This window comes from Bradyrhizobium sp. PUT101 (assembly GCF_052043945.1).
Lineage (GTDB): Bacteria > Pseudomonadota > Alphaproteobacteria > Rhizobiales > Xanthobacteraceae > Bradyrhizobium.
This window is the reverse complement of sequence record NZ_CP197207.1, coordinates 4699224-4811611: the sequence shown is the minus strand read 5'-3', so window position 1 is coordinate 4811611 and position 112388 is coordinate 4699224. Positions and strand designations below refer to the sequence as shown.

Genomic DNA, 112388 nt, shown 5'->3' with positions numbered 1-112388 from the left:
CAGCACAGCGCTCTGCACCCGCAATGCAGGAATCGCGACCAGCGCGAGCGGGACCAGGAAGAACAGCGAGATGCCCCAATCGGTCTTCATGTAGATGCTGAAGACCAGCGCGCCGAGCGGCGGGCCGAAGGCGACGATGACCTGGACGATCCAGACGTTCAGGGCCTGCGAGACATTGACGCCGGAATTGCCGCCGCGTGCCCAGGCGCGTGTGACGATGCGCGAGGGGGCGCGCAGCAGCAGCTTGACCCAGGGCGGCACCAGCGCCATGGCCAGCGCCGCGAGCGCCACCGGCAATGCGAGCAGCCCCAGATTGTGCAGCACATAGCCGGCGACGAGCTGATGCACCTGATCGCTGTCCTGGAGGCTGTAGGTGTCGCCGGCATAGGTCAGCGGCACGAAATGCGCGTCCGCCAGCCAGACGATGTGCGGGATCATCGCCGCGACCATGGTCACGATCGCGACCCACGGTGCGGGCGACGACAGGAAGCGCAACCGGTCGGGATGGATCAGCGCGGCAAGTCCGATGGCGCCGATCATGGTCAGCACCCAATATTTGGTCATCAGCGCCAGCGCGCCGGCAAGGCCGAGCAAGACTCCGGACTGCCAGGTCCGCTTCCCGAACGCGTTGAGATAAGCGAGCACCAGGAGAGGCAACGTGACGAGCTGGAGCAGGTCCGGGTTGTACTTGAAGCCCTTGAAATTGAAGATCGGGTAGAGTGCGATCATCACCACGACGAGGAACGCACGTCGCGCATCCACCACGCGCAAGCTCACGAGCCAGCAGATCACCATGCCGACGCTCACCGTCGCCATCGCGAGCGCATAGGTCGCCCAGTCCGCCGCCGGGAACACCTTGAACCAGAGGCCGGCCACCCATCCCGACAGCGGCGGGTGCTTGCCATAACCCCAGAGGAATTTCTGGCCCCAGCCATAGGCTTCTGCGACGTCCATGTGAACGTCCTGCGCCGCCTTGAGATTGATCAGGATAAAGGTCCAGAGCACCGCATGCAGGATGGCAAGCTGGATCACCAGCCACAGGCGCGCCTCGGGCCGGATCGCGCAGGCAACCAGCCAGGCCCGGAAGCGGTTGTAACTCAAGCGGGTCTTCGCCCGCGCTCTGGCGGATGGGATCGAGGTGGTGGACATGGGCCGTGCGTAGCGCGTTTTGGCCTGCCGTGGAATCAGCTTGGCGTGAAGAAAGGCCCTGAAAATACAGCAATATGGTTGCCGCACGGGGATGTGAGTGGTATCCCGCGCCCATGACGACCGTCCCCATTTCCAACATCCGCAATTTCTCCATCGTCGCCCATATCGACCATGGCAAATCGACGCTGGCCGACCGCCTGATCCAGATGACCGGCGGCCTCTCCGACCGCGAGATGGCGGGCAAGGAGCAGGTGCTCGATTCCATGGACATCGAGCGCGAGCGCGGCATCACCATCAAGGCGCAGACGGTGCGCCTCGCCTACCGCGCCAAGGACGGCAAGGATTACATCTTCAACCTGATGGACACGCCCGGCCATGTCGACTTCGCCTACGAAGTCTCGCGGTCGCTGGCGGCGTGCGAAGGTTCCCTCCTCGTGGTCGACGCCAGCCAGGGCGTCGAGGCGCAGACGCTCGCCAACGTCTATCAGGCGCTCGACAACAATCACGAGATCGTTCCGGTCCTGAACAAGGTCGACCTGCCCGCCGCCGAGCCCGAGAAGGTCAAGCAGCAGATCGAGGACGTCATCGGCATCGACGCCTCCGACGCGGTGATGATCTCGGCCAAGACCGGCCTCGGGGTCCCCGACGTGCTGGAGGCCATCGTCACGCGCCTGCCGCCGCCGAAGGGCGATCGCGATGCGACGCTGAAGGCGCTGCTGGTCGACAGCTGGTACGACGTCTATCTCGGCGTCGTCGTGCTGGTGCGCATCGTCGACGGCACCATGAAGAAGGGCCAGCGCGTGCGCATGATGGGCACGGGCGCCGCCTACGACGTCGAGCGCGTCGGCTTCTTCACGCCGAAGATGACGCAGGTCGAGGAGCTCGGCCCCGGCGAGATCGGCTTCATCACCGCCGCGATCAAGGAAGTCGCCGACACCCGCGTCGGCGACACCATCACCGACGACAGGAAGCCGGTCACGGAGATGCTGCCGGGCTTCAAGCCCGCGATCCCCGTGGTGTTCTGCGGCCTGTTCCCGGTCGATGCCGACGACTTCGAGACGCTGCGCGCCGCGATGGGCAAGCTGCGCCTCAACGACGCCAGCTTCTCGTTCGAGATGGAGACATCGGCCGCGCTCGGCTTCGGCTTCCGCTGCGGCTTCCTCGGCCTGTTGCACCTCGAGATCATCCAGGAGCGGCTGTCGCGCGAATTCGACCTGAACCTGATCGCGACCGCGCCGAGCGTCATCTACAAGATGAAGCTGACCGACGGCACCGAGATCGAGATCCACAACCCGATCGACATGCCCGACGTGGTCAAGATCGCGGAGATCCAGGAGCCATGGATCGAGGCCACGATCCTCACCCCCGACGAATATCTCGGCAGCGTGCTGAAGCTGTGCCAGGACCGCCGCGGCTCGCAGAAGGAGCTGACCTATGTCGGCTCGCGCGCGATGGTGAAATACGACCTGCCGCTCAACGAGGTCGTGTTCGACTTCTACGACCGCCTGAAGTCGGTCTCCAAGGGCTACGCCTCGTTCGACTATCATCTCACCGACTACAAGCCGGCCGATCTCGTCAAGATGCAGATCCTGGTCAACAACGAACCGGTCGATGCGCTCTCGATGCTGGTCCACCGCACCCGCGCGGAAGGCCGCGGCCGCGCCATGGTCGAAAAGATGAAGGAGCTGATCCCGCCGCACATGTTCCAGATCCCGATCCAGGCGGCGATCGGCGGCAAGGTGATCGCCCGCGAGACGGTGCGCGCGCTGCGCAAGGACGTCACCGCAAAATGCTACGGCGGCGACATCACCCGCAAGCGCAAGCTTCTGGAGAAGCAGAAGGAAGGCAAGAAGAAGATGCGGCAGTTCGGCAAGGTCGACATCCCGCAGGAGGCTTTCATTGCCGCGCTGAAGGTGGATAGCTGAAGGGGCGCGGGCCAGTTCGGGCGTGACGAGGGTCCGGGTCGATCGGTGATCGGGAGCCCGCAGACAAAAACCACGAAAACAACCCCATGCACAGTAGCCGGCCCCTTGTTCGCATTGCGTTTTTTCGATTCTCCGAATCCTGTTTGACCTGTCGGGCAAAACACTGGCAGAACGCAATGATCCCGGCGTGTGCGATCGGCTGAGCCCCGTCGTCATTCCGGGGCGCGCAAAGCGCGAGCCATGGTGCGCAATTGCGCATCTGAAAATCCATCGTGCAGCAAGTAACGTGGAGAAATGGATTCCGGGCTCGCGCCAAGTGGCGCGCCCCGGAATGATGGTCCTCCCGATAGCTTGATCATCGCCATCAGCTGCTCGCGCGCCTGGCGTAGCATTCGCGCATAACCGCCAGCCTTGCCCTCCGCCTGCGGATGGGCCACCATCCCCGCGCGCACCACCGACAAAACCAGAAGCGCCGAGGAAACGCATGAGCAAGCCGTCAGGCTTCGATTATGGCTGGGTCGTTGTCGCCGCGGGTGCGCTGATGACCTGTGTCGGGTTCGGCACGATGCTGTCGCTCGCGGTGTTCCTGCAGCCGATCTCGGAAGCGATGGGCTGGTCGCGCGCCGGCGTGTCGGCGGCGGCGACGCTGGATTTCCTCTGCATGGGCCTGGCCGCGTTCCTCTGGGGCGCGCTGTCGGACCGGTTCGGCACCCGCATCGTGGTGCTCGCCGGAAGCCTGCTGCTGGGGCTCGGGCTCGTGACGGCGAGCCAGGCGGCGACCCTGTGGCAATTCCAGCTTTGCTTCGGCGTGCTGATCGGCATTGCCGCCGGCAGCTTCTATGCACCGATGATGGCGCTCGCGAGCGCCTGGATCGAGAAGAATCGCAGCCTTGCGGTGGCGCTGGTCTCCGCCGGCATGGGCGTGTCGCCGGTGACGATCGCACCGGCCGCGAGCTGGCTGATCACGGCCTACGACTGGCGCACCGCGATGCTGGTGATCGGCATCACCGCCTGGGCGCTCCTGATCCCCGCCTGCTTCCTGGTGCGTCCGGCGCCGGCAATTGCCGACCCCGCAACGTCGGACGCTGCGCCTGATGTCGAGCTGACCGCGGCGCAGGCGCTGCGCACGCCGCAGTTCATCGCGCTCGCCGCTGCCCATTTCGCCTGCTGCGCCGCGCATTCCGGCCCGATCTTCCACATGGTGTCCTATGCCATGGTCTGCGGCATCGCCCCGCTCACGGCGGTGACGGTCTACAGCGTCGCCGGCGTGTCAGGCCTCGGCGGCCGCCTGCTGCTGGGGGCGCTGGCCGATCGCATCGGCGCAAAGCCCGTGCTGGTCGGCGGGCTCCTCGTGCAGGCCATGTGCATCGCGACCTATCTGGCGGTGGCGCAGCTCGGCGAATTCTATGCCCTCTCGGTGGTGTTCGGCCTCGCCTATGGCGGGGTGATGCCGCTCTATGCGGTGCTGGTCCGCGAATTCTTCGGCGCGCGCATCATGGGCACGGTGTTCGGCGCGGTGTCGGCCTTCGCCAGCCTCGGCATGGCGCTCGGGCCCTGGGCCGGCGGGATCGTGTTCGACAATTTCCAGCGCTACACATGGCTGCACGCCGGCTCGTTCGCCATCGGGCTCGCCGCCGTCGCGGTGGCGCTGAGCTTCCCGACCAGGCGCCGGCCATCGCTCGATCTCGGCCGCATTGCGGCCTGACGGCAGAACAATGCGCATTCGTGTTCGAACTACAACGGCCTGAGATTGGGAAACATGCCGCGATCGATTGCGGCGAGCACCATCGCCATGACACTCATCAGGCCTAGGCCCAGGAGAGTGACCAGCGTCTGCGATGCCAGGCTGTTCGAGCCCAGGCTGAGCAGTGCATGGGCTGCAAAGGACAGCAGAACACTGGCGCAATAGATCGCGAGCGAATACTCGCCGCATCGTATCAGCGGTCGCAGTGCTCTGGCTTTCAAGATGCTGGCATTGCTTGGAAGAAGGCGCCAACAGAGCAGTGCGAGCGCAGCAAAATGCAACAATCGCAGCATATCGAGATTGGTCTTGTCGACCGGATAGATCAGACGCGACAGCCATCCCGGCACGTAGGCTTCGATCGCGTGGATCTGCCAGCCCAGGGTGATCACGAACGAGAACAGCACGTAGCCCGCCGCCAGGAAGGCGAGAGCCCGGGAATTGAGAACGGCAAGCTGCCAATCGCCGCGGTTTGCCCCCCACCAGATGCCGATCACGAACAGCAACTGCCAGTTCAGCGGATTGAAATAGAGCTGCCCCCTTGGATAGGCCGGGATGTACCAGTCAAACTGATGGGCGAGAACATAGAGAGCGACGGATCCGGTCAGGGCCAGCGGCCAGGCGCGTATCGTCAACGGCACGATCAGAATGAGCGCGAAGTGGAGTATGACCATCAACAGCAGAGGGTCCAGATTCACCGGGGAATAGCGCAGCAGTGCCACCTGGAGCAGTGTTTCAGCAGGCTCCTGCAGCAGGATGGCCAGGTTGGCGTGATCGAACATGCCGGGCTGCCATGCCGCGATGTACGCCACCTCCGCCAGCAACAGGACGACAGTCATGATCTGCGCGACATAGATTTCGAACGAACGCCGCAACATGCGCAAGCTCGCGGCCGCAAAGCCGGACTGACGCAGCAGGTCGCCGTATACGATGCCGGACGCAAGGCCCGACAAGAATACGAGAATTTCTGCCGCATCGCTGAAGCCGAAATTCTTGGGCGTGAACCTGTTCAGATAGCTTTCCGGGATGTGATTGATATAGATCCACCATAGGGAAAGGCCCCGAAAGAGATCGATCCGAAGATCGCGCTCCGCCAGGGGTGGCGGTATGGTCGCAATCCACTTCACTCCCGCGCGCTGCCTCTCTTGATCAGGTCCGCCGAGCCGGCGAGCACTTGCCCGGTCGGCTCGTGATGCCGTGGTCCCCGGCTCATTCAAATCAATCGGGCGCGGAGCGTACATTGCCATGTTGCCATGGTCCAGAAAGCTTGTCGCCGCAGCTGCCACAGCCGCCGAATTCGAGTTGCCCCCGTGTCAACGGTATCGCCATCGCGCCAGCGGTGGACGAAGGCCGAAGACCCCTCGTTGCATGGGCGACAATGAAATGGCGACGGCATCGCCCTTGATCCCATCAGCCAGATGGACCACCATCGCTTCCCATACCGCTCACGGCAGAAGGAGCGAGACGACGGGAATGTCCGAGCTTGCCGGATCTGGTCTGATCGAACGTGCCCGCGCCATCGCGCCGCTGATTGCACGCGAGGCCGACGAGATCGAGCGGACGCGGCGGCTGACGCCGGGCGTCGTGGCCGCGCTGATCGAGAACGGACTCTACAGGACACTGTTGCCGCAGAGCCTCGGCGGCGCCGAAGCTGCGCCGGAAGCCTTCATGCAGATGCTGGAGGAAATCGCCAAGGCGGATGCCTCGACGGCCTGGTGTCTCGGCCAGTGCAGCGTCTGCGCGATGATCGCGGCCTGGCTCGACCACGACACCGCGCAGGAAATATTCAACACCCCGCCCGGCATCCTCGCCTGGGGCGCGATCGCGCATGAGGCGCGCGCGGTCGAGGGCGGCTATCGCGTCACTGCGCGCTGGGACTTTGCCTCGGGCTCGCGGCAGGCGAGTTGGCTGGGCGCGCATGTCCGCATCGTCGGCGCTGACGGCGCGCCGCGCAAGAATGCCGATGGATCGCCACAGGTGCGCACCATCCTGTTTCCGGTTGCGGGCGCGACGTTGCACGACGTCTGGCAGGCGATCGGGCTCGCCGGCACCGGCACGGATTCCTACGAGGTGAATGACCTCTTCATCCCCGAGCGATTCACGGCGTTTCGCGACGTGCCGACCGCGCTCCGCGAGAAAGGCGCGCTCTACAGGATCGGCACCGGCTCGACCTTCAGCCTCGGCTTTGCCGCGGTGTCGCTCGGCGTCGCGCGCGCCACGCTGGATGCGGCTATCGCGCTGGCGCGTGGAAAGCACCAGTCGCTGGCGGCCGGCGCCATGCGCGACAACCAGGCCGTCCAGGGGCTGATCGGCCGCACCGAGGGTGATTTGCGTGCCGCCCGCGCCTATCTCTATGCGGCCGCGAACGCGATGTGGCGCGACCTGTCTGCGACCGGCGAATTCAGCGCGGCGCATCGGAACGCGGTCCGCCTTGCCGCGACCTGGACCATCCATCAATCCGCACGCGTGGTCGATGCCGCCTATCACATGGCCGGCGCGAGCGCGGTGTTCCGCAGCAATCCGTTCGAGCGCCGGTTCCGCGACATGCACGCCATCGCGCAGCAGATCCAGGCGCGGGATACGCATTATGAGGATGTGGGAAAGGCGATCTTGGCGGCCACTGATCGCGAACCACAATGACGCAACGCTCCCCGGCGGGCCCTCAGGATGAGGGTGGAGTGTGCAGCAGCAGTTTCAAAGGACACCGCTTGAGCGAAGCCTCATCCTGAGGAGACCGCGGAGCGGTCGTCTCGAAGGACGAGGCGCTTGCCCAGAAACTTCCAAGAGATCATATGCGATTGCCCCCGCCCGCTTGCGGGAGGGAACGCACACGACCTGAGAGCTTGTGCGAAAGCCTCGCATCGTCATGGCCGGGCTCGTCCCGGCCATCCACGTCTCGTCACGCGGCGCGAAGAACGTGGATGCCCGGGACAAGCCCGGGCATGACGACCTTCTACGTTCGGACATGTGATCGCTCGACCGGCAACGGCGGATATCACGCCACCAGCGCGGCGTCCTCGTCATCGGCGGCATCAATGCCGCGCTGTGCCGCGAGCAGGCCGATGATCTCCGCATTCGGACGGGCCTTGCTGAACAGAAAGCCCTGGCCCTCGTGGCAGCCTTCGGCCCTGAGACAGCTGAGCTCGGCTTCGGTCTCGACGCCTTCGGCGGTGATGGTGACGCCGAGGCCCTTGCCGAGGCTGACGATGGAGCGGATGATCGCCTGCGCCTCGCGGTTGGCGCCGAGATCGCGCACGAAGGACTGGTCGATCTTGATCTTGTCGAACGGGAAGCTGCGCAGATAGCTGAGGCTGGAATAGCCGGTGCCGAAATCGTCCATGGAGATGCGCACGCCGAGCGCGCGCAGCGCGTGCAGCGTCGCCAGCACCTGCGCGCTCTTCTCCAGAAGCAGCGTCTCGGTGATCTCGAGCTCGAGCCGGCGCGGCGGCAGGCCGGAATGTTTCAGCGCGTCCGTCACCACCGAGAGCAGATTGCCGCTGCGGAACTGGAGCGGCGACAGGTTGACGGCGACGCGGACGTCGTCGGGCCAGGCCGCAGCATCGAGGCACGCCCGGCGCAGCATCAGCCCGCCGAGCGGATTGATCAGGCCGGTGTCCTCGGCGACCGGAATGAACTCGGCCGGCGAGACCATGCCGCGCTCGGCATGCGGCCAGCGCACCAGCGCCTCGAAGCCGGTGATGCGGCCGCCCTGGAGATCGATCAGCGGCTGGTAATAGGGACGGAGCACGTCGTTCTGGATCGCGTCGCGCAGCTCGACCTCGATCTTGCGGCGGCTCTGCGCCTTCGCATCGAGCGCGGCCTCGAAGAAGGCGAAGGTGCCGCGCGCATCCAGCTTGGCGCGCGACAGCGCCATGTCGGCGCTCTTGAGCAGCTTCTCGGAATCATCGCCATCGCCCGGCGCCATCGCAATGCCGATCGAGGCGCCGATCACCACGGAATGGCCATCGAGCAGATAGGGATCGGCGATCGCCTCCAGCAGGCGCTTAGCCAGTATCACCGCGTCCTCGGGGCGCGTCAGCCCGCTTTGCACGATCGCGAACTCGTCCGAATTGAGCCGTGCCAGCGCGTCATCCTCGCGCAGGGTCGAGCGCAGCCGCTTGGCGACGCCGCGCAGGAGCTTGTCGCCGACCGCATGCCCCAGCGTGTCGTTGACCGCCTTGAAATTGTCGAGCCCCAGCATCAGGAGCGCGACCTTCTCGGCGCTGCGCCGCGTGTGGAGCAGCATCTCGTCCATCTGCTGCCGCAGCAGGCTGCGATTGGGCAGGCCGGTCAGGGCGTCATGCTGGGCCATGAAGGCGAGCCGCGCTTCGGCGCGCTTGCGCTCGGTGATGTCCATCAGCGCGAGCAGCACCGCGGGCCGCTCGGCATAGGTCAGTTCGCGGGAGTAGATCGCAAGGTCGATCAGCGCCCCGTCGGCCTTGACGTGCTTCCAGGTGCGCCCGGCCTGTTCCTCGCTGGAGCGCTCGGCGGTCCAGGGCGGCTCGCTGTCGAAGGCCTGCAAGGAGCGGATCTTCAGCTTCTCGAACTCGGCCCGGCTGTAGCCGTAATGCGCCACAGCGGCGTCGTTGACGCCGATGATGCATTCGTCGTCCAGCGCGCAGACGATCATGGGCACGGGATTGCCGTCGAACAGCAGGCGGAACGAGGCCTCGCGCTGCTTCAACTCGGTGATGTCGACGCGCAGGCCGACGACGCCGCCGTCGTCGGTCAGGCGCTCGTCGATCAGGATGACGCGGCCGTCCGACAGCTTCTGCTCGTGGCGCGCACCGGGCTGATAGAGCTTTTGCAGACGTTCGGCGATCCACTCGTCCTCATGGCCGATGGCCTCGGGATAGTCGCCGCGGGCGACGCCGATGCGCAGCGTGTCTTCGAGGCGCGCGCCTTCCTCGAACAGATCGGCGGTCTTGCTGTAGATCTCGGCGTACTTCTTGTTCCAGAGAACGTAACGGCCTTCGGCATCGAGGAACACGATGCCCTGCGGCAGCATATCGATGGCCTGGCGCAGGCGTTCATGGGATTTGCGCGCTTCCGCAATCGCGGCTTCCGCCTCGGCGCGGCTGCGCAGGACTTCGTCGCGCTCGACAAGGTCTCGGGTCGCGCACGCGAAACGCGGCTTGCGCGCCTTTCTGCCGGCGCGGGCAGGCACGTTTTGCTTTCGCTTTTTCGTTCTTCGAGACCCCAAACTCAACTTCACTCGTCCCAGTCGTGCCGGCGGCCGCAAGTCTTGAGGCAAGTGTCTGAAAGAAAAGTAATCTTGCCCGGCCGCGGTCCGCGCGAGGCGGACCTTGCTGCCTCTTTGCGCGGCGCGGCTGCGGCGCCAAGCGCCTTCGAACTCAGTCCGGCACCGCAAGCAATGGGCGATCTGGTGCAAAATTGCGCGCGCGCTTGAATCCGTTCCGAAATCGCACGCGATTGCATGCGGTCCGCGGATATTCCTCCCTCCGCGCACGAATTTTGGTCAATGCGGGATACGGTTATTGCACCGTTAAGAAACGGCCGTTTGAGACGCGATTCGGGTGAGATCATCCGTCGTGAGGTTGCGGCGCGCGCAAAGCCTCGTCCTTAACCCTGATGCAGCATTGGGCTATAAGGACGTCAGCATGAATCGCCGCTGCAGCACCCTCCTCCTGCTCTCGCTCGCTCTCCTGGCTGCCGGCGGCGCGCTGGCCCAGGACAAGGGCAGCATCAACCCGAGGCCGCTGCCGCCGCTCGCCAATCCGAACGACCCCGATCTCCCCGCCAAGGAACTGTTCGCGCGAAAGCTGCTGCCGTCGAAGGGGCCGGCCCATGTCATCGGCTCCTACACCAAAGGCTGCATCGGCGGCGCGGTGCAGATTCCGGTCAACGGCGACCATTGGCAGGTGATGCGGCTGTCGCGCAATCGCAGCTACGGCCACCCGGACATGATCGCACTGATCAAGCGGCTCGCGGCGAAGGCGCACAAGGACGCGGGATGGCCCGGCATCCTGGTCGGCGACATCGCCCAGCCGCGCGGCGGGCCGGCGCTGTCCGGCCATGCCAGCCACCAGATCGGCCTCGATGCGGACATCTGGCTGACGCCGATGCCGGACCGCCGGCTCTCGCGCGAGGAGCGTGAGGACATGTCGGCCGTGATGATGGTGCGCCAGGACCGGCTCGACGTCGATCCCAAGGTATTCACGCCTGGCCATGTGCTGGTGCTGCGCGATGCCGCGCGGGAGCCCGCCGTGCAGCGCATCTTCGTCAACGCCGCGATCAAGAAGGCGTTGTGCCGCGAGGCCAAGGGCGATCGCGCATGGCTGTCGAAGATCCGGCCGTGGTGGGGCCACGACTACCACTTCCACATCCGCATGCGCTGCCCGCCGGGGGCCGGCGAATGCGAGGGCCAGCCGTCACAGGCCGACGACGAAGGCTGCAAACCCGCCGACCTCGCCTACTGGTTCTCCGATGCGGTGCTGCACCCCAAGCCGCCGCCGGAGCCGCCAAAACCGAAGCCGCCGATGACGCTGGCGCAGATGCCCTCGGCCTGCAGGGCGGTGCTGCACGCGGGCGACGCGAAACCGTAAGCTACGCCGCCGCCACGGCTTTAGGGAATCACCGCCGGCCGAGAACATGGAGCGGGCCGTCGGCCGCGCTCGTTTCACGGGACCATGCCTCGGCGCGGTCCCTGACTTCGCCCGGCGTCAGGCCGAACTGGCGGCGGAAGGCCCGGACAAAGGTGGAATCGCCGCTGAATTGAAGTTCGACCGCGAGATCGATCAAGCGTTTGCTCCGCGCCGCCGGCGAAATGAGCAGAAGCAAAGCGCGATTGAGTCGCTGATCCTGCACATAGTGCGCAAGACCTCCATCGGACTCGAACAGCCGGTAGAGGCTGGCGCGAGACAATCGAAAGCGGCTGCAGAGATCGTCAGCACTGAGCGCGCCGGTGTGGAGATTGGCGTCGATATGCTGCTTGATCGCCGCCAGGAGCAGTCGGCGTTCCGCCCGCCCGGCATCGCCATGAGCGTCGGCCGCGCGGCCCGCGACTTCCGCGATGACGTCGCATATGCCATCGACGATCGCCGCGGTCACGGCGGCTGCGTCGGCGGTTTCAGGTTGTTGCCAAAGCGCCGCAAACTGATCGGCGAGGAGACGCGCACGACGATCGCATCCCGGCAGAAGCGTCGCCGTTGAAGAATCCGGGTGCGCCAGCCGCGGGGCGAGCACCGGACGCGGCAGGATCAGCGAGGTCTGCCGCGAACGTTCCCCGCCCGCCCCCATCAGCCAGGTGCGGTTCGGCTGCGCCATGTCGATCAGGCAGACGTCACCGGGGCGCAGGGCGATTTCGCGGCGTCCCGAGGCAAACCGTATCTGTCCGTGGAAGCAAAGGGTGATGTGATAATGATCGAGACCGCCACGCGCGATATGCGCGGCGGTACGATCATATTCGAGCGGCGACGAAACGCTCTCGACCAGCATGCCCTCGCCGGTCATCTTCGTCGCGGACAACAGGTAAAAGTCGTCCGGCGCGTTCAGCGGGATGACGTCGCAGATATCCGATGTCGCCGCGCGAAGTGCCTCCAGCGCCTGTCTGCCGATTCCGGGGGCGGCCACTGGCAGCTCGCTCATATGTCCTTCATCCGCATCGCAGCTCAACGCGGCAAGGTCGCGTGGCCTTATCTGCTGGTGCCCCGGCCGGGCGCCAAACTCGTCTTTCATCTGTACTCAGCCGAACAGCGACACGCAACCGACGATGGGTTGGCAGCGGCCGTCTGCTGCCGGTGATTGTGTCGTTTCGGCACCAGCATTCGCCCGAGATGTGAGCATGAGATTCTGGGCACATTGCCCCACCGAGCTGCCTGCTACGCAGCGGGATCGGACTTGCGGCACGTCTGCCGCGCCTCTGGCGCGACAGACCGGGGGACTGGAATGCGGATCGTTCGGAAGGCGTTGGTGGCGCTGGCATCGCTGTGCGCGGCGTTTTGTTGCATGGATGCCGCAATGGCTTCGCCCGGCTGTGATGCGATCAGCATCACATCCCTCGGCGTGGTCACGCCGGGGACAGGGTTTGTCCGAGGCGACACGATCACGCTCACCCTTACGAACAATTCCGGGAACAGTTTCATGTCTCTGATAGACAGTACGGCGTTCGCGGTCTTGGCGGGTCCGACCACAACGGCTTTCACCTACGTCGTGCCGGCGGATACATCGGACACGTTGCATTTCGGCGGCACGCTCTATCCGGCGGATAGTGTCGCCAGCCTCTGCGTCAATGCGCCGGCGCCGACGGTCTCCTCGGTCGGCCCGAACACCGGCGCGGCGCTGGGCGGCACGTCAGTCGTCATCACCGGCACTGGCTTCACTTTTGCCACGGCCGTGGCGTTCGGCAGCAGCGCAGCGACCTCCTTCACCGTCAACAGCGGCACGCAGATCACCGCCGTCGTCCCGGCGCATGCCGCGGGGGCGGTAGATGTGGTCGTCACGAACAATGTCGGCAGCAGCACGCTCTCCGCCGGCTTCACCTATACCAACGCCAGCACGTCGGTGACCCTGACGTCGTCGCCGAACCCGAGCCAGTCCGGGCAGGCCGTGGCATTCAGTGCATCGGTGGCAAGCAGCGGCGGTTCTCCGTCCGGCACGATGACCTTCAGCGACGGCGGCATCGTGTTCGGTACCGTTGCCCTGAGCGGGGGCGTTGCCACCCTGACGACGGCATCGCTCTCGGTCGGGACGCACAACATCACGGCGACATATAATGCCGGCCCCGGTTTCTCCGGGTCTACGTCCGCAGCGCTTGCCCAGATGGTGAACGTGCCGGCCGACAGCAGCAAGCTGCGGTCGATGCAGATCGTCGCGACCAGGACTGTGGCGCAGATTTCGGGCCAAGCCATCTCCGGCGCCATCGATGGCGCGATCGCGGACGGCTTCTCCGACAATCCATCGCCGGTGATGTCGAACGGTGACGGCATGCGGTTCAACTTCGCCGCGGCCGACGATGACCGTGGCAGACCAGGACCGTTCGGGCCCATGCGGTCGCCGACAAACGACCGGGTCGACGACGCCTTCTCGGCGCTCGCTTACGCGGGTAGCGCCCGGCCGGTGACGAAAGCGTCGCCGCGCGTCACGCAGCGCGACTGGCAGGCCTGGATCGATGTGCGCGGAGGGGGCATTCGCAACAACTCCGGCACCGCGAACGATCTCTCCGGCGGTCAGATCAATGTGACGGCCGGCCTGACCCGCAGGCTGACGCCCGACGTCCTGATCGGCATGCTCGTCGGTTACGAGAACTTCCGATATGACTCGGCGTTTCTCACCGCCCGGCTGCGCGGCGACGGCTGGACTGGCGGCGCCTATCTCGGCTGGCGGTTCTGGAATCGTCTCCGCCTCGATGTCGCCGTGGCCTATACTGGACTCGACTATTCGCTGACGGCCGGGACAGCCGCGGCTTCGTTGCCCGGCCGGCGCGTGCTCGTATCGGCGGGCCTGACCGGCAACTACCGGCTGGCCGATGTCGACCTCGAACCGTCCGCGCGCCTCTATGCGCTGTGGGAGCATCAGGATGGCTATACGGACAGCCTTGGTACTGCGCAGACCGACCGAAATTTCTCCTCCGGTCGCGCGAGCACCGGCCTGAAGGCCGCGCGGTCCTGGATGATCGGGTCCAATCTCACCGTGGCGCCCTATGTCGGCATCTACGCCGACTACTATTTCAGCCAGGACGGGACCGATACCAGCGGGCTTTCCTCGATCGCCACGGTTCCGCTCGTCGTCCTCCAGTCATGGTCGGCGCGCGTCACCTCGGGCGCGGCGATGACATTCGCAGGAGGACCGCGGGTCTCGCTCGGTGGTGAAGTCGGCGGGTTGGGCCGCGACTACACGCTCTGGAGTGCCAAGGCGCAGGCCGCCTTCCCCTTCTAGGACAAATCCACAGTCGAAGGAGCCGTGCAGATTGCGGCGCGGGAGCCGGCGGTGTGCAAGGTCGTGCTGCACGCGGCGGATGCGAGGCCGTAAGCAGTGGCATGCGGGCTGGCGTCCCCCACCGCCGTCGTCCCCGACAAGCGTCAGCGCAGATCCGGGATGACGAACTCGTTGGTTGGTGCGCGCCTCCCAAGTACGCTAGAATGCCTTGCCGCTGTGTCGTAAGCCCGCGGCCCTCTCGGGACGCGCCTCCCTGACCAACAAGCCTGACAGCAAGCCTCGCGCCGTCGCGTGGCCAACGATGGGATTTCACATGCGCGTCTTCCCCCTGCTCGCTGCATTCACGATCAGCGCGACCTCCGCTTTCGCCGCCGAAGAACCCAGCGGTTGCGACAAGTTCGGATGGCCGATCGAGCGCGAGCGCGCCGCGCTCACGGCACCCGATCGCACCAAGCTCGCCTCGGGAAGCGAGCAGGCGGCATTACCGTCCTCGGCCATCACGCTGGAGTTGGTTGTCCCGAGTGAAGCAAGGCTGCCGACGACGCCGGAGCGCGCGCCGAAGGACGGCACCTTTGCAGGATTTACCAGCGTCAAGTCCGCCAAGGCCGGACTCTACACGATCAGCCTGTCCACTGGCGCCTGGGTCGACGTGGTCCAGGATGGGCATGCCCTCAAGCCCGTGGCCTTCAGCGGCGCGACCGATTGCGAGGGCATCCGCAAGACCATGAAATACCAGCTTTCGGCGCAGCCCTTCGTGCTCCAGGTCAGCGGCGCCAGGGACAATTCGGTCTCGATCGCGATCCTGCCGGCGCAATAGGCGCCGTTAAATTGACCAAACGGTCGCCCTTTGACCTGACGCCTCGGCCTGCTATGTTTGCCTGGAGCGATATCCCTGCCGGTCGTAAGCCGCTGCCGGGCCCCGTGGAGCGGCGCTTCCACCCGTCGCATCAACCCACCCAACGCCGGACTTGCGCGTGCATCTTGCGCGCGCGGACTCGCACGGAGCGCTCCCCATGTTACGCATTTCAGGACTTTTCACTGCCTTCATGATCCTCGCTGGCGCGGCCCTCTCGCCCGCCGCCGCCGAGGACAAGACCATCACCGTGTTCGCCGCCGCCTCGATGAAGAACGCACTGGACGAGATCGACGCCGCCTACACCGCCAAGACCGGCATCAAGTTCAGCGTCAGCTATGCGGCAAGCTCGGTGCTCGCCAAGCAGATCGGGCAGGGCGCACCGGCCGACGTGTTCGTCTCGGCCGACACCGACTGGATGGACTACGCGATCGCCAAGAAGACCATCAACGAACCGACCCGGGTCAACCTGCTCGGCAACAGCATCGTGCTGATCGCGCCGAAGGATGCCAGGATCGACGACGTCAACATCGCGCAAGGCTTCGATCTCGCCAAGCTCGCCGGCGACGGCAGGATCGCGACCGGGGACGTCAAGTCCGTGCCGGTCGGCAAATATGCCAAGGCCGCGCTGGAGAAGCTCGGCGCCTGGCAGGCCGCGGAGCCGAAGTTCGCCATGGCCGAGAGCGTCCGCGCCGCGCTGACGCTGGTCGCCCGCGGCGAAGCCAGTCTCGGCATCGTCTACTCGACCGATGCAAAGGTCGAGCCCGGCGTGAAAACCATCGGCACCTTCCCGGCGGCTTCGCATCCCGCGATCGTCTATCCCGTCGCCGCGACCACGACCGCGAAGGGTGAGACCAGCGGCTATCTGGCCTTCCTGCGCTCCTCGGCGGCCAAGTCCATTTTTGAAAAGTACGGCTTCAGGTTCCTGGTCAGTCCCACGACTTGATGCCTGCGGCTTGATGTCCGACATCTCTCCTGCCGAATGGACGGCGATCCTGCTCTCGCTCAGGGTCGCCATCATCGCAACGCTGGTGGCGACGCCATTCGGCATCGCGCTGGCGTGGCTGCTCGCGCGGCGTGATTTCTGGGGCAAGTCGCTGCTCGACGCCGTCGTGCATCTGCCTCTGGTGCTGCCGCCCGTCGTCACCGGCTATCTGCTCCTGCTGACGTTCGGCCGCCGCGGCCTCGTCGGCGGCTTCCTCGCCGACCATCTCGGCATCGTCTTTTCATTCCGCTGGACCGGCGCGGCGCTGGCCTGCGGCGTGATGGCGTTTCCGCTGCTGGTCCGCCCGATGCGGCTGTCGATCGAGGCGATCGATCGCCGGCTCGAACAGGCCGCCGAGACACTCGGCGCCGCGCCGTGGAAAGTGTTCTTTACGGTGACGCTGCCCCTGGCGCTGCCCGGCGTGCTCGCCGGCATGGTTCTCGGCTTTGCCAAGGCGATCGGCGAGTTCGGCGCGACGATCACCTTCGTCTCCAACATTCCCGGCGAGACCCAGACGATTTCCTCGGCGATCTATTCGCTGATCCAGACGCCGGACGGCGATGCCGCGGCGGGACGGCTGGTGATCGTCTCGATCGTGCTGGCGCTGGGCGCATTGATCGCCGCCGAGTGGTTCGCCCGCCGCGCCACTGCGCGCCTGCACGGAAACTGAACATGCTGCGCGTCGACGTCGAAAAGCAGCTTGGCGAATTCTCGCTGCATGCATCCTTCGCCAGCGAAGGCCGTGCCATCGGCCTGTTCGGCGCCTCGGGCGCCGGCAAGACGTCACTGGTCAACATGATCGCAGGACTGTTGCGGCCCGACCGCGGCACCATCGTGATCGACGGCGAAACCGTCGACGACACCGCGGCCGGCATCCATGTCCCGGCCTGGCGCCGCCGCATCGGCTATGTGTTCCAGGACGCGCGGCTGTTTCCGCATCTCAACGTCGCGCAGAATCTCGACTATGGACGGCGGATGAACCGCCTGCCGCCCGATCTCTCCCAGCACAAGCGCATCATCGACCTGCTCGACATCGGTGCGCTGCTCGATCGCCGTCCCGGAAAGCTCTCGGGCGGCGAGCGCCAGCGCGTCGCGCTCGGACGCGCGCTGTTGTCGAAGCCGCGCCTGCTGCTGCTCGACGAGCCGCTCGGCGCGCTCGACGAGGGCCGCAAGCTCGAGATCCTGCCCTATCTGGTGCGGCTGCGGGATGAAGCCAACGTGCCGATGGTCTATGTCAGCCACGACGCTGCCGAGCTGCGCCAGCTCGCGACGCAGATCGTCTTGCTGAAGCAGGGCCGCGTGACGTCGTTCGGCGGGGTCAAGGTGCTGGCGTGAGGCGGCGATAGCCCGGATTTCGCTGCTGCGCTCCATCCGGGCCACAGTGCTTCTTTTCAGCTACCAGCCGCGGTCGACATTGCGGACCTCGCCCGTTCGGGCATCGACGTCGACCTCCATCCAGCGGCCCGCGCGGTCGCGACCCTCGATCTCCCATTCATCGCCAAGGAAGTTCGTGTGCGAGACCGTCACGACGCCGAGATCGCTCGCGACATCGAGCGCGACCTGCATCGAGATCTGATCGCCGGTGTCATAGGCCATTGCCGGCGCCGCTGCGCCGAGGCCGATGGCGACGATGGCTGGCAAGATGAACTTGCGCATGGAACTGCTCCTGTCAAAGACGTTGACTGTCGCGCGAAAAACGAGCGACGCCGCGGAGCGTTCCGGGTTCCACAGTCACGAGGCCGCGCGAATCTTCAGCGGTTGCGGCGATTTGGTGGCGGTTGTCCCATCTCGTTATTCCGGGGCGCCCGAAGGGCGAGCCCGGAATCCATCTCGCCGCTCGTTCAGAGGATAAATGGATTCCGGGTTCGCGCTGACGCGCGCCCCGGAATGACGAGAGGAGGCTAGACCCCCGCTACCGAGGTCCACAGCTCCGCGAGCTTCTTCCGCAGCGCCTGCGCGCGCGTCAGCGGCTCGGGTGTCTCGTCTTCTTCCGGCAGACGCAAGCCGACGAGATTGACGCGGCCGCCGGAGATCGAGCGCGCGACGAGGACGATCTCGTCCAGGGCGAGCTCGGCGCCCTCCTTCGGCGCGCGGTCGAGATGGACGTCGAAATAGTCGGCCAGGGTCAGGTTGCCTTCGTCTTCACCGACCTTGACGCCGTAGATCTCGGCGAGCTCGGCGAGCGTGTGCTCGCCGGAGACCATGAAGTCGCCGAGCAGATGCGGATCCGGCGCCGTGCCCGGCTGCATGTCGACGAAGAAGCGGTCGAGCGACTCGGCCTTTTCCGTCGGGGCCAGCAGATAGATGTAGTCGCCGGGCGCGATCGGGTCGGCTTCCACCGGCGTCAGGATGTTCTCGTTGCGGATCACCAGCGTCGGCTTGGACCAGGACGGGATCAGGCCGCGGCGGAAATACAGGCTCTTGGGCCGCACCGGATAGCCGACCAGCTGCTGCTCGAGCTGGCCGGGCAGGTCGAGCTCGACGCGCCGCGGGCCGCGCTCGGCGCGCGGCAGCGCCACGTGCAGCTTGCGGGCGGCGGGCGCCAGCGTCCAGCCTTGCAGCAGGAGCGAGATGATGACGACGACGAAGGCGACGTCGAAATAGAGATAGGCCTTGGACAGCCCGACCAGCATCGGGATCGAGGCCAGGAAGATCGCGACCGCGCCGCGCAGCCCGGTCCAGGCGATGAAGATCTTCTCGCGCCAGTTGAAGCGGAACGGCGAAAGGCACACGAACACCGCGAGCGGCCGCGCCACCAGCATCAGCACGAGCGCGACGGCGACGGCCGGCAACACGGTGGTGCCGAGCCGGCTCGGCGAGACCAGCAGGCCGAGCAGCACGAACATCACGATCTGCGCCAGCCAGGTCGCGGCATCGAGGAAGGTCACCACCGAATTATGCGCGCGCGTCGGCCGATTGCCGATGATAATGCCGGCGAGATAGACCGCGAGGAAGCCGGAGGCGTGCATGATCTGCGAGCCGCCGAAGATCACGAGCGCAGCTGTGGCCACGAACGGGGCGTGCAGGCCCTGCGGCAGCGCCACCTGGTTGAGGGCGATCACGACCAGGCGTCCGCCGATGACACCGACAATGGCGCCCAGCGCTGCCTCCAGGACGAATTCCGTCAGCACATGGCCGGGCGAGCTCGAGCCGATCGAGATGTATTCCACCAGCATGAGCGTGAGGAAGATCGCGAAGGGGTCGTTGGTGCCGGATTCCGCCTCCAGCGTCGCGCCGACGCGCGGGCGCAGGCGCAGGCCCTGGGTGTGCACCAGCAGGAACACGGCGGCCGCGTCGGTCGAGGCCACCACGGCGCCGACCAGCAGCGACTCCGTCCAGTTCAGGTCGAGCGCGTATTTCGCGAACGGCGCCGTGATCAGCGCGGTCAGCAGCACGCCGACGGTCGCAAGCACCACGGACGGCGCGAGCACGGTGCGGATGCTGGCAAAGCGCGTGCGCAGGCCGCCGTCGAACAGGATCAAGGCGAGCGCGACGGAGCCGACCAGATAGGTGGTGCGGACGTCGTCGAACTGGAGCTGGCCAGGGCCGGAATCGCCAGCGAGCATGCCGATCGCAAGGAAGACGAGCAGCAGGGGCGCACCGAAGCGCAGCGCGAGCAAGCTCGAGAGGATGCCGGCCATGACGAGGACGGCGCCGAGCAATATGGCGAGACTGACGGAGTCGAGGGAGGCCATCCACCTTCCGGGTACAAATCGCTGGAATTGCATCCTTATCGTCGGCGGACTCGCGCGCCAACCCATTTTCTGCGGCTCGCGGCGATCTGGCCGTATTTTACGGCCTTAACGCGCTTCACTTCGCGGTGTATCGATGGCCGGGCCGCGCCCTCTATGGGATTCTCGGGCTCCCCCGAATCAATTCGCCCGCTTGCCGACGAGACCGATGGACATGGACCTCAAAGACTTCATGGAGTTCGTGCAGACGACCGCACGCAGCGTCGGGGCGGAGATCTCCTCACCCTGGTTCTACCTGCAATTCGGCCTCATCCTGGCCGCGGCCGGCATCGCCTATGCCGCGGAGGCCGCGATTCGCAGCCGCGTCGACATGACCTCGCTGGCGATGCGCTGGCCGCTGCCGCTCCGCCACTTCGCCCGGGTGATGGTCTCCAGCGCCTCGACGGCGGTGTTCACGCTGCTCGTGATCATCTCGCGCGTGGTGATGTACCACGCGACCTGGCCGAGCCGCAGCTATCTCTTGATGGTCGCGGCCAAGCTGGGCTTCGCCTGGCTCGTGATCCGGCTCGTGACCTCGGTGCTGCGCAACGCCTTCATCGTCAAGCTGGTGTCGATCACGGCGTGGCTCGTCGCCGCGCTCTCCATCCTCGGCCAGCTCGATGCGACGGTCGACCTGCTGGATTCCTTCGCGATCGTGCTCGGCGGCCTCAGGCTGACCCCGCTGCTGGCGCTCAAGGCCGGCGCGCTGCTGCTGATCGCGCTGTGGCTCACCAACATCGCGAGCAATTTCGCCGAGAGCCGGATCAATGCGACCACCGATCTGACGCCGTCGGTGCAGGTGCTGCTGGTCAAGATCATCCGCATCGGGCTGCTCGCCGTCGCGATCGTGATCGCGCTCGGCACCGTCGGGATCGACCTGTCGGCGATCGCGGTGTTCTCCGGCGCGGTCGGCGTCGGCATCGGCATCGGCCTGCAGAAGATCGTGGCCAATTTCATCTCGGGCATCATCCTGCTCGCCGACAAGTCGGTGAAGCCCGGCGATCTCGTCACCATCGGCGACAATACCGGTCGCATCAGCGCGATGAAGACGCGCTATATTTCCGTCGCCGCCGGCGACGGCCGCGAATTCCTGGTGCCGAACGAGGATCTGGTGACGCAGAAGGTTGTCAACTGGACCTATACCGACAAGAACACGCTGGTGAAGATCGCCTTCGGCACGAATTACGATGCCGACCCCCGCCTTGTCTGCACCCTCGCCGCCGAGACCGCCGCCGCCCATCCGCGCGCGCAGAAGGGCAAGCCGCCGACCTGCGTCCTGACCGAGTTCGCGGAAGCCGGGATGAAGTTCTCACTGACCTTCTGGATCGCCGACCCCGACGGCATGGACAAGGTCAAGAGCGACGTGATGCTGGAGCTGTGGGATGCGTTCAAGCGAGAGGGCATCCGGGTTCCCTACCCCGTCCGCGAAATCCGCATCCGCGGCGGCGTCCTGCCGGTGGAAACCACCGTAGAAGTGCCGAATTAGGCCGCTTTCGCACCCGAGGCCGGCAAGGCTCTTGTTTTGACGCGTTTTCTTCACGCGAACCGGTAGCCACTTCGCTCGAAAACGCTCTGCCTCGGCTTGCATGAAGGCCGGCAATCGTTAAATTAGGGCCTGAAATCAAGCCTTTCCACCGATATCGAGACCAGACCCGAAAAGACCAGACACGCATGAGCTACGTCGAAGCCAACGATACCTCCCTGCGCAAGACCGGACAGATCAAGCTGCATGGGCCGAGCGCCTTCGCCGGCATGCGCAAGGCGGGCGCGCTGGTGGCAAAATGCCTCGACGAGCTCACTGACATCGTCGGCCCAGGCGTGCCGACCTCGAAGATCGACGAATTCGTCCGCGACTTCGCCTTCAGCCATGGCGCCTATCCGGCGACGCTGATGTATCGCGGCTACCGCTACTCGACCTGCACCTCGCTCAACCACGTGGTCTGCCACGGCATGCCCGGCGACCGCCCGCTGAAGGAAGGCGACATCGTCAACATCGACGTCACCTTCATCGTCGACGGCTGGTACGGCGATTCCAGCCGGATGTACGCGATCGGCCCGATCGCGCGCAAGGCCGAGCGGCTGATCGAAGTCACCTATGAAGCGATGATGCGCGGCATCGCCGCCGTGAAGCCCGGCGCCACCACCGGCGACATCGGCCACGCCATCCAGAGTTTCGTGGAGCCGCAGGGCATGAGTGTGGTTCGCGATTTCTGCGGCCATGGGCTCGGGCGCATGTTTCACGACGAGCCGAACATCATCCATGTCGGCCGGCCCGGCGAGGGCGTGCAGCTCAAGCCCGGCATGTTCTTTACCATCGAGCCGATGATCAATCTCGGCAAGCCGCATGTGAAGATTCTCTCCGACGGCTGGACCGCGGTCACCCGCGACCGCTCGCTGTCGGCGCAGTTCGAGCACTCGGTCGGCGTCACCGCGACAGGCGTCGAGATCTTCACGCTGTCGAAGCGGCACGGCGAGAAGCAGATCGGGTGATTGCCGACACCAGTCCATCTCCGTCGTCATTCCGGGGCGCGACGAAGTCGCGAGCCCGGAATCTCGAGATTTTCAGGTGCGCAATTGCGCGCCGTAGTTCGGTGCTTCGTACCGCCCTATCGCCGGTGGCGGAATGACGATGGCGTCCTCTTGTAGGTCGCAACAAACGCGTCGTTGAAGCGCCGAACGCTGCCGAATCCCGCGGCGAAGGCGATCTCCGCCAACGTCATGTCGGTCTGGTCGATCAGACGCTTGGCTTCCTGCACGCGCCGCGTTGCCGCGATCTCGCTGGGGCTCGCCCCGGCATGGCGCATGAAAAGACGCAGGAGATGGCGCGGCCCGACGCCAAGCGCATCCGCAAGATCCGTCATGGACGCCCGATCCAGAAAACCGTCGTGGATCAGCCGCATGCCGCGCGCGACGGTGGTGGCCGTTCCCATCCACGCCGGCGAGCCGGGCGCAGCTTCCGGCCGGCAGCGCAGGCACGGGCGAAAGCCCGCCCGCTCGGCGGCCGCCGCGGTCGCATAGAAGGTGACGTTCTCCGAGCGCGCCGGCCGAACCGGACACACCGGCCGGCAATAGATGCGCGTCGAGCGGACGCCGGAGAAGAACAGGCCGTCGAAGGCGCGCGCCCGCGCGAGCCGCGCCCGATCGCAGGTTTCCCAATCGAGATGCGGTGGCAGCGTTTGCCGATGCGCAGAGCCTATCGTCATGGCGAAAACATAGTTTCAAGGCGCGCCGCCGAGTAGCTGAAATCGGACTCGACCGGGCGATGAGGTCCGAATTCAGCCAGCCTGCATCGCCGCTCCCGATCATGGTGTCGACGGATCCGGGAGCAGATCGCGTGAGCATACAGGCGCAACAGACGACGTCAGGACAAACCCGTCTCGCATTCGAGATCGGGCTCCTGCTGCTTCTCTCCTTGGTCTGGGGCAGCTCGTTCACGCTCATCAAGATTGCAATCCCGACGATTCCGCCGTTCACGATGGTCGCCGCGCGGGTGACGATCGCGGCCATTCTCCTGGTCCTGATCGCAGCCACGCAGGGATACACCCTGCCGCGCCATGGGTCGATGTGGGTGGCGTTCGTCGTGCAGGGGCTGCTGCAGAGCGCGCTGCCCTTCACCCTGATCAGTTGGGGCGAGGCGCATATCACAAGCGGCCTCGCCGGCGTGCTCAATGCGACCCCGCCGATATTCGTGCTTGCGATCGCGATGATGACCGGGCGCGGACGACAGGCGATCGGCGGCCGAAAGATCATCGGTGTTGCTCTCGGCCTGGCAGGCGTTGCCCTGACCATGGGGGTCAACGCACTCTCGGGGATCGGCACCGCAGCGCCGCTGGCACAGGCAGCCGTCCTGGCCGCGAGCTTCTGCTACGCGCTCGCGCCGATCTGGGGGCAGCGGTTCGCGAGCCTTCCCGCGATCGTCGCGGCAGCCGGCGCGATGAGCTGCGCCGCAGCCCTGATGCTGCCCATAGCCGCTGTCCTCGATCAGCCCTGGACGCTGGCGCCGACGAGACAGGCGATCGCGGCGGTGCTTGGCCTTGCCATCGTCTGTACCGCGCTCGCAATGGTGATCTATTTCCGCCTGATCCGCACGCTCGGCCCGCTCGGCACGACGAGCGGCAGCTATCTGCGCGCGGGCTTCGCCGTGGCACTTGGGACCACGCTCCTTGGCGAGAGCTTCACCTGGTCGATGCTGGCCGGCATGACGCTCATCGTCATGGGAGTCATAGCGGTGACCACACCCATGCGGAAGCCATGAGGTGACTACAATTGCCGATTGAAAAATTCCCCCGACGGGGCAATGCTGGCGGCCGATGCCCGCCAAGTCCGACCACGACAAGAGCAAGCCTGAGGACGCGCCGCACTATCACGGCCATCGCGGGCGGCTGCGCGAGCGCTTCTACAGCGCGGGCGCGGATGCGCTCAGCGACTACGAGCTGCTGGAGATGGCGCTGTTTCCGGCGCTGCCGCGGCGCGACACCAAGCCGCTGGCGAAGACGCTGATCAGGACGTTCGGCTCCTTCGCCGAGGTCGTCCATGCCCCGGTGGCGCGGCTGCGCGAGGTCGACGGTATCGGCGAATCCGCGATCAACCAGCTGAAGCTGATCGCCGCGGCGGCGCATCGCGTCGCCAAGGGCGGGGTCAACAGCCGCAACGCGCTGTCGTCCTGGAACGAGGTGATCGACTATTGCCGCACCAGCATGGCGTTCGCCGACAAGGAGCAATTCCGCCTGCTCTTCCTCGACAAGCGCAACCAGCTGATCGCCGACGAGGTGCAGCAGACCGGTACCGTCGACCACACGCCGGTCTATCCGCGCGAGGTGATCAAGCGCGCGCTTGAACTCTCCGCGACCGCCCTGATCCTGGTGCACAACCACCCCTCAGGCGATCCCTCGCCATCTCAGGCCGACATCCAGATGACGAAGGCGATCATCGACATCGCAAAACCGCTCGGAATCGCGGTGCACGACCACATCATCGTCGGCAGGAGCGGGCATGCGAGTTTGCGGGGGATGCGGTTGATCTAGAGGAGCCTCAGGAAAGCGTCCCACGCTTGGTGACCTTGGTACCGAGGAGGATTGGTACTGATCATCAATGAACTAGATCTTGTCGTGTTGAAGCGGGATGTTCCTTCGGAACGGCTAACCGCCGGTGACGTGGGCACCGTCGTCCTGGTGCATCAAGAAGGCGAAGCCTTCGAGGTCGAGTTCATGACCCTATCGGGGGACACGGTTGCCGTTGTGACTCTTGATGCGTCCGACGTGCGCCCGGTCGAGGCGCGCGAGGTCGTCCATGCGCGCGCAGTCAACTGAACCAACTTCACGCCTAGTGCACCCGATGACCGCTCGGCAACAATACCGCTAACCATCGCCAGCTCTCACGGTTCGACCCAACGCTGCACCGCCTCGGCGGTGTCGGCAGGCGTTGTATTGAAGCAGATCACGGCGTTCGGCGCCATGCGATGGACGAGGTTGAGCACCTTCTCGAACAGCAGCAGGCGCTCCTTCGGCTCGCGCAGGCCGGCGCCGATGACGATGCAGTCGAAGCTCTCATCCTGCAGCGCCGCCGTAACCCCGGCTTCGGCCGCCGCGTCGAGATCGATCAGGCAGCTCGTGACCTCAAAGCCGAGATCGCGCAGGCGCAACAGCTGCGCCTCGATATGGCCGCGCACGAGTTCCGGCGTGATCTGCGGAAACGCACTGTAGTCCGCATTGCCGGGTTCGATGCCGATCGCGAGGACGCGCTTGGCCATGCAGGACTCCTTGCCGGACCGTCTCATCGCCAACGGTGGACAGCCGTGCCGGTTCCCGCAACGGTGATCGCGCCGGGCTTCACATTCTACCGGTGATTTTACCGCAGCGCTGTAAGCCATTTCACACACGCCGGGCCGGCGGGCTGCCAGATTCTCGGGAGATCACGCTGGCGTCACGCGCCGATCACGGCAGCCGGTTCACTTCGGCTTGCACGAGGAGTCGAGACTTCATTCAATTTGCGGGAGCGAAAAATGATTTCATTCGAGAATCTGAAGAACCAGTATGAGCGGAATTGGGCCGGTCTCGAGATCCGGCAAGGACGCCTCGCCGAGGTGAATGCCGTGGCCCGCAAGGCCCTCAACGGCAAGGCGACATACCAGCAGATCGAGCGGTTGACGGGCGTTCCGTGGTACTTTGCCGCGCTCTGCCACTACCGCGAATCCAACTTCGATTTCGACACCTATCTCGGCAACGGCCAGTCACTCCACCGCGTGACGACGATCGTTCCGAAAGGGCGCGGACCATTCGCCACGTTCGTGGACGGCGCCGTGGACGCGTTCAGAATCCAGAACTTCATTGGAGCGTACGATTGGGGTATCGCGCGGATGCTGTTCCGGCTCGAGGCGTTCAACGGCTTCGGCTATCAGGCCAAGAGCGTCAATTCGCCCTATCTCTATGGCGGCTCGACGCTGTACGGCCCGCCGGAGGCAAGGGCGGGAAAGTACGTCCGCGACCATGTGTTCGACTCCAACCACGTCGATTCACAGCTCGGCACGGCGGTGGTCCTGCATGCGATGATGTCTCTCGATTCCTCGATCACGATCGACGGCAGCCCGCAGTTCGCCGGCCGCACCGAGCCCGAGGACGAAGTGGCCTCGACGATCACTCTCATGCAGCAGGCGCTCAACACGCTCGGCACCAATCCGCCGCTCGCCGAGGACGGCATCAGCGGACCAAAGACCAGGGCCGCCGTCTCGCAGTTTCAGCAACAGAACGGCCTGAGGGATACCGGGCTTCTCGATGCGGCCACGGTCGCCGCAATCACCCGCGCGACGCAGTCTGGTGGCCCGGTGCAGGCGCGCGACCTGTCACAGATCCTGAAGCGGCTGGAGGACCTCGCGCAATTGCTGCGACCGTCGGCCGGCGGCGCGACGCTGCCAGCAATCGTGCCGAGCAACACATTGCCTGCCACGAACGACCCGATCAGCCTGTTCGAACGGCTTTTCTCCCTCATCAACAAGAAGGCGCCCGTGCCAGGACCAGTCACCCCGACGAGCGCTGCCCCCGTCGATCAGCTGAAACAGATCGTCGACCTGCTCGGCACCCTGCTCAACACGGGCGGCGGCAAGCCCATGCTGGGCCAGGTCAACGGCGCACTCGGCGAGACCATCGGCAAGCTGCTCGACGGCAAGAAGACCGCGCTCGGTATCGGCGGCTCGCTGCTCACCGCGCTGCTCTCGTCGGTGACGGCAAGCCCCAATGCAGGCGGCCTTGCCGGACTGCTCGGAACGATCGTGACTGCCGTGCCCGGCCTCGGCCAGGTCGCGATGCCGATCTCGCTCGCGCTCGCCGTCTGGGGCGTGCTCGGCAAGATGGAGAAATGGGCGCAAGGCACCGCGCCGCCGCCGAAGCTGACGACGTAAGACACGATGAATTGGGCTCGGGTCGGTGTCCACCTCTCCCCGGCGGGGAGAGGTGAACACCCGGCCGGCTGGCATCGACTGAACCCAAACTCGTCCCGCATCACCCAACCACCGCGCAATCGCCGGAAGCGCCTATTGTCGAAGCATGATCAGGGGATCGGCGGTGTCGGGGACGCGCCGCCACTGCGCGTGGTCGTCGGCCTCGAACTGCCAGATCTCGCCCGATGTCGACATCAGGATGATCTGGCCGCGCTCGAGGCGCCATTGCGTCGGGTTGAACTGCGCAATCGTCGCGTCGCATCTCGGCTTGAGGAAGACCTGGAAATTGTCCGGGCCGGCTTCGGTGTTGGTCAGCGTCAGCCCGCAGACCGGCTGGCCGTTGCCGCGCACCATCGACCAGTCGCCGATCATCTGGTCCATCGACTTCGCCATCGAACGCGCGGCAGCGAGATCCTGCAGGATGTAGACGCCCTCGCCCTGGCGCAGACCCTCGAAGATGCCGGACTCGACCTCGGTGAAGTCGATCACCGCTTCGCCGGTCGCGTCCTGCAATCGGACGATGTCGAGGCCCTTCACGCTCCAGGCGACGATATCCTTGGTGAAGGGCAGCGCGGTCTTGCAGGCCGGCTCCAGTTCCAGCTTGAAGCCTTGCAGCGCCGCATCGCTCTTGAGCGTGACGACGCAGGTCTTGCTGCGCTCGGTGGTCGAGAGCTCCCACTGCCCGGGCATCTGCTTCTTCAGGGTCGTCGCCTCCTGTGCATGCGCAACGCCGATTGCGGCCAGGTAGGCCGCGACGGCGAATGCAACGACCCGAAGAGCTCTCATCAGCGCCCCTTGACCGGCGTTTCCGCCACCGGCGTCAGCGGCGCCTTGCCGGCGAACCAGGCTTTGAGATTGTCAACCACGAGCTGGTCCATCGCGTTGCGCGTCACCACCGAGGCCGAACCGATATGCGGCAGCAGCACGACGTTCTGCATGGTCTTGAGCTCGTCCGGCACGCTCGGCTCGGCCGCGAACACGTCGAGGCCGGCGGCGAGGATGGCGCCTGATTTCAGCGCCTGGATCAGCGCCGGCTCGTCCACCACCGAGCCGCGCGCGACGTTGACCAGCACGCCGCGCGGGCCGAGCGCCTTCAGCACCTCGGCATTGATCATCTTGTTCGTAGCGGCGCCGCCCGGCACGATCACCATCAGCGTGTCCACCGCCTTCGCCATCTCGATCAGGTCGGGGTAATGCTTGTAGGAGACGTCCTTGGACGGATTGCGCGAGTGGTAGACCACCGGCACCAGCGAGGCATCGAGACGGCGCGCGATGGCCTGGCCGATCCGGCCCATGCCGACGATGCCGACCTTGCGGTCGCGCAGCGAGCCGACGCTGAGCGGATAGTTCTGCGTCTGCCAGAGGCCGGAGCGCACATAACGGTCGGCCTTGATGAATTCGCGCAAGGTCGCGATCAGAAGGCCCATCGCGACGTCGGCGACCTCCTCAGTGAGCACGTCGGGCGTGTTGGTGACGACGATGTCATTCTCGGCCGCATATTTGGCGTCGACATGGTCGTAGCCGACGCCGAAGCTCGCCACCATCTCCAGCTTCGGCAGCTGTGACAGCGAATCCCTGTCCGCGCGCACGGTGTGATAGGTCACGGCGACGCCGCGGATCTTGTCGCGGACCGCCGGCGTCAGGCGCTCGAGATCGCCGCGCGTCTCCGCCTTGTGCACGATGAAATGATCGGAAAAGCCGTTCTCGAGGATCGGCCGCACCGGCCCATAGATCAGAAGGTCGATCTTTTCGGACGAAATCGAACCGGCAGCCATCAGTCTTCCTTTCCAAGCGCGCTCTCATGCCAGCGCCGTAAAACGAGGTGGGAAACTAGCGCCAGCACCCCATAGATGACAATCCCGGCCAGCGACAACAAAAGCAGCGCTGCGAACATGCGGGGTATGTTCAAGCGATAGCCGGACTCGGCGATTCTGTAGGCCAGCCCGGAGCCGGCGCCGGCTGTTCCCGCCGCGATCTCGGCCACGACCGCACCGATCAGCGACAGGCCGCCGGCGATGCGCAGCCCTCCGAGAATGTAGGGCAGTGCCGAAGGCAGCTTGAGAAAGCGCAGCGCTTGCTGTGGCGAGGCACCATAGAGCTGGAACAGGCCGGCGAGATTGCGATCGACCGAATTCAGCCCGAGCGTGGTGTTGGACAGCACCGGGAAAAACGCGACGATGAAGGCGCAGACCACGACCGCGGTCTGCTGCTCCAGGTAGATCAGGAGCAGCGGCGCGATCGCGATCACAGGCGTTACCTGCAGGACAATGGCATAGGGGAACAGCGAGTATTCCACCCATTTCGACTGGTTGAACACAAGCGCAAGCGCAATGCCGCCGACGCTGGCGGCGACAAAACCTTCGAGCGTGGTCAGCAGCGTGGTGGCGAGCGATTGTGACAGCACCGCCCAGTCCTTGATCAGCGTCAGGACGATGACGGACGGCGCCGGCAGCACGTAAGGCGGGATGCCCTTGATGCGAACCACGAGTTCCCAGGCGACGAGGCCGGCCGCGAACACGATGACGGGAAGCACGAAGCGCATCGCGCGCTGCGCGCCGGACGATCTTGCGGTGATGGGAACTTGCGCGTTCATAACGTCGACTGTCCCGAATACGACGGCGCCAGCGCGGCCGACACTCTTCGGCAATAATCGGAATAGGCGACCGAGGTGCGAAACTCCTCCCCGCGCGGCTCGACCGTCTCGATGCGGATGTCAGCCTGGATGCGGCCGGGCCGGGCCGTCATCACCACCACGCGCTGCGACAGATAGACCGATTCGAACACCGAATGGGTGACGAAGATGACGGTCTTGCCAAGGCGGCGCCACAGGACGAGCAGATCGTTGTTGAGGCGGAAGCGCGTGATCTCGTCGAGCGCGGCGAACGGCTCGTCCATCAGCAGAATGTCGGGATCGGTGACGAGCGCGCGCGCCAGCGACACCCGCATCTTCATGCCGCCGGAGAGCTCGCGCGGATAGGCATCGGCGAAATCGGCGAGCCCGACGCTGGCGAGCGCCGCGTCGGCGCGCGCGCGCGCTTCCGCCTTCGGCACGCCTGCGAGCCTCAAGGGCAGCCGCACGTTCTCGCGGACGCTGGTCCAGGGCATCAGGGTCGGTTCCTGAAACACGAAGCCGATGCCGTGCCCTGGTCGAACATGGCCTGGCTGCACCGAGCCCTCGTGACGTGCCACCCGCACGGTGCCCGATGACGGCGCACTGAGCCCTGCGATGATGCGCAGCGCCGTCGACTTGCCGCAGCCGGACGGGCCGAGCAGCGAGATGAACTCGCCCTTGCGGACAGTGAGGTCGAACGGGCCGAGTGCCATGACGCCGTTGTCATAGGCCTTCGTCACGCCGCGCAGGCTGACGGCGAGAGCCGTCAGGCTGGCCTCGACGGCGGGCGAGGTTTTGCGCTCTACCATTGATCGTCGGCTGTCACATGGTGCGTCCGGTCTTTCACCTCTCCCCAACGGGGAGAGGTCGCGCCGCAGGCGCGGGTGAGGGGGCACAGGTCCCACGAGGGAGCGTAACCCCTCACCCGCATCGCATCTGGCGATGCGATGCGACCTCTCCCTTCGGGAGAGGTGTAGGACGCCGGGCCACCTTCGCCGAATCGCAGCATGCGTTACGGCTTGTTCGGGCGCAGCTCGATGCCGACGCCCTTGTTGATGAAGCGCAGCGTATAGGACTTGCGGAAGTCGAGATCCGCCTTCACGACGCCGGCCTTCACCATCTTGTTGAAGAAGGAGGTGTAGCGCTCGTCGCTCATCGCGCCGATGCCGTTCTTCAGGCTGTCGCCGGAATCGACGATGCCGTGCTCCTTCATCTTGGCGACGGAATAGGCGAGCAGATCGTCCGTCATCTCCGGATTGAGGCTCTTGATCAGCGCATTTCCGGCGGAATTGTCGCGATAGATGTAATTGTACCAGCCGATCATGGAGGCATCGACGAAGCGCTGGACCAGATCGGGCTTCTTCTCGATGATGTCGCGGCGCGTCTCGATCAGCGTCGAATAGGTGTTGAAGCCGTAATCGGCGAGCAGCAGCACGTTGGGCTTGAAGCCGGCGGCCTTCTCCACGGCAAAAGGCTCGGAGGTGACGTAACCCTGCATGGCGCTCTTGGGATTGGCGATGAAGGGCTGCGGATTGAAATTGTAGGGACGGACATTCTTCTCGCTGAAACCGTATTCGGACTTCAGCCACTGGAAGTAGCTGGTCATGCCCTCCTTGGAGACGAACAGCGTCAGCGGCTTGAGATCCTCGATCTTCGTGACCTTGGCATCGGGCTGCGTCAGCATCACCTGCGGATCCTTCTGGAAGATCGCGGCGATGGTCACGACGGGGACGTTGTTGGCGACGGCGTCGAACGACATCAGCGTGTTCGCGGCCATGAAGAAGTCGATCTTGCCGGCGATCAGCAGCATGCGGTTGTTCTCGTTGGGACCGCCGGGGACGATGGTGACGTCGAGCCCGTATTTCTTGTAGGTGCCGTCGGCGACCGCCTGGAAGAAGCCGCCATGCTCGGCCTCGGCGACCCAGTTGGTGCCGAAAGTGACCTTGTCGAGCGTTTCGGCGCGCGCCGGCACAAAGGAGGCGATAGCGGCCAGCAGGCCCGCCATTAACGCTCGCCGCAGATGAGAGGGGGTCATGATGGCACTCCGTCGATCGTGGCTGGCCCAATCGTGTCTGGCCCATGTGAAGGCAACGCGATAAAACCGCATGACATTCGGGGACGCGAGCCCGCCAGGCCCGCGTCCCCTCATACCCCAAATTACGTGACAAATTCGGGCAAAGAAACCTTGAAGACGCCCTCCCGCGACTGGATCGATATCAACCGGGCCGATGCGGATCCTGCCGAGGTGTCGCGCTGGATCGCGGTGCTGCCGCTGGCGGCGACCGAGCAGCACGGTCCGCATCTGCCGCTCACGACCGACGTGCTGATCGCGCAGGCCTATCTCGCGCGCGTGCGCGAGCTGTTGCCTGAGAGCATTCCCGCCGGATTTCTCCCGGTTGAACCGGTCGGGATTTCCACCGAGCATATCGACTATCCCGGCACGCAGACGCTGCCGACCGACGTGGCGCTGAAGAAATGGACAGGGATCGGCGAGGACGTTGCGCGCCGCGGTGTGAAGAAGCTCGTCATCGTCACCAGCCATGGCGGCAACAGCGCGGCCATGATGCTGGTGGCGCAGGACCTTCGCGCGCATCACAAGCTGTTCGTGGTGACGACGTCGTGGTCGCGGCTCTCGGGCGCGGACAGACTGTTCCCGGCCGAGGAAGTGCGCCACGGCATTCACGGCGGCGCGGTCGAGACCTCGATCATGCTGGCGCGCTATCCGGACCAGGTGCGCATGGATGCGATCGCGGATTTCCCCGCGAGCAGCGTCGCGATGGAGAAGCAGTATCGCTGGCTCTCGACGCAGCGCCCCGCGCCATTCGCCTGGCAGACGCAGGATCTCAACCCCAGCGGCGCCGTCGGCAATGCGACGCTGGCACTCCCCGAGAAGGGCGAGCAGCTGCTCGATCAGGGCGCGCGCGCCTTCTGCGAGCTGCTGAGCGAAGTCGATAACTTCGACGTGAACAGGCTCGCCAAAGGCCCTCTCGGCTAGCTTTCATCCTCCTGAAATCGTTCAGGAAAGGAGCCCGCTTCAGAGGCGGGCTTGCCGCTTTCGAACCGGACGCGAGGAGCGCCCGTCCAACTGGGCACGCGGGCCACAACGGACCGCCTCAACCCGGATGGAGTTTCATATGTCGATCAAGACCAAGATTGCCGCCGCAGCTCTCGCCGCCCTCGCCGTCACCGGCAGCATCGTGTCCACCACCTCGCAGGCCGAAGCCAAGCAGCCCGGCTGGGTCTGGGGTGTCGGCGCCGGCATCGCCACCGCCGCTGTCGTCGGCTCCGCGATCGCCGCCAGCAACGACCCCTATTACCACGGCTATCACCGCTGCGGCTGGGTCGCCCAGTACAACGCCTTCGGCCAGTACGTCGGCCGCGTTCGTACCTGCTACTGATTTGGGTATCTGAGGCCGATCTCTCGTGGATTCCGCGTCCGACACGGGCGCCTCATCCACCCCGTGTCGTGCCCCCGACCCCGCCCGGCTGTCCCCCCGGGCGGGGTCATTCGTTTTGAGCCAAGGGCATCGTTGCATCTCCGTCACGAAGCAGTGCGAAGCACGGGCACTTGGGCCTAGTCGCGCCGGATCGCGTGGGCGACCGAGACCTGATGACAGGGCGCCGCGAATCGGCAGGGATAGTCGCGGCAGGTGGAATACATTCGCGTTTGGGGGCGTGCGTTTTGACGTTGAGAGGTCACCGTTACAGGTCCTTGCGGACGGCTGCGGCAATTGGCTCGGGCGTGCTGGCTTTTCCCGCCGCCGGTCACACGGCTGATCTGCCGCTGAAGGCCTCGGCCTTGAAGGCGGTCTACGACTGGACCGGCCTCTATATCGGTGCGCATGCCGGCTTCACCCGCGGCACATCCGCGGCAACGCTGGCCGATCCCACGGTCGCGACCGACGATCACGTGTTCAACGGCATGACCGGAGGCGTCCAGGCCGGCTACAATTGGCGCCTCAACTCAGGTTTCCTGCTCGGCGTCGAAGGCGATATCTCCTTCCCGAACTACCTCCCCTCCAATCACGTCGTGTCATCGGCGGCGACCGCGCTGTCGAGCGCGGAGGAGCGCTGGGACTATGTCGCGAGCCTGCGTGCGCGGCTCGGCTACACCAGCGGCAACTGGCTGTTTTACGCGACCGGAGGCGCGGCGTTCGCCGGCGAACGCTTTCTCTCGACACCGACCGGCGGCAACGAAGAGAAAGTGCTGCACACGCGGTTCGGCTGGACTGCCGGCGGCGGCGTTGAATACGCCTTTGCGCCGCACTGGAGCACCCGGCTCGAATATCTCTACAGCAAGTTCGAGAACGCCAGCGTCACCTTCCCCTCCGGCGGGCAATATTCGTCGTCGATGGATTTCCAGAGCCTGCGCATCGGCCTCAATCGCAAGATCGACTGGCCGGGCGTGCCGACCTACGACCCGAAATCCGACGTCACCGACACCGAGTCCAGCCGCTGGGAGATTCACGGCCAATCGACCGTGCTCGGGCAGGGCTACCCGGCGTTCCGCGCGCCCTATACCGGACCGAACAGCCTGCTCCCGTCGGCAGATTTTCAGCAGACCTGGAGCAATTCGCTCTATCTGAATGCGCGGCTGTGGGACGGCGGCGAGGTCTATTTCAATCCCGAGTTGCTCCAGGGCTTCGGCTTCAACAACACGACGGGCGCCGCGGGCTTCCCCAACGGCGAAGCGCAGAAGTCCGGCTTCCCCTATCCGCACTTCAACGCCTCGCGGCTGTTCGTGCGGCACACCTTCGGCTTCGGCGGCGAGCAGGAGCAGCTGGCCAGCGGCCAACTTCAGCTCGCCGGCAAGGTCGACGTCTCGCGCCTGACCTTCCAGGTCGGCAAGTTCTCCGTGGTCGACGTGTTCGACGGCAATGCCTACGCGCACGATCCGCGCAAGGATTTCATGAACTGGTCGATCTGGGCGTCCGGCGCCTTCGACTATGCCGCCGACAAGCTCGGCCTCGGCTATGGCGCTACCGCCGAGTTGAACCAGAAGCAATGGGCGCTGCGCGGCGGCTACTTCCTGATGGATGCCGTCTCCAACTCCAACAATTTCGACATGAATATCGGCCGTCGCGGCGAGTACGTCGCGGAGCTCGAGCTGCGTTATTCGCTGTTCGGCCAGCCCGGCAAGCTGCGCACGCTCGGCTTCGTCAACAGCGCTTTCTCGGGCAGCTATCGCGAGACGCTGGACAATCCCGCGTTCGGCGTGGACATCAGCCAGACCCGCCGCGGCCGCCTCAAATACGGCTATGCGTTCAACCTCGAACAGGCCATCACCGGCGACATCGGCATGTTCGGTCGCTGGAGCTGGAACGACGGCCGCAACGAGATCATGGCCTTCACGGACATCGATCGCAGCCTGTCGGGTGGCGTTTCAGTCAAGGGAACGAATTGGGGCCGGCCCGACGACGTCGTCGCCATTGCCGGCGCCGTCAACGCCCTGTCGCAGGATCATCGCGACTTCATCGCCGCCGGCGGTCTCGGCCCGCTGATCGGCGATGGCCGGCTCAACTACCGCCGCGAACGCGTGCTGGAGACCTATTACGCCTACGCGCTGAACAAGGCGCTGACCTTCACCGCCGACTACCAGCTCATCGTCAACCCCGCCTACAACGCCGATCGCGGACCGGTGTCGGTGTTTTCGGGGCGGCTGCACGGCGAGTTCTGACCGCAACGCGAGTGCGGTGAGATCGAGGGTTTCGCCGGCGAGCCTGGTGCACCTCTCCCCGGCGGGGAGAGGTCGGATTGCGCAGCAATCCGGGTGAGGGGCTGCGGCATTCGATGAGAGCGTAAGCCCTCACCCGGATCGCATCTTCGATGCGATCCGACCTCTCCCTACGGGAGAGGTGTTCTTTCCTTCGGCTGGTATCGATTCGACCAATTGCGCCGTCTACGCCGCCCGGATCGCGTCGAGGAATTTTCCGACCTCGACCTTGAGGCGGCTGCTCTCACCGGACAGCGATTTGGCCGACGCGAGCACGTTGGAGGAGGCCGATCCGGTCTGGCTCGCGCCGCGCTGCACGTCGACGATGCTGGCGGAGACCTGCTGGGTGCCGCGTGCCGCCTGCTGCACGTTGCGCGAGATCTCCCGCGTCGCCGCGCCCTGCTCCTCGACCGCCGAGGCAATTGCGGACGCGATCTCGGACATGCGTGTGATGGTGTCGCCGATCGCCTTGATGGCGCCGACGGAGTCCTCGGTCGCCGTCTGGATCCCCGATATCTGCTGACTGATCTCGCCGGTGGCCTTGGCGGTCTGCTCGGCCAGCGCCTTGACCTCGGAGGCGACGACGGCAAAGCCGCGTCCGGCCTCGCCGGCGCGCGCCGCCTCGATGGTGGCATTGAGGGCGAGAAGATTGGTCTGGCCCGCGATCTGGCTGATGAGCTCGACGACGTCCCCGATCCGGCCCGCGGCCCTCGCGAGCTCGCCGACATGATCGTTGGTCCGCCCTGCCTGCTGCACCGCATCGCCGGCGATGCGCGCGGAATCCTGGACCTGACGGCTGATCTCGTCGACCGACGAGGCCATCTCCTCGGCCGCCGCAGCGACGGTCTGCACGTTGGTGGAGGCCTGTTCGGAGGCAGCCGCGACGGTCGCGGTCACCTTTTCCGATTGCTCGGCCGTGCTCGTCAGCGTTCCCGCGGACACTTCCAGCTCCGAGGAGGCCGACGAGACGGTGTTGATGACGTCGCCGATCATGGCTTCGAACTCGCGCGCGATCTGGTCCACGCGCTGGCTGCGCCGGAGCTTCGCCTCGGCTTCGACTGCGGCCGTCTCGTCGGCGGCCTTCTTGGCAAGCAACGAATCCTTGAAATGCTGGAGCGAGCCCGCGACCTGGCCGATCTCGTCGTTGCGGCCCGTCGCCGGGATCTCGACCTCATGCTGCCCGGCGGCGAGCGCTCCGATCACGTCGGCGATCCGGCCGAGCGGCGTCACCACGCGCCTGCGCAGCATCATGGTCACGCCACCGAGCGTCCCGAGCAGCGCCAACACGGCGACACCGGCGAGCGCGAGCATCGCCAGCGCGCCGTCGCGCGCGGCCGAGGCGCGCTCGGCCGCCTCCGCCAACGCGGCATCGCGCACGCCGTAGAACATCTGGATGGCCGGCACGATGACCTTCGCCAGCTCGTCGGCTCCGATACCGTATTTGCCGTCACTGCGCGCCGCGGGCATCTCCTTGTCCACGGCAACCGCAGCTCGTCCGAAATAGGATTCCGTTGCCGCCTTCAACGCGGCAGCGATGCGGGAGGGATTTCCAAGCTGGTCGATACCGGCCTCGATGCGCTCGCGGTCGGCCTCCACGCGTCCCTGCATGCGGTCCATCAGCGACAGTTCAGCTGCGGTGAGCGGGCGGCGTGCGGAGAGCGCCGGAGACAGCGTGGCCGCGCGGCTGCCAGCCGAAACGCGCAGATCCTGCGCCGTTCGCGCCAGGCTCAACAGCGCGGCAAGCGAGGAATCGGCATTGATGACCTTCGCCTCGAGCCGGTTCATGACCGGTTCGATGTGGCCGATGACCTCGGCAACGCCGGGCAGGAAGCCCTTCGTCGCGGCGCTGTCGCGCGCCGCCAGGGGAACGCTCATCGCGCGATCTGCAGCGGTGGTGATCTCCTTCAACCGTCGCGCAGCACGGTCGAGATTCTCGGCAATCGCGCCGCCATCGTCCAGCACCATGACGGCGCGCCTTGCGGCCTCGAAGCCCGCCTCGGCAGTTTTCGCAGCCTTCGTGGCGACATCGAGCTGTGCCTGTGTCGCAGCGCCTTCCTGGAAGATCGGTCCGATGTAGGGAGCGCGAAGGCTGGCGACGTGCTGGCTGGCCATCAGCGTCGCACCAAAGGCATCGACGGTCTTGATCGCATCAGAGCGGTTCGTGAAGATACGCGTCTGAGGTATCAGCACCTCGGCGCCAAGGATGACTGCAAATACCGTCACCGTCAGCATCGACAGTGCGAAAAGCTTCCCGACTCGCATCTTTGGTCCCCACCCATTTCTGCATTGTCGAAAATTAGCCGGGGGTCACTAAGAGCGCGTTAAGCCACGCCCCGTAGTTCCGCGGAGTGTCACAAGGGCAAGAGCTCGGGAAACGCCGGCATTCGCCGAGGTTCCCCTGAGGCCAAATGCGACAAAATTGACGCCGTTTCCTCGCTGGATACCTATATGAGGGGCCGGGGGCCGCCTGTTCGGCCGCACTCCCTTACCTCGGAACGTCAATGCTCTCGCTCGAACTCGTCATCGTCGTCGTCCTGATCGTCATCAACGGCCTGCTCTCCATGTCCGAGCTGGCCGTGGTCTCGTCGCGCCCGGCGCGGCTGTCGCTGCTCGCGGCCAAGGGCGTGCGCGGCGCCGAGCGGGCGCTGACGCTGGCGGCCGATCCCGGCAAGTTCCTTTCGACGGTGCAGATCGGCATCACGCTGGTCGGCGTGCTCTCCGGCGCGTTCTCCGGCGCGACGCTCGGACAGCGGCTGACGCAATGGCTGCTCGAGCTCGGCCTCTCCAAGGGCATTGCCGACATCGTCGGGGTCGGGCTCGTGGTCACGCTCATCACCTATGCGACCTTGATCGTCGGCGAGCTGGTGCCGAAACAGGTGGCGCTGCGCGATCCCGAAAGCATCGCAGTCCGGGTCGCGCCCGCGATGCACACGCTTGCGAAGATATCGCTGCCGCTTGTCTTCCTGCTCGACGTCTCCGGAAAGCTGATCCTCACGCTGCTCGGCCGCGGCAGCAAGGTCGAGGAGAAGGTGTCGGAGGACGAGATCCATCACCTCGTGCGTGAGGCCGAGAGCGCGGGCGTGCTCGAGCCCGGCGAGAAGGAGATGATCGCCGGCGTGATGCGGCTCGGCGACCGGCCGGTCGGCGCGGTCATGACGCCGCGCACGGAGGTCGACGAGATCGACCTCAACGACGATCCGGCCGCCATCCGGGAGATCATCGCCAAGAGCCCGCATTCGCGCTTTCCCGTCTGCGACGGCGACCGCGACAAGCCGATCGGCGTGCTCCAGGCCAAGGACCTGCTGGTTGCCTATATGGACGAACGCACGCCGGACCTGCGCGCGCTCGTGCGCGAGGCACCGGGCATTCCGGTGTCGGCAGATGCGCGCGACGTGCTGACCATCCTGAAAGCTGCTCCGGTTCACGTCGGCTTCGTCTACGACGAATACGGTGCCTTCGAAGGCATGGTGACGGCTACCGACATCCTCGAGTCGATCGTCGGCGCCTTCCATTCCGAGGCGGGGCCGCCGGAGCCGGCCTATGTCAGGCGCGCCGACGACTCGCTCCTGATCTCCGGCTGGATGCCGGTCGACGAATTCGGCGAGCTGCTCGGCGTCGAACTGCCGCCGCACCGCTACAACACGGTGGCGGGCCTGGTGCTGCAACAGTTCAACGCGCTGCCCAACGCCGGCGACGCCTTCGACTTCCGCGGCTGGCACATTGAGGTGGTCGATCTCGACGGGCGGAGGATCGACAAGATCCTGGCAACCCGGCGGGGCGAGCAGGCGGCGGCGTGAGTTGAAATGGCTGTCGTCCCGGACAAGCGCGCGTCACACGGCGAGCGTCACCCGAACCTCACCCCGATCCGCTTTTCCTTGCGCCAAACCACGGTGCAGGACAGATGCGTTCCGTCGGCCTGCACGAACAGAGTGAAATGCTGGGGGATGCCGACGGGGCTGGTGACGTCGAGTGCAGCGCCGGTATCGGAGAGATTGCGAACGGTGCAGTCGATCGCGCCGCCGCCGAACTCGATGGTTCCGGCCTTCAGCACGCGGTGCCTCGATTTGCTGCGTCGCTCGTCCATGGGCGCAATTTACACCCAAAGCTGAACCAAACGTTAAGCGCCAAAGCATCATCCGGAAAAGTGCGCAGCACGCTCTCCGAAAAGATCATGCTCAAACAACAACCAAAAGCGCGATCGCGATGAAATTACGCGACCGGCATCCTACGGCGCGGGCTGGAACGTCTCGGCGCGCGCCATCCGCCATGCGTCGCGGAAGCGCGGGTCTTCCGTACCTTCGAGCAGTTCGCCCGGGCGCAATGCCGGATAGAGCTGCGCGAAGGATTGCACCTGGGTCGTCGACGTCCGCTGGCTGAAGTGAATCGGGCGCAGCTGCTGCGGATGTTCGAGGCCGGCGGCGGCAATGAGCTCCGTCAGCGAGTGCAGCGTCGCATGATGGTAATTTTGTACGCGATCGATCTTGAGCGGCACGTAGAGCGCGCGCGCCCGCGTCGGGTCCTGCGTCGCAACCCCGGTCGGACAGCGGTCGGTGTGGCAGCTCAGCGACTGGATGCAGCCGAGCGAGAACATGAACCCGCGTGCCGAATTGCACCAGTCGGCGCCGATCGCCATGGCGCGCGCCATGTCGAAGGCGGTAGCGATCTTGCCGGAGGCGCCGATCTTGATGCGGTCGCGCGCATTGATGCCGATCAGCGCATTGTGGACGAAATTGACGCCCTCGCGCATCGGCATGCCCAGATGATCCATGAATTCCAGGGGCGCGGCGCCGGTGCCACCCTCATTGCCGTCCACGACGATGAAGTCGGGATAGATGCCGGTCTGAAGCATCGCCTTGCAGATCGCCAGGAATTCCCAGGGATGGCCGATGCACAGCTTGAAGCCGGCCGGCTTGCCGCCGGACAGGCGGCGCATCTCGCCGATGAACTGCATCATGCCTGCTGGCGTGGAGAAGACGCGGTGCGAGGCCGGCGAGATACAATCCTCGCCCATCGCCACGCCGCGGATCTTGGAGATCTCCTCCGAGACCTTCGCGGCCGGCAGCACGCCGCCATGGCCCGGCTTGGCGCCCTGGCTGACCTTAAGCTCGACCATCTTGATCTGGTCGTCGCTGGCGACGCGCGCGAACGCCTCGGGATCGAACGTGCCGTCGAGATGACGGCAGCCGAAATAGCCGGAGCCGATCTCCCAGATGATGTCGCCGCCCATCTCGCGGTGATAGGGGCTGACGCCACCCTCGCCGGTGTCGTGCGCGAAGCCGCCCTTCCTGGCGCCGGCATTGAGCGCCCGCACCGCGTTCGGGCTGAGCGCGCCAAAGCTCATCGCCGAGATGTTGAACACCGAGGCCGAATAGGGCTTGGTGCAATCGGGCCCGCCGATGGTGATGCGAAATTTCTCCTCGGCATGCGTCTTCGGCGCGACCGAGTGATGCATCCATTCATAGCCCTCGCGGTAGACGTCCTCCTGGGTGCCGAAGGGACGCTTGTCGAGCTCCATCTTGGCGCGCTGATAGACCACCGCGCGGGTGTCGCGCGAGAACGGCATGCCGTCCTTCTCGCTCTCGAAGAAATACTGCCGCATCTCGGGCCGGATCTCTTCGAGCAGGAAGCGGATATGCGCGGAGATCGGGTAATTGCGCAGCACCGCGTGGCTCTTCTGCAGGAGATCGCGGACACCGAGCAGCGTCAGCGCGCCGAAGATCAGGATCGGGACCAGCATGATGTCGAAGATCTTGCGATCCGCGAGGCCGATGCCTATCAGGAGCGCGGTGACCACCGCGCAGATCGTCAGCACGATGAAGCGCGGCGAGAACGGCAGCAGCAGGGTTTCCATGATCCCCTCTTCCGCCAGCGGCAGGCGTTTGGGGGATTCATGTGTCTTGTTGTCGTCGGCCACGATTGCCATCCTCTCGCCAGCAGGCGGTACGATACGCCTGCGCCTGTCATACGGATATGACGCCGCCCTTGTTTCAGGCTAGCGAATTCGGCCGGCGCAGATCAATCCGCCGAGAGGATGGGTTGCTGCACTGCAGCGGAAGGAGGGATAGCGCGGTGCCGGGGCCAGCGGGCCTCAACCCGCTGCCCATGGAACGCAGACGCGCTTCCCCAGAGTTCAGCTGTCGTCCCGGGCAGGCGTACGCGCAGACACCGGGACGACGAGTTGAGTGGGGCACAAGATCGCGCCTCCCATTCAACAGGACTCAGCGCTCGACGAAGGCCTTCTCGATCACGAAATGGCCGGGCTTGTTGCCGGAGCCCTCGATGAAGTCGCGGCTCTCGAACATCACCTTCAGCTCTTCGAGCATCGCCGGGCTGCCGCACATCATGATGCGGTCGGTTTCGATATCGAGCGGGCCTTGGCCGATGTCGTTGAAGATCTGCTCGGAGCTGATGAGGTCGGTGATGCGGCCGCGGTTCTTGAACGGCTCACGGGTCACGGTCGGATAATAGACGAGCTTGTCCGCGAGCAGTTCGCCGAACAGCTCATCCTCGCGCAAGGTCGCGACGAGCTTCTCGCCATAGGCGAGCTCGGAGACCTGGCGGCAGCCATGCACCAGCACGATCGACTCGAACTGGTCGTAGACCTCGGGATCCTTGATCAGGCTCGCGAAGGGCGCAAGGCCGGTGCCGGTCGAGAGCAGCATCAGCCGCTTGCCGGGAAGCAGGTTGTCGGTGATCAGCGTGCCGGTCGCCTTGCGGCCGACCAGAATGGTGTCGCCTTCCTTGATCTTCTGGAGGCGCGAAGTGAGCGGGCCGTCCTGAACCTTGATCGAGAAGAACTCGAGCTGTTCCTCGTGATTGGCGCTCGCCATGCTGTAGGCGCGCAGCAGCGGACGGCCGTCGACCTCGAGGCCGATCATGGCGAACTGGCCGTTCTGGAAGCGGAAGCCGGTATCGCGGGTGGCGCGGAAGCTGAACAGCGTGTCGGTCCAGTGGTGGACGGAAAGAACCTTCTCTCGGTAAAACGCGCTCATGATTTTCGATATTCCGAATAGCTGCGGTTTTAGGGCAAAAGCGTTGCCCGGCCCTGAAAGCGGGGCGGACACCATTTGCCATGGCGGAGGATTTCGCCTGTGTGATCTACGCCATTGAGACCAATAATCAACCTCGTTCCGGATGCAATTGATGCCGGTCAAATCGGCATTTGCGGCAGAACTGGTCACATCATTAATGAATCTGCTGCCGGGCGCGCGAGAGGGGCAATTTCTTTTCCCTGCCGGGCTCGATTGGAGCACTTAATTTCCGTCGCGCTCGCGAGAATTTCATTAAGAATAGCTCTGATTTTCATCCCCATTGGCGCCGATTCCCGCATTTTTGCGGCTTTTGGCGACAGGAACGACGAAAGACCATGGCAGGCGGCGAGCGAATCTTTGTTCAGGCGATCAGGCGCTATTGCGCGGAGCACGACATCGCAGTCGATGTCCGCGCCAGTGGCTGGTTGATCGCGATGCGCAAAGGTGCGAGGTGCCGCTTCGCCTTCGGCTACGACATCGGCCTCAACAGCGCCATCGCCCACCGCCTCGCCAGCGATAAATCGGCCACCGCCGAGGCGCTGCAGATGGCCGGCGTGCCGTGCGTTCCCCATCACCTCTTCCTCAACCCGAGCATGGGCGTGCACATCGCCGGTGCCGATTGGCGCAAGGGCATGGCGGCGCTGCTCGCCCAGAATCCGCAAGGCGTGGTGGTGAAGCCGAACGAGGGCACGTCCGGACGCGCCGTGTTCAAGGCGACGAACAGCGACGAGCTCGACCGCGCCGTCACCGAGATCTTCTCGTCCAGCCTTGGGCTGGTGATCGCCCCCTATGTCGAGATCGAGGATGAAGTCCGCGTGATCGTGCTCGATGGCAAGCCGATGATCGTCTACCGCAAGGAGCGGCCGTCGGTCGTCGGCGACGGCATGCAGACGTTACGTGAGCTGGCGAGCGCAGCGGGACAGGACAGACATCTGCACGAACTCGCGGCGCGCGAGCTGAACGCCATCGTTCCCAAGGGGGAACGGCGCCTCCTGACCTGGCGGCACAATCTCGACGCCGGCGCAAAGCCGATCCTCCTCGATGAGGGCGAGGTTCGGGCGGATTGTGCAAAGCTCGCCATCGACGCCGCAAGCTTCATCGGCATCACCTTCGCCTCAGTAGACGTGGTCCGGGTCGATGGCATCTGGCGCGTGCTCGAGATCAATTCCGGGGTGATGATGGAGGCGCTCGGACGGCGCCATCCCGGACTGGTTCAGGCGACTTATGACGCGGCGCTGGATCGGATTTTCGAGACAACGCACTGAGTTGCCGGCGCCAATCGCCGTATCGTGCGCGAGCGCGGCGGCCGAAATGGAACGAGGCCCGGAATACCGAGCCTCATCACCATGGCAACTGCGTTGGGGTTTCAGAGAGAAGCCGCCAGGCTAGAAGACGCTATCTCAAATCCTGGTCGTGTCGGTTGCGCCAGCGCAAACAGCAGTGACATGCGTCAACGCGCATTCTGCGATTGCTCGCAGGAGCGTGCCGACTTCGGAACCTCTCCGCCCGTTAGATCAGGCAGGCGAGATAGACCACTGCCCCGCTGAGGACGGCTGCGACTGACCACAACGCCGGGTCGAACGACTCGGCGACAGCTCCGGTCTCGGTTCTGCTCTTGCGCATTGAAAATCCTCCGGATCAGCGGACGGCCACGGCGGCCGAGCCGCCCAGGACCACCGGCTTTCCAGGCTTGAATACGGCTGCCCGCTCGACCGCCGCGGTTCTCGTGTCGGCGTGGAAAGAAACGGCACCACCGGCGACGACCGCTGCAAGCAGCAATGCGACGATGACGATCTTCGAATGGGTGGCGCGGTCGGCGCTATAGATCGAATGATTCATTGGGCTCTCCGAACTCGTCGATCAGCCCATTGTCGAGCGGAGCTGCCGGCCTCGCCAGCTCGCGCCGTATCTTAGGGCGAGTTCCCTAAGTAGTTTGACGGATGAAGGTCTTCAGCCAAAGGTTGAGCAACATCAAGGTCACCTCGCCTCGTTCGGAAGTACAAGAGCGGCACAAGGCGCCGCCGGGTCACGACCGGAGACGAAATCCTCTCGCATCGGCAATTTTCATTATCTCGAGCTGCGTCGGGCAAACGGAGATGAATGAAGCGCACCAACTGGCTCTGGCGATGTTTGTACTGGCCTGCACAGCCATGACGCTGGTTGCGGGGCAGCTTTACATGGAGCACAGCATGGATGCGAAGACTTCTGCTCCCAGACACTTGCGGACGGTGTCGCTGGGCGCTTCGCCGCAAGCAGAGGCGCGCAGTGGCACAAGGCCGGACCTCGTCATGTTGACGCGGCCGTGACTGGTTATTCGGGCTGGAAAGCGCGTTCGACCGCAGCGGAGAGTTGCGGGTCGCCCTTCCTAAACATGTTGCCGTAGGGAAACGACGCAACACGTTTTGCGTGTGGTCGCGTTTTCAGGATGTTCCCGTTGTGAAATGGAACGCGGCGATCTAGCTTTCGCGCGACGCACAGCACATGCGGCTTGCACGTTCTCCTTGCGACAGCTGCATCGACAATTGCCAAACACACGAGGAAGGGAACGAGATGAGCGGCAACATCAATCGCCAGATTCTTTTGGTGGAGAAGCCCGGCGGCAAGCTCGGCCCCGAGCATTTCAAGATGGTGGAGAGCGCAGTGCCGGAACCAAAGGACGGCGAGGCCTTGCTGCGCGTGCGATACATCTCGCTCGATGCCGCCAACCGCGCCTGGATGCACGGCGCAACCTATCGTTCCGCCGTCGAAGCCAACAGCGTGATGGCCGGCGGCGCCATCGCCGAGGTCGTCAGCTCGAAGGCGCCAGATCTTGCGCCCGGCGACATCGTGTTTGGCGACACCGGCTGGCAGGAATTTGCCGCGGTGCCGGCGAAGCATCTCACCAAAATGCCGAAGCTCGAGCCGATGACGCACCTGCTCAGCGTGTTCGGCATCGCCGGGCTCACCGCCTATTTCGGCCTCCTGGAGATCGGCAAGCCCAGAGAGGGTGAGACGGTCGTGGTCTCCGCCGCTGCGGGCTCGGTCGGCTCGATCGTCGGACAGATCGCGAAGATCAAGGGATGTCGCGTCATCGGCATCGCCGGCGGCGCAGACAAGTGCAGATGGCTGACGTCCGAGCTCGGCTTCGATGCCGCGGTGGACTACAAGGACGGCGCGGTCTTCAAGGCGCTACGCGCAGCGGCTCCGAAGGGCATCGACGTCTATTTCGACAATGTCGGCGGCGACATTCTCGAGGCGTGCCTGCCACAAATGAACAATTACGGCCGCATCGCCTGCTGCGGCGCGATTTCGCAATATGACGGCACTCCTGCCGCGCATGGCCCGCGCGGCGTGCCCGGGCTGATCGTGGTGAAGCGGCTGACCATGCAGGGCTTCATCGTGATGGATTACATGAAGGAGAGCCAGCGTGCGCTCGCCGACCTGCAGGCCTGGGTGAAGTCCGGCAAGCTGAAGGTGCAGGAGGACATCATCGACGGCTTCGAGAACACACCGAAGGCGCTGATCGGACTGCTCGCGGGCGAGAACCGCGGCAAGCGCATGGTGAAACTCTAGCGCCGGCCTCGCTCCGTCGTCCTTGACCACGATCTGCTTGCGATGGCGGACAAAGCGGCCATGATGCCGTGCATCGCATGGCTCGCGACGATTGCAATCGCATCACCTTTTTGGAGCGTCGAACGGCGGCTCGAGCGCTCGACCTATAGGGCAGGAAGTCATCCATATGTTCGAGATATTGAAGCATCGCGCAGCGCGTGGTGCGTTGCTGGCGGCGGCGCTGTTCGCAACTGCAACACCCGTCTTTGCACAAGCGCCGACCGATGCGCAGAAGAGCGCGATCCGGTCGGCGTGCCGCTCGGATTTCATGGCCCACTGCTCGAGCGTGACGCCGGGCGGCGTGGAAGCGTATCAATGTCTGAAGAAGAACGTATCGAGCCTGTCATCGGGATGCCAGTCCGCGGTCCGCGCCGTCGAGCCCGCTGCGGCTCCGAAGACCGAAGCCGCTCCCGCAGCGCCGGAGACTGAAGCTGCGCCCAAGGTCGAGCCGACGCCCGCCGCGCCGAAGGCCGCGGCGCCTGGCGTGCCCCCCGCTGAACCTGCCAAGCCGGCCTCGATCGCCGCCGCACCCAAGGCTGCTCCCGCCAAGCAACCGAGCAGCGCGCAGGTCTCCGCCATCAAGAGCGCCTGTCGGTCCGATTATCCAAAAGTCTGCGCCAGCGTCCCGCCGGGCGGCGCGGCTGCGCTCGATTGCCTGGAGAAGAACAAGGCAAGGGTCTCACCGTCCTGCCAGAGCGCGGTGAGCGCGGCATCCGGCGGTGCGGCGGCTACAGCGGCGCCTGCAGGTGCCGCTCCCGCGGCCGCGCCCGCCGCGGCGCCGACGACGATCGTGCTGCGGCCATTGCTGCCGCGCGAGGAACTGTTCATCGTCCGGTCGGCCTGCGGCGTCGATATCCGCATGCTCTGCGCCGGTGTGGCGCCCGGCGGCGGCCGGATCATGCAATGCATTTCCAACCGGGCGGCATCGCTCTCGCCGGCCTGCAGAGACGTCCTCGCACCGTTCGCGGCGAGGTAGGCGCTTGTGGCCAAGCCGCGGCTGATTCTTTATGGTGGCGCCCGACCGATCGGAGTTGCGTCGCACGCGGTTTCGGATCGCGTTTCGGCCTGCCGCGCGTGGCCAATAATTCCGCTGGCGCCGGAGGCCGGAGCACATTAGTCTAGCCCTAGATAGTAAGTATACTGTCAATTAGGGAGGCAGACGTTGCGGATCGCCGTGATTGGCGGGGGCCCGGGTGGGCTCTACTTCGCCTATCTCTGGAAGAAGCGTCATCCCGAGGATCAAGTCGACCTGTTCGAACAGAACCCGGCCGACGCGACCTGGGGATTTGGCGTTGTGTTCTCCGACCAGGCGTTGGAATTCCTGCGAGCCGACGACCCCGAAACGGTCGATGCGATCGCCCCGCATATGGAGAGCTGGGAGAACATCACGCTGAACCTGCATGGCGACAGCGTCGCCATCGACGGGGTCGGCTTCTCTTCGATCGGGCGCCTCGAGCTCCTCAGGTTCCTGCAGCAGCGCGCGCTCGATGTCGGCGCCACGCCGCGCTTCGATACGCAGATCCAGACAATCGACCAGCTCAACGGCCACGATTTGATCGTCGCCGCCGACGGGCTGAACTCGCTGGTGCGCCGCGCCTTTGAGGGCGATTTCGGCACCTCGTTGTCCTACTCCTCCAACAAGTTCGTCTGGTACGGCACCTCGAAACGCTTCGACACGCTGTCGCAGACCTTCGTGAGGACCGACCGCGGCGCCTTCAACGCCCATCACTACCGCTATTCGCCGACCATGAGCACCTTCCTGGTCGAATGCGATCACGCCACATGGCAGGCCTACGGTTTCGCCTACAAGGACGTCGAGCAGTCCAAGGGTGTCTGCGAGGAGGTGTTCGCCGACACGCTCGGCGGCCATTGCCTCGTCCCCAACAAATCGGTCTGGCGCAACTTCCCCTGGGTCTGGAACGAGCACTGGTCGTTCAAGAACATGGTGCTGATCGGCGACGCGCTGCATTCGGCGCATTTCTCGATCGGCTCGGGCACGCGGCTCGCGATCGAGGACGCGATCGCGCTGGTCAAGGCGCTGGAGTCGGATGCGCATCTTGCGACCGCGCTGCACCGCTACCAGGCCGCGCGCAAGCCCATCGTGCAGAAGCTCGTCAATGCCGCGCGCACGAGTGCATTCTGGTACGAACGCTTCGCCGAGCACATGAAGCTTCCCCTGCTGGATTTCGCCTACAGCTACATCACCCGCTCCGGCCGCATCGACGATTCCCGGCTGCGTGCGATGTCGCCGGCCTTCATGGCCCGCTACGAGGCCGCCAGGAATGCCGGAGATGCGCCATGAGCGACGAAATCCGCGACCAGGTGCCCGCCGACAGCCCGGGCGCGCGCGAGATCGCCTTTGCCGTTCCTGAAATTTACAATGCCAGCCACGTGCTGTTCGATAATTTGGCCAAAGGCCGCGGCGACAAGATCGCGCTCATGGGCCCGGCAGGCACGCGGACCTATGCCGAGCTCTGCGGCGAAGCCTGCCGGTGGGGCAACGGTTTCGCCTCGCTTGGCCTCGAGCGCGGCGATCGCGTGCTCTTGTTCCTCGACGACACGCCGGCCTACCCGGCCGCCTTCTTCGGCGCGGTGCGGGCCGGCTTCGTGCCGCTCCTGATCAACACGTTGACGCCGCCGGACCTTCTGCAATTCTATCTCGCCGATTCCGGCGCGGCTGTTGCGGTCGCGGATGCCGGGTTCGCGGCGCGCTTCAATGCGGAGGCCTGCAAGGATACGCCGCTCCATACGCTGATCGTCGTCAATGGTGCAGTGGGCGAGCACGCGGCGCCTGCGGCGTTCGCGGCGGCAGGCTGGCTCGCGCAATTCCCGGCTGATCTCGCCGAAGCCGACACGCGCCGCAACGAGATGGCGTTCTGGATGTACTCCTCCGGCTCGACCGGACGGCCCAAGGGCATCGTACATCTCCAGCACGACATGGCCTATAGCGATGCCGCCTTTGCGCAAAACGTGCTGAAGCTGACGCCAGATGACATCTGCTTCTCGGTGCCGAAGATCTTCTTCGCCTACGGCTTCGGCAACTCCGTCACCTTCCCGTTCTCGGCGGGCGCGGCGACTCTGCTGTTGCCGGGCCAGCCCAAGCCTGCCTCGATCTTCGCGGCGATCGCGCAGTACAAGCCGACGGTCTTCTTCGGTCTGCCGACGCTTTATACATCGCTGACCAAGGCGGAAGGCGCGGACAAGACGGATTTCTCGTCGCTGCGCATGGCGCTCTCCGCCGCCGAGGTGCTCTCGGCCGAGGTCTTCAACGGCTGGAAGATGCTCACCGGACTCGAAATCGTCGAAGGCCTCGGCTCGACCGAGGTGCTGCACATCTATCTCTCCAACCGCGAGGGGCAGAAGAAGCTCGGCGCCGCCGGCCTGCGCGTGCCCGGCTACGAGGTCGCGCTGCGCGACAAGGACGGAAACGAGGTCGGCGACAACGAGGAAGGCATCTTGTGGGTCCGCGGCGATTCCAACACGCCGCTGTACTGGAACCGGCCGGACAAGTCAGCGGAAACCATTCGCGAGGGCGGCTGGATCTACACCGGCGACCGCTTCGTCCGCGATGCCGACGGCTTCCACTTCTTCCGGGGCCGCGCCGACGATCTCATCAAGATCTCCGGCCAATGGGTCTATCCGCTCGAGGTCGAGCTGTGTCTCGCCGACCACCCCGACATCCGCGAATGCGCGGTGTTCGCCACCGAATTGCCGGACCGTCGCATGACGCTGAAGGCGGTGGTGGTGATGAACAGCCGTGCTGTCGACCAGGGCGAAGCGACGCGCCGGCTGCAGGACTATGTGAAAGGCAAGCTGCTGCCGTACAAATATCCGCGCGAGGTGATTTTCATCGACGAGCTGCCGAAGACGGGCACGGGCAAGATCGACCGGCAGGCATTGCTGCGGATGTGAGATCGGCGGCCCGGCCGTAGCCGCGGCGCTGTGCCCCGGACGCAGTGCAGCGCGAAGCGATGCGCTGCAGAGCCGGGGCCCACACTTCGGCGCCACGCGTCCAATGTTCTGGCTCCCCGGCTCTGCGCAGCAGCGCAAGAGCGCTGCGGCGCGTCCGGGACACGAGACATTGGAAGCCCTCTCATCCGCCCTTCCCCAGATGCTCCAATGCATCCTCCGCCCGCAGCGGCACCCGCGAGGCCTCGTTGTTGAGATCGACCAGTTGCACCAGGAGCCCCATCAGCGCCTTGCGGTCGGCGGGCTTCAGCGGCTCCAGCATCCGCGCCTGCGCGCGTTCGACGGCAGGGATGATGTCGCGCAGGATCGCGGCGCCGGATTTCGTGAGGTAGAGCAGCTTGATCCGCTTGTCTTCCGGCGCCGGCTTGCGCTCGATATAGCCCTTGGCTTCAAGCCGCTCGATCACGCTGCCCAGCGTGGAGCGGTCGAAGGCGATCACCGCCGAAAGCCGCGTCGCGTCGATGCCGGGATGGGTATGGATCGCGATCAGCGCGGCATATTGCACCGGGGTGAGATCGAACGCCTTGCACTCCTCCATGAAGATCGAGACCGCGATCTGCTGCATGCGCCGGAACAGATAGCCCGGCGCGGCATAGACCGCATCGATCGTGATCGGCGGGGCAGGCTTACTCGGCATCGGGCTGCTTCTCCGGTGCGGCATCGGCGAAGGCGGGCAGCGCCTTCGCGGCGGCCTCGGCCTTGAGCAGACGCGGATAGGCCGAGACATCGACGCCGAAGCGGCGCGCATTGCCGAGCTGCGGCACGAGGCACAGATCGGCAAGCGTCGGCGCATCGCCAAAGCAGAATGGGCCCGGCTCGTCCCTGATCAGCGTCTCGCAGGCCGACAGGCCCTCGCGATTGACCCAGGCCGCCCAGTCCTGCACCTTCTCCTCGGGCAGGCCGAGCTCGCGCAGCCGCGCCAGCACTTTGAGGTTCTGCACTGGATGAGTGTCGCAGGCGATCGCCAGCGCGAATGCCCTCACCTTGGCGCGGCGGAGCGGATCCTTGGGCAGCAGCGGCGGATTGGGGTGCGTCTCGTCGAGCCATTCGATGATGGCCACCGATTGGGTCAGCACTGCACCCACATCGCTCTCCAGCGCCGGCACCAGACCTTGCGGATTGATGGCGAGAAAAGCGGGCGCGCATTGTTCGCCCTTGCGAAGATGATGCGGCAGATGCTCGGCGCCGAGCCCCTTGAGGTTCAGCGCGATCCGCACCCGATAGGCGGCGCTGGAGCGGAAATAACCGTGCAGCTTCATCGGGACCTCCCCTGGCTTTCATCGTTCCGGGGCGGCTCGAAGACCCGCCCCCGGATGACTGCCTTATACATAGGCCCGTCACATTGACGCAACCTTGATCGTCAGTATACTGTCAATCAACAAACGATCGGGAGCAGCAACCATGGAAGCCGTGACTAAGACGCCGGAACGCGAGGCGTTCTACAAGAAGATCGACGGCGAAAATCTCACCGCGCTCTGGACGGTGATGAGCGACCTGATCACGCCGGAGCCGAAGAGCGCCTGCCGTCCTCACCTCTGGAAGTTCGACGTCGTCCGCGACTACATGACGGAGGCCGGCAAGCTCATTACCGCCAAGGAAGCCGAGCGGCGCGTTCTGGTGCTGGAGAACCCGGGGTTGCGCGGGCAATCCAAGATCACGACGTCGCTCTATGCCGGCGTACAGATGGTGGTGCCCGGCGACGTCGCGCCCGCGCACCGCCACAGCCAGTCGGCGCTGCGCTTCGTGCTCGAAGGCAAGGGCGCCCACACTGCAGTCGACGGCGAGCGCACCGCGATGGAGCCCGGCGACTTCATCATCACACCGTCGATGACCTGGCACGATCATTCCAACGAAACGAATGAGCCGATGTTCTGGCTCGACGGCCTCGACATTCCCCTGGTGCAGTTCTTCGACTGCTCCTTTGCGGAAGGCTCGAAAGAGGATCAGCAAAAGATCACGAAGCCTGCCGGTGACAGCTTTGCCCGCTACGGCCACAATCTGCTGCCGGTCGACGTGAAGCGGAGTTCGAAGACGTCGCCGATCTTCAGCTATCCCTATGCCTACACCCGCGAGGCCCTCGAAAGGGCCCGCCTGAGCCAGGAGTGGGACGCGTGCCACGGGCTGAAGCTGAAGTTCAGCAATCCCGAGACCGGCGACTTTGCGATGCCGACCATCGGCACCTTCATCCAGCTGCTGCCGAAGGGCTTCAAGACCGCGCGCTATCGCGCGACCGATGCGACGGTGTTCTGCCCGATCGAGGGCAAAGGTCGCAGCCGCATCGGCGACGCCGTCTTCGAATGGGGCCCGCGCGATCTGTTCGTGGTGCCGAGCTGGCACTGGGTCACGCACGAGGCGGATGACGACGCCGTGCTGTTCAGCTTCTCGGATCGGCCGGTGCAGCAGAAGCTGGATCTGTTCCGTGAGGATCGCGGGAACGCGTGAGGCCCTGCTCTATCCCCGTCATGGCCGGGCTTGACCCGGCCATCCATGCGCCACGGCGCCTGAGGAAAGACGTGGATGCCCGGGACAAGCCCGGGCATGACGACCTAGCTTTTGGTCATCTCCATCAACGCGTCATTGCGAGCGCAGCGAAACAATCCAGAATCCTTCTGCAGAGATAGTCTGGATCGCTTCGTCGCTTCGCTCCTCGCAATGACGGCTGCAGCTACCGCCAGTGCAACAGCCGCGTCTCCAGCCAGCCGATCACCTTCCCCACCGCCAGCCCGAACACCGACAGGATCACCACGCCGGCGAGCAGCTGATCGGTCTGCATCAGATTGCCGGCCTGGAGCACGAAGGCGCCGATGCCGTATTGCGCGCCGATCATCTCGGCGCTGACGACGAGCAGCAGCGCAACGGAGGCGGTGATGCGGAAGCCGGCGAGGATCGCGGGCAGCGCGCCCGGCCAGATCACCTTGCGCACGATCGTGGCGAACGGAACGTTGAAGCTCTGCGCCATGCGGATGAGGTTGCGCGGCACTGCATCGACGCCGCTATAGACCGAGATCGCAGTCGAGAAGAACACCCCTAACGCAATGGTCGCGATCTTCGGTTCTTCGCCGATGCCGAGCCAGAGGATCAACAGCGGCAGCAGCGCGATCTTCGGAATCGGGAACAGAGCCGAGATGAAGGTGATGCCGACGCCGCGCGCCAGCCGCGACAGGCCGATGGCAAAGCCGACGGCGACACCGGCCGCCGTTCCCAGGAGCCAGCCGACGCCGATACGCAGCAGCGAGGCCGAGACGTGCTGCCAGAGCGCGCCCGACACTGCGAGCTGGTAGATCGCGCGCGCGATCGCCGAGGGCGCCGGCAGGAACAGCGGATTGACGAGGCCTGTGCTGCCGGCAGCCTGCCAGAGGGCGATGACGAGCGCGAGCGCGATCCAGCCGCCAAAACGGCTGCTGGCGGGAACGAAGCCGGCGCCGCGAAAGCGGACGCGCCGGGTCGCAGTGTCCTTCGCGATTTCGGCCGGCGCGCGATCAAGCATGCTGGACCTCGCGTTCAGCGTCGATCGCCTCGTTGCGGATCAGCGACCAGATCTGGTTCTGAAGCGCAAGCAGCCTTTCGCGCGCCGCCGCTTCGCCGCGCGCCGCGCGCGTCATCGGCACGGCCACGACCTCGCGAATACGTCCCGGACGCCGCGACAGCACCACGATGCGGTCGGCAAGCCGTGCGGCTTCTTCGAGATTGTGGGTGACGTAAACCGCGCCCATGCCGCCATCGGCGAGCAGACGGACAAAGTCTTCCATCAAGAGCTCGCGGGTCTGCGAATCCAGGGCCGAGAGCGGCTCGTCCATCAGCAAGATCGCGGGCTTCACCGCAAGCGCGCGCGAGATCCCGACGCGCTGGCGCATGCCGCCGGAGAGCTGCTTTGGATAGGCGGTGCGGAAATCAATCAAGCCGGTGCGGCGCAGGGCGTCCTCGACCAGCGCACGGCGTTGCGCAGCGGTGAGCTGGGCGTGCAGCAGCGGGAATTCGACGTTCTCCTCGACCGTAGCCCAGGGCAGCAGCGCGAAATCCTGGAACACGAAGGTCAGCGGATTGAGACTGTCCGCCGGCGGCGCGCCGCGCAGCTCGGGTGCGCCGGAGGTCGGCTGCAGCAACCCGCCCAGGATCGACAGCAGCGTGCTCTTGCCGCAACCCGAGGGCCCGACGATCGCCACCACCTCGCCGGCGCTGACGGTGAAGGAGACATCGTCGAGCACGGCGAGATCGCCGAAGCGATGGGAGATGTGGTTGGCAATCAGGTCCATGCAGTGCACCTGCGTTCCTCACCCTCCCCTGGAGGGGCAGGGGAATCGCATGTGATCTCTCGGAAAGGTCTGAGCAAGCGCCTCGTCCTTCGAGACGACCGCTCCGCGGTCTCCTCAGGATGAGGCTTCGCTAGAGCGGTGTCCTTTGAAACTGCCGCTGCACACTCCGCCCTCATCCTGAGGGCCCGCCGGAGGCGGGCGTCTCGAAGGATGGCCGCAGGCGAGTTTCCCGCCGCGCTTCCATATGCGACTGCCCTTCCCCCTCCAGGGGAGGGTGGCAGGTCGTCCGTCGCGAGAGTCCGCATCGTCAGCATCAATCCGCCTTCACGTAATCCTTGGCGATGATCGCATTGGCATCAAACCCCTTGTCGGCAAAGCCCTGCTCCTGGAGCCATTTGATCTGGTCGTCGACGTTCTTGACGTCGAGCTTGCCCTCGGGATCGACATAGGCGCAATTGCCGACCACCTGCTCGACCGGCAGGTTGGTGTACTTCGCGATGATCTCCAAAAGCGGCCTGGTCTTGTCGTTGATCGGCGCGACGCCATCCTTCATCACGGCGAGGATGACGTCGTGATATTCGCGGTCGGCCTTGGCCAGCGCGCCGAGCAGCTTTGTGACCAGCGTCTTGTTGGTCAGCGTCTTCGGCGAGGCGAACACCGCCCCCAACTGCCACGGCGTCTCGTCGCCGACCCAGCCCAGGAACTTCGCGCCGCCTTCGTCCATCAGCTTTCGCGCGGTGGAGATCGGCAGCAGCGCCGCATCGACGGTCTCGCCCTTGAGTGCAGCCGCCGCATTCGACAGCGATTGCAGCGGCACGATCTTCACGTCGGCGAGCTTGAAGCCGTACTTGTCGGCGAGCAGGCCGAGCGAATAGTGAAAGCTCGATCCGACCTGCGTCACCGCCACGCGTTTGCCCGCGAGGTCCTTCGGCGTCTTCAACCCGGCGGCATAGGCGTTGTTGCTGGCGAAATAGCCGATCAGGGGATAGCCGGGCTTCTCGCGGCTCATGCCGCCGATCACCTTCAACACACCCTTGCCGGCGAGATTGTAGAGGCCCGCGGTGAAGGCAGTGACACCGAAATCGACATCGCCTGAGGTCGTCGCCACTGCGATCGGCTGCGCCGCGTCGAAGAATTTCAGCTCGACCTCCAAGCCGGCGTCGCGGAAATAGCCCTTGTCCTGCGCGATGAAGACCGGCGCGGAGGACGACAGGCGGAGCACGCCGATCCTGGCCTTCAGCGCATCCTCGGCCCGCGCCGTGCCCATCGCCATGATCGCCACCAGGCCCGCTATCGCGAGCCGCGCCATCCCGATCATTCCATTTCCTCCGCCGTCGTTGTCTTGCAGTCCGCTACAGGCCTTCGGGCACTGCCTGATCCCGTCCGATGAAGGCGCCCTGTTGTTTCAACGTTTCCTGCAATTTTTCAATGGAGATGTCACGCGGGATCCGGTTTCCGGAGAGCGCCAGCGCGGCGGCGGAACCGGCGGCCTCGCCCATCACGAAACAGGCACCGGAGACACGCGCCGCCGACTGGCCCTCGTGGGTCATCGAGGCACAGCGGCCGGCGACCAGGAGATTCTCGACGCCTTGGGGCACCAGCATCCGGTAGGGCAGCTCGTTGTAGCCGCGCGATTCCGGAATTGGCGGAAATGTGAAGACGACGTCGCCCGGAACATGGGCCTCGATCGGCCAGCCGTTGACGCCAATCGAATCCTCGAACGACGCGCAGCCGAGCACATCCTCGCCGCTGAGCTGATAGCCGCCCTTGATGCGACGGGTCTCGCGGATGCCGAGTTGTGGCGGCAGGTCGACGATGTAGGATTTTTCGAAGCCTGGCACGGTGCTGCGCAGGAATTCGAACGCGGCCAGCGCCTGCTTGCGGCCCTCGATCTCGCCGCGGGTGAGATCGTCGGGCTCGATACCGTTGATGGCCTGACCGTCCTCGCGCGCAACCTGCGTAAAGTTCACCCGCCATTCGATGCCGGATTTTTGCGGCCGCACGATGGCGCTCTTGCGCGGGAATGTGTGCGTGCCGGCAGCGAGCGCCTTCTCCATCAGTTGCGGGATGGTCCGCCACGCCTCGCCCGCTCGCTCGGGATCGATGCCGTTGAGACGCAGCATCATCGAGGGGTACAGCGGATGGCCCTGCTCGTCGCCGATTTCGAACGGTGCACCGGCCCACACGGCGAGATCGCCATCGCCCGAGCAGTCGATGAAGATCTCGGCGCGCACTGCCTGCCGGCCGGCCTTGGTCTCGACCAGCAGCGCGTCGACGCGGCGATCATCGCCCATCACGACGCCGGCACCGAGAGCATGAAAGAGGATATGCACTTTGTGACTGGCGAGAAGCTCGTCGGCGGCGATCTTGTACGCGGCGGTGTCATAGGCCTGCGCGAAGACCTTGCCGAGGATCAGATGCGGCGTGTTGAGGCCGTTCAGCCGATCGATCCGCGCCAGCAGATCCGACGCCATGCCCTGCACCAGCCGCCGGTGCTCGCCATGGACATTGCCGTGCAGGCCGCAGAAATTGGTGACGCCGGCCGCGGTGCCCATGCCGCCGAGGAAGCCGTAGCGCTCGATCAGCAGCGTCCGTCGCCCCGCACGCGCCGCGGACGCCGCCGCGACGATGCCAGCCGGGCCGCCGCCGAGCACGACCACTTCATATTCGCCATAGAGCGGCACTTTCCGTGCCGGTTCTTCGATCATCTTGGGCCGCATGGCGCGTCCGCTCCCGAAATCTCTTGCTTGCGGGCGACTATGAATTAACGCGCGGCAAGCTACAATCCACCAAAACAAGCGATCAGCTTTCGCGAATCGAGAAAGGTCGACATGGACATCCTGGTGAACCTTCAGGCCTTCCTCGCCACCGCGGATGCGGCCGGATTCTCCGCCGCCGCGCGAGAGCTCAATGTCTCGACCTCGGTCGTGGCCAAGCGCGTCACGCAACTGGAGGCACGGATCGGCACGCCGCTGTTTCACCGTTCGACCCGGCAATTGCGGCTCACCGAAGCAGGCCAGCGCTATGTGCATCGCGCGCGTGGTGTCGTGGCCGACGCCACCGACCTGCTCTCGCGCATGGGCGAGAAGGGCCACGACCTCGTCGATCACCTGCGCATCAAGGCTCCGACCTCGCTGACGGTGGCGCGGCTCGCAGATGCCTTCAGCGCCTTCCAGACCCAGAACCCGCGGCTCAAGCTCGAGATCGTGCTGATCGACCGTCCGGTCGATCCCGTCACCGAGGGATTTGACATCGCGATCGGCGCCTTCCCGCATTCGTTCGGCGGCGTGATCGACGAGCCGCTCTGTCCGCTGAAGCGGCTGCTCTGCGCCTCGCCGGCCTACTTGAAGAAACAGGGCACGCCAAAACATCCACGTGATCTCGTCGAGCATCGCTGCCTCAGCTTTCTGCCGACCGGCCCCGAATGGATCTTCGACGGGCCGCGCGGCCGCATCAGCATCCAGGTCAGCCCGCTGCTGTCCTCCAACGAGGGACACGTGCTGGCGCGCAGTGCGATCGCCGGCAACGGTATCGCGCTGATCTCGCATTATCTCGTCGCGGGCTCTCTACGCGACGGCACGCTGAAGTCGGTGCTGCGCGAGTTTCCGATACCGGAATTGTGGGTGAAGGCCGCGATTCCCGAGCGGCGCCGCAACGCCGCTGCGGTGCAGGCGCTGCTCACCCTGCTGAAGACGTCACTGGCGCGGTCGCTGTGAGCCGTTTCGCACACCTGCCACGGCACGGCGGTTGCTCTTCGACAATGGACCTGACAGAAAGATCGCCAAGCCCGCTGTCATCGCCCGGCTTGACCGGGCGATCCAGTATTCCAGAGGCGTCAAACGTATACGGAGACGCTGCGGCGTACTGGGTCGCCCGGTCAAGCCGGGCGACGACAAGCAACTTGGTTCAACGAATGGATTCGACGCTTTTGAAATTCGCCCTGCCTGTCCTGACCGCTCTCACGATCTCAACCACCGCCGCCTTAGCGGTGGAGCAGAACTGCCGCTTCATCCGGGAAAAGCCTGATCGCGAGGCCTGCTACAAGCGTCAGGAGGAACAGCTGGCTGCAAGGCGCAAGCCTGCACCTGCCACCGACGAGGGCAGGACACTCGAAACGCTGCGCCAGTTGCGCCAGGAGGACGACGCGGTCTATCGCAGCATCAACAACATCTGCCGCGGCTGCTGACGTTCAGCTGTTTGCGCCGCCCCAATTCGCCGCACGCTTCTCCGCGAACGAGGCCAGCCCTTCCGCCGCCTCGGCGCTCTGGCGCTTGAGCGAATGCAATCGGACGAGGCGGGTGTAGGCGGCATCGTCCACCGCCATGCCGCCGAACGAGCTTTCCAGCGCGAGTTTCTTGGTTTCAGCCAGCGCCTCCGGACCGTTGGCGAGCAATTGCTCGACCACCTTGCTGCCTGCGGCCTCGAGATCGGCGAGCGGCACCACCTCGTGGACGAGGCCGATGCGACGGGCGTCCTCGGCGCCGAAGCGCTCGCCGGTCAGCGCATAGCGGCGAACCTGTCGTACACCAATGGCGTCGCAGAGCTGTGGAACGATGATCGCGGCGGTCAGGCCCCAGCGCACCTCCGTGATCGAAAAAAGGGCGTTATCGGCGGCGATCACGATATCGCAGGCCGCAATCACGCCGGTGCCGCCGCCGAAGCAGCCGCCCTGCACCAGCGCAACGGTCGGGATCGGCAGCGTGTTGAGCCGTTGCACGGCCTCGAACGTCGCCCGCGACGCCGCCTCGTTCGCTTCAATCGATTGCGGTCGCACGCCGTTGATCCATTTGAGGTCGGCGCCGGCCTGAAAATGCTTGCCGTTACCCCGGAGCACGACGACGCGCAGGTTCGGCTTTCTGCCGAGATCGTCCATGGCCGCGAGCACGGCCGCGATCAGCGCGCCGTCATAGGCGTTGTTGATCTCCGGCCGGTTCAACGTGACGGTCGCAACCCCACGCTCATCGAGGGTCCACAGGACGGGGCTGGCGGTCATCGGCGATCCTCCGGTTTGTTTGCCGCGCACTATGGCCGAGACGGCGCATCCTGATCCATATCTTTCCGGCGTAGCGCGGCCGCGTCCATCGCATGGCGGCTTGTGTCATGCTGGCGCCGGGGCGGCACCATGGGATAGGTACGGGACATCATCATGCGCATCTGCATTTTCGGCGCGGGCGCCGTCGGCAGCCACATTGCGGTACGGCTGGCGCGCGCCGGCCACGAGGTCTCGTGCGTAATGCGAGGGGCGCATCTGGAGGCAGCTCGCGCCAATGGGCTCAAGCTGCGCGTCGGCGATTCCGAGGTCGGCGCCAAGGTGAACGCATCCGGCGATCCGGCCCAGCTCGGCCCGCAGGACGTCGTGATCTCGACGCTGAAGGCCACCGCGCTTCCGGGGCTGGTCGGCTGCATCAAGCCGCTGCTCCAGGACGACACCGCGATCGTGTTCGCGCAGAACGGCATTCCCTGGTGGTACGGCATCGGCCTGCCGCCGCGGCACCCGACGCCGCCGGACATTTCCTTCCTCGATCCCGGCGGACGCCTGCGCGCCTGCATCCCGAAGGAACGCATCATCGGCGGCGTGATCTTCTCCTCGAACGAGGTGACCGCGCCGGGCGTGGTGCAGAACCTGACGCCGGACCGCAACCGCGTCCTGATCGGCGAATGCAACGATCGCAATTGCGAGCGCATCACGAAGCTCCGCAACGTCCTCAACGATGCCCGCCTGGAATCGCCGCCGGTGGCCGAGATCCGCGAGGCGATCTGGTCAAAGCTGCTGACCAACATGTCGCTCTCGGTGCTGTGCCTGCTCACCGGCCAGACCGCGCGCGGCGTGCGCGACGACCAGGCCTTTGCGGAGGTGATTCCGCGCATGCTCAACGAGGCCAACGAGATCGCCCAGCACTTCATTCCCGAGGTCAAGCGCGTGACCCGCAGCGGCCCCGCCCCCAACCACAAGCCGTCGCTGCTCCAGGATTACGAGCTTGGCCGCGCCATGGAGATCGACGTGCTGGTGAAGGCGCCCCAAGCCTTCGCGCGCACCGCCGGCCTGTCGACGCCGACGCTCGACCTGATCGCCGCGCTGGCGATTCAGAAGGCGCGCGACAAGGGGCTTTATGCGGCGTGAAGTTCAGGCGAGTTCGTCGATCCAGCCCGCCAGCGTATCGAGCACTTCTGTCAGCGCTCCGTCATTGCTGCGGCCCGACTTTTTCAGGACCGCGAAGGAGTGATCGCCGCCTTCGACTTCATGCAGCGTCGCCTTCGCGCCGAGCGCTTTGATCACGGGCCTGAGATGGCCGAGATCGGCAAGGCCATCGCGCGTGCCTTGCAGGAACAGCATGGGGATTGTGATGCCGGCGAGATGCTCGGCGCGCTCCCTCGACGGCTTCTTGTCGGCATGCAGCGGAAAGCCGAGAAAGGCGAGGCCTTTGACATCAGGGAGTGGTGCCTTGGACTGCGCCTGCGAGGTCATGCGCCCGCCGAACGATTTTCCGCCGGCGACAAGCTTCAATCCCGGACAGAGCCGCGCCGCCTCCTCGACCGCGGCGCGGATGGCGGCGTGCGCGACCACAGGCTGGTCGGGACGCCCCTGCTTCTTCTCCATGTACGGAAAATTGAAGCGGAACGTCGCGATGCCGCGGCTCGCGAGGCCTGCTGCGACCTTCTCCATGAAGGAATGCCGCATGTCCGCGCCAGCGCCGTGCGCCAGCACGTAGCAGGCGCGCGCATGGTCCGGCTGCGTCAGGATCGCCGAGACCGTACCGATGCGCTCGATGTCGAGCTTGAGCTCGCGCGTCTCGACCAAGACTGAATGTTCCCGATGAATTCCGCCAATGGTACCCGCGCGACCGCGATCTGAAAACATGAAAATTCGCGCGCCTGTCCCGGCGCGCGCACCTCGACGCGAGCGGACGCCGTCAGCTGACCCGCCGTTCCCGACCTTCCCAGAACGGCTTGCGCAGCTCGCGCTTCAGCACCTTGCCCGCGCCGGACAGCGGCAGCGGCGCCTCGGTGATCTCGATGCTGCGGGGACATTTGTAGCCCGCAATCAACGTCTTCGTGAATTCGATCAGCTCGCCGGCAGAAACATCCACGCCGTTGCGTCTGACCACGACGGCATGGACCTGCTCTCCCCATTGCTCATTTGGAATTCCGATGACGGCGCATTGCAGCACCGACGGATGCTGCGCCAGCGCGTTCTCGACCTCGACCGAGTACACGTTCTCGCCGCCCGAGATGATCATGTCTTTCACACGATCGACGACATAAATGAACCCGTCCTCGTCCATGTAGCCGCCATCGCCCGTGTGCATCCAGCCGTCGACGACGGCCCGCGCGGTCTCCTCCGGACGCTCCCAATAGCCCATCATCACAGTGTCGCCGCGCACCACGATCTCGCCGACGGCGCCTGCCGGCACCGGCCGGTCGTTCTCGTCGACGATTCGGACCTCGCAGCCGAGCGTGGCACGGCCGGCACCGCGATGACGCCCCTTTCTCCGCCCCTCCCCGACATGCTCATCGGCGTGCAGCAGCGTCGCGATCGGCGATAGTTCGGTCATGCCATAGGCCTGCGTGAAGCGCACATGCGGCAATGCGCGGGCGGCACGGTCGAGCACCGCCTCGCTGATCGGTGAGGCCCCGTAGATGATGTGCTTGAGCGACGACAGGTCGTAGTTTCCGATCGCGGGGTGGTCGACGAACATCTGGATCATCGTGGGCACCAACAGCACGTCGGTGACGCGCTCGTTCTGCATCGCAGCCATCACGCCTTCGGGCGTGAAGCCCTGAACGATCACGTTTGAGCCGCCGGAGAGCAGCAGCGAATACATCGCCGCGCCGTTGGCGAGGTGAAACATCGGCGCCGCGTGCAGATAGGTCGTACTCGCCGGAAACAGTCCCTCGCCGAGAGCGTTGAGCGCATTGGCCATCAGATTCTGGTGGCTGAGCATCACGCCCTTGGAACGTCCGGTGGTGCCGCCGGTGTAGAAGATGCCGGCGAGATCGTCGCCCTTGCGCATGGCGTCGGCAACCGGCGCGCTGCCCGCGACCACATCCTCATAGCTCTCCATCCCCGCCGGCACCTCGCCGTCGTCGGCATAGATCAGCTTCAGCCCCGGAATGGCGCCGGCGAGCTGCGCGCCAACCTGCGCAAAGGCCTTGTCGACCAACAGAACGGAGGCACGGCAGTCGCGCAGCGCATCCTCGTTCTCAAGGGCGCTCCAGCGGATGTTGAGCGGCACGATCACGCCGCCCGCCCAGCCGGTCGCCAGATAGAGCTCGAGATAGCGGTCCGAGTTGAAGGACAGCACGGCGACGCGATCGCCGTCCCTGACGCCGCGCGTGCGCAGGCCGCCGGCCAGTCTTGCAACGCGTTCGCCGAGCTCGCCCCAGCTGCGGCGCCGCTGGCCATAGACGGTGGCGAGCCCCTTCGGGTTGATCTGCAGCGCGCGCCGCAATCCGTGTGTGACGTTCATCGCGTTCCTCCTCCTGTGCGCTTCTTCCCTGTCGTCCCGCGCCCTGAGTTGCGCCCTTTCGGCGCCCTCGGCGTCTTTTTTGTCATCTGCTGCCGGCCCTCGGCCGCCAGGCCCTCCGTCAGCCGAACCGTGAACTCGTCGGCGATTTCGCTCGGCGACAGGCCGCCGTCACGGCGATACCAGTGGCCGATCCAGTTGAGCGCGCCCGCGATCGCGAACGCTGCAAGCTTGGGATCGCAAGGCCTGATCGAACCGTCGTTGATACCCCCGGCGATGTACTGTCGGAACGTGGCGTCGATGCGCTTCTTGGCAGCGCGCGCGACCCCGGCGTTCCGCTCGGTCAGGTCGCGCAGGTCGAAGCGCACCAGGCTCGCGCCGAAGTCGGTCGCCATCAGCCCGGCATAGGCGTGCACCAGCTTGCGCAGCTTGGCGAGGCCCGAACCACCGCCGGCGTTGATCTCCGTGATGACGCTGTCGACGAGCTCGGCGCCCATCGACCAGCATTCGAACAGGATCTCGTCCTTGCCCCGGAAATAATTATAGAGCGCGGGCTTGGTGATGTTCAGCCGCTCGGCGACCTCGTTCAGCGTCACGCGATGATAGCCTTGCTCCAGGAACAGCTGCACGGCGGCGCGCAGCACCGCCTCGCGCTTCTCGTCGCGGGCGCGGCGGCGACTCTCGAACGGCAGCCAGGGCGAAGACTGCGGCGATGAGGGCGGAGCGGGCGGCGCTGAATCCATGCTTGATCGGTTGACTCCGGAGGACATCGACCGATATGTTACCCATGGGTAAGAAAAAGTCCAATGGGTAATTTATTCGGAGGAAGCCATGTCTGACGTGGTCGTCGCAGGGGTCGGCATGATCCCCTTCGCCAAGCCGGGCGCCAGCGCGCCCTATCACGAGATGGGGACGGAAGCGGCCAAGCTCGCGCTCGCCGATGCCGGCCTTGGCTACGAGACGATCGAGCAGGCCTATGTCGGATACGTCTACGGCGATTCCACCTGCGGGCAGCGCGCGCTCTACCATGTCGGGATGACCGGCATCCCCATCGTCAACGTCAACAACAACTGCTCGACCGGCTCGACCGCGCTGTTCATGGCGCGGCAGATGATCGCGAGCGGCGCGCTGGATTGCGTGCTGGCGGTCGGGTTCGAGCAGATGAAGCCCGGCGCGCTCGGTAGCGTCTATACTGATCGCCCCAGCGCGTTCGAGGAATTCGACGCAACTGCGGACCAGCTGATCGACGCCCCCGGCATTCCGCTGGCGCTGCGCTATTTCGGCGGCGCCGGGCTCAGCCACATGAAGAAATACGGCACCCCGCTCGAGGCCTTCGCCAAGGTGCGCGCCAAGGCGAGCCGCCATGCCAGGAACAACCCGCTCGCGATCTTCCGCAAGGAAGTCACGGCGGACGACGTGATGAACGACCAGGTGATCTGGCCAGGCGTGATGACGCGCATGATGGCGTGCCCGCCGACCTGCGGCGGCGCCGCCGCCGTGCTGGTGTCCGAGCGGTTCGCGGACAAGCACGGCATCGGCAAGCAGGTCCGCATCGCAGCGCAGGCCATGACCACCGACACGCCGTCGACCTTCAAGGCCGGCGACATGATGCAGCTGGTCGGCTACGACATGGCAAAAGAGGCGGCGAGCCGCGTCTATGAAAGCGCCGGCATCGGGCCCCGCGATCTCGACGTGGTCGAGCTGCACGACTGCTTTGCCCACAACGAGCTCATCACCTACGAGGCGCTCGGCCTCTGCGGCGAGGGAGAAGCCGGCAAGTTCATCGACGACGGCGACAACACCTATGGCGGACGGATCGTGACCAATCCGTCCGGCGGATTGCTGTCGAAGGGACATCCGCTCGGCGCCACGGGACTTGCGCAGTGCTTTGAGCTGACGCGGCAGTTGCGCGGCACGGCAGGTCCCACGCAGGTCGAGGGCGCCAAGGTCGCGCTCCAGCATAATCTGGGCCTCGGCGGCGCCTGCGTCGTCACCCTCTACCAGCGGCACTGATCTCCGTCATGGTCGATCAGTCCGCCGTAGGGCGCAGCTTCACGCCCGTCACCGCGCGCGTGGAGCCGGGCCGCCTCCGCTACTTCCTCAAGACGCTGGATGAACAGAATCCGGTCTACCGCAATGCAGATGCTGCGCGCACTGCCGGATTTGCCGGCACGCCGGTGCCGCCGACCTATTTGTTCTGCCTGGAGATGTTGGACGCCGAGGACCCGTTCGACATGTTCACCGCCCTCGGCATCGATCTCGGCAGAGTGCTGCATGGCGAGCAGACTTTCGTCTACCACGCGCCGGTTCTGGTCGGAGACACCCTGACGTTTCGTCCATGCGTGACCAGCGTGACGGACAAGAAGGGCGGCGCGATGACGCTGATCGGCATTCGATGCGAGGTGACCAACCAGGACGGCGTGCACGTCGCCGACACCGCGCGCACCATCGTCGTCCGCAACAAGGTGGCGTCGTGATGGCATCTGCAGACATCAAGGCCGGCGACCGCATCGTCCACAAGGTCTTTCCGCCGATCACCCGCCACACGCTCGCGCTCTACTGCGGCGCATCGGGCGATCATAATCCGATCCACGTCGATATCGACTTTGCCAAGGCGGCCGGGTTCCCGGATGTGTTCGCCCACGGCATGCTGGTGATGGCCTATCTCGGGCAGGCGCTCACGGATGCGGTGCCCCCGTCGAAGCTTCGCAGCTTTGCGACCCGGTTCGTCGCGATCACCCAGCTCGGCGCAAAGCTGACTTGCGAAGGCACTGTGACCGAGATTTTCGCGGAAGATGGCGAGCGTCGCGCAAGGCTCGCGCTCACCACCAGGGATGATCGCGGCGAGGTCAAGCTCGAAGGCAGCGCGATCGTTGCGCTGTGACAGCAGGAGAACACATCCAGATGGCAAAACTGCAAGGAAAGGTCGCGCTCGTCACCGGCTCGGGCCGTGGCATCGGGCGCGCGATCGCGCTCAAGCTCGCGCGCGAAGGCGCCAAGGTGGTCGTCAATGACCTCGATGCCGAGCCCGGCAACGCTGTGGTCGCGGAGATCAAGGCGCTCGGCGGCGACGCCGTCGCAGTGAACGGCAGCGTCTCGGAAACGGGTTTCGCCGACCGTTTCGTCGGCGCCGCGCTGGAGAAGCTCGGCGGACTCGACATCATCGTCAACAATGCCGGGTACACCTGGGACTCCACCATCCAGAAGATGACGGACGAGCAGTTTCAGGCCATGCTCGACGTCCATCTCGTCGCGCCGTTCCGGATCCTGCGCGCGGCCGCCGAGCCGATCCGCGTCTTTGCCAGGAAGGAAGCCGAGGAGGGACGCGAGGTGTTCCGCAAGGTCGTGAACATCTCCTCGATCGCTGGCCTCTATGGCAATGCCGGACAGGCAAGCTATTCCTCGGCCAAGGCCTCGCTGATCGGGTTGACCCGAACCATGTGCAAGGAGTGGGGCCGCTACAAGGTCAACGTCAATTGCGTCGCCTTCGGCCTCATCAACACCCGTCTGACCCAGCCGATCGAGGCGCAGCAGAAGACCATCGACGTCGCCGGCCGCGACATCAAGGTGGGCGTGCAGCCGCACATGCTGGAGGCCATGTCGCGCATGATCCCGCTCGGCCGCGGTGGCACGCCGGAAGAGGCAGCCGACGCCGTCTATCTGTTCTGCAGCCCGGAATCCAACTATATCAGCGGCCAGGTGGTGGTCGCCGGCGGCGGCCTGATTGTCTGAGAGCGAGGGGCTGATGCAATACCGATCGTCGTGGATGACCGAAGAGCTGGACACGTTCCGCGACCAGTTCCGGAAATATCTCGCCAAGGACCTGGCGCCGCATGCCGAAAAGTGGCGCGAGCAGAAGATGGTCGACCGCTTTGCCTGGCGCGGGCTCGGCGAGATGGGCGCGCTGCTCGCGAGCGTGCCGGAGGAATATGGCGGCCTGGGCGCGACCTTCGCTTATGACGCCGCGGTGCTGGAAGACCTCGAAAGCACCGTGCCGGAGATGACGACCGGCGTCTCCGTGCACAGCGCCATCGTCGCGCATTACATCCTCAATTACGGCTCGGAGGAGCAGAAGAAGCGCTGGCTGCCCAAGATGGCCTCCGGCGAGATGGTCGGCGCCATCGCCATGACCGAACCCGGCACCGGCTCGGACCTCCAGGCCGTCAAGACCACGGCGAAGAAGCAGGGCAATTCCTACGTCATCAATGGCCAGAAGACGTTCATCACCAACGGCCAGGCCGCCGATCTCGTCATCGTGGTCGCGCGCACCGGCGACGCCGGCGCCAAGGGCATTTCGCTGATCGCGGTCGAGACCGCGGATGCCGACGGCTACAAGCGCGGGCGCAACCTCGACAAGATCGGCCTGCATGCGTCCGATACGTCGGAACTGTTCTTCGACAACGTGACCGTGCCGCCGGAGAACCTGCTCGGCAAGGAGGAAGGCCAGGGCTTCGTCCAGCTGATGCAGCAATTGCCGCAGGAGCGTCTTGCGCTCGCAGTCGGCGCCGTCGCCTCGATGGAGCGCGCGGTCAAGCTCACCACCGAGTACACCAAGGAGCGGAAGGCGTTCGGCAAGCCGCTGATGGATTTCCAGAACACCGCCTTCACGCTGGCCGAGCGCAAGACCGAAGCGATGATCGCCCGCGTCTTCGTCGACTGGTGCATCGAGCGTCTGATCGCGAAGGACCTCGACACGGTCACGGCCTCGATGGCGAAATACTGGTGCTCGGAGAAGCAGGTCGAGACCGCCGACGAATGCCTGCAGCTGTTCGGCGGCTACGGCTACATGCAGGAATACCCGATCTCGCGCATCTTCATCGATTCGCGCATCCAGAAGATCTATGGCGGCACCAACGAGATCATGAAGCTGCTGATCGCGAGGTCGCTGTAGATCATCGCGCTCGCCAGTCGCGCGGCCGGCAGCCGAAGCGCTGCTTGAAGCGCCGGGTGAAGTGGGAGAGGTCCGAAAAGCCCCAGTCGAACGCGATGGCGCCGATCGCACGGTGCGCCGTTGCGGGATCCCTGAGATCCCTGGCCGCGCCGTCGAGCCGATGGTCGATGACGTAGTCGGTGAAGCTGGAGCCTGATCGTGCCAGCAGCTTGTGCACGTAGCGCTCGCTGATGCCCACGACCTCGGCGACATCGGCAACCGCAAGGCCCGGCTCGCGGAGCCGCCGGTGAATGGCTCGCTTCAGCGCCAGCGTGGTTGCGTCGGCAAGACTCTCGGACTCCGCAGCGCCTGCCCGGCTGCGCCGCGACAGGCTCACGGCGACCAGTTCCATCAACGCCCGGAACAGCCGCACGCCCTCATCTTCGCTCATCCGCAGCGCGCCGCCGCTGAGCGTGCGCGCGGTCTCGACGATGAGATGGCCAACATAGGGGTCATCGGAGACCCGCGCCGCGGCGACGTCGAACGAAGCCGGCAGCCGTTCGCGCAAAGCCTCGGCCGGCACCCAGAACGAGGCGACGCGCAATTGCGGACCCCGATCGTGCAGGAGCGCAAACCGCCGATCGCTGTCGAAGATACCGACCTGTCCGGGCGACAGGCTGATCTCGCGATCCCCCTGCTGAATGCGACAGCGGCCGGCCAGCTTCAGGTTGAGGTAGAAGCAACTGCGGTCGGACGCTGCGATGTCGGCCGCAGAGCGCCGCACCACGTGGTCGGGAAAGCTGACGCGGTTGATCGCGGCATCGCCGAGACGGACGTGCTCGACGCTGGCAGGAAAGCCGGCTGCGGCCGCCGGCTCCGGCGTCAGATTCATGAAGGCCTGGCAGATCGCCTCGCGATAATAGGCGAATTGCTCGTCCGGCCGCACACCCACGGTGTTCCAGGCCGATTGGCGTGACGGAATTGCGCGCTCGATCTGCTGCATCGGTTCACTCCGAGACCAATCCGGTTCACTCCCAGCCAAGCGACAAACCAGCCGCCGGTCCACAATTGACGCACGGCAGCGCCGCACCGATCAAGGCCGCGCGGCCTCGATCTAACCACACCCTTGGGAGGAGCCACAACATGTCGACCTACGTTCTCGTCCACGGCGCCTGGCACACCGGTGCCGAGTTCGAGCCCGTCGCCGCACCGATCCGCGCGGCCGGTCATCAGGTCCATACCCCCACCATCAAGGGCAACCGCCCGGGCGATGCCAAGACCACAGGGCTGAAGGAGGCGATCCAGTCGATCGCCGACTATCTCGCCGAAAACAATCTCAAGGACGTCATCCTGCTGGGCCATTCCTATGGCGGCATGATCATCACCGGCGTCGCCGATCTCGCGCCCGAGCGCATCCGCCGCCTGGTCTACTGGAACGCCTTCGTGCCCAACGACGGCGAATGCCTCAACGACATGGTGCCGCCGCACTATATCGGATTGTTCGACGCGATCGCGGCCGAACGCGGCGACGGCTCGGTGGTACTGCCCTTCCCGATCTGGCGCGAGGCCTTCATCAACGATGCCGATATCGAGCTGGCGCAGAAGGCTTACGACGTCCTCAACCCGCATCCGCTGGCGACCTTCACCGACAAGATCGCGCTCAAGACCAATCCGGCCGAGATGCAGCTGGCCAAATCCTACATCAATTGCACTGAAGACACCGCGCTGCCGCACAGCTATGGCTGGCATCCGCGTCTGTCGGAGAAGCTCGGTCTATTCCGCCTGGTGCAGGTGCCCGGAAGCCATGAGCTCTGCTTCTCCGATCCGGCAAGGCTCGCCAGGGCGATCATGGAGGCGGGACGCGACTGACAACTACGTCCCGTGACCGGCGCTCACGATGCGTGAGCACCGGTCAATCCGGATGCCACCAGCGGCCGCCGATGACGACGCCCTCGGAGACGATCTTGCGGTCCCCGATCAGGTGCTCGCCGACGACGTCTTCGTAATCGAACTGTCCCTGCCTCACTGAGATCAGCGTGGCGTCGCCAACGCTGCCCGGCTTGAGGCTGCCGAGCTCGGGACGCCGCAGCGCCATTGCCGCATTCACCGTAGACGCCGCGACGACGTCGGACAGCTCCATGCCCATGCACAGGAATTTCGACATGGTCGTGACCTGGTCGTAGGCCGGGCCGTCGATGCAGAGCTGGTGGATGTCGGAGGAGATGGTGTCCGGATAGAAGCCATTGGCGAGCATGGCCCGCGCGGTCTTGAAGGCGAACGAACCCTTGCCGTGGCCGATGTCGAACAGCACGCCACGCTCCCGCGCATCCAGCACCGCCTTCTTCACCGTGCCCTGCGCGGTCGCGGGCGTGTTGGGGAATGGACGGAAGGCATGGGTCAGCACGTCGCCGGGCCGCAGGCGGGCCAGCACCTCCTCGTAGCTCGGCGGCGGATGATCGATATGCGCCATCAGCGGCATGCCGACCTCGTTCGCAACCTCCAGCGCGATATCGAGCGGCACAGCCCCCGACGTGCCCGATGAGTGCAGGCCCACGCGCACCTTGATGCCGACGATGAGATCGCGGTTGGCATCGGCGACCTTGGCCGCCTCGATCGGATTCATCAGCCGCAACTCCTCGCTCTCGCCGACCATGATCCGGTGCGAGAAGCCGAAGATGCCGGCATGCGAGACGTGCAAGTAAGCGAGGATGCGAACCTGGCTCGGCTCGATGACATGCTTGCGGAAGCCGGCGAAGTTGCCGGGACCTGCGCTGCCGGTGTCGACCGCCGTGGTGACGCCGGAGAGACGGCAGAATTCCTCGGCATCGATGCCGAGCGAGGTGCCACCCCAATAGACATGGGTGTGCAGATCGATCAGCCCCGGCGTCACGATGTAGCGTGAGACATCACGTACCTCGGTGCCCGGATCCGCCTTGAGCCCGCTGCCGATCGCCGCCACCTTGCCGCCGGCAAAGGCGACATCGGTCACGGCATCGAGCTTCTGCGACGGGTCGATCACCCGCCCCCCGCGCAGGATCAAGTCGAAAGGCATCGTTGTCTCCGGATCTAGCTATGAGGCGGCCGACTGGTCAGCCGAGAGGAGGGAATCCCCACACTTCTAGCAATTTTCGCGCCGGAGTCCTCGGCAAACCGAGACGATGACCCATGACAAATTGGCGGCCCCGGTAAGTGCCACGCGCCGACCTGCGACGCAGATGCCTCTCGTCCGGGGTGCTGTCGATGCACTTATTCAGAGCGAACCGTGACAAGACGCATCAGCGCTTTGCGGACACCGGCGCCATAGGCCGGATCGGCTTTCGTGCAGTTCGCGATGTGGCGCTCCTGGATGTGGACGGCTGCACTGCCGACGGCGCGTGCCGTATTGTCGAACAGGACCTGCCGCTGCGTCGCGTTCATCTTGCGGAACAGGTCTCCGGGCTGCTGATAGTGGTCGTCGTCGACACGATGATCCCAGTGGGCGGCGGCGCCGTCTATCTCCAGCGGTGGCTCGTTGAGATCGGGCTGATCGGTCCACTCGCCGTGACTGTTGGGGAAATAGGTCGGCGTTCTCCCCAGATTGCCGTCCGTCCGCATTGCGCCGTCGCGATGGTAGCTGTGATACGGACATTTCGGGGCATTGACTGGAATCAGGTGATGGTTGACGCCGAGGCGATAGCGCGCCGCGTCTCCATATGAGAACAGACGAGCCTGCAGCATCTTGTCGGGCGAGAAGCCGATGCCGGGGACGACATGGGCCGGCGAGAAGGACGCCTGCTCGACCTCGGCGAAGACGTTTTCCGGATTCCGGTTCAACTCGAAATAGCCGACCTCGATCAGCGGAAAGTCCGCCTTGGGCCAGACCTTGGTCAGATCGAACGGATTGAACGGAAACGCCTTGGCTTCGTCATCGGTCATGACCTGCACGAACAGGGTCCAGCGTGGAAATTCACCGCGCTCGATGCTCCCGAACAAATCGCGCTGATGAGACTCGCGGTCCTTGCCGACGAGCGCCTCGGCCTCGGCGTCCGTCAGGTTCTCGATGCCCTGCTGCGTGCGGAAGTGAAACTTCACCCAGGTCCGTTCATTGGCAGCATTGACGAAGCTGTAGGTATGGCTGCCGAAGCCGTGCATGTGACGATAGCTCTTCGGAATGCCGCGCTCGCTCATGACGATGGTGACCTGATGCAGCGCCTCCGGCAGCAGCGTCCAGAAATCCCAATTGTTGTCGGCGCTGCGCATCCCCGTCCGCGGGTCGCGCTTGATCGCGTGATTGAGGTCGGGGAAACGCAGGGGATCGCGGAAGAAGAACACGGGGGTGTTGTTCCCCACCATGTCCCAGTTGCCTTCCTCGGTGTAGAACTTGAGCGCAAAGCCACGGATGTCGCGCTCGGCGTCGGCCGCGCCGCGCTCACCGGCGACGGTCGAGAACCGTGCGAACATCGGCGTCTGCTTTCCGATCTGCGAGAAGATCCTCGCCTTGGTATAGCGGGTGATGTCATGGGTCACGGTGAAGCTGCCGAAGGCACCCGATCCCTTGGCATGCATCCGCCGCTCGGGGATCACTTCACGGTCGAAATGAGCCAGCTTCTCGATCAGCCAGATGTCCTGGAGAAGAGCGGGGCCACGACGGCCCGCGGTCATGATGTTCAGGTTGTCGCTGACGGGAGCGCCGGTCGCGTGCGTGAGATAGGGTGGCTTGTCGCTCATGTGATGATTTCCGATCGGTGATTTGGAGAAAGAGGCGGTAGGGCCGCGCGGCAGCGCCGAGCGGCGGCTCAGCCGTGCCAATGCGAGCCGCGGATGACGCTGCAGAAGTTGCCGCGATGGAAATGCGGCTCCTTGTCGGCGATGACGTCGGCCTTGACGTTGCCGAAGGTGGTATCCGGCCTGTGCTTGATGCCGTCGTAGAACGCCTGGATGATGTCCTCCTTGAAGTGCGGCGTTCGCGGAAACACTTCCACCACCGCCTCGCGTTCCTCGTCGGAATAGTCCTCGTAGGTGAGGCCGAGAACGTCCATCTCGACGCCGGCGGTCACCAGAGCGACGACGGGATGCATGTGCTGCGGCACGCCCGGCGTCGTGTGCAACGCGATCGCGGTCCAGACCGTGTAGGCGTCGGCTTCGGAGATGCCATGGCTGCGCAGGAAGTCACGAGCGGCGTGCGCGCCGTCCACTTCGAACCGTTCGTGCTTGCTGCCATGGCCCGGCATCAGGCCGATGTCGTGGAACATCGCTCCGGCATAGAGCAGCTCGCGGTCGAATTTCAGCCCGCGGCGAATGCCGGCCAGCGCGCCGAAATGATAGACGCGGCTGGAATGGTTGAAGAGAAGGTCCGTCTCGGTGTCACGGATGTAGTCGGTGATGGCGCGCGCAAGCTTGCTGTCGGGAATGCCGGCGGCTTTGGCGATCTGTGGCATGAGGGTCTCCTGAAAATCTCTGGTCGCCCGCAAGCTAGATCCGCGCTATTCTGTCTTCAAATGACGTAATACGTCTAAAACGGACAAATACCGACCGAGGCGGACATGAGCGGGAAGCCGAAATCGAGGACAGTTGTGATCGTGGCGTTGCCCGGGGTGCAGCTTCTCGACGTCGCGGGGCCGCTCGACGTTTTCGCCGAGGCCAACGTGCAGGCCGGCCATCAGGCCTATGCGCTTTTGGTGGCAGGAGCGGAGCCCGGCCCGATCCACAGCTCTTCAGGCGTGCGACTGATGCCGGACCGGATCCTCGATCGCGGCTTCCAGGAGAGCATCGACACGTTGCTGATCGCGGGATGCCCGCACGCCGCCGACGTGCCGGCAGACGGCGTCGTGACCGATTGGCTCCGCCGGCGGGCGACCAGGACCCGGCGCTTCGGATCGGTTTGCAGCGGCGCTTTCTTCCTTGCAGCGGCGGGCCTCCTCGACGGCAGACGAGTCACGACACACTGGGCAGTCGCCGACCGACTTGCCGAGAAATTCCCGTCAGTCACCGTGGACAAGGACGCGATCTCCGTCACCGACGGCAAGCTTCGCACGGCTGCCGGTGTCACTGCGGGGCTCGATCTCGCGCTCGCCCTCGTCGAGGAGGATCTCGGGCGCGAGACGGCGATGAAGGTTGCGAGCCAGCTGGTCATGTTCTTCAAGCGCCCGGGCGGACAAATGCAGTTCAGCCGCAAGGGCGAGACCGTCCCCGCCGGCCGTGCCGCGCTGCAGGAGCTGCAGCGCTGGGTCGCCGCCAATCCTGGACTGGACCACAGCGTCGCGAGCCTCGCGGCGCGCATGGACATCAGCCCACGTCACTTTGCGCGGCTATTCCGTGCCGAAGTCGGAATCACCCCCGCGACCTGGGTCGAGGAGGCCCGCGTCAACGCGGCGAGGCGCCTGCTGGAGCTCGGAAACGAAGCGCCCAAGCAGGTGGCCCTGCATTGCGGCTTTGCCGACGCGGACACGCTGCGCCGCGCGTTCGCCCGCCATGTCGGCGTGACGCCCGCCGAATATCGCAAGCGCTTTGCGCGGATCTCGGCCTGATACGCGAGGAAAGATGAGAATGGCGATCCCGGGAAGACTCGAACTTCCGACCTACGGTTTAGGAAACCGCCGCTCTATCCGGCTGAGCTACGGGACCGCGGAACCCCACAATTGCAGGTTCGGCCCCCTCATAGCAGAGCAGGATGTGGTTCGCCAAGCCGCAAGGCGGGCCGGACCATCGTCAAGCTGAACAGGGCGGCTATACAATCGCGGCGCAATCCCTCCTGGCGGAGCAGCTCACATGATCGACAGCATCAGCGCCATCACGCTCGGCACCCACGACATGGCGCGCGCCGTGCACTTCTACCGCTCGCTCGGGTTCGAGCTGCTGTATGGCGGCGAGGCCGCAGCATTCACGAGCTTTCGCGCCGGCAGCGGCTATCTCAACCTGACGGCGCAGCCGGACGACAGGCGCTGGTCCTGGTGGGGCCGCGTCATCTTCTATGTCGCCGACGTCGACGCGACCTATGAGCAGGCGCGCGCTGCGGGATGGCAGCCGTCGACCACGCCCCGCGATGCCGAATGGGGCGAGCGCTACTTCCATCTCACCGACCCCGACGGCCATGAGCTCAGCTTCGCGCGGCCACTGCGCCCGACATGACGAAGCAGCCCTACGCCCTGATGTTGTTGTCCTTCACCACCTTGCCCAATAGGCGACCTGCTTGTCGAAGAAGGTCTTGAAGGCGGTGCCGTCCTGGAGCAGCAGCGTCATGTGCTGCGTCTCCTTGAGCTGGGTGGCGGTCGCAGGCTCGCTCAGGAACTCCTTGGACGCCGTCGCGAGGCCAGCGACGATATCGGCGGCGTGCCTGCGGGGGCGCAGATGCCCCGCCAGGCCAGCATGTTGGTGCCGAGCTGGGCGGCGACCAGCGCGGCCCTTCACGCGCATCTGATCAGGACTTGCCGTACGAGCCCTGGTAGCGGCCCTCGCGGATCGCCTTCAACGTCTCCTCCTCGCGCGCGACCTGGGCGCGCACCGCTTCCAGCAGCGCGGCGGCACCGGCGGCGGGAAACGACACCACGCCATCCTCGTCGCCGACGACGATGTCGCCGGGCGAGATCACGCTGCCGCCGACGGTGACAGGCACATTGATCTCGCCGGGGCCGTTCTTGTAGGGACCGCGATGGATCACCGCGCGCGCATAGCAGGGAAAGTCGTCGGCCGCGAAAGCCGCGACGTCGCGGATCGCACCGTCGATCACATAGCCTTCGGCTTTGCGCCATTGCGCGATGCTCTTCATGATCTCGCCGACCAGCGCCCGCGTCTCGTCCCCGCCGCCGTCGACCACGATGACGTCACCCGGGCCGACCAGCTCGAGCGCGCGATGGACGGCGAGATTGTCGCCGGGCCGGGTGCGCACCGTGAAGGCCGTCCCCACCAGCTTGCCGCCGCGATGATAGGGCCTTAGCCCCACCGCACCCGGCAAGCGGGCGAGATTGTCCGAGATCACCGAAGTCGGAGCGCCCCTGAAACCCTCGATGATATGGGCCGGCGGCTTCGGCACGCTGCTCGCTGCGATGGTGATCGTCATGTCAGTCCTTCCGTGTCTGTCTTACTCGACGTGCGCCCGCGCCTTCGCCGGCCAAATCCGGAAGGCGCGCCCCTCCTTCATCCACGCCGCACGCTCATCGCGCAACAGCGTGCGGCGGACTTTGCCGGAATCATCGCGCGGCGGAGCGCCGACGAACTCGAAGCTTTCAGGATGCTTGTAGCGGCTGAGCCGGTCCTTCAAAAACTCGGCCATGCCGTCGGCGATGGCCTGGCCGTCCGCATCAGGCTCCGGTTCGATGATGGCATGCACGCGCTGGCCCAATTCCGGATCGGGCAGTCCCACCACCACGCAGGAGCGCACGCCGGGGCAAGCAGAAACCGCAGCCTCGACCTCGGCCGGATAGATGTTGGCACCGCCGCGCAAGACCATGTCGGCGAGGCGGTCGCCGAGATAGAGATAGCCTTCAGCATCCAGCCTGCCGATATCACCGAGCGACTCCCAGCCGTCAGCGCGGCGTTTCGGCTCGGCACCGAGATAGTGATAGGTGGCGTCCTTGCCGTCATTGTTGAGGAAGTAGATCTCGCCGGTCTCGCCCGGCGCAACATCGTTGCCGTCCTCGCCGATGATGCGAAGCTTCGCCATGTCGCCGATCTTGCCGACCGAGCCCTTGTGCGTCAGCCATTCCGAGCCGGAGATGATGCAGGCGCCCTGGCGCTCGGTGCCGCCATAGAGCTCCCATACCCGCTCGGGCCCGAGCCAGGCGATCCAGTTCTCCTTCAGCCAGGGCGGCATCGGCGCGGCCATATGGAAGACGGTCTGCAGGCTCGACACATCGTAGGCGTTGCGCACGTTCTCCGGCAGCGCCCAGATCCGGTGCATCATGGTCGGCACGAAATTGACCCATTGCACGCGCTCGCGTTGGATCTGGCGCAGCGTCTCCTCGGCATCGAACTTGACGAGGCCGGTGAGTTGGCCGCCGGCGAACAGCGCGTAATGCGACACGATGAATGGCGCATTGTGGTAGAGCGGGCCGGGATTGAGCAGCGAAACCCCGAACGGGATGTTGAGCGGCGGCGCGGCGACCGTGTCGGTCACCGCCGGCTGATGATCGAGGATCACCTTGGGACGGCCAGTCGAGCCGCCTGAGGTCATCGCTTTCCAGTAGCGCGCCACCGGCGCATCGAGCGGCTCGTCCGAGAACCCTTCCGGCACGAAGTCCACAGGCAGCCGGTTCGGCGCATTCCAGTCGGCCTCGCCGCCGACCACAAGCGCCGGCTTCAGAATGTCGAGCACGGCAGCGGCTTCGCCGCGCGGCAGCCGCCATGACAGCGAGGTCGGCGTCGCCCCGCACTTCCATACCGCAAAGGAGGTCTCGAAGAACGCGTTGCCGTTCGGCAAGCCGATCGCGACGAAATCGCCGGGCTTGACGCCCCTGGCCGCGAACGCCCGGGCGCGCCGGTTGGCGCCACGCTCGAGCTCGTTCCATGTCAGCGTGTCCTGCCCGTGACGGACGGCGATCGTGCCATGCGGTTTGCGTTCAGCGTACCAGCGCGGCACGTCGGACAGGGGCAGCAGCATCAGGCGATTCCACTTCGTCTTCTTGGCGTCGCCTCGGGAGTGAGGCGCTCGCAGCATGAGTGTAACAGCCTGCAGGCAAGCAGCGCTGTGACTCCCGCGCCACGTCAAGCACAAAATGTCAGCATTGCAGACATGAAATTCCCGAGTTCCATGGGTGACAAGGCGGCGATAAAGGGGCAAAAATCCGGCTCGACTCAGTTCGGGTTGAGTCTTGCAAGGAATGCTCTCGTAGAATGTCGGCCGTAGCTACATCGCGTCGTGCGGCGCTGCTTCTCGTTACCGCAGCAGGATTTCTCCTGCTGACGCATGCGCATGCCGAGGCGCAATGGTGGAAACGCGCGCCGGTCGATTTCGAGGAATGCGCCGACGTAGCCGAGAAGGCCGCAACCAAGACCGAGAAGACATCCGCGCTTGCAGACTGCAACGCCAAGTTTGCCGGCCGCCGCAAGCCGGGCGGCGGTTATTCCTATTACGACTTCCTCCAGGATCGCACGTTCGATATCGCCGGCCCCAATCCGACGCCGGAGGAGCAGAAGAAGATCGACGAAGCCTATACCGCCTATCTCGCCAATCAGCGCCGCAGCAATGAAGCGGCCCAAGCCATGGCCCGCCAGCAGCGCGAGCAACAAGAGCAACAGGTACAGCAGCTTCAGCAGCTTGCGCTGCGAACCGAAGTCGAGCGCGTGCCTATTCCGGTTGGGCGGCCGAAGGTCCAGCAGGCCGTAAGCCCGAGGCCGAAGGGCGCGCCCTGCACCAAGGGCTCGTTCTCCTGCGAATGGCCACGGCTATCGGAAAGCTTGAACGATCTGAAGAAGCTGTTCAATCCGACGCCGAGCAAGCCCGCGAAGAAGGGCTGAGCTAGCGCAAAACTCCGCTGTCGTCCCGGACAAGCGTAAGCGCAGATCCGGGACCCATAATCACAGGGAGAAGTTTTTACGCAAGCAGGCAACCGCGAATCTTCGCCAAACTTCTCCCTGTGGCTGGGTCCCGGATCGGCGCGCTTTGGGCGCGCTTGTCCGGGACGACAGCGGAGTGTGGGGCGTCAATTCGGCTGCTTCTTCTTGCTGCGCTTCGGTTTGACCGGCGGCGTACTCGTAGGCTCCGTTACCGTCGGCGAACTGCCCAACTGCGACCGGCTCTCCTGCAATCGCCTGTCATAGCCGGGAGAGTTCATGACGGTCGGCGGCCTGGCGTGGGCCAGCGCCGATGCGGCGCAGAGCGTGGCCAACGCGACTCCGATCATCAAACAACGCTTCATCGCGTTCCTCCTTCGCACTCACGCCGACCCGCGGATCTGCTGCGGCGTCAGTCCGGGCGGGCCCTTGCCGGCGAGTTCAGCCTCCTTGATCAGCGCAACAATGCGGCGCATCAGCGGCACGCTGACATTGTTCCGCTCGGCGAGCGCGATCACCGCGCCCTGGAGGTAGTCGATCTCGGTCTTGCGGCCCTGCTTCAGATCCTGCCACATCGAGGAGCGTGCCTCGGGATCGATCTTCATCGTGCGTCCCAGAATCGCTTTGAAGATCGCATCCGGCAGTCGTAGCAAGGCCGGAGACCAGCCCATCGGGATCGGCGTCGACGATACTGGAGCGATACCGGCGGCCTTCAGCGCGGCCAGCCCTTCCGCCATCTGGTCCGCGAACAGTTTTCGCCAGTCGCGGTTCGCCAGCTGCGCGGCGAGAGGCATGTCCGACAACGCGCTGAGCGCATTGTTCAGATTGATGATCAGCTTGCCCCATTGCACGCCGGCGATGTCGGCGCTCGCGCGCACCGCGAGGCCGGCGACCGAAAGCGCCGCGGCCGTGTTCTCCGGGTCCTCTCCCACGCGGATGTCGCCAGAGGTCGAGCGGTGGAAACGGCCCTCACCCATCGCGATCACGTTGAACGGCACCATGCCGGCAAGCACGCGGCGGCCGCCAAGCCGCTCGCGCAGCACCGCCACATTGCCGATGCCGTTCTGGAGCGAGACGACGACGGCATCCTGCGGCGCATGCTGCGCGATCTGATCCGCGACATAGGCAGTGTCGGCGCTCTTCACCGTGACCAGCACGATGCCGGCGCTGTGGAAGATCGCAGGATCCTCGGACAACGCGAGCTGACCTGCGCCGAGCCTCTTCTCGGAGCCGTCGAAATCGGTCAGCCGCAGGCCGAACCGTTCGATCTCGGACTTCACCCGCGGCCGCACCAGGAGCGCAACACGGCGGCCAGCGGCCGCCAGCATGCCGCCGACGAAACAGCCGATGGCGCCCGCGCCGGCCACCACGATTGGTCGATTCGTCATCGCCTCGCCTTGCTCCCTGAACGGTCCGCCTTCGATAGCAGAGGCCAGGCCGGCAACCAATCGCGGTGCATCCGCCTTGTAACGGTCATGAGAGCCCCATATGTTTTCCGCCCGGGGGCCGTCAGCGGCGAGCGTTCGTCAAAGGAGAGCACCATGGGTCTACTCGACGTCCTCAACGGCATGCAGAACGGCCCGCGCGGCCCGAGCACGCCAAGCTCGGAGAAATCTTCCGGCGGCATGTCGCCGATGACCATGGCGCTCCTCGGCCTGCTCGCCTGGAAGGCCTTCAAGCATTTCACGGGCAACCAGTCCGGCTCAGCGCCCCAACCGTCGCCGACGCCCGCGCCTCCGCCGGTGAACGCAGGTGGGGGTGGCAGTCTGAGCGACGTGCTCAAGGGTGGCCTCGGCGGCCTGCTTGCCGGCGGCGCGGCCGGCACCGTGCTCAGCGGCGGGCTCGGCGATCTCCTCAACCAGCTCCAGCAGAGCGGCCACGGCGATGCCGCGAATTCCTGGGTCGGCAGGGGCGAGAACAAGCCGATCGCGCCCGGCGATCTCGCCAGCGCACTCGGCGCCGACCAGATCGACAGCCTGTCCGCCCAGAGCGGCCTGTCACGTGAGGAGCTGCTCTCCGGTCTCAGCCAATATCTGCCGCAGGTGGTCGACCATCTGACGCCGGACGGACGGCTGCCGAACGAGAACGAACTCTCGGGCAGGATCTGAAGTTCTTGGTCTGAGCATGATCTATTCGGAGAACCGCGACACACTTCTCCGGATCATGCTCGAAGCGTTCTCGGGAAGGGGAGCACACTCATGAGCATAGGCGGCCTGCTGTGGATCATCGTCGTCGGCTTCGTCGCCGGCCTCATCGCGCGCTGGCTGGCGCCGGGACCAAACAGTCCGAGCGGCTTCATCCTCACAACCATCCTCGGCATCGCCGGCGCATTTCTGGCGACCTTCGTTGGCCAGGCCATCGGCCATTACAGCCCCGACCAGGGCGCCGGCTTCATCATGGCCACGATCGGCGCGGTGGTGGTGCTGTTCATCTGGCACCGGCTGGTGGCGAGGGGCGTGATCAAGGGGTAGTGGCTCCAAGCGCCCAGAGACGGCAAACTGTCTCCACATCGTCATGCCCGGGCTTGACCCGGGCATCCACGTCTTTCAATCCGCGCGGCAACGCGTGGATGGCCGGGTCAAGCCCGGCCATGACGGGGAAAGAGCGCGGCACCGATCACGTAATCAGATGCATCCCCGCATCCATGCGCACGACCTCGCCGGTCATGTTGCTGGAGGCCGGCATCGCCAGGAAGCAGACGAGCTGGGCAATATCCTCTGCGCTCGAGGCCACCTTCAGCGGCACCTTGGCGACCACGCCGTCGCGCACCTGCTTGGCTCCTGCCTCGCCGCGGCCCTTGGTGAACCAGGGCGTGTCGATATAGCCGGGACATACCGTGTTGACGCGGATCAGTGGCGCCAGCGCGCGCGACAGCGACAGCGTCATGGTGTTGAGCGCGCCCTTGCTCGCGGCGTACGCAATCGACGAGCCGACCCCGCTGATGCCGGCGACCGACGACACGTTGACCACCGCGGACGGCCGCCCCGATGCCTTGGCGCCGGCCTCGAGCAGGCTGCGCGCCGCGCGCACCATCTGGAACGGGCCGATCGTGTTGACTCCGTAGACCCGCTGGAAATCTTCCGCCGACAATCCGTCGAGATCAGCGTGAGCCACATGCTTGGTGGTGCCGGCATTGTTGACGAGCACGTCGAGCCGGCCCCATCCGCTGGCTGCCGCGACGATCTTGCGGCAATCCTCATCCTTGGAAACGTCGCCCTGTGCGACCAGGACCTCCGCCGCGCCGGCCTTGCGGCAGAGGTCGGCCGTGGCCTCGGCTTCCTTCTGGCTCGACGAATAGTTGATGACGAGCCGCGCCCCGCTCCGCGCGAGAATCTCCGCGGTCGCCGCGCCGAGGCCAGACGCCGATCCCGTCACGATTGCGCACAGACTGTCCTTTGCCATCCCGAATTCCTTCCCCTGTTCTGACGTTGGCGTCCTCTTTAGCGAGTTTGCCGCGCCCTGCAAATCGAGCAAACTCCGCTAAGCGGAATTAGCCTCCTATTGGCCCTTGCGCCCATGCCCGCGCCGCAGGTTGACCTGCGGTCAACGCTTGTCAGGGCCATGGCTTTTTTCGATCATCGGGCGCAAGAAGAGACCGCGCACCCACCTACGGAACGGGACGCGCCAATGGCAAGACACGGGGAACGCTGTGGCGGAGAGTGACAATATCGTCGTCGAGACCGCGGAGAAAATCTTCGCCGATCTCGCCGACCCGCAAACCATCAACAACGACAAGAAGGATTCGTGGCAGGCGCCGCTGTGGCAGGCGCTGAGCGAAGCCGGCCTGCCTCTGTCCTGGGTGTCCGATGACCTCGGCGGCTCCGGCGCGAGCCTTGCCGATGGCTTTGCGCTGCTGAACGCCGCCGGCCGTTTCGCGGTCGCGGTGCCCCTGGCCGAGACCATGCTGGCGGGGTGGCTGCTGGCGCAGAGCAAGATCGCCTCGCCCGAAGGCGAGATGACAGTGTTGCCGGCATCGCCGAAGGACCGCATCAGCCTCGATGCCGACGGCGCGCTCTCCGGCCGCGCCCGCGGCGTGCCGTTCGCGAAGACAGCGAAGCACGTCGCGGTGCTGGCGCACGGCAAGGACGGCATTTCCATCGCGCTGGTCGACACGGCCAAGGCGCGGATCGAGGCCGGCCTCAATGTCGGCTACGACCACAGCGATACCGTGACGCTCGACAAGGTCCAGCCTATCACCATCAAACCCGCGCCGAAGGGCTTCGACCAGACCACGCTGATGCTGATGGGCGGCGTAGCGCGCAGCCTTCAGATCGCGGGCGCGCTGGAGTCCATGCTCGACATCTCCGTGCGCTATTCCAACGAGCGCGTCGCCTTCGAGAAGACGATCTCGAAGTTCCAGGCCGTGCAGCACAATCTCGCCCGCCTTGCCGGCGAGTCCGCCGCGGCGCTTGCGGCGGCGACGTCGGCCGCCGACGCGATCGCCAACGCAAGATCCTTCAGCGACGAGGTCTATCTCGAAGCCGCCTCAGCCAAGATCCGTTGCGCGGAAGCAGCCGAGAAAGGCGGCGGCATCGCGCATCAGGTCCACGGCGCGATCGGCTTCACCATGGAGCATATCCTGCACCGCTATTCGCTACGGGCGCTGGCCTGGCGCGACGATTTCGGCTCGGAAAGCTACTGGGCCGTCGAGCTCGGCAAGCTCGTCGCAAACCGCGGCGCCGACGAATTGTGGCCGCTCGTGGCGTCGCGCTGATCAGGGGACGAGACAACAATGACCGCTGCCCTCCGTTTCGATCCGATCCGCCTGCCTGAGAAATGCGAGCAATTGCGCAGGGAAGTGCGCGCCTTCCTCGCCGAGGAAATCGCCGCCGGCACCTTCGATCCGCATAAGCCCAACCGCGAGGACACCGACGCGCCTGAATTTTCCCGCCGGGTCGGCGCCAAGGGCTGGCTGGGAATGACCTGGCCGAAGAAATATGGCGGCCAGGAACGCTCCTTCCTCGAACGCTACGTCGTGACCGAAGAGATGCGCGTGGCCAACGCGCCGACGCGGCGCTTCTTCGTCGCCGACCGCCAGAGCGGGCCGGTGCTGCTGAAATACGCGCCCGAGCACATCAAGATGGATATCCTGCCGCGCATCTGCCGCGGCGAGATCTGCTTTGCCATCGGCATGAGCGAACCGAACTCCGGCTCCGACCTGTTCGCGGCGAAGACGCGCGCGACCAGGACCGACGGCGGCTATCTCATCAACGGCACCAAGATCTGGACCTCGTCGGCGCATATCGCCGACTACATGATCGCGATCTTCCGCACCTCGCCGCCGACCAAGGAAAACCGCCGCCACGGCCTGACGCAGTTTTTGGTCAAGATGAAGCAGCCCGGCATCAAGGTGAACCCGATCGGCCAGATCACCGGCCAATACGAGTTCAACGAGGTCGTCTTCACCGACCATTTCATCCCCGACGATCACGTGCTCGGCGAGGTCGACGGCGCCTGGAAGCAGGCGACCTCGGAACTCGCCTACGAGCGCTCGGGCCCCGAGCGCTTCCTCGAGACCTATTATGTGCTGACCGAGCTCGTCCGCGCAGTCGGCCCCAATCCGGACACGCGCAGCGCCGAGGGCATCGGTCGGCTGGTGGCGCAACTCCACACCATGCGGCGCATGTCGGTCTCGGTTGCCGGCATGCTGGAAGCCGGCAAGGAGCCTGTGGTCGAGGCGTCCATCGTCAAGGACATCGGCACGGTCTGGGAGCAGCAGCTGCCGCATCGCGTGCGCGATCTCGCCGCCTTCGTCGAGGAGACCGCGAGCAACCGCGAGACGCTGGAGCGGCAGCTCGACTTCGCCATCAAGACCGCACCGAAGCTCACCATCCAGGGCGGCACCACCGAGGTGCTGCGCGGCATCATCGCCCGCGGACTTGGCTTGCGGTAACGCGCATGGACGACGCTATCGCGGCTCGCTCCGATCACCTCTCCCATAGGGAGAGGTCGATTTGCGCCAGAAAATCGGGTGAGGGGCTGGGCTTCACCGAGGGACTGAAACCCCTCACCCGGCGCGCTGCGCGCCGACCTCTCCCCTTGGGAGAGGTGGTTCTTCGCTACGGATACATCGAGTTACGGGAGGCAAAGAATGAGCACCTATAAAGATATCGGCGTCGAGAAGGTCGGGCATGTCGGCACCATCGAGATCCGCCGCCCGCCGCTCAACTTCTTCGACATCTCGCTGATCAACCAGATCGCGGATGCGCTCGAAGAGTTCGACCGCGACATTGAGATCCGCGCCTCGGTTCTGTCGGCGCAGGGCAAGGCGTTCTGCGCCGGTGCCAATTTTGGGGATCCGGCGCGGCAGGCGCAGGAGGCGCGAGAGGCCGAGAAAACGGCGAAGGGCGATCCGGCCGACAGCCTCGGCTCGATCAACCATCTCTACATCCAGGCGGTGCGTATCTTCCGCGCCAAGAAGCCGATCGTCGCCGCCGTGCAGGGTGCCGCCATCGGCGGCGGACTCGGGCTCGCGGTGTCGGCCGATTTCCGCGTCACCTGCCCCGAGGCGCGCTTCTCCGCGAACTTCACCAAGCTCGGCTTTCATCCCGGCTTCGGCCTGACCGTGACGTTGCCCGAGCTGATCGGCAAGAACAACGCCGAGCTGATGTTCTACACCAGCCGCCGCGTCACCGGCGAAGAGGCTGTGAAGTGGGGCCTCGCCAATGAGCTGGTGCCGCAGGACCAGGTGAAATCGGCCGCGATGAAGCTCGCCGGCGAGATCGCCGAATGCTCCCCGCTCGGCCTGCTCTCGACCCGCGCCACGATGCGCAATGGCCTCGCCGACCGCGTCTTGGCCGCGACCAATCACGAGCTCGCCGAGCAGACCAGGTTGCGGGCGACGGAAGATTTCAAGGAAGGCGTGAAGGCCACGGAAGAGCGGCGCGCGGCGAATTTCAAAGGGCGGTGATTGCGGCGGGATCCCGCCGTATCACTTTGACATCGCGCACAACCTCCCCTGTCGTCCCCGCGAAGGCGGGGACAGCGGTGTTTGCGGCAAGAGCTCAAACCACAAGCCGGAACGTCACGCCACCCAGCAGGAATTCATTTCCCGCCACCGCATGTCCCTTCGCCCGGGCCGCATGCAGCACACGTGCGACATCGGCCACGCGAAATTCCAGTGCGCTCATGATCTCGCTCGTGCCCTTCACGAAGCGAAAGCGGGCATTCGGCAGCTTCAATTCGGCATCGCCACTCGGCGCGACACCGATGATCTTGCCCCAGTGCTCGGCCAGCCCCACCGGATCCGGGCTCTGCATCTCCACGGCCGTGAGCGCCTGCGTCACATCCTTGCGGATGAATTTCTGCCAGTCCGGTCCCGCCGGCGGATAGGCGCCAAGAATGTCGTCGCTGCCTTCGGTGTGGTTGAACTCGATGAAGGCCGCGCGGCAGTCGCGCGGGTGGAGCTGCACGCCGTGATAGGGCGCATGGTCGATGACGTTCGCGGTTCGCACGCCCAGCGCGTTGGCATTGCGGCCGCGCTCATCCGGATCGTTGCAGCAGAAGATCGCCATATAGCCGCCGCGGCCGCCGGTCTTCTCGATGAAGCGGCCGGCCGTAGTGCCCTCCTTGAACGGCGCAACCACCTCCAGCAGGATCGTGTCGACCGGGAGCAGCGCGTTCTCCAGGCCGTATTTCGCGACATTGCCGTCCCGATAGCAGACGGAAAGGCCCATGATCTCCGCGATGTCGGAGACGACAGGCGCGAGCTGCGGCGCGACCAGGCAGATCTGCCGCAGCCGCATATAGGGCGCCATCGTCATGCGCCCTTGAAGGTCGGCTTGCGCTTCTCGACGAAGGCCTTGGCGGCCTCCTTGTGATCCTCGGTGTCGCCGCAGCGGGTGTGATGGATCGCCTCGCCGTCGAAGCAGTCCTCCAGCGCCAGATGCTCGGCATTGTTGATGTTGCGCTTGATGAAGCCGAGCGCGATCGACGGGCCCTGCGCCAGCGACAGCGCGAGCTCGTGGGCGGCGGCATCGATCTCGGCGTCGGGGACGACCTTGGTTACCATGCCGATCGCATGCGCTTCCCTGGCCGTGAGCACCGGCGACATCAGATAGAGCTCACGCGCCCGCGCGCTGCCGAGCAGCTGCGTCAGGAAATAGGTCCCGCCGTAATCGCCGGAGAATCCGACCTTGGCGAAGGCGGTGGTGATCTTGCAGGATTCGGAGGCGATGCGCAGGTCGCAGGACAGCGCCATCGACAGGCCCGCGCCGGCGGCGGCACCATCGAGCTGCGCCACCACGGGCTTGGGCATCTGGTGCAGGATGCGCGAGACCTCCATGCCGCGGCGCAGATTCGCAAGCTTCTGCTCGAACGGCAGCGGTGCACGACCTGCCGCCATCGACTTGACGTCGCCGCCGACGCAGAAGGAGCCGCCGGCGCCCTTGAACAGCACCGCCCGCACCTCCGGATCATCAGCCGCGCGCCGCGCCGCTTCGACTAGCCCGGCGACCATGTCCGGGTTGAGCGCGTTCTTCCGCTCCGGCCGGTTCATCGTGATGGTGAGCAGCCCGCCTTCGAGCTTTTGCAGAACCATGTCGTTGCTCACAGGGCGTCTCCCTTGTTGTTTGTTGTGTCGTTCCGGGGCGCGATGAAGTCGCGAGCCCGGAATTCATTCTTCGACGGTCGCTGCCGCCCGATGGATCCCGGGTTCTCGCTACGCGGGCCCCGGGATGACGCTTCGCGTCACTTCTTCACCAACGGGCAGCGCGACTGCTCCAGTGGCTGGAACGCCTCGCTGCCGGGCACCGTGGCGAGCAGCTTGTAGTCGTCCCAGCGGCCCTTGGACTCCGACGGCTTCTTCACCTCGAACAGGTACATGTCGTGAATCATGCGGCCGTCCTCGCGGATCTTGCCACCCTTGGCGAAGAAATCGTTGATCGGCGTCTCCTTCATCACCTTGATCACCGCCGCGGCATCGGTCGTGCCGGCCGCCTTCACGGCTTTCAGGTAATGTGTGACGGAGGAATAGACGCCGGCCTGCGCCGAGGTCGGCACCCGCTTGGTGCGCTCCATGAAGCGCTTCGAGAATGCGCGCGTGTCGTCGTTGAGGTCCCAGTAGAACGCCTCGGCCAGCAACAGACCCTGCGCGGTCTCCAGCCCGATCGAATCGATGTCGGAGACGAAGGCGAGCAGCGGCGAGACCTTCTGGCCGCCCTTGGTGATGCCGAACTCGGCTGCCTGCTTGATCGCGTTGACGGTGTCGCCGCCGGCGTTGGCAAGCCCGATGACCTTGGCTTTGGAGGCCTGGGCCTGCAGCAGGAACGAGGAGAAATCCGACGTGTTGAGCGGATGGCGCACGCTGCCGAGCACCTTCCCGCCGGTCTTGGTCACGACGCTGCTGGTGTCCTTCTCCAGGTCCTGGCCGAAGGCGTAATCGGCGGTGAGGAAGAACCAGGTGTCGAGACCCGACTTCACAGCCGCAAGACCGGTCACATTGGCCTGGCCGTAGGTATCGAACACATAGTGGATCGTGTAGGGACCACAGGCCTCGTTGGTGAGACGGATCGAGCCCGGGCCGTTGAACATGATGATCTTGTTGCGCGCTTTCGCGATCTCGCCGGCGGCAAGCGCGGTCGCGGAGGCCGCGACGTCGTAGATCATCTCGACGCCCTGATTGTCGAGCATGTCGCGGGCGATGTTAGCGGAGAGATCGGCCTTGTTGAGATGGTCGGCCGCCAGCACCTGGATCTTGCGCCCCAGCACCTCGCCACCGAAATCCTCGACGGCCATTTTGGCCGCGGTCTCGCTGCCGGCACCGGTGATGTCGGCATACAGGCTCGACATGTCGAGGATGCCGCCGATCTTCAGCGGCGGCTTGTCCTGGGCCTGCGCGGCGCTTGCACTCAGCGCAAAAGCGGCGGCAAAAATGCCCGGCAAAATTCTCTTCATCGAAAACGATCTCCCTTATCGCGCCGTACTCTGATGGCGGCTTGGTTATTGCTCTTGGTGATAGCTGTTCGCTATCGCTATTGCCGCAATCCTGCCGCGCGCGCAACAGCGCAGCAAGCGCACGGGCATTGAGAGCGCACGATTGCCGCGCGCGTTTTCCGCAAAGCGGAATGGTGAGATACGGAAAGGCGCCTCCGCGCCGTCCTTGCGAGCCAACGGGGTCCGCGCGAAGCGCGGCCCGATGACAAGCTCCGCAGGACAATCCAGAATCTTTCCGCGGAGAGACTCTGGGTTGCTTCGCTGCGCTCGCAAGGACGGAATGCGAGGAGCCTCTTCGCGGGCCACCACGCTTGAGTTATGGTTGGCCCGCAACGCAACCTCTCCGGGTCACGTGACGCAACTGCTTCATCTCATCGTCGCATGTCTTCTCGTCGCGAGAACCACCGCGCTCGCCAATCCGTGCCAATTCGAATCCCAAGGCGAAGGTCGCGTTGCCGCGATCGTCGATGCGCGCAGCATACGTCTCGACGACGGCCGCGAAATCCGCCTTGCCGGGATCGAGCCGACGGCAACGACGAAGCAGGCGCTGACATCACTGCTCACCGGCCGCAACGTGACGCTGCGAAGCGCCGACGACGCACCCGATCGCTACGGCCGCCAGGGCGCGCTGGTCTTCGTCGGCGGAAGCGACATCCCGGTGCAGGCCGTGCTGCTCGCCCAGGGCGACGCCATGGTCTCCGCCGAGATCGCAGACAAGGACTGCGCGGCCTCCCTGATGGCGTCGGAAGCCGCGGCACGGCGCCAAAAAATGGGCAGCTGGGCTGACCCGTCGGCCATAAAAAACACGGAAAGTCCGGACGATATTTTGGCGGAGATCGGGCGTTTTGCGGTGATCGAGGGCAAAGTCCTGTCGGTCCGGCAAGCTGGGGCAACGACCTACCTCAACTTCGGACGGAACTGGACACGCGGCTTTGCCGTGACTATTTCAAAGCGCACGCTGGCGGCGTTCGAAGGCGCCGGCATCAGCCTTAAGTCTCTGGAGAATCGGCGTATTCGAGTTCGGGGCTGGGTTGAGGGGAATACAGGGCCGCGCATCGATGTGCGCCTCGTGGGGCAGGTCGAGTTGCTAGGCGCAAGCGAGCCGGCAGGGGTAAGGCCTTAAAGTCAGGCAGGGCACGGGTTAAGCGACGTGGATGGGGTGCTAGAAGGGCACGTACGGAGTGAACGCCGCCGCCTGCGGGCGGCGCCGGCTGCCCTGTGCCTTGTTCTGGGTACGGCTGCTCTCGCCGGCTGTGGCGATATGGGCCGGTTCCAGACCGCGGCGGCCCCGGCGACCGTCGTGCTGCCGAAGCCGAAGCCCGCCGTGGCACAAACCCCCGCCACCGAGAAGGAGCACGAGCGCATCCTGGCGAGCTATGGCGGCACCTATGACGATCCCAGGCTTGAGGGGCTCGTCAGCAAGACCGTCGACCGGCTGGTGGCGGCCTCCGACCGTCCCGACCAGGGCTACAAGGTCACCATCCTCAATTCCGGCGCGGTGAACGCGTTCGCGCTGCCGAACGGCCAGCTCTACGTCACGCGCGGCCTGCTCGCGCTCGCCAGCGACACCTCCGAACTGTCTTCCGTGCTCAGTCACGAGATGGCGCATGTGCTGTCCAAGCACGCCGCGATGCGCGAGGACCAGGCCCGCCAGGCCGCGATCGTCACCCGCGTCGTCACCGACATGAGCAACGATCCCGATCTCACTGCGCTCGCGCTGGCCAAGACCAAGCTCACCATGGCGAGCTTCTCGCGCAAGCAGGAGCTCGAGGCCGACGGCATCGGGGTCGGCATCTCCGCCCGCGCGCATTTCGATCCCTATGGTGCTGCGCGCTTCCTGTCGGCGATGGAGCGCAATGCCGAGCTGAAGGCCGGCAAGAGCTCGCTCGATCCGCGCGCGCAGGATTTCACCTCGTCGCATCCGGCAACCCCGGAACGCGTGCAGAACGCGCAGAATATCGCGCGGCAATACACTGCGCCGGAGGGCGCCGAGCGCGACCGCGAAAGCTATCTCGCCGCGATCGACAACCTCGTCTATGGCGAAGATCCCAGCGAAGGCTTTGTCCGCGGCCGGCGTTTCCTGCATCCGAAGCTCGGCTTCACCTTCCAGGCGCCGGAGAATTTCACGCTCGACAACACCGCGCAGGCCGTGATCGGCGTGCGCGAGGGCGGCGCGCAGGCGATGCGCTTCGACGTGGTGCGCGTGCCGGCCGAACAGTCGCTCGGCGACTACCTGAATTCGGGCTGGATGGAGGGCGTCGAGAAGGCGTCGACCGAGGACATCACGATCAACGGTTTTCCGGCGGCGTCCGCCACCGCCAAGGGCGATCAGTGGCAGTTCAAGGTCTATGCGCTGCGCTTCGGCAGCGACGTCTATCGCTTCATCTTCGCGACACGGCAGAAATCGACCGAGAGTGAGCGCAACGCGCGCGAGACCGTCAACTCGTTCCGCCGCCTCACACTCGACGAGATCCAGGCCGCGCGGCCGCTGCGCATCAAGGTCATCACCGTGCAGCCCGGCGACACCGTGGAATCGCTCTCCCACCGCATGGCTGGCGTCGATCATCCCGCCGAGCGCTTCCGCGTGCTGAACGGCCTCGATCGCACCGCGCAGGTGAAGGTGCGCGATCGCGTGAAGATCGTGGCGGATTGACGTGCGCCAAGCGCACGTCATCCCGCGGCGCGCTTGAGCAGCGCACCCGGGATCTGGAGTTGCAAATTCGCTGCCGCAGGATGGGCAAAGCGAAGCGCGCCCATCATTCCCGCTTGAGATTGTTGGACGATGGTGGGCACGGCGCGATGCGCCCTGGCCCATCGTAACAGAAGCTCGTGTGGCGATTGCTTGAGCCTTAACGCCCCGCGTCCATGTCGCCCGCCTCGCGCTGGCCGCTGAGCCAGAGCGCGAGCAGGGTCCAGAACGCGCCCGAGAGCAGATACGCACCCGAGGCGATGACGCCGAGATTGGTGGCGAGCAGCAGCGCCACCAGAGGCGCGAAGCCGGCGCCGAACAGCCAAGCCATGTCCGAGGTCAATGCCGAAGCCGTGTAGCGGTATGCCTGCCGGAAGTTCGAGGCGATTGCGCCGGAGGACTGGCCGAAGGAGAGGCCGAGCAGGATGAAGCCGATCACCATGTAGATAGTTTCGCCGAACGCGCCGGCATCGAGCAATTGCGGCGCGAAGCCGCTATAGATCGCGATCGCGATCGCCGATCCCATCAGCAGCGATTTGCGGCCGACGCGGTCGGCGATGATGCCGGAGATCACGATCGCGGCGACACCGAACACGGCGGCGACGATCTCGATGATCAGGAAGCGCACCGGGCTTTCGCGGGTGAACAGGAACACCCAGGACAACGGAAACACCGTGACCATGTGGAACAGTGCGAAGCTCGCCAGCGGCGCGAACGCACCGAGCATGATGTTCTGACCTTCGCGCGCGACGGTCTCGGAGATGCGCGAGGGCTGCAATTCGCGGGTTTCGAACAGCGAGGCATATTCTTCCGTCGTCACCATGCGCAGGCGCGCGAACAGCGCCACGACGTTGATGGCGAAGGCGACGAAGAACGGATAGCGCCAGCCCCAGTCGAAGAAGTCATCGGCAGACAGATTGCCGGCGAAATAGGCGAACAGCGCGCTCGCCACGATCAGCCCGAGCGGAGCGCCGAGCTGCGGCACCATCGCGTACCAGCCGCGCTGGGAGGGCGGGGCGTTCAACGCCAGCAGCGAAGCCATGCCGTCCCAGGCGCCGCCCCAGGCCAGACCCTGCGCGATACGCGCCAGCGCCAGCAGCCAGATCGCAGCGACCCCGATCTCGTGATAGCCGGGCAGGAACGCGAGCGCCACGGTGGCGGTGCCGAGCAGGAACAGCGCGGACACCAGCTTGGCCGTCTTGCCGTAGCTCCGGTCGATCGTCATGAAAATGACGGTGCCGATCGGCCGGGCCATGAAGGCCAGCGCGAAGATCATGAAGGAATAAAGGGTGCCGGTCAGTTCGCTCGCGAATGGAAACACCAGGCGCGGGAACACGATCACCGAGGCGATCGCGAAGACGAAGAAGTCGAAGAATTCCGAGGTGCGGCCGATGATGACGCCGATGGCGATCTCGCCGGGACTGGCCTGGTCGTGGCCATGCTCGCCCGTGTGGAGGCCTGCCATTGCGGGGGTCTGTGCCGTCGCCATTCGTGCGCCCTTAACGTCCTGAAAACCAAAGCCGACCGCCTGGCGGGGCCAGGCAATCCGGCCCTGTCTGGCTCAACATTCCGCACTGCAACATTGGACAAATTGTCCAATGTCCGGATTGTTGCGCCGCAGCTACGCGTTGGCCCCGCAAAAGAAACTCATTCTCAAAGGCTCGGCCCGTGTCTCGTCTCAAGATCCTGGCGCTACTACCTCTGGCTGCCGCTCTCAGCGGCTGCGACTATGTCGTGCTGGCGCCAGCCGGCGACATCGCTGCCCAGCAGCGCGACCTCGTCATCATCTCCACCGTCCTGATGCTCCTGATCGTCCTCCCCGTGATGGCGCTGACGGCGCTGTTCGCCTGGCGCTACCGCCAGTCCAACACGGCCGCTCGCTACGAGCCGGAATGGGACCACTCGACCAAGCTCGAGCTGGTGATCTGGTCGGCGCCGCTGCTGATCATCGTCTGCCTGGGCGCGCTGACCTGGATGGGCACGCATCTGCTCGATCCGTACCGCACCCTCGGCCGCATTCATGCCGACCGCGCCGTGGACCAGTCCAAGGCCCCGCTCGAGGTCGACGTCGTCGCGCTCGACTGGAAGTGGCTCTTCATCTATCCGGACTACGGCATTGCGACCGTCAACGAGTTGGCCGCGCCCGTCGATCGTCCGATCAACTTCCGCATCACCGCGTCCTCGGTGATGAACTCGTTCTACATCCCCGCGCTCGCCGGCCAGATCTACGCAATGCCAGGCATGGAGACCAAGCTCCACGCCGTCGTCAACCACCCCGGCACCTACAGGGGGTTCTCGGCGAATTACAGCGGCGCCGGCTTCTCCGGCATGCACTTCAACTTCAAGGGCCTCGACGACAAGGGCTTCGACTCCTGGATCGCCAGCGCCAAGTCGGCCGGTGGCTCGCTCGGCCGCGCCGAATATCTCCAGCTCGAAAAGCCCAGCCAGAACGAGCCGGTGCGCCGCTGGGGCACCGTCGATGCCGATCTCTACCGCCTGATCCTCAACATGTGCGTCGAGACCGGCAAGATGTGCCAGAGCGAGATGATGGCGATCGACGCCAAGGGCGGCGCCGGCCATCAGGGCCTGAACAACACGCTGCCGCTGGCCTACGACAAATACGCCCGCCGCGGCACCGCGCTTGGGCCGGAGCCGAGCTTCGTCGCCGGCACCTGCACGCCGGATGCGCCGCAGGGCAAGACCACCGCCTCGATCACGGCCCCGGCTGACACCATGCCGCTCATCGGCGCCGGCCTGAAGCGGCCGTCGTTCACGCCGCTCAAGTCCTCGTCCTTCTTCCTCGGACAGCGTCCGAAGTCAGACTCCTAAAGAGAACACGCATGTCTCCTGATCTTCTCAAGCTCATCTTCGGCCGGCTCACGCTCGAGTCACTGCCGCTGCACGAGCCGATCGTCGTCGGCACTTTCGTGGTGGTCGCGCTCGGCGGCGCCGCGCTGCTCGGCGGCCTCACCTATTTCCGTCTCTGGGGCTATCTCTGGCGCGAGTGGTTCACCACGGTGGACCACAAGCGCATCGGCATCATGTACATGATCCTCGGCATCGTGATGCTGCTGCGCGGCTTCGCCGACGCGCTGATGATGCGCGGCCAGCAGATGCTCGCCTTTGGCGGCTCCGAAGGCTATCTCAACGCCCATCACTACGATCAGGTCTTCACCGCCCACGGCGTGATCATGATCTTCTTCGTGGCGATGCCGCTGGTCACCGGCCTGATGAACTACGTCGTGCCGCTCCAGATCGGCGCACGGGACGTGTCGTTCCCGTTCCTGAACAATTTCAGCTTCTGGATGACGGTCGGCGGCGCGGTGCTGGTGATGGCCTCGCTGTTCATCGGCGAATTCGCCCGCACCGGCTGGCTGGCTTATCCGCCGCTTTCGAACATCGGCTACAGTCCCGATGTCGGCGTGGACTACTACATCTGGGCGCTGCAGGTCGCGGGCGTCGGAACGACGCTATCCGGCATCAATCTGATCTGTACCATCGTCAAGCTGCGGTGCCCGGGCATGACGATGATGAAGATGCCGGTGTTCACCTGGACCTCGCTCTGCACCAACGTCCTGATCGTCGCCTCCTTCCCCGTCCTGACCGTGGTGCTCGCGCTGCTCTCGCTCGACCGCTATGTCGGCACCAACTTCTTCACGAACGATTTCGGCGGCAGCCCGATGATGTACGTGAACCTGATCTGGATCTGGGGCCACCCCGAAGTCTACATCCTGGTTCTCCCCGCCTTCGGCATCTTCTCTGAAGTCACCTCGACCTTCTCGGGCAAGCGGCTGTTCGGCTACACCTCGATGGTCTACGCCACGGTCGTCATCACCATCCTGTCGTACCTGGTGTGGCTGCACCATTTCTTCACGATGGGTTCGGGCGCCAGCGTCAACTCGTTCTTCGGCATCACCACGATGATCATCTCGATCCCGACGGGCGCGAAGATGTTCAACTGGCTGTTCACGATGTATCGCGGCCGTATCCGCTACGAGCTGCCGATGATGTGGACGATCGCCTTCATGCTGACCTTCGTGATCGGCGGCATGACCGGCGTTCTGCTCGCGGTGCCGCCGGCCGACTTCGTCCTCCACAACAGCCTGTTCCTGATCGCGCACTTCCATAACGTGATCATCGGCGGCGTGGTGTTCGGCGCGTTCGCAGGCATCAACTACTGGTTCCCGAAGGCGTTCGGCTTCAAGCTCGATCCGTTCTGGGGCAAGATGTCGTTCTGGTTCTGGGTTACCGGCTTCTACCTCGCCTTCATGCCGCTCTACGTGCTCGGCCTGATGGGCGTGACCCGCCGCCTGCGCGTGTTCGACGATCCCTCGCTTCAGATCTGGTTCGTCATCGCCGCGATCGGTGCCCTCTTCATCTTCATCGGCATCCTCTCCATGCTGATGCAATTCGCGGTCAGCCTGCTCAAGCGCGAGCAGCTCAAGGACGTCACCGGCGATCCCTGGGACGCGCGTACGCTGGAATGGGCGACCTCCTCGCCCCCGCCGGACTACAACTTCGCCTTCACCCCCGTTGTTCACGACAATGACGCGTGGTGGGACATGAAGAGGCGCGGCTATCAGCGTCCGCTCACCGGGTTCAGGCCGATCCACATGCCGAGCAGCACCGGCACCGGCATCATCCTCGCCGGCCTCGCCACCGCGATGGGTTTTGGCCTGATCTGGTACATGTGGTGGCTGGCGGCCGCGAGCTTCATCGCGATGCTCGCCGTCGGGATCGGTCATACCTTCAACTATCACCGCGACTTCGACATTCCGGCTGAAGACATCATCCGGACGGAGGACGCGCGCACCAAACTGCTCGCCGGAGCCAAGTAAATGACTGTCGCTGTCAATCCCTCGCAAACCGGCGAGCCGGTCTTCTATCTCGCCGACGAACATCCGCATCCGGAAGGCTGGAGCACCGCGCTCGGCTTCTGGATCTACCTGATGAGCGACTGTCTCATCTTCGCGATCCTGTTCGCCACCTACGGCGTGCTCGGCGGCAATTATGCCGCCGGCCCCGCCCCGAAGGACCTGTTCGATCTGAACCTGGTCGCGGTGAACACGTCGATGCTGCTGCTGTCGTCGATCACCTATGGCTTTGCCATGCTGACGATGCAGCAGAACAAGATCGGCCAGACCCAGATGTGGCTGGCGATCACCGGCCTGTTCGGCGCCGCGTTCATCGGCATCGAGCTCACCGAGTTCGCCCACATGATCCACGAGGGCGCCACACCGCAGCGCAGCGCCTTCCTGTCGGCCTTCTTCACCCTGGTCGGCACCCACGGCCTGCACGTCTCATGCGGCCTGATCTGGCTGGTGACGCTGATGGTGCAGGTCCAAAGGTTCGGCCTGGTCGAGGCCAACCGCCGCCGCCTGATGTGCCTGTCGATGTTCTGGCACTTCCTCGACGTGGTCTGGATCGGCGTCTTCACCTTCGTCTATCTCCTGGGAGTTCTGCGATGAACACCGATACCCACGCCGCCCATGCGGACCATCATCACCACGGCGACGCCCACGCCCACGGTACATTCTCGACCTATCTGCTCGGCTTCGTGCTCTCGGTGGTGCTCACCGCGATCCCGTTCTGGCTGGTGATGAGCGGGGCGCTTCCGAGCAAGCAGATCACCGCGCTGGTCATCATGGCCTTCGCGGTCGTGCAGATCGTCGTGCACATGATCTACTTCCTGCACATGAATACGACCTCCGAGAACGGCTGGAGCATGATGGCGCTGATCTTCACCATCGTGATGGTGGTGATCGCGCTGTCAGGTTCGCTGTGGGTGATGAGCCACCTCAACAGCAACATGATGCCGGTGCACCAGATGACGGGAATGAACTGAGCGAGGCTCCGAAGTGAGCGAGACCCGGACCGCAACGAGCAAGCCAGGGGGGGCGCGCAGCGAGGCTGTGCGCGCCCCTTCCTTGTGGCTCGCGGCCCTCTCGCTCATCGCCTTTGCAATTCTCATCGCGCTCGGCGTCTGGCAGATCGAACGCCGGGCCTGGAAGCTGGCGCTGATCGACCGCGTCGAGCAGCGCGTTCATGCCCCGGCGCAGCCGGTCCCCGCGCCCGCGTCATGGCCCACCATCAGTGCCGCAGGCGACGAATACAGGCATGTCAGCGTCAGCGGCCGCTTCCTGCACGACCGCGAGACTCTGGTCCAGGCCGTGACCGAGGAAGGCCCGGGCTATTGGGTGCTGACACCGCTGAAGCGCAGCGACGGCACGCTGGTGCTGATCAATCGAGGCTTCGTGCCGTCCGAACGGCGCGACGCGTCGACGCGCAGAGGCGGCAATCCCGACGGTCAGGTCGAGATCACCGGCCTGCTCCGCATGACGGAACCGAAGGGCGGATTTCTCCGGAACAACGCGCCCCAGCACAACCGCTGGTACTCACGGGACGTCGCCGCGATTGCGGCGGCACGCGGCCTTCACGACGTCGCGCCCTTCTTCCTCGATGCCGACGCCGGATCACAAATTACCGGCGGTCCGATCGGCGGATTGACCGTGATCCGCTTTCCCAATAACCACCTGATCTACGCGCTGACGTGGTTTGCCCTGGCTTTCATGCTCGCCGGTAAACTCTTCGTCACATTCGGCGGCGGGCTGTTCCGCCGCAAGCGCTTCGTCCACGAAAGGGCCGGCGGCTCGGATGCTGTCGCCCGCAGGACGGGATCAGATGCTGGAACGATCGTCGAGCCGACCTGACGACGGGAAAACGCTTTCCCAGACACTTGCGCGTGACGGGCTGGCCGTCACGCTGCAATCGCAGCCGGACGCGCGCAGCGAGCTGATCGGCACCGCTCCGACCGACGACGAGACCAACCGCAAGAACATGGCGCTGTTGATCCAGCTGCGCTGGACCGCGGTGGTCGGCCAGATCGTGACCATCGGTGTCGTGCATTTTGGTCTCGGCATCCCGCTGCCATTGGAGCGGATGGGCGCCGTGATCGGCGCACTGGTGCTGCTCAACGTCTCCAGCCTGGTCTGGGTGCGCCATCGCGCCGCGATCACCAACAACGAGCTGCTGGTCGCCTTGATGCTGGACGTCGCCGCGCTGACCGCGCAGCTCTATCTGTCCGGCGGCGCCACCAATCCCTTCACCTCGCTGTTCCTGCTCCAGGTGACGCTGGGCGCGGTGCTGCTCGATGCCCGCTCGACCTGGTCGCTGGTCGCACTGAGCTGCGCCAGCTTCGTCTGGCTGACATTGGCCCACCGGCCGCTCGACCTGCCGCCCAATCCGCTGAGTGAGACCTACACCCTCACCGTAACAGGCATGCTCCTGGGCTTCGTGCTCAACGCCGTGCTGCTGGTGGTGTTCGTCACCCGCATCAACAGGAATTTGCGCGAGCGCGATGCGCATCTGGCGGCGCTGCGTCAGCATGCCGCCGAGCAGGACCACATCGTGCGCATGGGCCTGCTCGCCTCCGGCGCGGCACATGAGCTCGGCACGCCGCTGGCCTCGCTCTCGGTGATCCTCAGCGACTGGCGTCGCATGCCGGATCTCGCCGCCGATCAGGAGCTTGCCGAGGATCTTGCGGAAATGGAGACCTCGCTGCAACGCTGCAAATCGATCGTGACGGGTATCCTGGTGTCGGCCGGCGAAGCGCGCGGCGAAGGCTCCTCGCCGACGACGGTGACGGCCTTCGTGACCGCCTTGGTGGAGGAGTGGCGCGACGCGCGCTCGGCCCGCACGCTCTACTTCGTCAATACGTTCGGCGAGGACGTCGCGATCGTCTCCGACGTCGCGTTGAAGCAGGTGATCTTCAACGTGCTCGACAATGCCTATGAGGTCTCGCGCGACTGGGTCGAGCTCGTGGCCGAGCGCGAAGGCGACAATCTCGTGCTGTCGATCAGCGACCGCGGTCCGGGCTTTGCGCCGGAGATGCTGGCGCAGCTGGGAAAGCCCTACCAGTCGAGCAAGGGGCGCGCCGGCGGCGGGCTCGGCCTGTTCCTGGTAGTGAACGTCGTGCGCAAGCTAGGAGGCACCGTGACCGCCGAGAACCACAGGAAGCGCGGCGCCACGGTGCGCCTGACGTTGCCGCTGGCAACGCTCGCGATCGGAGGGAATTTTGACGCCTGACCGTTCGCTCATCGTCGTCGAGGACGATGCCGGCTTCGCGCGCACGCTGAAGCGCTCGTTCGAACGCCGCGGCTACGAGGTCGTGCTCGCCGCCTCGATCGAGGAGGTGCGCCAGGTGCTGGAGCAACGCTCCTTCGGCCACGCCGTGGTCGACCTCAAGCTCGGCGGCGCCTCGGGCCTCGCCTGCGTCGAGCTCTTGCACACGCACGATCCGGACATGCTGATCGTGGTGTTGACCGGCTTTGCCAGCATCTCCACCGCCGTCGAAGCGATCAAGCTGGGCGCATGCCACTATCTGGCAAAGCCGTCGAACACCGATGACATCGAGGCCGCCTTCAACAAGGCCGAGGGCAACGCCGAGGTTGCGCTCGATGCGCGGCCGACCTCGATCAAGACGCTGGAATGGGAGCGCATCCACCAGACCCTGATCGAGACGGAGTTCAACATCTCGGAAGCGGCACGACGGCTGGGCATGCACCGGCGGACGCTGGCAAGGAAGCTCGAGAAGCGGCCGGTCAAGTAGGTGTCGAGCGACGCTGCCGAGGCGGCAAGGCGATCGCGATCAGCGACCGCCGGGAAGATACTCTCTCTTGCAGATCGCGATGTTCTTGTCGCGGCCCGGATAGTTGGATCCGAACGCACCCACATATTTGAGGCAGTCCATGTATTTTCGATTGCCCATCCAGCTATAGTCCGGGCCAAATGCTCCTGCCGCGGCGGGCGAGTATGAGGCCGAGCCGGCCAGCAAGCCGATTCCGACGATGGCGGCGAAAGCGCAAACAGCGAAACGAGGAAACTTCATCACCCTTCTCCCTTGGCATCTGCAGCCGGGACATCCGGCGCGTGGGCAGCACTCTTGCGGAAAGCGGAGCGAGGGTAAGTGTCTGGCGTCACACAGCGCGACCGGACGGCGACGGTGCAGCTTGGGTTGAGGAAAGGAGCTGCGCAGCGCCGGTCGCCCGAAGGAGCTTCGTGACAAACAAAAAGCCCGGCCGAATGGCCGGGCTTTTGATCTCTTGCGTTCGACGCGGGGCTTACGCCGCCTCGTCGGCGACGGTGGTGTCGTCGCCATCGGTATCGTCGGCCTCGCCCTCGGCATCCGCTTCGCCCTCGGCGGCTTCCGCCTTGGCGTTGCGGCGCGGGCTCTTGGCGAGTTGGGCTTCGATCTCCTTGACCGCTTCGGTCTCGGTCGAGTGCTGCACCACCGCGATCTCGCGGGAGAGCCGGTCGAGCGCCGCTTCATAGAGCTGGCGTTCGCTGTAGGACTGCTCCGGCTGCGACTCCGAGCGATAGAGATCGCGCACGACTTCCGCGATCGCGACGATGTCGCCCGAATTGATCTTCGCTTCGTATTCCTGGGCGCGGCGCGACCACATGGTGCGCTTGACGCGGGCGCGGCCCTTGAGCGTCTCCAGCGCCTTCTTGACCAGCGCCGGATCGGACAGCTTGCGCATGCCGACATTGGCGACCTTGGCGGTCGGCACGCGCAGCGTCATCTTGTCCTTGATGAAGTTGATGACGAACAGTTCGAGCTTCGCACCGGCGATCTCCTGCTCCTCGATGGCCAGGATCTGGCCGACGCCGTGAGCGGGATAGACGACGAATTCATTGGCCTTGAAGCCCTGACGCTGGGTCACGACCTTCTTTTCCTCGACCTTCGGCGCAGCAGCGGGCTTGGCAGCCGGCTTGACCGCGGCGGGAGCCTTGGCAGGCGCAGCAGCAACAGGGGCCTTCGTCGCGGGCTTGGCAGCGGGAGCCTTGGCCGTCACCGGCTTTGCAGTCACAGGCTTAGCGGCAGCAGGCTTGGCGGCGGTCGCTTTCGCGGCCGGTTTGGCAGTCTTGTTAGGCATTGCGCTTCTTTTGTTCTTCGAGGACTTTGCAGCCGGCGCCTTCGTCGCGGTCCGACCCTTGGATGCGCTACGGCTGGCCGCGGCGACTTTTTTGGCCTCCTTATGGGAAGCCCTCGCTGAAGTACTCTTTTTACGCGTTTTCTGTGACACAGCCTGCGCGCGGAAACTGCCACGCCCCTGTTCGACATTTGGTTTCACGGGAACCCAGCGGGGCCAAACGGGGCTGACGGGGTTCGGCTTAATGTGCCCAATATAGCACATTTCCCGCAAAAATCAATGATTTAGGGGTCTTGAGGGCTGGTTTTCGGCGGCAGCGCCGCTATTAGGGTTAAGTTTGGGCCCGAATTAGTCGCCCGAGCCCGGGTTCGGAGAAAAATATTTCTCGAACTTGCCTTCCATGCCATCGAACTCCTTGGCGTCGGCAGGCGATTCTTTCTTCTGGGTGATGTTGGGCCAGCTCTTGGCGTAGTCGGCATTGACCTGGAGCCACTTTTCCAGGCCCGGTTCCGTGTCCGGCTTGATGGCGTCGGCGGGACATTCCGGCTCGCACACGCCGCAATCGATGCACTCGTCGGGGTGGATGACGAGCATGTTGTCACCCTCGTAGAAGCAATCGACCGGGCAGACCTCGACGCAGTCGGTGTACTTGCACTTGATGCAGTTTTCAGTGACGACGTAAGTCATCCAACGCTCCGAAAAGCTCTTTTAAAAGTCGGGGCTTGCGTAGCGCGGATGGCCCGGCGCCGCAAGATCGGGAAGGCCGATCATGACGGCTTTGCGCGTTTGATCGACCAAGAAATGAATACAAAGCGCAACTAATTGCGCTCGCCGAGCTCCTCATAGAGCACCCGTGCCGAGGCAGCATCGCCGCGGCGTTCGTTGAAGCCCGTCACCTTCAGGACGCGCACCGTGCGATCGAGTGCGATGGTGAGCACGTCGCCGGCCTTGATCGCATGCCCCGGCGATGTCTCGCGTACGCCGTTGACGCGGACATGGCCGGTGACGACGAGCTCGGCCGCGGAGGTGCGCGCCTTCACCACCCGCGCGTGCCACAGCCATTTGTCGATGCGCTGCCGTTCGGTCGTAGGGTCACTCCTTCCGACCGGACAGCTGCTCCTTCAGCGCGGCGAGCTTGGCGAAGGGCGAGTTCGGATCGGCAGGACGATCGCGCTCACGCGGGTTTGCGCTCGAGGCGTAGGGACGCAGCGACGGCCCACCCTGGCGGTCGCGGCCCTTGTCGCGGTCGCCGCCGAACTTGCCCTTGTCGTCGCGGTTGCGATCCTTGTCGCGGTCCTTGCCCTCGAAACGGCGATTCCTGTCGTCGCGCCCATCGGGACGCGGCGCGCCCTCTCCGCCACCTTCGCGGCCCTTGCGGAAATCCTTGGCCCCATCGCGGCGATGACCACCATGACGATGGCGCTCGCCCGGCTTTGCGCCTTCGGCCGCTTCGCCCGGCGCGGCCGCGGCGCCTTCGGCACCGGCCTGCGGGCGCGGCTGGTGGTGACGCTGGTGGCGATTGCGCTCGTGGCGCGGCTTGCGGTCCTCATGACGGCCAGCCGGGCGCCAGACCTCGACCAGCTCGGGTTCAGCAGGCGCGGTCGCAGCCTCTGGCGTGGCAGCCTCTAGCGCGGCAGCGTCGGGCGCGGCAGCATCGGGCGATGCAGCGGCTTCGGTCGCGGCCGTCTCGGCGGCAGCGGCTTCGAGGCCGGCAGCCTCGGTGGACGCCGCAGCCTCTTCTGCCGGCGGCGCGATGCCGGGAGCATCTTCGGGCGTGAGGGGAGCCTCGAGAGAGGCTTCGAGCGCCGGCTCCTCATGAGCGGGCTCGTCGTGCTGCTCCATGCCGGGCGCGTCTTCGACGGCGACAGGCTCGGCGCCAGCTTCGGCGGATGCCTCCGCCGGCAGGCCGGCCACGGCCTCTGCCGCCGTCTCCGTCGAGATCTCGGTCGGGGTCTCTGTCGATGTCTCCGCGCTGCCCTCGGCGGGCGGCGTCTCGGCCGCAACCGTTTCGGTGACGACAGGCTTTGGCGGCAGCGGCGGACGCTTCTCCATGCGATAGCCGAGCGCGCGCAGCACGGAGGCAAAGTCTTCGCCGGCCGATCCCGTGAGCGAGGTCATTGCCTGCGTGACCACGAAGCTGCGGCCGTCGAACGCGCCGGCGGGCTTTTCGCCGGGCGAGTTCTCGCGCCAGGCCAGCGCCGGGCGGATCAGATCGGCCAGCCGCTCCAGGATGTCGACGCGCACGGCGCGCTCGCCGGCCTGCTTGTAGCCGAGCACGCGATAGGCATCGCGCGGCAGCTGCTTGTCGACCGGGAACGAGGTGCGGCCCGAAGACGCCAGATGCTGCGCGCCCGACAGCGCGGAGAGATCGACATTGTCCTGCTTCAGGGCCCAGAGCAGCGCGGCGAGCGCGCGCGCGGCGGGCTTGAGCAGGCCCGGGAAATAGATGTGGTAGGCGCCGAAGCGGACGCCGTATTTCCGCAACACGGCGCGCGAGGGCTGGTCGAGATCCTTCAGCTCGTTGGCGATCCTGGGGCGCTCGAGCACGCCGAGCGCCTCGACCAGCTGATAGGCGATGCCGCGGGCAATGCCCGTGACGTCCTCGGCCTTCGACAGCTCGAACATCGGCCCGAGCAGCTTTTCGATATGCGTCTTGACCCAGAGCTCGAGCCGCGCCTGCACCTTGTCGCGGGGGCCGCCGGTCAGCCGCTCGTCGGAGATGATGCGGATGCGCGGATGCAGCGCGTCGTCTGCGGCAGACAGCCGCGCCACGGCATCGCCGGTCCAGCGGATGATGCCTTCCGAGGTCAGCACGAACTGCTCGTCCGGCGCATTGCCGAGCTTCTCGGCGCGCGCGTTGATCTCGCCGGCGAGCACCGCTTGCGCTGCCGCCTGCAAGGCTTTCGCATCGGAGCCTGCTTCCGCAGCATCCGGTGCAAAGGTGAAGCCGTCGAGGCGGCCGATGACATGGCCTTCGACGATGACTTCGCCGGTCTTGCCGATTTCAGTATTCAAGCTCGTGTTCTCCCGCAGGCGGCGCATCAATACACTGGTCCGGCGATCAACGAAACGCTCAGTCAAGCGTTCATGGAGCGCATCCGATAATTTATTTTCGACCTCCCGCGCGATCCCCTGCCAGCGTTCGGGGTCTCTCAGCCAGTCCGGGCGGTTGGCGACGAAGGTCCAGGTGCGGATCTGGGCGATTCGGGCCGACAATGTGTCGATGTCGCCGTCGGTGCGGTCGGCCTGGGTGATCTGGGACTCGAACCAGGAATCGGGAATGCAGCCCTTCCGCATCAGGAAGCCGTACAGCGTCGTCACCAGCTCGGCATGGGCGGCCGGCGACAGTTTTCTGTAGTCCGGGACCTGGCAGGCTTCCCAGAGCCGTTCCACGGCGGCCTTGCCATGCGCGATATCGCGCACCTCGCCGTCGCGGGCGGCGTGGTCGAGCACGCGCATGTCCTCGGCCACAGGCGCGCGCGTCAGCGCCTCGTGGCCGGGGGCGAGGTTCAGCGACACCTGGAGCGCGCCGAGCGAGGAGAAATCCAGCTTCGCATTGCGCCATTGCAGCACCTTCACGGAATCGAAGGTGTGGTTCTGCAGCGCGTTGACGAGTTCGGGCTCGAACGGCGCGCAGCGGCCCGTGGTGCCGAAGGTGCCGTTGCGCGTGGCGCGGCCGGCGCGGCCGGCGATCTGCGCGAATTCGGACGGCGTCAGGCGGCGGAACTGGTAGCCGTCGAACTTGCGGTCGGAGGCGAAGGCGACATGGTCGACGTCGAGATTGAGGCCCATGCCGACGGCATCGGTGGCGACGAGATAGTCGACGTCGCCGTTCTGGAACATCGCCACCTGTGCGTTGCGCGTGCGGGGCGACAGCGATCCCAGCACCACCGCGGCGCCGCCATGCTGGCGGCGGATCAGCTCGGCGATGGCGTAGACTTCGTCCGCCGAGAACGCGACGATGGCGGTGCGGCGCGGCTGGCGGGTGATCTTGCGGTCGCCGGCGAATTCGAGGCTGGACAGGCGCGGGCGCGTGATCATGGACACGCCCGGCAGCAGCCGCTCGATGATCGGGCGCATGGTGGCGGCGCCCAGCAGCAGCGTCTCGTCGCGGCCGCGGCGGTTGAGGATGCGGTCGGTGAAGACATGGCCGCGTTCGAGATCGGCGGCGATCTGGACCTCGTCGACGGCGAGGAAGGAGACGTCGAGGTCGCGCGGCATCGCCTCGACGGTCGACACCCAATAGCGCGGGGTCTTCGGCTTGATCTTCTCCTCGCCGGTGACGAGCGCGACGCTGGCTTCACCGGCTCTGTCGGCGATCTTGTTGTAGACCTCGCGCGCGAGCAGGCGCAGCGGCAGGCCGATCATGCCCGAGGGATGCGCGAGCATCCGTTCGATGGCGAGATGGGTCTTGCCGGTGTTGGTCGGCCCGAGCACCGCAGTGACGCCAGCGCCAGGCACTCGATCGTGCAGGGCGCGCTCGGAGGCGAAGGGGGAGGAGGAAAAAGCCATGTCTGAGGGATTAGGTAGTGGCGATTTGGGCGAATGTCAGTGCTGCATGAGGCGGTGAGGCGACTCCGAGGTGTCGGCCATGTCTGCGAACGCTGCGGTGGCAGCCGCCCCCACTGCTGTCATCGCCCGGCGCGACCGGGCGATCCAGCACGCCGAGACGGTTGTGGCCGAACCGGGAGGGCGCGGCGTACTGGATGCCCCGGTCCCGTCTCCGCAAGGCTCCGCCGGGCCCACAGCGGTGCTCGGCCGGCGAAGCTTTAGCGAAGACGGCAAGCCGGGGCATGACGGCGGAGAGTGCGGCCCCCCTCCCCAATTCCCGCGCAACTGTTTCACTTTGCGACGCTTTTCCCGTTCGCCTTAAGTTTCGGAACGACTCCAGAACGAATCGCGGCCGAATCGCTGACTCCCCGTTGAGCCCCGTTCCGTTCTCGCAACATGTCGCGGGACTCGTGCTGGTTGTGCACTAGATGGAGGTTCGGGCCGCCGCACAAGCGGCCGTATCAGTTAAAGCTGGGGATGGCGCGGAGTCGAATCAGAATCGGGAAGGAGTCAAATGGATTCCCGTTGTCTCGCTCTGCCGTCATGCCCGGGCTCGTCCCGGGCATCCACGTTCTCGGCCCGGCGCAGCAAGGACGTGGATGGCCGGGACAAGCCCGGCCATGACGCAGGTGCTGGGGCCGGACGCTTTTCTTCGCGAAAACAACCCCATGCACAGTAGGGAAGTCATTGATTTTGCGAAGATTCCCTTACCCTCCCCTGGAGGGGGAGGGTCAGCGCACAGGGAGCGCAGCGACATGGGCGACGGGGTGGGGTGATCTCTCCATTCGGGCAGTCTCCGTGCGGAGACATCACCCCACCCCGCTCGCGCTGCGCGCGATCGACCCTCCCCCTCCAGGGGAGGGTTAAGAGCTCTACTGCGTCTTGGCGACCCGGGGCGGCTGGGCTGAAGTGATGAAGCTGGTGGCTTCCAGCATGGCAGGCCCGAGCGGCGTCGGCACTTTCAGCCGGAACGGGACCAGGATGCGCGTGCCGGCGACGGGGGCGAAGGCGATCTCGATGTTGCGCTGGGCGGCGAGGTATTTGATCACGGGACGATCGGGGATGTAGCCCGCGACAGGCACGAAATAGAGCGAGCACACGACGACCGGGCCCTTGTACCCCTTCTCCGCCTTCACGGTCTCCATGCGCTTGAAATCGAGCTTGAGGTCGTAGCGCATGCGGCCGTCGAATATGGGCGCGGAGTTGTGGCAGGCCTCCGGCGAGACGGGATCGCCGGTGCCGGGCACGCGCAGCAGCGAGGCCGTCATGGGGTCCCAGACGCCGCGGCGATGCGCCTCGGTGACGACGATGCGATCGGGATCGACCGGGGGCTCCGGCAGGATCGCGAAATCCTTCACATTGCCCTTGTCGAGGGTGATGCGGATCTCTTCGGTCTTCTTCTGGGTGGTGGTGGAAGCCTGGTAGCCGGTCGCCACCAGCGCGCCGTTGACGACGCGCCCCTGGCTCGCGCCGCTGCCGGAGCCGCCCGTGAACGACTTCAGCAGCCCGGTGGTGCCGCCCGCAGCCGCGGCCGCGAACACGTCGTCCTGGATGTCGATGTTCCAGGCGCCCTTGCCGACGGGAATGCCTGATAGCGAGGCCTCATATTGCGCCTCGAGCTTGCCCTGCGCCGCGGCCGGCACCGCGCCCCACGCCAGGGCCAGGCCGCACAGCGCCGCCAGCCAGCCGCCAAGGCGCGGGCGGGCCGAGCGCAGGTTCTGCGCAAAATAGGACGTTGCAGTCACGAAACAATCCAATCGGGGCGCGATGCGCTGTTACTTAAACCAAAAACCGCAGCAAACAATGTGTCTGGACGTATCCCGCCCGGAACTCCCCCTGATATTTCGGGGGCGAATACGCCCTTTATGTGATGGTAAGACGCGCTAAACACTGCCGTTTTGGTGATCGGGAGGTAACCGCGGGCTCCCACCTCTCGCGGCCCCCTCAGCTGTCATGCCCCGGCTTGACCGGGGCATCCAGTACGCCGCGGCCCTCGCCTCCAGCCGCACCGTCGCGGAATACTGGATCGCCCGGCCAAGCCGGGCGATGACACCTGTTGCGGGGTACGAATCCACGCCCAAAAACTTGACGTCCCGCCCCTTCCCCCCTATACGTCCGCCCGCTCCCTGCAAGGACAGAGAATTTGCCCCCGTGGCGCCCCGAATGGCGGCCGCAGATCGTTGGGGGTTCAGGATAAGGATTTTTGCCATGTCTCGCCGCTGCGAACTGACGGCCAAGGGCCCCCTCGTCGGCCACAAGGTCAGCCACTCCAACATCAAGACCAAGCGCCGCTTCCTGCCGAACCTCGTCAACGTGACGTTCATCTCGGAAGCGCTGGGCCGCAACGTGCGCCTGCGCGTCTCCACCAACGCGGTCAAGAGCGTCGACCACAATGGCGGCCTCGACCCCTTCCTGCTCAAGGCCAACGCCGACAACCTGTCGCCGCGCGCCCTCGAGCTGAAGCGCGCCATCCAGAAGAAGGTCGGCGACACGCAGCCGGCGAAGCAGGCGAGCTGAGATTTTCGGAAATTGGGCGGGGGCTAGGTTGCGTCGCGTGGCGTAGGCTTAGCCGAGTAGAGTTTGTGTAGCGGCCGGATCGGAAGATCCGGCCGTTTTTGTTTTTTTGCTCGCGAAAGAGGCTCTTCTTCCAAGTCAGCCTTGACAGAGATTCTGCTCGTTGCCAGTCTTCACTTTTCAACTCTTAATAGAAGCGAACATATGCCGCTTTTCGCGGAATGGTGCGAGTTCGAGTCAACTGTCTCAGAGAAGAAGCGCTTATTGCAACTCCGCGAAAAAGTCGGTGGGCGCGACGCCATTGCGAGCATCCTCGCGTCAGTTATGCGATCGCACTACGACGACGTCACCCGGATAGCACAAGACGTGTCTGAACTCGGCTATAGCCAGGCGGCGGCGTTACTTTCTGAGCGCATGCCCCGATCGGCGACAGCAAGGTCCGGCGAACTCGGCGAAATACTCGCAACCGAGCTAGTCGAGGAGAAGCTCGGATATCGAGTCCCCGTACGACGGCTTCGATACAAAGACGGGCGAGAAATGGCGTTACGAGGCGACGACTTTATCGGAATACAGAACAATTCCGATGAAGCGCTAAAATACGCGAAAGGTGAATCAAAGAGCCGCAAGACATTGGCTCAGGACGCCATCAATGATGCGCGCACAGTGCTAGCTCGCGATCATGGGCGACCGACACCAACCTCCATTTTATTCGTTGCCGATCGCTTGATGGATTTAGGAGGAGAAGAAGAGAAGCTTGGCCGCGCGATCCGCAATGAGGTGGCAACGAGGGCCGTGCCACCAGATCGTATTGAGCACGTCCTTTTCACAGTGTCAGGCAACGCCACTCCAAAAGCTTTATTGGATGACTTTGCAGCAGCCTCCGGTGATCGACCGCACGCCGTGATTCATCTTGAGGTCCCGGACCATCAAGATTTCATAAGAGCCTCATTTGAGAAGGCACTAAAATTTGGAAACGATTGAAGACCTGACCTCCTTCTTGCAGCAGATTGGCGCAGCGGGGCTTCGCGGTCGCTTAAGGGAACGTGGCGAGTCTCGCGCCCTTATTCGCCAGAATGGCCTCCTACCGGAAGGAGCGCCTCCCTTCTCAACAACGCTCGACGTTGATTTGACCGAAGTTGCATTTTCTGCCCTTCGGGGAGCATTTGCCCTAAGAGAGGCGAACGGCAATTCCGAGATGTGGCGCAACGGATTTGCACTCGCCGGCAACGCCTTCGAAGCCTTGGTCCAAAACGGGCCGCCTGAGGATTCTGCCCGAGGATTCAACCGAGTAATGGGCGCTGGCGCCTACCACCTTGCCGGCTATTCAGCACTGGCATTCTCATTGATGTCCCAAGCTGGAAGCGCCGCAAATCTCGCACCAGCTGAAGAAGCTATCGTCTTTCTGCTTATGCGCAATCTGGATGCACTCTCTCAAAAGGCGAAGACCTGGCTTCGCGACACGGCGAATTCAGATACTGAGATATCAAGACGCATTGAAGCTGAAGAACTCGATCCTGACGACGCGATCACCATAATTGCCACCACCACAATATTTCGCGCCTTTGCGTTCTTTCACTTTGCTCTTCAAACAGGTGAACCGGACTTAGTGGACCACGCCCGATCTTATCTGAGTCGCGTCATATCTCTGACAAAAGCCGCAAATGCTGTATCGATGTGGTGGATCAGCCGCCTTGCCCTTAATCTAATCGATGATCTATGGAATAGCAGCTTGCACGTTACCTTGCCGAAGGAAGGCCCTCCTGCGGCGGAGTCATATGCACAACTGCGTGGGCTGTTTATTTCTGAACTATTTGCGCGAAAAGTATCTGAAGTCGAGCTGTGGCCGTCTCAAACAGCAGCGGCTCAACGATCTACAAACCCTGCTGACGATTTAGTAGTTGCACTACCAACGAGCGCCGGGAAAACCCGAATCGCAGAAATTGCAAGTCTAGTAGCGTTGGCTCAGGGAAAGCGTGTGCTTCTCGTTACACCTCTTAGAGCTCTTTCAGCTCAGACTGAACGCTCATTTCGTCGAACGTTTGCACCGCTCAACTTTAGAATATCGTCGCTTTATGGGGCCGGAGGCCTTGCAGGCGCGGATGAGGATGCTCTTCGTTCGTACGACATAGTGATTGCCACTCCAGAGAAGCTTGACTTTGCTCTACGAAACGATCCCGACGTGATCAATGACGTTGGGCTTGTCGTCTTAGACGAAGGCCATCTCATCGGGCCTAACGAGCGTGAAATCCGGTACGAGAATCTCGTTCAGCGACTACTGCGCCGCTCCGATAGTGCTACACGACGAATGGTTTGCCTCTCAGCCATCTTGCCTGAGGGCGAACAACTGAACGATCTCACTTCTTGGATTCGGTCTGACGAACCAGGCGAACCAATCCAATCGAAATGGAGACCTACACGCCAAAAGTTCGGCACACTCTCGTGGAGCTCGAATCTTCGCTCAGCGAAGTTGAGCTTCAACTTGGAGAAAGACGGGCCATACATTCAACATTTCATTCGCCAAATTCCGGCGATTAAGCCTCGGAAGGCGCCGTTTCCGAGGGACAATAAGGAGCTTACGCTGGCCGCAGCGTGGAAATTTTCTGAACTAGGCAAGCGAACGCTGATCTTTTGCACGCAGAGAGACCATGTCGAGAGTTACGCTGACACCGTTGCAGATCTAAGCAGGCGCCGATTCCTAAGATCCCTTCTTGCGGATCCTTCTAAGATCGATAGAGCGCTCGAGGTTGGGCGAGAATGGTTAGGAGAAACGCACCCGGCTGTTCTGTGCCTACCGCTAGGAGTCGCGATACATCACGCTCGACTACCAAGTCCGTTTCTTCGCGAGATAGAAGCACTACTAGCAAGCGGCGTTCTGGAGGTTATCATCGCTTCTCCGACCCTAGCGCAAGGTCTCAACTTGAGTGCTGCGGTACTCCTTATTCCGAATCTCTACAGGGCTGGCCAGCTTCTTACGGGCGAAGAATTCGCGAATGTTGCGGGGCGCGCAGGGAGAGCATTTGTTGATCTTGATGGACTGGTTCTCCACGTCATGTTCAAACCTGAGCAATGGCGTTTCAACATTTGGGCCGGCCTTGTGAATTCGGCACGAGCACGCGTACTATCGAGCGGGATCATTACGGTTGTAAATGAGATCATGCGGAGACTTGCGCGTACCGGAGTTTTCGCACGTGAAGATGCAATGGAATACTTGGCGAACTCGCAAAACGCCTGGTTTCCGGGAGACTGGCCCGAAGACACCGAAACGATGGTCAGTCTCGTCGAAAGACTTGATGCAACTGTATTAGGGTTGATTGAAGCTCTCGACACAGACAGCGCAAATCTGCCTGCCCTCTTGGACGCAGCGTTGACAGGCTCTCTCTGGGCTCGCCAAGTTGCCCGACTTTCAACCGAATCCAAAGGGCACCAACTTTGGATTATGACGGCGCGCGCTCGTCTCATCTGGACCAAGTCAACTGCAGCACAAAGACGCGCTCAATTCGCGATGGGAGTTGGCCTTGAATCTGGACTAGCCCTCGATGCAATAGCGACCGAGGTTACTGGTTTCTTAGATTCGGCAGATGCAGCCGCAATGCAAGGAGAGCCATCTGCGCTGGGAACTGTGCTTGTATCTATGGCGGAGAAATTCTTTCGAATAAGGCCCTTCATTCCCGAGGTCGAGCTACCATCCAATTGGCGCGATATATTGAAATCGTGGATTCGGGGCGATGACGTCGCTGCGATTGGTCTTGCGAATATGCGCGTTGTCGAAGAGGCATTTATTTATCGACTTACTTGGGCAATGGAGGCGATTCGTATGAGGCGTCGGGCTGAGGGAGGCGCCTCGGAATACGTTGAAGGAAGCGCGGCAGCATGTGTCGAGGCCGGTCTCCCGAGAAGTATGATGGCGATGTTGATAAGGGCAGGCTTACCTTCTCGGGTCGCCGCGAAGCTCGCTATCGACCAGACGCAACCAATTTTCACAAATCTAGCAGAAATGAATCAATGGCTATCCTCGAACGAAATGACGGCTCTGTCAGAGGACCCCAAATTTCCCTCCGAAGAGACTGCTTCGTTGTGGCGCGTCTT

The 112388-nt window shown here is 64.9% G+C and carries 105 protein-coding genes and 1 tRNA gene (2 of these 106 cut by a window edge); 55 read left to right on the top strand and 51 right to left on the bottom strand.

The window, feature by feature from the left end:
• A protein-coding gene (locus tag ACSHT2_RS23180) for a glycosyltransferase family 39 protein (protein WP_440636742.1) crosses the window boundary here: on the bottom strand, nt 1–1149 show its 5' portion. Its footprint begins 480 nt before the window's first position; 1149 of the gene's 1629 nt are visible here — the first part of the coding sequence; it begins with the start codon at nt 1147–1149; the stop codon falls past the left edge of the window.
• A 113-nt stretch (nt 1150–1262) separates the two neighbouring features.
• Here ACSHT2_RS23180 and lepA point away from each other — a divergent pair, with 113 nt between their 5' ends.
• Nucleotides 1263–3074 (top strand): translation elongation factor 4, encoded by a 1812-nt coding sequence (gene lepA / locus ACSHT2_RS23175; protein ID WP_440636740.1) that lies wholly within the window; start codon nt 1263–1265, stop codon nt 3072–3074.
• Nucleotides 3075–3286: 212 nt separating this feature from the next.
• Here the strand turns inward: lepA and ACSHT2_RS23170 are convergent, their stop codons facing one another.
• On the bottom strand, nt 3287–3514 hold the full coding sequence (locus ACSHT2_RS23170) for a hypothetical protein (RefSeq protein ID WP_440636738.1): 228 nt from the start codon (nt 3512–3514) through the stop codon (nt 3287–3289).
• A gap of 44 nt (nt 3515–3558) precedes the next feature.
• On the opposite strand from ACSHT2_RS23170, the gene ACSHT2_RS23165 reads away from it, so the two are divergent.
• Nucleotides 3559–4779: an MFS transporter gene (locus tag ACSHT2_RS23165; protein ID WP_440636736.1), complete on the top strand. Its 1221-nt coding sequence runs from the start codon at nt 3559–3561 to the stop codon at nt 4777–4779.
• Between the two features lie 29 nt (nt 4780–4808).
• On the opposite strand, the gene ACSHT2_RS23160 is transcribed toward ACSHT2_RS23165, so the two are convergent.
• Nucleotides 4809–6062 carry an OpgC domain-containing protein gene (locus ACSHT2_RS23160; protein WP_440636734.1) on the bottom strand — a complete coding sequence of 418 codons (1254 nt, stop codon included), beginning with the start codon at nt 6060–6062 and terminating at the stop codon, nt 4809–4811.
• Between the two features lie 226 nt (nt 6063–6288).
• Here ACSHT2_RS23160 and ACSHT2_RS23155 point away from each other — a divergent pair, with 226 nt between their 5' ends.
• Nucleotides 6289–7455, top strand: coding sequence for an acyl-CoA dehydrogenase family protein (locus ACSHT2_RS23155; protein WP_440636732.1), 1167 nt, complete (start codon nt 6289–6291; stop codon nt 7453–7455).
• 355 nt (nt 7456–7810) lie between these two features.
• On the opposite strand, the gene ACSHT2_RS23150 is transcribed toward ACSHT2_RS23155, so the two are convergent.
• Nucleotides 7811–9982, bottom strand: coding sequence for an EAL domain-containing protein (locus ACSHT2_RS23150; RefSeq protein WP_440636730.1), 2172 nt, complete (start codon nt 9980–9982; stop codon nt 7811–7813).
• Nucleotides 9983–10436: 454 nt separating this feature from the next.
• On the opposite strand from ACSHT2_RS23150, the gene mepA reads away from it, so the two are divergent.
• Complete coding sequence (gene mepA, locus ACSHT2_RS23145) at nt 10437–11381, top strand: penicillin-insensitive murein endopeptidase (RefSeq protein ID WP_440636728.1); 945 nt, start codon at nt 10437–10439, stop codon at nt 11379–11381.
• A gap of 28 nt (nt 11382–11409) precedes the next feature.
• Here mepA and ACSHT2_RS23140 read toward each other — a convergent pair whose 3' ends face one another.
• On the bottom strand, nt 11410–12288 hold the full coding sequence (locus ACSHT2_RS23140; RefSeq protein ID WP_440636726.1) for a helix-turn-helix domain-containing protein: 879 nt from the start codon (nt 12286–12288) through the stop codon (nt 11410–11412).
• A gap of 368 nt (nt 12289–12656) precedes the next feature.
• A complete protein-coding gene (locus tag ACSHT2_RS23135; RefSeq protein ID WP_440636724.1) occupies nt 12657–12827 on the bottom strand; it encodes a hypothetical protein in 171 nt (56 codons plus the stop codon).
• A 91-nt stretch (nt 12828–12918) separates the two neighbouring features.
• On the opposite strand from ACSHT2_RS23135, the gene ACSHT2_RS23130 reads away from it, so the two are divergent.
• From ACSHT2_RS23130 to modC, 5 genes are all read left to right on the top strand, one after another.
• On the top strand, nt 12919–14712 hold the full coding sequence (locus ACSHT2_RS23130) for an autotransporter domain-containing protein (protein WP_440636723.1): 1794 nt from the start codon (nt 12919–12921) through the stop codon (nt 14710–14712).
• Between the two features lie 313 nt (nt 14713–15025).
• On the top strand, nt 15026–15529 hold the full coding sequence (locus ACSHT2_RS23125) for a hypothetical protein (protein WP_440636721.1): 504 nt from the start codon (nt 15026–15028) through the stop codon (nt 15527–15529).
• 196 nt (nt 15530–15725) lie between these two features.
• The gene (gene modA, locus ACSHT2_RS23120; protein ID WP_440636720.1) at nt 15726–16511 is read left to right on the top strand and encodes a molybdate ABC transporter substrate-binding protein; all 786 of its coding nucleotides are present in this window, start codon (nt 15726–15728) and stop codon (nt 16509–16511) included.
• Nucleotides 16512–16524: 13 nt separating this feature from the next.
• Complete coding sequence (gene modB / locus ACSHT2_RS23115) at nt 16525–17220, top strand: molybdate ABC transporter permease subunit (protein WP_061882530.1); 696 nt, start codon at nt 16525–16527, stop codon at nt 17218–17220.
• Nucleotides 17221–17222: 2 nt separating this feature from the next.
• Entirely contained in the window at nt 17223–17885 is a 663-nt protein-coding gene (modC, locus tag ACSHT2_RS23110; protein WP_440636718.1) for a molybdenum ABC transporter ATP-binding protein, read from the top strand.
• A gap of 60 nt (nt 17886–17945) precedes the next feature.
• On the opposite strand, the gene ACSHT2_RS23105 is transcribed toward modC, so the two are convergent.
• Together ACSHT2_RS23105 and ACSHT2_RS23100 are read right to left on the bottom strand one after the other, a co-directional pair.
• Nucleotides 17946–18206 carry a PepSY domain-containing protein gene (locus ACSHT2_RS23105; RefSeq protein ID WP_370137570.1) on the bottom strand — a complete coding sequence of 87 codons (261 nt, stop codon included), beginning with the start codon at nt 18204–18206 and terminating at the stop codon, nt 17946–17948.
• 245 nt (nt 18207–18451) lie between these two features.
• Nucleotides 18452–20245, bottom strand: a complete 1794-nt coding sequence (locus ACSHT2_RS23100; RefSeq protein WP_440636716.1) for a potassium/proton antiporter — start codon at nt 20243–20245, stop codon at nt 18452–18454.
• A gap of 205 nt (nt 20246–20450) precedes the next feature.
• Between ACSHT2_RS23100 and ACSHT2_RS23095 the strand changes: the two genes are divergently transcribed.
• Both ACSHT2_RS23095 and map read left to right on the top strand, forming a co-directional pair.
• Nucleotides 20451–21767 (top strand): mechanosensitive ion channel family protein, encoded by a 1317-nt coding sequence (locus ACSHT2_RS23095; RefSeq protein WP_440636715.1) that lies wholly within the window; start codon nt 20451–20453, stop codon nt 21765–21767.
• 185 nt (nt 21768–21952) lie between these two features.
• On the top strand, nt 21953–22771 hold the full coding sequence (map, locus tag ACSHT2_RS23090) for a type I methionyl aminopeptidase (protein WP_440636714.1): 819 nt from the start codon (nt 21953–21955) through the stop codon (nt 22769–22771).
• Nucleotides 22772–22887: 116 nt separating this feature from the next.
• Here the strand turns inward: map and ACSHT2_RS23085 are convergent, their stop codons facing one another.
• Nucleotides 22888–23484, bottom strand: a complete 597-nt coding sequence (locus ACSHT2_RS23085) for a bifunctional transcriptional activator/DNA repair enzyme AdaA (protein ID WP_440636712.1) — start codon at nt 23482–23484, stop codon at nt 22888–22890.
• Between the two features lie 131 nt (nt 23485–23615).
• Here ACSHT2_RS23085 and ACSHT2_RS23080 point away from each other — a divergent pair, with 131 nt between their 5' ends.
• The 3 genes from ACSHT2_RS23080 to ACSHT2_RS23070 are packed head-to-tail and all read left to right on the top strand — an operon-like array spanning nt 23616 to nt 25590.
• On the top strand, nt 23616–24536 hold the full coding sequence (locus ACSHT2_RS23080; protein ID WP_440636711.1) for a DMT family transporter: 921 nt from the start codon (nt 23616–23618) through the stop codon (nt 24534–24536).
• Between the two features lie 55 nt (nt 24537–24591).
• Entirely contained in the window at nt 24592–25305 is a 714-nt protein-coding gene (gene radC / locus ACSHT2_RS23075) for a RadC family protein (RefSeq protein WP_440636710.1), read from the top strand.
• A 51-nt stretch (nt 25306–25356) separates the two neighbouring features.
• A complete protein-coding gene (locus ACSHT2_RS23070; RefSeq protein WP_440636708.1) occupies nt 25357–25590 on the top strand; it encodes a DUF4926 domain-containing protein in 234 nt (77 codons plus the stop codon).
• 65 nt (nt 25591–25655) lie between these two features.
• Here ACSHT2_RS23070 and ACSHT2_RS23065 read toward each other — a convergent pair whose 3' ends face one another.
• Nucleotides 25656–26030: a hypothetical protein gene (locus ACSHT2_RS23065; protein ID WP_440636707.1), complete on the bottom strand. Its 375-nt coding sequence runs from the start codon at nt 26028–26030 to the stop codon at nt 25656–25658.
• 252 nt (nt 26031–26282) lie between these two features.
• On the opposite strand from ACSHT2_RS23065, the gene ACSHT2_RS23060 reads away from it, so the two are divergent.
• A complete protein-coding gene (locus ACSHT2_RS23060) occupies nt 26283–27674 on the top strand; it encodes a peptidoglycan-binding protein (RefSeq protein WP_440636706.1) in 1392 nt (463 codons plus the stop codon).
• Nucleotides 27675–27806: 132 nt separating this feature from the next.
• On the opposite strand, the gene ACSHT2_RS23055 is transcribed toward ACSHT2_RS23060, so the two are convergent.
• The 5 genes from ACSHT2_RS23055 to ACSHT2_RS23035 form a co-directional block, all read right to left on the bottom strand.
• Nucleotides 27807–28499, bottom strand: a complete 693-nt coding sequence (locus ACSHT2_RS23055) for an AprI/Inh family metalloprotease inhibitor (protein ID WP_440636705.1) — start codon at nt 28497–28499, stop codon at nt 27807–27809.
• Nucleotides 28499–29488, bottom strand: coding sequence for a 2-hydroxyacid dehydrogenase (locus ACSHT2_RS23050; RefSeq protein ID WP_440636704.1), 990 nt, complete (start codon nt 29486–29488; stop codon nt 28499–28501). The genes ACSHT2_RS23055 and ACSHT2_RS23050 overlap by 1 nt, the downstream gene beginning before the upstream one ends.
• Nucleotides 29488–30306 (bottom strand): ABC transporter permease, encoded by an 819-nt coding sequence (locus tag ACSHT2_RS23045; RefSeq protein WP_440636703.1) that lies wholly within the window; start codon nt 30304–30306, stop codon nt 29488–29490. The genes ACSHT2_RS23050 and ACSHT2_RS23045 overlap by 1 nt, the downstream gene beginning before the upstream one ends.
• Nucleotides 30303–31133: an ABC transporter ATP-binding protein gene (locus tag ACSHT2_RS23040; protein WP_440636702.1), complete on the bottom strand. Its 831-nt coding sequence runs from the start codon at nt 31131–31133 to the stop codon at nt 30303–30305. The genes ACSHT2_RS23045 and ACSHT2_RS23040 overlap by 4 nt, the downstream gene beginning before the upstream one ends.
• Nucleotides 31134–31336: 203 nt before the next feature.
• Entirely contained in the window at nt 31337–32359 is a 1023-nt protein-coding gene (locus ACSHT2_RS23035; RefSeq protein WP_440636701.1) for an ABC transporter substrate-binding protein, read from the bottom strand.
• Between the two features lie 150 nt (nt 32360–32509).
• Between ACSHT2_RS23035 and ACSHT2_RS23030 the strand changes: the two genes are divergently transcribed.
• From ACSHT2_RS23030 to ACSHT2_RS23020, 3 genes are all read left to right on the top strand, one after another.
• Nucleotides 32510–33319 (top strand): creatininase family protein, encoded by an 810-nt coding sequence (locus ACSHT2_RS23030; protein WP_440636699.1) that lies wholly within the window; start codon nt 32510–32512, stop codon nt 33317–33319.
• A gap of 139 nt (nt 33320–33458) precedes the next feature.
• The gene (locus tag ACSHT2_RS23025; protein ID WP_440636698.1) at nt 33459–33722 is read left to right on the top strand and encodes a hypothetical protein; all 264 of its coding nucleotides are present in this window, start codon (nt 33459–33461) and stop codon (nt 33720–33722) included.
• A 314-nt stretch (nt 33723–34036) separates the two neighbouring features.
• Entirely contained in the window at nt 34037–36001 is a 1965-nt protein-coding gene (locus tag ACSHT2_RS23020; RefSeq protein ID WP_440636697.1) for a carbohydrate porin, read from the top strand.
• Between the two features lie 222 nt (nt 36002–36223).
• Here the strand turns inward: ACSHT2_RS23020 and ACSHT2_RS23015 are convergent, their stop codons facing one another.
• Entirely contained in the window at nt 36224–38299 is a 2076-nt protein-coding gene (locus ACSHT2_RS23015; RefSeq protein ID WP_440636696.1) for a methyl-accepting chemotaxis protein, read from the bottom strand.
• A gap of 239 nt (nt 38300–38538) precedes the next feature.
• On the opposite strand from ACSHT2_RS23015, the gene ACSHT2_RS23010 reads away from it, so the two are divergent.
• On the top strand, nt 38539–39834 hold the full coding sequence (locus ACSHT2_RS23010) for a hemolysin family protein (RefSeq protein WP_440636695.1): 1296 nt from the start codon (nt 38539–38541) through the stop codon (nt 39832–39834).
• Nucleotides 39835–39881: 47 nt separating this feature from the next.
• On the opposite strand, the gene ACSHT2_RS23005 is transcribed toward ACSHT2_RS23010, so the two are convergent.
• From ACSHT2_RS23005 to ACSHT2_RS22995, 3 genes are all read right to left on the bottom strand, one after another.
• Nucleotides 39882–40121 carry a PilZ domain-containing protein gene (locus ACSHT2_RS23005; RefSeq protein WP_194391118.1) on the bottom strand — a complete coding sequence of 80 codons (240 nt, stop codon included), beginning with the start codon at nt 40119–40121 and terminating at the stop codon, nt 39882–39884.
• A 141-nt stretch (nt 40122–40262) separates the two neighbouring features.
• Entirely contained in the window at nt 40263–41960 is a 1698-nt protein-coding gene (locus ACSHT2_RS23000; protein WP_440636694.1) for an FMN-binding glutamate synthase family protein, read from the bottom strand.
• A gap of 295 nt (nt 41961–42255) precedes the next feature.
• The gene (locus tag ACSHT2_RS22995; protein WP_440636693.1) at nt 42256–43029 is read right to left on the bottom strand and encodes a ferredoxin--NADP reductase; all 774 of its coding nucleotides are present in this window, start codon (nt 43027–43029) and stop codon (nt 42256–42258) included.
• 374 nt (nt 43030–43403) lie between these two features.
• On the opposite strand from ACSHT2_RS22995, the gene ACSHT2_RS22990 reads away from it, so the two are divergent.
• Nucleotides 43404–44333: an ATP-grasp domain-containing protein gene (locus tag ACSHT2_RS22990; RefSeq protein ID WP_440636691.1), complete on the top strand. Its 930-nt coding sequence runs from the start codon at nt 43404–43406 to the stop codon at nt 44331–44333.
• Nucleotides 44334–44706: 373 nt separating this feature from the next.
• Here the strand turns inward: ACSHT2_RS22990 and ACSHT2_RS22985 are convergent, their stop codons facing one another.
• Nucleotides 44707–44907, bottom strand: coding sequence for a hypothetical protein (locus ACSHT2_RS22985; RefSeq protein ID WP_319336422.1), 201 nt, complete (start codon nt 44905–44907; stop codon nt 44707–44709).
• A gap of 101 nt (nt 44908–45008) precedes the next feature.
• Between ACSHT2_RS22985 and ACSHT2_RS22980 the strand changes: the two genes are divergently transcribed.
• From ACSHT2_RS22980 to ACSHT2_RS22960, 5 genes are all read left to right on the top strand, one after another.
• On the top strand, nt 45009–45374 hold the full coding sequence (locus ACSHT2_RS22980) for a hypothetical protein (protein ID WP_440636690.1): 366 nt from the start codon (nt 45009–45011) through the stop codon (nt 45372–45374).
• A 244-nt stretch (nt 45375–45618) separates the two neighbouring features.
• Nucleotides 45619–46620 (top strand): NADP-dependent oxidoreductase, encoded by a 1002-nt coding sequence (locus ACSHT2_RS22975; protein WP_440636689.1) that lies wholly within the window; start codon nt 45619–45621, stop codon nt 46618–46620.
• 166 nt (nt 46621–46786) lie between these two features.
• Nucleotides 46787–47635 carry a cysteine rich repeat-containing protein gene (locus tag ACSHT2_RS22970; protein WP_440636688.1) on the top strand — a complete coding sequence of 283 codons (849 nt, stop codon included), beginning with the start codon at nt 46787–46789 and terminating at the stop codon, nt 47633–47635.
• A 186-nt stretch (nt 47636–47821) separates the two neighbouring features.
• A complete protein-coding gene (locus ACSHT2_RS22965; RefSeq protein WP_440636687.1) occupies nt 47822–48961 on the top strand; it encodes an FAD-dependent monooxygenase in 1140 nt (379 codons plus the stop codon).
• Nucleotides 48958–50571, top strand: coding sequence for a benzoate-CoA ligase family protein (locus tag ACSHT2_RS22960; RefSeq protein WP_440636686.1), 1614 nt, complete (start codon nt 48958–48960; stop codon nt 50569–50571). The genes ACSHT2_RS22965 and ACSHT2_RS22960 overlap by 4 nt, the downstream gene beginning before the upstream one ends.
• Nucleotides 50572–50752: 181 nt before the next feature.
• Here the strand turns inward: ACSHT2_RS22960 and ACSHT2_RS22955 are convergent, their stop codons facing one another.
• Nucleotides 50753–51265, bottom strand: a complete 513-nt coding sequence (locus ACSHT2_RS22955; RefSeq protein WP_440636685.1) for a MarR family winged helix-turn-helix transcriptional regulator — start codon at nt 51263–51265, stop codon at nt 50753–50755.
• Nucleotides 51255–51887, bottom strand: a complete 633-nt coding sequence (maiA, locus tag ACSHT2_RS22950) for a maleylacetoacetate isomerase (protein WP_440636683.1) — start codon at nt 51885–51887, stop codon at nt 51255–51257. The genes ACSHT2_RS22955 and maiA overlap by 11 nt, the downstream gene beginning before the upstream one ends.
• 142 nt (nt 51888–52029) lie before the next feature.
• Between maiA and gtdA the strand changes: the two genes are divergently transcribed.
• Nucleotides 52030–53070, top strand: a complete 1041-nt coding sequence (gtdA, locus tag ACSHT2_RS22945) for a gentisate 1,2-dioxygenase (protein ID WP_319336403.1) — start codon at nt 52030–52032, stop codon at nt 53068–53070.
• Between the two features lie 223 nt (nt 53071–53293).
• Here gtdA and ACSHT2_RS22940 read toward each other — a convergent pair whose 3' ends face one another.
• The 4 genes from ACSHT2_RS22940 to ACSHT2_RS22925 form a co-directional block, all read right to left on the bottom strand.
• Entirely contained in the window at nt 53294–54115 is an 822-nt protein-coding gene (locus ACSHT2_RS22940) for an ABC transporter permease (protein WP_319336401.1), read from the bottom strand.
• Nucleotides 54108–54881 carry an ABC transporter ATP-binding protein gene (locus tag ACSHT2_RS22935; RefSeq protein ID WP_440636682.1) on the bottom strand — a complete coding sequence of 258 codons (774 nt, stop codon included), beginning with the start codon at nt 54879–54881 and terminating at the stop codon, nt 54108–54110. The genes ACSHT2_RS22940 and ACSHT2_RS22935 overlap by 8 nt, the downstream gene beginning before the upstream one ends.
• A gap of 313 nt (nt 54882–55194) precedes the next feature.
• Complete coding sequence (locus tag ACSHT2_RS22930; RefSeq protein WP_440636681.1) at nt 55195–56199, bottom strand: ABC transporter substrate-binding protein; 1005 nt, start codon at nt 56197–56199, stop codon at nt 55195–55197.
• Between the two features lie 34 nt (nt 56200–56233).
• Nucleotides 56234–57601 carry an FAD-dependent oxidoreductase gene (locus ACSHT2_RS22925; RefSeq protein WP_440636680.1) on the bottom strand — a complete coding sequence of 456 codons (1368 nt, stop codon included), beginning with the start codon at nt 57599–57601 and terminating at the stop codon, nt 56234–56236.
• A 111-nt stretch (nt 57602–57712) separates the two neighbouring features.
• Between ACSHT2_RS22925 and ACSHT2_RS22920 the strand changes: the two genes are divergently transcribed.
• Both ACSHT2_RS22920 and ACSHT2_RS22915 read left to right on the top strand, forming a co-directional pair.
• Nucleotides 57713–58597, top strand: a complete 885-nt coding sequence (locus tag ACSHT2_RS22920; RefSeq protein ID WP_440636679.1) for a LysR family transcriptional regulator — start codon at nt 57713–57715, stop codon at nt 58595–58597.
• A gap of 197 nt (nt 58598–58794) precedes the next feature.
• Entirely contained in the window at nt 58795–59067 is a 273-nt protein-coding gene (locus ACSHT2_RS22915) for a hypothetical protein (protein WP_440636678.1), read from the top strand.
• A gap of 3 nt (nt 59068–59070) precedes the next feature.
• Here ACSHT2_RS22915 and ACSHT2_RS22910 read toward each other — a convergent pair whose 3' ends face one another.
• Nucleotides 59071–59874 (bottom strand): enoyl-CoA hydratase-related protein, encoded by an 804-nt coding sequence (locus tag ACSHT2_RS22910; RefSeq protein ID WP_440636677.1) that lies wholly within the window; start codon nt 59872–59874, stop codon nt 59071–59073.
• A 153-nt stretch (nt 59875–60027) separates the two neighbouring features.
• Between ACSHT2_RS22910 and ACSHT2_RS22905 the strand changes: the two genes are divergently transcribed.
• On the top strand, nt 60028–61002 hold the full coding sequence (locus tag ACSHT2_RS22905; RefSeq protein WP_440636676.1) for a ketopantoate reductase family protein: 975 nt from the start codon (nt 60028–60030) through the stop codon (nt 61000–61002).
• 3 nt (nt 61003–61005) lie between these two features.
• Here ACSHT2_RS22905 and ACSHT2_RS22900 read toward each other — a convergent pair whose 3' ends face one another.
• The 3 genes from ACSHT2_RS22900 to ACSHT2_RS22890 form a co-directional block, all read right to left on the bottom strand.
• Complete coding sequence (locus tag ACSHT2_RS22900; RefSeq protein WP_440636674.1) at nt 61006–61680, bottom strand: alpha/beta hydrolase family protein; 675 nt, start codon at nt 61678–61680, stop codon at nt 61006–61008.
• A 112-nt stretch (nt 61681–61792) separates the two neighbouring features.
• The gene (locus ACSHT2_RS22895) at nt 61793–63349 is read right to left on the bottom strand and encodes an acyl-CoA synthetase (RefSeq protein WP_440636673.1); all 1557 of its coding nucleotides are present in this window, start codon (nt 63347–63349) and stop codon (nt 61793–61795) included.
• Nucleotides 63346–64089 carry a TetR/AcrR family transcriptional regulator gene (locus ACSHT2_RS22890; protein WP_440636672.1) on the bottom strand — a complete coding sequence of 248 codons (744 nt, stop codon included), beginning with the start codon at nt 64087–64089 and terminating at the stop codon, nt 63346–63348. The genes ACSHT2_RS22895 and ACSHT2_RS22890 overlap by 4 nt, the downstream gene beginning before the upstream one ends.
• Nucleotides 64090–64177: 88 nt before the next feature.
• On the opposite strand from ACSHT2_RS22890, the gene ACSHT2_RS22885 reads away from it, so the two are divergent.
• From ACSHT2_RS22885 to ACSHT2_RS22865, 5 genes are read left to right on the top strand one after another with little or no spacing between them, the layout of a single operon-like run.
• Nucleotides 64178–65359 carry a lipid-transfer protein gene (locus tag ACSHT2_RS22885; protein WP_440636671.1) on the top strand — a complete coding sequence of 394 codons (1182 nt, stop codon included), beginning with the start codon at nt 64178–64180 and terminating at the stop codon, nt 65357–65359.
• An 8-nt stretch (nt 65360–65367) separates the two neighbouring features.
• Nucleotides 65368–65823, top strand: a complete 456-nt coding sequence (locus ACSHT2_RS22880; protein ID WP_440636670.1) for a MaoC family dehydratase N-terminal domain-containing protein — start codon at nt 65368–65370, stop codon at nt 65821–65823.
• Nucleotides 65823–66230 carry a MaoC family dehydratase gene (locus ACSHT2_RS22875; RefSeq protein ID WP_440636669.1) on the top strand — a complete coding sequence of 136 codons (408 nt, stop codon included), beginning with the start codon at nt 65823–65825 and terminating at the stop codon, nt 66228–66230. Before ACSHT2_RS22880 ends, ACSHT2_RS22875 begins: the two co-directional genes overlap by 1 nt.
• 20 nt (nt 66231–66250) lie before the next feature.
• Nucleotides 66251–67078 carry an SDR family NAD(P)-dependent oxidoreductase gene (locus tag ACSHT2_RS22870; protein WP_370118026.1) on the top strand — a complete coding sequence of 276 codons (828 nt, stop codon included), beginning with the start codon at nt 66251–66253 and terminating at the stop codon, nt 67076–67078.
• A 13-nt stretch (nt 67079–67091) separates the two neighbouring features.
• Nucleotides 67092–68237 carry an acyl-CoA dehydrogenase family protein gene (locus ACSHT2_RS22865; protein ID WP_440636668.1) on the top strand — a complete coding sequence of 382 codons (1146 nt, stop codon included), beginning with the start codon at nt 67092–67094 and terminating at the stop codon, nt 68235–68237.
• Nucleotide 68238: 1 nt separating this feature from the next.
• Here the strand turns inward: ACSHT2_RS22865 and ACSHT2_RS22860 are convergent, their stop codons facing one another.
• Complete coding sequence (locus tag ACSHT2_RS22860; protein WP_440636667.1) at nt 68239–69219, bottom strand: helix-turn-helix domain-containing protein; 981 nt, start codon at nt 69217–69219, stop codon at nt 68239–68241.
• Nucleotides 69220–69359: 140 nt separating this feature from the next.
• On the opposite strand from ACSHT2_RS22860, the gene ACSHT2_RS22855 reads away from it, so the two are divergent.
• On the top strand, nt 69360–70085 hold the full coding sequence (locus ACSHT2_RS22855; protein WP_440636666.1) for an alpha/beta fold hydrolase: 726 nt from the start codon (nt 69360–69362) through the stop codon (nt 70083–70085).
• Nucleotides 70086–70128: 43 nt separating this feature from the next.
• Here the strand turns inward: ACSHT2_RS22855 and ACSHT2_RS22850 are convergent, their stop codons facing one another.
• The 3 genes from ACSHT2_RS22850 to ACSHT2_RS22840 form a co-directional block, all read right to left on the bottom strand.
• The gene (locus ACSHT2_RS22850) at nt 70129–71268 is read right to left on the bottom strand and encodes an amidohydrolase/deacetylase family metallohydrolase (protein ID WP_440636665.1); all 1140 of its coding nucleotides are present in this window, start codon (nt 71266–71268) and stop codon (nt 70129–70131) included.
• Between the two features lie 194 nt (nt 71269–71462).
• A complete protein-coding gene (locus ACSHT2_RS22845) occupies nt 71463–72923 on the bottom strand; it encodes a catalase (RefSeq protein WP_440636664.1) in 1461 nt (486 codons plus the stop codon).
• Nucleotides 72924–72991: 68 nt separating this feature from the next.
• A complete protein-coding gene (locus ACSHT2_RS22840; protein WP_440636663.1) occupies nt 72992–73633 on the bottom strand; it encodes an HD domain-containing protein in 642 nt (213 codons plus the stop codon).
• Nucleotides 73634–73738: 105 nt separating this feature from the next.
• On the opposite strand from ACSHT2_RS22840, the gene ACSHT2_RS22835 reads away from it, so the two are divergent.
• Nucleotides 73739–74722, top strand: a complete 984-nt coding sequence (locus ACSHT2_RS22835; protein WP_440636662.1) for a GlxA family transcriptional regulator — start codon at nt 73739–73741, stop codon at nt 74720–74722.
• A gap of 20 nt (nt 74723–74742) precedes the next feature.
• Here ACSHT2_RS22835 and ACSHT2_RS22830 read toward each other — a convergent pair.
• Nucleotides 74743–74819 (bottom strand) — tRNA-Arg (locus tag ACSHT2_RS22830).
• A 144-nt stretch (nt 74820–74963) separates the two neighbouring features.
• Here ACSHT2_RS22830 and ACSHT2_RS22825 point away from each other — a divergent pair.
• Nucleotides 74964–75323, top strand: a complete 360-nt coding sequence (locus ACSHT2_RS22825; protein ID WP_440636661.1) for a VOC family protein — start codon at nt 74964–74966, stop codon at nt 75321–75323.
• Nucleotides 75324–75356: 33 nt separating this feature from the next.
• On the opposite strand, the gene ACSHT2_RS22820 is transcribed toward ACSHT2_RS22825, so the two are convergent.
• From ACSHT2_RS22820 to ACSHT2_RS22810, 3 genes are read right to left on the bottom strand one after another with little or no spacing between them, the layout of a single operon-like run.
• Entirely contained in the window at nt 75357–75602 is a 246-nt protein-coding gene (locus ACSHT2_RS22820; protein ID WP_440636660.1) for a hypothetical protein, read from the bottom strand.
• Between the two features lie 10 nt (nt 75603–75612).
• Nucleotides 75613–76251: an RraA family protein gene (locus tag ACSHT2_RS22815; RefSeq protein WP_440636659.1), complete on the bottom strand. Its 639-nt coding sequence runs from the start codon at nt 76249–76251 to the stop codon at nt 75613–75615.
• A 21-nt stretch (nt 76252–76272) separates the two neighbouring features.
• The gene (locus ACSHT2_RS22810) at nt 76273–77790 is read right to left on the bottom strand and encodes an AMP-binding protein (protein WP_440636658.1); all 1518 of its coding nucleotides are present in this window, start codon (nt 77788–77790) and stop codon (nt 76273–76275) included.
• 233 nt (nt 77791–78023) lie between these two features.
• Between ACSHT2_RS22810 and ACSHT2_RS22805 the strand changes: the two genes are divergently transcribed.
• Entirely contained in the window at nt 78024–78647 is a 624-nt protein-coding gene (locus ACSHT2_RS22805; RefSeq protein WP_440636657.1) for a hypothetical protein, read from the top strand.
• Nucleotides 78648–78832: 185 nt separating this feature from the next.
• On the opposite strand, the gene ACSHT2_RS22800 is transcribed toward ACSHT2_RS22805, so the two are convergent.
• Together ACSHT2_RS22800 and ACSHT2_RS22795 are read right to left on the bottom strand one after the other, a co-directional pair.
• Nucleotides 78833–79048: a hypothetical protein gene (locus ACSHT2_RS22800; protein ID WP_440636656.1), complete on the bottom strand. Its 216-nt coding sequence runs from the start codon at nt 79046–79048 to the stop codon at nt 78833–78835.
• An 18-nt stretch (nt 79049–79066) separates the two neighbouring features.
• The gene (locus ACSHT2_RS22795) at nt 79067–80071 is read right to left on the bottom strand and encodes a 2-dehydropantoate 2-reductase (RefSeq protein WP_440636655.1); all 1005 of its coding nucleotides are present in this window, start codon (nt 80069–80071) and stop codon (nt 79067–79069) included.
• A gap of 153 nt (nt 80072–80224) precedes the next feature.
• Between ACSHT2_RS22795 and ACSHT2_RS22790 the strand changes: the two genes are divergently transcribed.
• Nucleotides 80225–80791 (top strand): YidB family protein, encoded by a 567-nt coding sequence (locus ACSHT2_RS22790; RefSeq protein ID WP_440636654.1) that lies wholly within the window; start codon nt 80225–80227, stop codon nt 80789–80791.
• A gap of 90 nt (nt 80792–80881) precedes the next feature.
• On the top strand, nt 80882–81154 hold the full coding sequence (locus tag ACSHT2_RS22785) for a GlsB/YeaQ/YmgE family stress response membrane protein (protein WP_271531271.1): 273 nt from the start codon (nt 80882–80884) through the stop codon (nt 81152–81154).
• 145 nt (nt 81155–81299) lie between these two features.
• Here ACSHT2_RS22785 and ACSHT2_RS22780 read toward each other — a convergent pair whose 3' ends face one another.
• Nucleotides 81300–82085 carry an SDR family NAD(P)-dependent oxidoreductase gene (locus ACSHT2_RS22780; RefSeq protein WP_319336313.1) on the bottom strand — a complete coding sequence of 262 codons (786 nt, stop codon included), beginning with the start codon at nt 82083–82085 and terminating at the stop codon, nt 81300–81302.
• 247 nt (nt 82086–82332) lie between these two features.
• Between ACSHT2_RS22780 and ACSHT2_RS22775 the strand changes: the two genes are divergently transcribed.
• The 3 genes from ACSHT2_RS22775 (at nt 82333) to ACSHT2_RS22765 (ending at nt 85593) form a co-directional block, all read left to right on the top strand.
• Nucleotides 82333–83397, top strand: coding sequence for an acyl-CoA dehydrogenase family protein (locus ACSHT2_RS22775; RefSeq protein WP_440636653.1), 1065 nt, complete (start codon nt 82333–82335; stop codon nt 83395–83397).
• A gap of 18 nt (nt 83398–83415) precedes the next feature.
• Entirely contained in the window at nt 83416–84576 is a 1161-nt protein-coding gene (locus ACSHT2_RS22770) for an acyl-CoA dehydrogenase family protein (protein ID WP_440636652.1), read from the top strand.
• A gap of 198 nt (nt 84577–84774) precedes the next feature.
• Complete coding sequence (locus ACSHT2_RS22765) at nt 84775–85593, top strand: enoyl-CoA hydratase/isomerase family protein (protein WP_440636650.1); 819 nt, start codon at nt 84775–84777, stop codon at nt 85591–85593.
• A gap of 94 nt (nt 85594–85687) precedes the next feature.
• On the opposite strand, the gene ACSHT2_RS22760 is transcribed toward ACSHT2_RS22765, so the two are convergent.
• From ACSHT2_RS22760 to ACSHT2_RS22750, 3 genes are all read right to left on the bottom strand, one after another.
• Nucleotides 85688–86440, bottom strand: a complete 753-nt coding sequence (locus tag ACSHT2_RS22760; RefSeq protein WP_440642907.1) for a hypothetical protein — start codon at nt 86438–86440, stop codon at nt 85688–85690.
• Between the two features lie 2 nt (nt 86441–86442).
• On the bottom strand, nt 86443–87234 hold the full coding sequence (locus tag ACSHT2_RS22755; RefSeq protein ID WP_319336298.1) for an enoyl-CoA hydratase: 792 nt from the start codon (nt 87232–87234) through the stop codon (nt 86443–86445).
• A gap of 137 nt (nt 87235–87371) precedes the next feature.
• On the bottom strand, nt 87372–88577 hold the full coding sequence (locus tag ACSHT2_RS22750; protein ID WP_440636648.1) for an ABC transporter substrate-binding protein: 1206 nt from the start codon (nt 88575–88577) through the stop codon (nt 87372–87374).
• Nucleotides 88578–88896: 319 nt separating this feature from the next.
• Here ACSHT2_RS22750 and ACSHT2_RS22745 point away from each other — a divergent pair, with 319 nt between their 5' ends.
• The gene (locus tag ACSHT2_RS22745) at nt 88897–89739 is read left to right on the top strand and encodes a thermonuclease family protein (protein WP_440636646.1); all 843 of its coding nucleotides are present in this window, start codon (nt 88897–88899) and stop codon (nt 89737–89739) included.
• A gap of 138 nt (nt 89740–89877) precedes the next feature.
• Nucleotides 89878–91269 (top strand): M48 family metalloprotease, encoded by a 1392-nt coding sequence (locus ACSHT2_RS22740; protein ID WP_440636644.1) that lies wholly within the window; start codon nt 89878–89880, stop codon nt 91267–91269.
• A gap of 196 nt (nt 91270–91465) precedes the next feature.
• On the opposite strand, the gene ACSHT2_RS22735 is transcribed toward ACSHT2_RS22740, so the two are convergent.
• Nucleotides 91466–92794 (bottom strand): MFS transporter, encoded by a 1329-nt coding sequence (locus ACSHT2_RS22735; protein ID WP_440636642.1) that lies wholly within the window; start codon nt 92792–92794, stop codon nt 91466–91468.
• Nucleotides 92795–92973: 179 nt separating this feature from the next.
• Between ACSHT2_RS22735 and cyoA the strand changes: the two genes are divergently transcribed.
• Genes cyoA through ACSHT2_RS22700 form a run of 7 tightly spaced genes read left to right on the top strand, consistent with a single transcriptional unit; the run spans nt 92974 to nt 99913 of the window.
• Nucleotides 92974–94134 carry a ubiquinol oxidase subunit II gene (gene cyoA / locus ACSHT2_RS22730; protein ID WP_440636641.1) on the top strand — a complete coding sequence of 387 codons (1161 nt, stop codon included), beginning with the start codon at nt 92974–92976 and terminating at the stop codon, nt 94132–94134.
• An 11-nt stretch (nt 94135–94145) separates the two neighbouring features.
• Nucleotides 94146–96143, top strand: coding sequence for a cytochrome o ubiquinol oxidase subunit I (gene cyoB / locus ACSHT2_RS22725; protein WP_440636639.1), 1998 nt, complete (start codon nt 94146–94148; stop codon nt 96141–96143).
• Nucleotides 96144–96773: a cytochrome o ubiquinol oxidase subunit III gene (cyoC, locus tag ACSHT2_RS22720; RefSeq protein WP_440636637.1), complete on the top strand. Its 630-nt coding sequence runs from the start codon at nt 96144–96146 to the stop codon at nt 96771–96773.
• Nucleotides 96770–97150: a cytochrome o ubiquinol oxidase subunit IV gene (cyoD, locus tag ACSHT2_RS22715; protein WP_440636636.1), complete on the top strand. Its 381-nt coding sequence runs from the start codon at nt 96770–96772 to the stop codon at nt 97148–97150. Before cyoC ends, cyoD begins: the two co-directional genes overlap by 4 nt.
• Nucleotides 97151–97163: 13 nt before the next feature.
• Nucleotides 97164–98015 carry an SURF1 family protein gene (locus ACSHT2_RS22710; protein WP_440636635.1) on the top strand — a complete coding sequence of 284 codons (852 nt, stop codon included), beginning with the start codon at nt 97164–97166 and terminating at the stop codon, nt 98013–98015.
• Nucleotides 97987–99390, top strand: coding sequence for an ATP-binding protein (locus tag ACSHT2_RS22705; protein WP_440636634.1), 1404 nt, complete (start codon nt 97987–97989; stop codon nt 99388–99390). The genes ACSHT2_RS22710 and ACSHT2_RS22705 overlap by 29 nt, the downstream gene beginning before the upstream one ends.
• A complete protein-coding gene (locus ACSHT2_RS22700; RefSeq protein WP_124162758.1) occupies nt 99380–99913 on the top strand; it encodes a response regulator transcription factor in 534 nt (177 codons plus the stop codon). Before ACSHT2_RS22705 ends, ACSHT2_RS22700 begins: the two co-directional genes overlap by 11 nt.
• A 39-nt stretch (nt 99914–99952) precedes the next feature.
• Here ACSHT2_RS22700 and ACSHT2_RS22695 read toward each other — a convergent pair whose 3' ends face one another.
• From ACSHT2_RS22695 to ACSHT2_RS22670, 6 genes are all read right to left on the bottom strand, one after another.
• Nucleotides 99953–100192: a hypothetical protein gene (locus ACSHT2_RS22695; protein ID WP_440636633.1), complete on the bottom strand. Its 240-nt coding sequence runs from the start codon at nt 100190–100192 to the stop codon at nt 99953–99955.
• Nucleotides 100193–100424: 232 nt separating this feature from the next.
• Nucleotides 100425–101240 carry a CarD family transcriptional regulator gene (locus tag ACSHT2_RS22690; RefSeq protein ID WP_440636632.1) on the bottom strand — a complete coding sequence of 272 codons (816 nt, stop codon included), beginning with the start codon at nt 101238–101240 and terminating at the stop codon, nt 100425–100427.
• 345 nt (nt 101241–101585) lie between these two features.
• Nucleotides 101586–101924, bottom strand: a complete 339-nt coding sequence (gene fdxA / locus ACSHT2_RS22685; protein ID WP_018643465.1) for a ferredoxin FdxA — start codon at nt 101922–101924, stop codon at nt 101586–101588.
• 131 nt (nt 101925–102055) lie between these two features.
• A complete protein-coding gene (locus ACSHT2_RS22680; RefSeq protein ID WP_440642906.1) occupies nt 102056–102307 on the bottom strand; it encodes an RNA-binding S4 domain-containing protein in 252 nt (83 codons plus the stop codon).
• 22 nt (nt 102308–102329) lie between these two features.
• On the bottom strand, nt 102330–105749 hold the full coding sequence (locus ACSHT2_RS22675; protein ID WP_440636631.1) for a helicase-related protein: 3420 nt from the start codon (nt 105747–105749) through the stop codon (nt 102330–102332).
• A gap of 911 nt (nt 105750–106660) precedes the next feature.
• Entirely contained in the window at nt 106661–107470 is an 810-nt protein-coding gene (locus ACSHT2_RS22670; RefSeq protein WP_440642905.1) for a DUF3108 domain-containing protein, read from the bottom strand.
• Nucleotides 107471–107996: 526 nt separating this feature from the next.
• Between ACSHT2_RS22670 and rpmB the strand changes: the two genes are divergently transcribed.
• From rpmB to ACSHT2_RS22655, 3 genes are all read left to right on the top strand, one after another.
• A complete protein-coding gene (gene rpmB, locus ACSHT2_RS22665) occupies nt 107997–108305 on the top strand; it encodes a 50S ribosomal protein L28 (protein WP_440636630.1) in 309 nt (102 codons plus the stop codon).
• Between the two features lie 141 nt (nt 108306–108446).
• Complete coding sequence (locus tag ACSHT2_RS22660) at nt 108447–109283, top strand: Hachiman antiphage defense system protein HamA (protein ID WP_440636629.1); 837 nt, start codon at nt 108447–108449, stop codon at nt 109281–109283.
• Nucleotides 109270–112388: the 5' portion of a DEAD/DEAH box helicase gene (locus ACSHT2_RS22655; RefSeq protein WP_440636628.1), read on the top strand. Its footprint extends 292 nt past the window's final position; 3119 of the gene's 3411 nt are visible here — the first part of the coding sequence; its start codon is at nt 109270–109272; the stop codon falls past the right edge of the window. Before ACSHT2_RS22660 ends, ACSHT2_RS22655 begins: the two co-directional genes overlap by 14 nt.

Excerpts from the sequence above, each read along its gene's own strand:
- map (WP_440636714.1), top strand. The coding sequence starts at position 21,953 with ATGAGCTACGTCGAAGCCAACGATACCTCCCTGCGCAAGACCGGACAG.
- ACSHT2_RS22875 (WP_440636669.1), top strand. The coding sequence starts at position 65,823 with ATGGCATCTGCAGACATCAAGGCCGGCGACCGCATCGTCCACAAGGTC.
- ACSHT2_RS22690 (WP_440636632.1), bottom strand. The coding sequence starts at position 101,240 with ATGCCTAACAAGACTGCCAAACCGGCCGCGAAAGCGACCGCCGCCAAG.
- ACSHT2_RS22865 (WP_440636668.1), top strand. The coding sequence starts at position 67,092 with ATGCAATACCGATCGTCGTGGATGACCGAAGAGCTGGACACGTTCCGC.
- ACSHT2_RS23060 (WP_440636706.1), top strand. The coding sequence starts at position 26,283 with ATGATTTCATTCGAGAATCTGAAGAACCAGTATGAGCGGAATTGGGCC.
- ACSHT2_RS22780 (WP_319336313.1), bottom strand. The coding sequence starts at position 82,085 with ATGGCAAAGGACAGTCTGTGCGCAATCGTGACGGGATCGGCGTCTGGC.
- ACSHT2_RS22790 (WP_440636654.1), top strand. The coding sequence starts at position 80,225 with ATGGGTCTACTCGACGTCCTCAACGGCATGCAGAACGGCCCGCGCGGC.
- ACSHT2_RS22705 (WP_440636634.1), top strand. The coding sequence starts at position 97,987 with ATGCTGGAACGATCGTCGAGCCGACCTGACGACGGGAAAACGCTTTCC.
- ACSHT2_RS22810 (WP_440636658.1), bottom strand. The coding sequence starts at position 77,790 with ATGCTGCTGCCCCTGTCCGACGTGCCGCGCTGGTACGCTGAACGCAAA.
- ACSHT2_RS22930 (WP_440636681.1), bottom strand. The coding sequence starts at position 56,199 with ATGATCGGGATGGCGCGGCTCGCGATAGCGGGCCTGGTGGCGATCATG.
- ACSHT2_RS22915 (WP_440636678.1), top strand. The coding sequence starts at position 58,795 with ATGGATTCGACGCTTTTGAAATTCGCCCTGCCTGTCCTGACCGCTCTC.
- ACSHT2_RS22840 (WP_440636663.1), bottom strand. The coding sequence starts at position 73,633 with ATGCCACAGATCGCCAAAGCCGCCGGCATTCCCGACAGCAAGCTTGCG.
- mepA (WP_440636728.1), top strand. The coding sequence starts at position 10,437 with ATGAATCGCCGCTGCAGCACCCTCCTCCTGCTCTCGCTCGCTCTCCTG.
- ACSHT2_RS23095 (WP_440636715.1), top strand. The coding sequence starts at position 20,451 with ATGGACATGGACCTCAAAGACTTCATGGAGTTCGTGCAGACGACCGCA.
- ACSHT2_RS22955 (WP_440636685.1), bottom strand. The coding sequence starts at position 51,265 with ATGCCGAGTAAGCCTGCCCCGCCGATCACGATCGATGCGGTCTATGCC.
- ACSHT2_RS23010 (WP_440636695.1), top strand. The coding sequence starts at position 38,539 with ATGCTCTCGCTCGAACTCGTCATCGTCGTCGTCCTGATCGTCATCAAC.
- ACSHT2_RS23100 (WP_440636716.1), bottom strand. The coding sequence starts at position 20,245 with ATGGCCTCCCTCGACTCCGTCAGTCTCGCCATATTGCTCGGCGCCGTC.
- cyoC (WP_440636637.1), top strand. The coding sequence starts at position 96,144 with ATGACTGTCGCTGTCAATCCCTCGCAAACCGGCGAGCCGGTCTTCTAT.
- ACSHT2_RS23105 (WP_370137570.1), bottom strand. The coding sequence starts at position 18,206 with ATGCGCAAGTTCATCTTGCCAGCCATCGTCGCCATCGGCCTCGGCGCA.
- ACSHT2_RS22985 (WP_319336422.1), bottom strand. The coding sequence starts at position 44,907 with ATGAATCATTCGATCTATAGCGCCGACCGCGCCACCCATTCGAAGATC.
- modC (WP_440636718.1), top strand. The coding sequence starts at position 17,223 with ATGCTGCGCGTCGACGTCGAAAAGCAGCTTGGCGAATTCTCGCTGCAT.
- ACSHT2_RS23170 (WP_440636738.1), bottom strand. The coding sequence starts at position 3,514 with ATGGTGGCCCATCCGCAGGCGGAGGGCAAGGCTGGCGGTTATGCGCGA.
- ACSHT2_RS22905 (WP_440636676.1), top strand. The coding sequence starts at position 60,028 with ATGCGCATCTGCATTTTCGGCGCGGGCGCCGTCGGCAGCCACATTGCG.
- ACSHT2_RS22870 (WP_370118026.1), top strand. The coding sequence starts at position 66,251 with ATGGCAAAACTGCAAGGAAAGGTCGCGCTCGTCACCGGCTCGGGCCGT.
- modA (WP_440636720.1), top strand. The coding sequence starts at position 15,726 with ATGTTACGCATTTCAGGACTTTTCACTGCCTTCATGATCCTCGCTGGC.
- ACSHT2_RS22910 (WP_440636677.1), bottom strand. The coding sequence starts at position 59,874 with ATGACCGCCAGCCCCGTCCTGTGGACCCTCGATGAGCGTGGGGTTGCG.
- ACSHT2_RS23050 (WP_440636704.1), bottom strand. The coding sequence starts at position 29,488 with ATGGCTGCCGGTTCGATTTCGTCCGAAAAGATCGACCTTCTGATCTAT.
- ACSHT2_RS23160 (WP_440636734.1), bottom strand. The coding sequence starts at position 6,062 with ATGGCAATGTACGCTCCGCGCCCGATTGATTTGAATGAGCCGGGGACC.
- rpmB (WP_440636630.1), top strand. The coding sequence starts at position 107,997 with ATGTCTCGCCGCTGCGAACTGACGGCCAAGGGCCCCCTCGTCGGCCAC.
- ACSHT2_RS22975 (WP_440636689.1), top strand. The coding sequence starts at position 45,619 with ATGAGCGGCAACATCAATCGCCAGATTCTTTTGGTGGAGAAGCCCGGC.
- ACSHT2_RS22855 (WP_440636666.1), top strand. The coding sequence starts at position 69,360 with ATGTCGACCTACGTTCTCGTCCACGGCGCCTGGCACACCGGTGCCGAG.
- ACSHT2_RS22990 (WP_440636691.1), top strand. The coding sequence starts at position 43,404 with ATGGCAGGCGGCGAGCGAATCTTTGTTCAGGCGATCAGGCGCTATTGC.
- ACSHT2_RS22845 (WP_440636664.1), bottom strand. The coding sequence starts at position 72,923 with ATGAGCGACAAGCCACCCTATCTCACGCACGCGACCGGCGCTCCCGTC.
- ACSHT2_RS22765 (WP_440636650.1), top strand. The coding sequence starts at position 84,775 with ATGAGCACCTATAAAGATATCGGCGTCGAGAAGGTCGGGCATGTCGGC.
- ACSHT2_RS23000 (WP_440636694.1), bottom strand. The coding sequence starts at position 41,960 with ATGGCAATCGTGGCCGACGACAACAAGACACATGAATCCCCCAAACGC.
- ACSHT2_RS23065 (WP_440636707.1), bottom strand. The coding sequence starts at position 26,030 with ATGGCCAAGCGCGTCCTCGCGATCGGCATCGAACCCGGCAATGCGGAC.
- ACSHT2_RS22785 (WP_271531271.1), top strand. The coding sequence starts at position 80,882 with ATGAGCATAGGCGGCCTGCTGTGGATCATCGTCGTCGGCTTCGTCGCC.
- ACSHT2_RS22920 (WP_440636679.1), top strand. The coding sequence starts at position 57,713 with ATGGACATCCTGGTGAACCTTCAGGCCTTCCTCGCCACCGCGGATGCG.
- radC (WP_440636710.1), top strand. The coding sequence starts at position 24,592 with ATGCCCGCCAAGTCCGACCACGACAAGAGCAAGCCTGAGGACGCGCCG.
- ACSHT2_RS22970 (WP_440636688.1), top strand. The coding sequence starts at position 46,787 with ATGTTCGAGATATTGAAGCATCGCGCAGCGCGTGGTGCGTTGCTGGCG.
- ACSHT2_RS23155 (WP_440636732.1), top strand. The coding sequence starts at position 6,289 with ATGTCCGAGCTTGCCGGATCTGGTCTGATCGAACGTGCCCGCGCCATC.
- ACSHT2_RS22935 (WP_440636682.1), bottom strand. The coding sequence starts at position 54,881 with ATGGACCTGATTGCCAACCACATCTCCCATCGCTTCGGCGATCTCGCC.
- ACSHT2_RS22770 (WP_440636652.1), top strand. The coding sequence starts at position 83,416 with ATGACCGCTGCCCTCCGTTTCGATCCGATCCGCCTGCCTGAGAAATGC.
- ACSHT2_RS22835 (WP_440636662.1), top strand. The coding sequence starts at position 73,739 with ATGAGCGGGAAGCCGAAATCGAGGACAGTTGTGATCGTGGCGTTGCCC.
- ACSHT2_RS22860 (WP_440636667.1), bottom strand. The coding sequence starts at position 69,219 with ATGCAGCAGATCGAGCGCGCAATTCCGTCACGCCAATCGGCCTGGAAC.
- ACSHT2_RS23055 (WP_440636705.1), bottom strand. The coding sequence starts at position 28,499 with ATGAGAGCTCTTCGGGTCGTTGCATTCGCCGTCGCGGCCTACCTGGCC.
- ACSHT2_RS23040 (WP_440636702.1), bottom strand. The coding sequence starts at position 31,133 with ATGGTAGAGCGCAAAACCTCGCCCGCCGTCGAGGCCAGCCTGACGGCT.
- cyoB (WP_440636639.1), top strand. The coding sequence starts at position 94,146 with ATGTCTCCTGATCTTCTCAAGCTCATCTTCGGCCGGCTCACGCTCGAG.
- ACSHT2_RS23025 (WP_440636698.1), top strand. The coding sequence starts at position 33,459 with ATGTCGATCAAGACCAAGATTGCCGCCGCAGCTCTCGCCGCCCTCGCC.
- ACSHT2_RS22745 (WP_440636646.1), top strand. The coding sequence starts at position 88,897 with ATGCGAGGAGCCTCTTCGCGGGCCACCACGCTTGAGTTATGGTTGGCC.
- ACSHT2_RS23140 (WP_440636726.1), bottom strand. The coding sequence starts at position 12,288 with ATGACCGGCGAGGGCATGCTGGTCGAGAGCGTTTCGTCGCCGCTCGAA.
- fdxA (WP_018643465.1), bottom strand. The coding sequence starts at position 101,924 with ATGACTTACGTCGTCACTGAAAACTGCATCAAGTGCAAGTACACCGAC.
- ACSHT2_RS22695 (WP_440636633.1), bottom strand. The coding sequence starts at position 100,192 with ATGAAGTTTCCTCGTTTCGCTGTTTGCGCTTTCGCCGCCATCGTCGGA.
- ACSHT2_RS23015 (WP_440636696.1), bottom strand. The coding sequence starts at position 38,299 with ATGCGAGTCGGGAAGCTTTTCGCACTGTCGATGCTGACGGTGACGGTA.
- ACSHT2_RS22995 (WP_440636693.1), bottom strand. The coding sequence starts at position 43,029 with ATGAGCGCGTTTTACCGAGAGAAGGTTCTTTCCGTCCACCACTGGACC.
- ACSHT2_RS22940 (WP_319336401.1), bottom strand. The coding sequence starts at position 54,115 with ATGCTTGATCGCGCGCCGGCCGAAATCGCGAAGGACACTGCGACCCGG.
- ACSHT2_RS23135 (WP_440636724.1), bottom strand. The coding sequence starts at position 12,827 with ATGCTGATCGCATCACAGCCGGGCGAAGCCATTGCGGCATCCATGCAA.
- ACSHT2_RS22750 (WP_440636648.1), bottom strand. The coding sequence starts at position 88,577 with ATGAAGAGAATTTTGCCGGGCATTTTTGCCGCCGCTTTTGCGCTGAGT.
- ACSHT2_RS23085 (WP_440636712.1), bottom strand. The coding sequence starts at position 23,484 with ATGACGATAGGCTCTGCGCATCGGCAAACGCTGCCACCGCATCTCGAT.
- ACSHT2_RS22735 (WP_440636642.1), bottom strand. The coding sequence starts at position 92,794 with ATGGCGACGGCACAGACCCCCGCAATGGCAGGCCTCCACACGGGCGAG.
- ACSHT2_RS22880 (WP_440636670.1), top strand. The coding sequence starts at position 65,368 with ATGGTCGATCAGTCCGCCGTAGGGCGCAGCTTCACGCCCGTCACCGCG.
- ACSHT2_RS23035 (WP_440636701.1), bottom strand. The coding sequence starts at position 32,359 with ATGACCCCCTCTCATCTGCGGCGAGCGTTAATGGCGGGCCTGCTGGCC.
- ACSHT2_RS22925 (WP_440636680.1), bottom strand. The coding sequence starts at position 57,601 with ATGCGGCCCAAGATGATCGAAGAACCGGCACGGAAAGTGCCGCTCTAT.
- ACSHT2_RS22795 (WP_440636655.1), bottom strand. The coding sequence starts at position 80,071 with ATGACGAATCGACCAATCGTGGTGGCCGGCGCGGGCGCCATCGGCTGT.
- ACSHT2_RS22805 (WP_440636657.1), top strand. The coding sequence starts at position 78,024 with ATGTCGGCCGTAGCTACATCGCGTCGTGCGGCGCTGCTTCTCGTTACC.
- ACSHT2_RS22850 (WP_440636665.1), bottom strand. The coding sequence starts at position 71,268 with ATGCCTTTCGACTTGATCCTGCGCGGGGGGCGGGTGATCGACCCGTCG.
- maiA (WP_440636683.1), bottom strand. The coding sequence starts at position 51,887 with ATGAAGCTGCACGGTTATTTCCGCTCCAGCGCCGCCTATCGGGTGCGG.
- ACSHT2_RS22800 (WP_440636656.1), bottom strand. The coding sequence starts at position 79,048 with ATGAAGCGTTGTTTGATGATCGGAGTCGCGTTGGCCACGCTCTGCGCC.
- ACSHT2_RS22675 (WP_440636631.1), bottom strand. The coding sequence starts at position 105,749 with ATGGCTTTTTCCTCCTCCCCCTTCGCCTCCGAGCGCGCCCTGCACGAT.
- ACSHT2_RS22740 (WP_440636644.1), top strand. The coding sequence starts at position 89,878 with ATGGGCCGGTTCCAGACCGCGGCGGCCCCGGCGACCGTCGTGCTGCCG.
- gtdA (WP_319336403.1), top strand. The coding sequence starts at position 52,030 with ATGGAAGCCGTGACTAAGACGCCGGAACGCGAGGCGTTCTACAAGAAG.
- ACSHT2_RS22885 (WP_440636671.1), top strand. The coding sequence starts at position 64,178 with ATGTCTGACGTGGTCGTCGCAGGGGTCGGCATGATCCCCTTCGCCAAG.
- ACSHT2_RS22980 (WP_440636690.1), top strand. The coding sequence starts at position 45,009 with ATGAAGGTCTTCAGCCAAAGGTTGAGCAACATCAAGGTCACCTCGCCT.
- ACSHT2_RS23165 (WP_440636736.1), top strand. The coding sequence starts at position 3,559 with ATGAGCAAGCCGTCAGGCTTCGATTATGGCTGGGTCGTTGTCGCCGCG.
- lepA (WP_440636740.1), top strand. The coding sequence starts at position 1,263 with ATGACGACCGTCCCCATTTCCAACATCCGCAATTTCTCCATCGTCGCC.
- ACSHT2_RS22815 (WP_440636659.1), bottom strand. The coding sequence starts at position 76,251 with ATGACGATCACCATCGCAGCGAGCAGCGTGCCGAAGCCGCCGGCCCAT.
- ACSHT2_RS22825 (WP_440636661.1), top strand. The coding sequence starts at position 74,964 with ATGATCGACAGCATCAGCGCCATCACGCTCGGCACCCACGACATGGCG.
- ACSHT2_RS22760 (WP_440642907.1), bottom strand. The coding sequence starts at position 86,440 with ATGGCGCCCTATATGCGGCTGCGGCAGATCTGCCTGGTCGCGCCGCAG.
- ACSHT2_RS23130 (WP_440636723.1), top strand. The coding sequence starts at position 12,919 with ATGTCTCTGATAGACAGTACGGCGTTCGCGGTCTTGGCGGGTCCGACC.
- ACSHT2_RS23045 (WP_440636703.1), bottom strand. The coding sequence starts at position 30,306 with ATGAACGCGCAAGTTCCCATCACCGCAAGATCGTCCGGCGCGCAGCGC.
- ACSHT2_RS23005 (WP_194391118.1), bottom strand. The coding sequence starts at position 40,121 with ATGGACGAGCGACGCAGCAAATCGAGGCACCGCGTGCTGAAGGCCGGA.
- cyoD (WP_440636636.1), top strand. The coding sequence starts at position 96,770 with ATGAACACCGATACCCACGCCGCCCATGCGGACCATCATCACCACGGC.
- ACSHT2_RS22890 (WP_440636672.1), bottom strand. The coding sequence starts at position 64,089 with ATGGATTCAGCGCCGCCCGCTCCGCCCTCATCGCCGCAGTCTTCGCCC.
- ACSHT2_RS22895 (WP_440636673.1), bottom strand. The coding sequence starts at position 63,349 with ATGAACGTCACACACGGATTGCGGCGCGCGCTGCAGATCAACCCGAAG.
- ACSHT2_RS22960 (WP_440636686.1), top strand. The coding sequence starts at position 48,958 with ATGAGCGACGAAATCCGCGACCAGGTGCCCGCCGACAGCCCGGGCGCG.
- modB (WP_061882530.1), top strand. The coding sequence starts at position 16,525 with ATGTCCGACATCTCTCCTGCCGAATGGACGGCGATCCTGCTCTCGCTC.
- ACSHT2_RS23125 (WP_440636721.1), top strand. The coding sequence starts at position 15,026 with ATGCGCGTCTTCCCCCTGCTCGCTGCATTCACGATCAGCGCGACCTCC.